This is a genomic window from Hymenobacter sp. GOD-10R (assembly GCF_035609205.1).
GTDB lineage: Bacteria > Bacteroidota > Bacteroidia > Cytophagales > Hymenobacteraceae > Hymenobacter.
Window position 1 is genome coordinate 3,431,559 of the sequence record NZ_CP141184.1, and the last position, 115,343, is coordinate 3,546,901.

The following is a 115,343-nucleotide window of genomic DNA, read 5'->3' on the forward strand; positions in this document are numbered from 1 at the left end:
CCTCGACGACGTAGTAGTGATTGGCTACGGCACCGTGCAGCGCAGCGAGCTAACGGGGGCCGTATCGTCGGTGAGTGCCCAACAGCTCAAGGATATTCCGGTGAACTCGGCGGCCGAGGCCCTGACCGGGCGCCTGGCGGGCGTGCAGCTCACGTCTTCGGAAGGTGCGCCGGGCTCCGATGTGCGGATTCGGGTGCGCGGGGGCGGCTCTATTACGCAGGATAACTCGCCCCTGTACGTCGTCGATGGTATTCAGATTGAGAATGCGCTGTCGGTGATTTCGCCCCAGGATATTGCCTCGGTGGATGTGCTGAAGGATGCGGCGTCGACGGCTATTTACGGGGCACGCGGGGCCAATGGGGTTGTTATTATCACCACCAAAAACGGCATTGAAGGCCGCACGACGGTGGCCTACAGCGGCTTTGCCGGCGTACGCCGGCTAGTGAAAACGCTGGATGTATTGAATACCAGTGAGTACCTGGACCTGCAATACGAGCGGGCCTCCCGGTTTGCAACGGACCTCGCTACGTTTCGCGGCACCTACGGCTCCAGCAACTACACGGGCGATACGCTGACTCTGGCCCGGCAGTCGCCGTTCGTTGATTGGCAGCGGGAAGTATTTGGGCGCGACGCCTTTCAGCAAACCCACAACGTGACCGTGTCGGGCGGTGGCAAGGGCACGGTGTACTCGCTGAGCCTGACCAGCAACCGCGAGCAAGGTATTCAGGTAGCTTCCGACTACGACCGCAAGCTGCTCAGCTTCCGCCTCGATAATAAAGCCACCGATAAGCTGCGCCTGGGCTTCAACGTGCGCCTGAACGATCAAACAATCAATGGGGCCGGTACGGCCAGCGGGGGGCTGTCAAGCTCCTCGCGTTTGCGCAACACGGTGCAGTACCGGCCGTTTACCCAAAACCTGGGTACGGGCGTAGAAATCGACCTCACCTCCCCTGACGAGGACTACTACGTGCTCAGCGGCGGGCCGCGGGGGCTGATCAACCCCATTGTAATAGCTGGCTCCGAATACCGCCGCAACGGTCAGCGCCTGGTCAACTCCAGCGGGTACATCAACTACAACTTCACCAAGGCCCTGAGCATCCGCTCCACGGTGGGCATCAACTACCTAGCTACCCGCAACGACGCCTTTGATAGCAAGATAACCGGCGTGGCCCGGCAGAACGGCAATCAGCCCACGGCATCGATCAGCACGGGTACGCAGTTTACGCTCAACAACTCCAACGTGCTCAGTTACCGCCTGCCCACCGCGAAAGGCAGCAAGCACAGCTTCGACATGCTGCTGGGCCAGGAGCTGTACCAAACCCTGAATAACTCGCTGAATATCTCGGTCTTCTACCTGCCCACCGACATCACCCCCGAGAAAGCGCTGGCCAACTTCAACCAAGCCCAGGCTCCGGCCGGCTTTGTGCAACCTTCCCCAACGACTAATGAGGACCCGAACCGCATTCTTTCGGGCTTCAGCCGGGCGAATTATTCGTTCGATGATAAGTACCTAGTCACGGCAACGCTGCGCGTAGATGGTTCCTCGAAATTCCGGGAAGGGCAGCGCGTAGGCGTGTTTCCGGCGGCTTCGGTAGCGTGGCGCTTATCTAAAGAAGCGTTTATGCAAACGTTTACGGCCGTGTCGGACCTGAAGCTGCGCTTAAGCTACGGCTTGGCTGGCAACAACCGCATTGCCAACAACTTATTCCGCGAAACCTACTCAACCAACGGGGTGGTGTACCCGCTGGAAAACGGCCGCACGCCGGGCCTTGCCACCTCGGCGCTGGCGAACCCTAATCTGCAGTGGGAAACCACCCACTCCCGCAACATCGGCCTAGACCTAGCCTTGTTCAACAATCGGGTGCAGTTCACAACCGACGTGTATTACAACACGACCTACGACTTGCTCATTGCCCAGCCCGTGCCCGTCACGGCGGGCTACGCCTCGCAGCTGCGCAATATCGGATCGACCTCCAACCGCGGCGTGGAGTTGCAGCTAAGCGGCACGGTCATGAGAACTCCCAACTTCTCCTGGACGGCCAACGGCAACTTGTCCTTCAACCGCAACCGAGTGGAAGAGCTAGGTGGTCAACCCTACCTGCCGGGCATCAACGCAAACTGGACGACTGATACCGGCTCCGACTACATCGTGCAGCCCGGCTTACCGGTGGGCCTCATGTACGGCTACGTGTCCGATGGCTTTTACCGGGTAGAGGACTTCAACGCCACGCAGGCCGCCAACGGCACCTGGAACTACGCGCTGAAAGACGGGGTGGCTAATAACAACGGCGTGGTGGCCGATAACTCCGGCTACACCGTGCCGACCGTGGCCGGGGTACCCGCCCCCAAAGGCGGCTACCTACAGCCCACGCCCGGCGCCATGAAATTCAAGGACATCAACGGCGACGGGGTGGTGGATACCAACGACCGCACCGTGATTGGTAACGCCAACCCCAAATTCACGGGCGGTCTGAACCAGCAGTTCACCTACAAGAACTTCGACGCCAGTGTCTTCCTGAATTTTGTGTACGGCAACGACATCTACAACGCCAGCAAAATCGAGTTCACCAGCAACTACAACCCCAATCAGAACCTGCTAGGTTTGATGCGGGATCGGTGGCGCACCATCGATGCACAGGGCAACCGCGTGACGGAACCCACGGCGCTAACCGCCCTCAACCAAAATGCTAAGATCTGGCGCCCTACGCTGGGCCGCTACCTGCTAAGTTCCTGGGCCATTGAGGACGGCTCGTTTCTGCGCGTCAACAACATCACCGTGGGTTACTCGCTGCCCAAGTCGTTGCTGCTGCGGGCCAAGCTAACGCAGCTACGCTTCTACGTGACGCTCAACAACCTAGCTACCTGGACTAACTACTCGGGCTTTGACCCCGAAGTGAACACCCGCCGGCAAACCCCACTTACGCCGGGCGTCGACTACGCCGCTTATCCGCGCAGCCGAGGCTTCTTGGCTGGTCTGAACCTCACGCTATAATTCCCACTTGTTTTGCCTCTCGTTATCGTCATGAAACGCTTTTTACTCCGGTCAGCCCTCGTGGGAGCCTGCCTGCTGGGCACTTTCGCCTGCAACGATTACCTGAATGTCACCCCGGCATCGTCCTACGTTACCGAAGACGTGTTTAGCAGCGTCACCAATGCCGGTAGTGCCGTGATTGGGGCTTACGCGCCCCTGTCGGGCGTGAACGGCTACGGCCTGCGCCTTTCCATCGCCTTTCCTTCCGATACCGACGAAGGCCAGAACCGGGTGGGCGCCGCTGATGGGAGCGGCCGCGACATCAACCGCTACCGCGTGACGCCGGGCACCACGGAAATTACCGGCCCCTTTGCGGCACTATATGTGGGCGTGGAGCGGGCCAACATCTGCATCAAAAACATTCCGCAGATGCCGCTCTACCAGAACGGCACGGCCGAAGAAAAGCGGGTGCTGCGCCGGCTCTACGGGGAAGCCCTGACCCTACGCGCCTTATTTTACCTGGAGTTGCTGCGCAACTGGGGCGACGTGCCTGCGCCCTTCGTGCCCTCCTCAGAAACGGCCGACCTGAACCTACCCCAGACACCCCGCGACGAAGTATACGACCGTATTCTGGGCGATCTAGCTACAGCTTCGCAGCTGCTACCCTGGCGCAAAAGCTCCGACGTGAATGCCTACGAGCGCCTCACGAAGGGGGCCGCTAAGGCCATTCGGGCCCGCATTGCGCTGCACCGCGGCGGCTGGCGCTCCAACGCCACCACCGGCCAGATGGAGCGCCCCGCCGACTACCTGACTTACTACACCATGGCCCGCGCCGAGTGCGATACGCTGCTGCAAAACCGTGGCCAGCATACGCTCAACCCTAGCTTCGAGGCCGTGTGGCGCAACATCAACGAGCAGCGCTTCGACACGCAGTACGGCGAGATGATGTTTGAAGTGGCCCACGGCTCGGGCTCGTCCAACACCGATAGCAACCTAGGCTACAACAACGGTCCGCGCTTGGCCACCAACTCGCGCTGGGGCGAGGCCGGGGGCTCCTACACCATCAACCCCAACTACTTCTACGCCTTCGACTCGACCGACACGCGCCGCGACGTGACCATCACGCTCTACCAGACCGTGGCTGCCACGCCTAACACCCAGACCAGCACCACGATGAATTCCATCCGCGACGGCAAATTTCGCCGCGACTGGCGCCTGCCGTTGCTTCCTGGTACGGCCCAACAGCTCAACCTTAACTGGCCCTACATCCGCTTCGCCGACGTGCTGCTCATGTTTGCCGAAGCCCAGAATGAGCTAGCCGGCCCTAGCGCCGCCTACAACGGCACCACGCCAGTGCAGGCGCTAGAGGAAGTGCGCCGCCGGGCCTTCCCGGCCGCTCGCTACGTAGCCTTGCCCGCGGCCCAGGTAGGCACGAAAGCGACTTTCTTCGATGCGTTGGTGAAGGAGCGGCTGCTAGAATTCGGGGGCGAAGGCATCCGCAAGTATGACTTGATCCGGTGGAATCTGCTAGGGGCGAAAATTGCGGAGGCCAAGGCTATCATGACCGATATCCGCAATGGAGTAGGCGCCGGGGCCAACGTGCCGCTGTACGTGTACGGCTACGCCGTGAACGACCAGCTGCGCTACGCCCGCTCGCTGTACCGACCTACGACCCTCACGGCCGCTACCTACACTGTTCCGGGCACCACCATCGTGGCGACGCGCTTTAGCTGGCGGCAGGCCATCATGGGCAGCTCCACCTTCATCGACCTGTTCGCGGCCAACTACCTGCCCAACTCGGGCGACGAGCTGCTGCTGTTCCCGCAAACGGCCATCGACGCCAACCCCAATCTCAAGCAAAACTTCTTCAACTAGCGCCCGAATGCTGGGTAGCCGCCGTACCTAGGTAGGAAGCCAAGAGCAGCCGGCTGGCTCAGGCTACTCCACCTGAAGAACCAATAACCGTTTCTGCCTTTTCATGTCCTTCTTTCTTCGTGCTCTTCTCTGCTGCCTGCTTTTGCGCGTCTGTCCGGTCCAGGCGCAGGAGTTTATTCCCTTGTGGCCAAAGAAGAAGATGCCTAACTCCAAGGGCTTGAAGCTAGAAGACAAGATTGAGAACGAGCGGATTGTGCAGGTGGGCACGCCGGGCCTGTACGCCTTCTTCACCTCGAAGGAAGAAAACAAGGGCTGCGCCGTGCTCATCTGCCCGCCTGGCGGCTACCAGAAGCTGACCTACCTAGTGGGCGGCACGCAGCTGGCCAAGTGGTTCAACACCCTCGGCATCACGGCTTTCGTGCTAAACTATCGCCTGCCCAACTCGCCCGACCTGAAGGAGCGCAGCATCGGCCCCGAGCAGGACGCCCAGCGCGCCATGCGCCTGATCCGGGCCCGCGCCGCCCAGTGGCAACTTGACCCCAAGCGCATCGGCATCATGGGCGCTTCGGCGGGCGGGCACCTAGCTTCCACGCTCGGCACGCACCCAGAAGACGTATCGGCCATTGGTGATTCGCTCGATAAGCTGCCGTTTGCGCCCAACTTCATGGTGCTGGTTTCGCCGGTTATCACGCTGGGGCAATACGCGCACGTGGGCAGCCGCAACACGCTGCTCGGCGAGAACGCACCTAAGGAGTTGATCGACAAGTTCTCCAACGAGCTGCACGTGACGGCCACCACGCCGCCCACCTTCTTGGCCCACGCCTACAACGATCCAACCGTCAATCAGCGCAATAGCCTGCTGTTCTACCAAGCGCTGGTCGAGCACCAGGTACCTAGCTCGCTACACATTTTCCCGCAAGGAGCGCATTCTATTGCCGTGCGCAACAATCCCGGCTCCGCCAACCAATGGACGACACTCTGCGAGGCGTGGCTGCTGGAAATGGGCTTCATCAAAGAAGGTAAGTAACGCCGATTTACCCCCTAATTCATTCTATCCTTTTGAAAATGCGTCATCCCCTATTGAAAGTCACCGCGGTGATGAGTTTGCTCCTGCTGATGGCTTTCGCGGCTCCCGGTCCGCGGAAGAAAACCAAGCTGTACATGATTGGCGACTCCACGATGGCCAACAAGCCCCAGCAAGTATTCCCCGAAACCGGCTGGGGTATGCCGCTAGCTACGTTTTTTGATACCGCCGCCGTGGTGGTCGATAACCGAGCGCAGAACGGCCGCAGCACCCGCACCTTCCTGGCCGAAAACCGCTGGCAGCCCATCGTGGATGCTTTGCAAGAAGGCGACTACGTGTTCATCCAGTTCGGGCACAACGACGAGGCCGAAAACTACCCCGACCGCTACACGCCGCCGGAAGACTACCGCAAGAACCTCATCAAGTTTGTGACCGAGACGCAGCGCAAAAAGGCCAACCCGGTGCTGCTCACGCCCATCACGCGCCGCAAGTTTGACAAGGACGGGCGCCAACAAGAAACGCACGTTGCCTACTCCAAGGTGACAACGGAAGTAGCCAACAAGTACAAAGTCCCGCTCATCGACCTCGACAAGATGAGCCGCGACTTGGTACAACAATTCGGAGTAGACAAGTCCTTGCTGCTGTACCTGGAGCTAGCCCCCGGTGACCACCCCAATTACCCCTACGGCCACCACGACAACACCCACTTCACCGAGCTAGGGGCCCGCAAAATGGCGCAGCTGGCCGTGAGCCAAGTGGTGGCTCAAAAGCTGCCCATTCTCTCGGAGCACCTAGCCAAGCCCACTGCTAAGAATGCGGTACCGCCCGCCACGAACGGTAAAGATGCGCAGCCCACTACTCCCTAGGGAAAGGCGGCCTGCCTATCTTACCGCTTTCAACCCTTTTCTTAGTCCAACTCACTAATGCGCTTTCGAAATCTGTTGCTAGCTGGCAGCATGCTGCTGGTATCCTCCACGCTGCATGCCCAGGTCGGGACACCAGCTCCTGCTGCCAAGGCCCCCGCCAAAAAAGAAACCTTCCTCATCCCGGTGCGCCTGACGGTGGCCGCGGATGGCTCGGGCGACTACCGCACCATTCAGGAGGCCGTGATGGCCGTGCGCGACTTCATGCAGGTAGAAGCCACCATCTTCATCAAGAACGGCACCTACAAGGAAAAACTGCTGATTCCTTCGCAGAAGACGCATATCACGCTGCTTGGGGAAAGCAAGGAAGGCGTAGTCATCACTTTCGGCGACTACTCCGGCGATGCCGAGAAGCACAGCACCTACACTTCCTCCACCGTGCGGGTGCAGGGCAATGACTTCACGGCCGAGAACATCACCTTCGAGAACTCCGCCGGGCGCGTGGGGCAAGCCGTGGCCCTGCACGTGGAAGGCGACCGGGCTACTTTCCGCAACTGCCGCATGCTGGGCAACCAGGATACACTGTTCCTAGCCATTGAGAACAGCCGCCAATATTACCAGGACTGCTACATCGAGGGCACCACCGACTTCATCTTTGGGGGCAGCACGGCCGTGTTTGAGCGCTGCACAATTCAGAGCAAAACCGACTCCTACATCACGGCGGCTTCCACTACGCCGCGTCAGTCGTTTGGCCTTGTGTTTCTGAACTGCCAGCTCACGGCCGCCCCCGAGGCTAAGAAGGTATACCTAGGTCGGCCCTGGCGCCCACATGCCCGCACCGTGTTTTTGAACACCGACATGGGCGCGCACATCCTGCCCGTGGGTTGGAACAATTGGGGTCAGCCGACCAATGAACAAACGGTGCACTACGCCGAGTATCAGTCGAAAGGCCCGGGTGCTAACACCAAGGACCGAGTAGCGTGGAGCAGGCAGCTCACCACCAAGGAAGCCAAAAGCTATACGCTCAAGAACATCTTCGCGGGTGCCGAGCCCTGGCTGCCGGAAGTAAAGCAAACGCAGCCTTCAGCGGCCGCTAAGCCATAGCCCAAGCTAGCTTCTGGCGCTGCTGATGGCTGGCCTTTGGGAGTCATCAGCAGCTAGCAGCAACGTCTTAGAACATCAAAATAAACGCGAAAAGAAGCGCGGCCTGTAGCCCGCTTCTCTTCTTCCTGCTGCTCATGTTTTTTCAAAAACCCTTTTCGCGGCTTGCTGCGGCGGCACTACTCGGCGGCGCCCTGCTGGCGAGCTCGGCTCAGGCGCAGCAGCTTCCTGCTCCCCGCGACACCTCGTTTACAGTACGCAGTGCCTTTCTCAAGGAGAAGAAGTATCACCCGAATATCAGCATTGCCCAGCCTCCGCTGCCGCCAACGGTACAGGCTGCTTACAACCTAACCTACTGCACCCTAGGTACGCACAACTTGCAGCTGGATGTTTTCTACCCCAAGGCCAAACGCAAAAAAGGCTACCCAGCGGTGCTATTCATTCACGGGGGCGGCTGGCGCTCCGGCGACCGGTCGAACCATATTCCCATGGCGCAGCAGCTGGCGGCCAAGGGTTACGTGACCGTAACGGCGGAGTACCGGCTCTCGACGGAAGCGCTGTACCCAGCGGCCGTTTACGACCTGAAAGCCGCTATTCGCTGGCTGCGCGCCAACGCCAAGCAGTACCCCATCGACACCACCAAAATTGCTGTATGGGGCTTCTCGGCCGGCGGGCAGTTGGCGGCGCTAGTCGGCACTACGAATGGGGATAAGCAGCTGGAAGGCAGCGCGTGTACGACCAACCATTCGAGCAGCGTACAAGCTATCGTGGACGTGGACGGCACCCTAGCTTTCCTGCACCCCGAGTCGAGCGACTATACGGTGAGCGACAAGCCGACGGCTTCCAAGGACTGGTTTGGCGCTTCCCAAACGGAAAAGCCGGAGTTGTGGCAACAGGCCGCGGGCCTGAACCACGTCACGCCCCAGACCCCGCCCATTGTATTCATCAACAGCTCCATCGACCGGATGCATGCGGGGCGCGAAGACATGATCAAAAAGCTAGACACCTACCGCATCTACCACGAAACGCACACCTTCCCCGACACGCCCCATACGTTTCCGCTGTTCAACCCCTGGTTTGAGCCCACGCTGAAGTACACGGCCGACTTTCTGGATAAGGTATTCCAAGTTAAACGGTAAACGCTCCCAGGCGCCTTCCTTCTGGCTTGCCACGAAATGGCGCTGCTTTCTGCGCAGAAGATGCAAAGAACAAACAATACAATGCATAAATGATACAATGCACGGGGTCTAAATACTTTAACCTTTAGGGCTTAGCCGTTTAGTCTAAGCTAGCTACCCTTCCTATGGTGAGGACAGGTAGGCCCCAACCGTGGCTACTACCTATCCGCGCCCTCGTCTGCTCCTACTTACCATTCCAATTCCTACCCATGAAACAATGCTTTACGCTATTGCGGCACGCTGGTGCGGCCTGGCTGTTTGTACTGGTGGCGCTAACCGGCCACGCGCAGTCGTATGATGCGGTGGTGGCCAAAGACGGCACGGGCAACTTCACCACCGTGCAGGCCGCCATCAACGCCGCGCCAACGGGCCGCACCACGCCCTACACCATCTACGTCAAGAATGGCAAGTACAAAGAGAAGGTCACCGTCCCGACGACCAAGCCCTTTCTGCAACTGATTGGCCAGAGCGTGGCGGGCGTTATCCTCACCGGCGACGACTACAATGGGAAACCAAACCCCGCCGGTGGCACCTTCAGCGCGACTACCTCGGCCACGGTGACCATCAGTGGGCCCGACTTCTCCGCCCTGAATATCACCTTCGAGAATACCACCGGCGACTCGCCCCAGGCGCTAGCCATGCGCATCACCGCCGACCGCGTGGCGTTTAAGAACTGTCGCTTCCTAGGCGGGCAGGACACGGTGTACACCAATACCAACAACGCGCGCAACTACTTCAAAGACTGTTATATCGACGGCACCGTCGACTTCATCTACGGGGGTGCCCGCGGGCTGTTCGAGGGTTGCGTGATCTACCCCAAAACCCGGCGCGACGGCGGCAGTGGCGGCTATATCACGGCGGCTAATACCCCGCAGAACCAAGCCTACGGCTACGTGTTTCGCAAGTGCTACATTCCGGCCAACCGCGGCACGACCACCTATACCCTAGGTCGGCCGTGGGGGAACGACGCCAGCAACACGAACGCCAACCGCTCTCACAACAAAGTGGTGTGGCTCAGTACCATCATGGGGCCCAACGTCATTAAGCCCGAGGGCTGGAGCAGCTGGGATGCCGGCACCAACACGAGCGTCATCACCTACGCCGAGTACAAAAGCCGGGACATCAGCGGTAACCTGCTGGATGTGAGCCAGCGCGTGCCATGGTCGATTCAGCTCACCGATGCTGATACGGCTACCTACACGCGCACTGCCATGCTCGGTACCTGGGACCCGTGCACGGTGTACCCGAACTTCTGCCCTAGTCAGGCTCCTGAAATTGCCATCACGAATTTCATGGCGGTAAAAGGCACGGCCACGGCCCCGTCGGCCTTCACTTGGAACGCTAGCTGGCCCATTGCGGACGTGCAGTACCAGGTATTGCGCAGCACAACGCGCAAGGGCTCGTACACGCTGTTATACACCACAACGGCCGCTAACGCCACCGACGTCAACTTTGCCGCGACAGATGCCGTTCCAGCACCAGGTGGCTCGTACTTCTACTACGTGCAGGCTAGCAAAGCCGGCATGACGATGAACCGCAGCGACACCCTGCAAATTGCTCGCCCGAGCACCATTACCACCACGGGCGCCCTGCAACCCTTTTTGCAAGGCGTAGGACAGCCGTCGACGCCACAAAGCGTGCAGGTGTCAGGCGAGAACTTGACCGCTGACCTGGTTATCACCCCGCCAGCAGGCTTCCAGGTTTCCAGCAACGGCACCACTTGGTACACGAGTACCACGCCACTTACTCTGGCCCAAACCGACAACACCGTCGCTAGCACCATTATCAGGGTGCGGCTGAACGCCTCGGCGGCGGGCACCTACAGCGGCACGCTGACGCTAGCTAGTCCCGGCGCCACGGCCAGCACGCTGCCCGTTAGCGGCACAACGCAGACCGCGCCCTTGCCCCAATCCTCCGTCGTGCAATGGTGGCCCATGACGCGCAACAATCAGGACAGCACGGCCGTGCGCTCGGCGGCAGTGCTAGCTAGCGTGCCTAGCTTCCGCAAGTTGGTGCTCTCCAGCGGCTCAGCGACGGCCACCATTCCGCCTTATTCCGCGCAGTATGGGCAAGCCTTTGCCCCGCAAGCCGAGGGCGCGTGGCTGACCGCTGCCGGCGGCAATGGCGGCAACCTCAACCGCACTTACTACGAGCAGTTTCAGGTGGTGCCCACCGGCGGGCTCACGATGCGAGTTGATTCGCTGCTGCTGACCTCGTACGTGACGGGTTCCACCAGCAGCACGAAGCTAGCAGTGGTTTGGTCGAAAACGGGTTTTTTCGCCGACTCGGCCGATGTGAGTGGCGGTTGGGGGCCGACCGGTTCGCTACTCAGCACCGCCAATGGAGGGTTCGCCACGCCTATTCTGCTAGGGAGCCAAAGCACCTACCGCTTGGCGTTTGCCGGCACCAGCGGCGTGACGCTGCAACCCGACCAGCGCCTGACCTTCCGCGTGTACTACAGCTGTGGCTCGGGGTCCACGTCGGCGCGCTTTGCCACCCTACGCAACGTAGTGGTGAAAGGTGGCCTCAACATCATTACCGCTACTCGTTCCGCGTCGGCTAAGGTATTGCAACTCTATCCGAACCCGGTGACCAACCAGGCCACGTTGGTGCATCCAGTGGCCGCTCACGGGGTTGTGCGCATCTACTCCGCGCTGGGGCAATGCGTAGCCACCATCGCGTGCGCGGCGGGCAGCCAGCAAACTCCGCTGAACCTGCAAGGCCTTGCCAACGGCCACTACCTGGTTCACTACACGGACGGACACCACTACTTCTCGGCGCCACTTCAGAAGCAATAGTCGATAGCCCGCGAAGCTAGGTCTGGCGGCTTTCCCCTGGCAAGGGCTCTAGTGCTTGCTGCTTGCTTGAACGCTTGAAGCTAAGACAATTAATCGTCATAAGACGAGCGGTTTGTTATTTCTTAGGGCGTGCTCTTATTCTTCTTTTCTCTTACCCAAAACCCATCATCTTTATGCATTTCTTTCCTACTCTTTCCTCCCCCACTACCCGAAAAAACCGGTTGCTCACGACGGGCATTATGGCTGCATTTGCGCTAGCCGCCATGCCTGCGCAGGCGCAGCTAGTTGCCTTTCCGGGCGCCGAGGGCTACGGTCGCTTTGCCACCGGCGGTCGGGGCGGGCAAGTGGTTGAGGTCACGAACCTGAACGACTCGGGCGCGGGCAGCTTTCGGGATGCGTTCAACCAATTTCCGGGGCAGCCTCTTACCATTGTGTTTCGGGTGGGCGGTGTTATTGATCTCAAGACGGCGATCCGACCTAGCCGCTCGAATGTGACTATTGCTGGCCAAACGGCACCTGGCGACGGTATCTGCCTGAAGCGAAGCACCTTCAAGCTTTTCGGCAACAACATCATCGTGCGTTACATCCGCTCTCGGCCCGGCGACATCCAAGGCTCGAACAGCCCCGCCGTGTACGGCATGAACATGGAGAACTGCAAGAACTTCATCGTCGACCACTGCTCGCTGAGCTGGGCCATTGAGGAGGTCGGCACCTTCTACGACAACAAATACTCGACGGTGCAGTGGTCGATTTTCAGCGAAAGCCTAAACTCGTCCTTCAACGGCAAGGGCGACCACGGCTACGCCGGCGTATGGGGCGGGCAGTATTCCTCCTACCACCACAACCTAGTGGCCCACCACCACAGCCGCACCATCCGCTTCAACGGGTCCCGAGCCCACGACACCACGGCCATTGTCGATTACCGCAACAACGTCATTTATAACTGGGGCAACAACAACGCTGCCTATGGCAATGAGGTTGAGATTAATGGCGGTTCGGGGCAGCTGAACCTAGTGAATAACTACTACAAAGCAGGCCCTGCCACCCCCGCCTCGCGCGCCAAACTCATCTTCGATAACACGAATGCGTACGACGCCGCCAACCCCAACAAGCCCTTTGCCACGGTGTATGCCAATGGCAACTACGTAAACAACTACCCCGCCGTGACGGCCGACAACTGGAACGGCGGCATTGTGGCGCGCTACTACCCAGTGGCGGCCCTGCTTCAATTCAAACAAGCGGCCCCCACCGCAGGCCTAGCTCCCATCACCACCCAAACCGCGGAAGATGCTTACCTAGCCGTATTGGAAAATGCTGGGGCCACATTGCCCAAGCGCGACGTCGTGGACGCGCGCATCGTGAACGAAACGCGTACGGGCACCGCTACCGGCAGCAGCCCTGGTGGCTCTGATACCTACGGCCTCAACCAAGGCATCATCGACACGCAGGAAGCGGTGGGCGGCTGGCCCTTGTACAACAACGGCACCGCCCCCACCGATACCGACCATGATGGCATGCCCGACACTTGGGAAGTAAACAATAGCCTGAACCCCAATGACCCTACTGACCGCAACAACCTGAGCAGCACTGGCTACACCATGCTGGAGACCTACCTCAACAGCCTAGTGCCCACCACTGTGCTAGCCAACCGCTCACGCGCTGAGCAGCTCAGCGTGAAGGTCTACCCGAATCCCACGCAAAAGAGTCTAACCGTGACGCACCCCGCCTTTAAGGGTACGACCAACATCACGCTCTACACGTTCGAGGGTCGGCGCGTGACGGTCGTAGCCGTACAGCCAGGCACCACTAGCACCCAACTGACGCTTCCCACCTTAGCCGCCGGCCACTACTTGGTGCGCTTAACTAATGGTCAGGAAACGCTCTCCACTACTTTCATCAAGCAATAGCAACCTAGCTTCTGTTTTCAATGAGCTAGCTCAAATAGTAGAAGCTAGGTTCCAGCAAGAAGGGCCACGGGTAATGTATCCGTGGCCCTTCTTTTTGTTAAACTATCACTACTGAGCTAACGCGGCGGGGTATCTACGAAGCATTGTCCGCGGATATGATTGAGCCCATTGTTGCTGTTTTATGAGATGGTATGGCTAGGTAATTATCTGGCCGCACAAGGACTACTTTGCGTGTCAGACGTTGGCCGTCTTGTGTCAATTGGTATATGAAAGGCATCGGCCTGAACTAAGGCACCATAGATATGCAGAAGCCATGAGCTAGCTTATAACAATCTCAGTTGACAGTATACAGATCGTAGTTGGGCGCGTACTACCTTGCACCTGAACCTAGCCTCTCCGAGCGGGTGTGACACGTATGGCTGCTTGTTTCCTGCGCGGGTGGTTAGTTGCCCTGCTGAATTTCTCGGCGCTAGCTGCTCCGGCACAGTCGCGGCGGCTACACGGCCTCTGGCAACAGCTCGCCCGGCACCCCGCCCCCGACGCTGCGCGTGAACGACTGCTCTGGCAGCTAGCTTTTGAGGAGGAGCTGCCCCGCACCCGGCAAGATTCGCTTGCTAGGCTTGCCGAAACGCTGGCTCACCGAGTAGGCGATACCAGCGGAGCCTTGCTAAGGCAACTGGTCGCGGCCCGGCGACGCATGCAAGCTGGCGAGCATGAAGCGGCCCAAGCGCAACTACAAGCTTTACTGCCCGCTACTCAGCGCCTACACGACCCTTGGTTGCGGACGCAGCTGCTCTTTGTGCTAGGCCGCAACCAGTGGGGTACCACCCACCATGCCCGCGCCGAGGGGTATTGGTTGGCCGCCTGGGCCGTAGCCCAGCGTCAGCCCGACCTCGCCCTGCGCGCCCGCAGCACGTGGCTACTCGGCACCTTCTATAGTGATTATGCCCGGGCCATGGAGTGGCTGTTTCGCAGCCTGCACCTAGCAGAGCAAGCCGATGACCAAGCCGCGCAAGCTAACGCCTTCAGCAGCCTAGCCTATAACTATGCTCAGCTAGGGGATCCAATGCAGGCGCAGGCTTATTATCAGCGGGCACTACGTCTTAACCAGGCCATCCAGAGTCCACCAGGGGTGCTGCGGGTGCTGCTCAACTCAAGCGAGTTTTACCTGGAGCAGGGCCAAGCCGAGCGCGCCCGCCGCGGCTACGAGCAAGCATTAGCCTACGCTCGTTATCCTCAAGATCAGATGACGGTGGCCGGGGGGCTAGCGCAGGTTTATACGCAGCTAGGTCATTATGCCTTGGCTCGTCAGCACGCGCAACGAGCGCTGCAGCTAGCCCACCAGCTGCACGACGTAGGAGCCATTACGACGCTCTATGGCACGTTGGCCAACCTGCTGCTGCACGTCGGCCAACTCGACAGCGCCCGCCTCTACGGGGAGCGAGCGTACGCGCGGCGTCCCCCTGGTAGTCGGCAACCGATTATGCGCGATGTGTGCCAGATACTAGCGCAGACCTATGCCCGGCAAGGAAATTTTTCCCGCGCTTACCAGTTCCAGCTGCGCTACGACACGTACCGCGATACGCTCACCAGCCAGCAGGTGCTGACCCGCGCCAAGCAGGCCGCTGCGCGCTACCAACTAGCCCAGCAGCGGGCCCGGGCGCGGCTACGCAGCCGCGACCAAGAAGTGGTGCGGTTACGCCAGCAACGCACGCTGGCCGTGGGCGCCAGTCTGCTCGTGCTGCTGGCCGTGGGCGCCGGGCTAGCTGCCGTGCGGGCGCGCCAGCGCCGCCTGCTCCGCGAAGCAGAGCTGCGCACCCGCATTGCTGCCGACCTGCACGATGAGGTAGGGGCGCTGCTCACGCGGGTGACGATGCGCGCGGAGCTGCTTCACGACAGCCATTCAGGCCTGCCAGATGCTGGTACCGAGGCCCTGCTCACTGACAGCCGCGCGGCCCTAACCACCATGCGTGACGTGGTATGGAGCATCGATGCGGGGGCTGACACCGTTGGGGCGTTACTCGACCGTCTGCGCGACCACCTAGACCAAACCACCACCTCCACTACGCTGCGCACTCTTCTCACAACCGATGGCTTGCTAGATACCGAGCCCCTAGCACCGCAAATGCGCCAGCACTTATACTTACTTGCGAAGGAGGCCATTACTAACGTCGTGCGCCATGCGCCAGAGGCAACTGAGCTGGACGTGCGCATTGGTCGGAACCGGGACGGTCTGTGGCTGCAAGTCTTAGACAATGGTCCCGCTTCCGTCCGTCCACCCGGCGTGGGAGGCCTCGGGCTGCGCAGTATGCAGCAACGGGCCCAGGCCCTGGGCGGGCAGCTCCGGGTGGGCCCGCGCCCCGATGGGCCTGGCTGGGAAGTTCGGCTGGCAGTGATATCCTAGAGCAACGGAAAGTAAGCAGCCAAAACAGCTCATTTCTCGGGTTAGTCTCCCTCCTAGTGCTAGGCGTCGGTTGGAGGGGAAGCGGGACCTAGCTTCCCTTTGTTTGCGCGCTGGGGCTTGTTTAGCGCAGACGGCTGAGCAACTCGCCGCGGCTGCTCACGTGCAGCTTGCGGTAGATGCTTTTGATATGACTATGTACCGTTTGCACGGAGATACCCAGATGAAGGGCCACATGCTTTTCGCTCAAGCCCGCTACGAGGTTCTGTACAATTTCATGCTCGCGCTCTGTCAGCACGGCTGAGGGTGTCAGTGGGCGCGGCCGAAAGTGCGCGAGCACCTGCCGAGCCACGGCTCGGCTCATCGGGGCCCCGCCCTGCATAACGTCTAACAAGGCCGCCTTGAGGGCCGGCAGCGGAGTGCTTTTGAGCAAATACCCGCTGGCCCCGCGGCGCAGGGCCTCGAAGATGCTGGCAGAATCCTCAAATACGGTTTGCATCACCACCTCGGCGTCGGGAGCTAGCTGGCGCAGGCGGGGCAGGATGTCTAGGCCGCTACGCCCCGGCAAGTGAATATCGAGCAGGATGAGCTGCGGGGGCTGCACGGCGTCGGGCAGCCACGCCAGCAGGGCTTCCGCCGAGTCTGCTACGAGCACGCACTCGAGCTCGGGCTGACGACCTAGGTAGCCGTGCAACAACTCGCGCACGGTAGGATCGTCTTCAATAATAACCAAGCGGTAGGGAGGCGTCATGGGCATAAAGGTCGAGGAACCTCCGGGCAAAAAAAAGAGCGTCTTATACCCTATTTAGGGGAGAAACAGCCCTTGTAGAGCCGCCCCCACCTTCGTCTCTTTGACCACGAACGCTGGCGCACCGGCTCAGCCGCCAGCCGCGCGCAATGCGCACCAGCACCACCTCCGTGATCAGCCCTGTCCTGCATCACCGCGTCCGTTGCTCCGAACGCCTCTTCCTCTAGCGCTTTCCCTTCTTGTCATCCTTTCTACCTAGCTTCCTATGCAAAACATATTCCCTCGGCTCCGCCTGCTGCTGGCCAGTCTGCTCCTGGGGTGGCTGCCCTTCGTTACGACCCCACTCGCCGCGGCGGGCTATCCATTTACTTCCGAAACGCCTACCCATCACTGGGGAGCCTTCCCAACGGTTCCAGCCCCGCGCCTTCTCTCTCAGCCGGACGTGGCCCCGCGCCGGCAGCCCCTAGCTGTAGCCGCGCCAAAAATGGCCAGTGGACGGCGCGCCGAACCCGTTACGATCGTCTCGCTGGTGCGAGCTGGCGCATCACCGAACGGCTCGCGTACGCTGTCCTATACGCTCACGCTGTCGGATAACGTAAGCGGCCTGTCGACCGCCAATTTTAGGGTTATCACCGGTTCAGATCAATATCCTTCCGTTCAGAACATCATAGGATCTGGGGCTCACTACTTCATTACGGTTAGCTATGGAGGCCGCGGCTCGATTCCTGTCCAACTGATCCTAGCAAATAGTACGGGCGTCACCCCCACTATTAGCGGCCTTCCCTTTGCCGGTGAGGCGTACCTTGTTGACCGCACGCTCCCGCCGTTGGACCCACCCTTAATTAGTCCAACGGGCTTCGTCAAGAGTCCCGTTACGATTGAGGGATATACCGAAGCTTATGGCCGCGTTTCAGTCTATGACTCGCCGTCAGGCACGTTGCGAGGCACGGCAACGGCCGACGGAAGTAGCAGATGGCATCTACCGCCCGCGCCATTTGCGGAGGGCATCCATACTATTTATAGCTATGTAACGGATGTTTCTGGCAACAGAAGTGGAACGAGGTTCCAGCAATTTACCGTGGATAATACGCCCCCACAGGTGACGCTTAGTGGGCCCACGGGTAGTTGGACCAGCGCAAATCCGATTCCCTTCACTATTACTTTTTCCGAGAGCGTAGAAAACTTCACCGCCAGTGACGTACACGTGCTTGGGGGTACGGTGAGTAGCTTCACCGGCAATGGTACTAGTTACCAAGTAAGCGTGACGCCCACTAGCTCGACAGTGCAGTTGAACGTACCCGCGGACGTGGCGCAAGACCCAGCGGGCAACGGCAACCTAGCCTCCACGCAGTTCAACGTTGTTTACTTGGCGCCTGTACAGGTACTGGGTATTTCGCGCCTGGACCCGCCCACCATCGACGCGGCTAGTGTACGCTACCGGATTCTCTTCTCCGCCCGTCCGAACGCAGTGAGCCTGACCTTAAATAATTTCAGCCTAGCCACAACGGGACTCACAGGCGCGAGCCTGAGCAGCATCGGGGGCGGTGGGCTTGTGTTTGAAGTTACGGTCCATACGGGCACGGGCAGCGGTACCCTGCGCTTGGATCTGACCAACTCGGACGGGGTGATGCCTGGTATTGCCAACGTTCCTTTTCAGGGCGAAACGTATGTTGTGCAGCGGCCCACGGCGTTCAGAGTCGTAAGCACCAGCCCCACCCGGCAGGCCTTGACGGCGGCGCGGTCCACAAACGTGGCCGTGACCTTCAACCAGCCGGTGAGCAGCACCAGCGCCAGCAACGTGCACGTGTACTCGGCGCAAGCGGGTGGCCGCAAAGCCAGCAGCGTGAGCGGCAGCGGCAGCACCGTGACGCTAGACCCTAGCTCCGATTTTAAACCCGGCGAAACCGTCTCCGTGACCGTTCCGAGTACCGTGCGCAGCACAGGTGAGCTAGCTGCTATGCCGTACGTGTATCAGTTCACCACCCAAGTCTCCGGCGGCACGGGCAGCTTCGGCGGCGGTACCAACCTAGCCGCAAATGCCGGCGCCCACAGCGTAGCCGCCGCCGACGTAGATGGGGATGGCGACCTAGACCTGCTTACCACCAACGAGCGGGGCAATACCGTGAGCGTAGGGCTGAACAACGGCATGGGCACCTACACGGCCGGCCCGGCTATCAGCGTGGGGCGCGGCCCCTACCACCTCGCTACCGGCGACCTGGACGGCGACGGCGACCTAGATCTAGTAACGGCCAACTCCAGCACCATCTTCCCCAGCACCGTGAGCGTCCGCCTCAACAACGGACAAGGAGATTTCAGCAGCGGCTCAGACGTGGAAGTAGGCCGTAACCCGCACGGCGTCGCCCTGGCCGACGTAGACGGCGACGGGGACCTCGACCTGCTGGCTGACAACTACGTAGCCAACGATCAGAGTGCCTATAGTGAGGTGAGCGTGCGCCTGAACGACGGCACTGGGCGCTTTAGTGGCACCCAGCAGGTGCGCGTGGGCACACGCCCCCTGAGCATAGCCGTGGGTGACGTGGATGGCGACGGCGACCTGGATTTCGTGACGGCCAACTCCAACAGCACCACTGCCAGCGTGCGCCTCAACGATGGCACGGGCAGCTTTAGCGGCAGCCTGGAGGTAGCCGTGGGCGCGAACCCCGAGAGCGTGGCGCTAGCCGATATTGATGTCGATGGGGACCTTGACCTGCTGGTAGCCAACGCCGTGATGGGTACGGTGAGCGTGGTGCGCAACGATGGCACGGGCAGCTTTGGCAGCGGTCAATCAATACCGGTCGGCCCGCACCCGGTCGGGTTGGTGCTGAGCGATGTGGATGGCGACGGCGACCTGGATGTGGTGACGGCAAATGCCGAGGCCAGCACCGCCAGCGTACGACTGAACAATGGGCTAGGCAGCTTTGCGGCGGGTTCAGAAGTTGCGGTGGGCAACGCCCCTTCTGGCTTAGTGCTGGCAGACCTAGATGGCGACGGCGACCTAGACTTAGCAACCGGTAACAGCGCCAGTAGCTCGACGAGCGTGCGCCTGAACCAAAACAGCGGCGCCCGCGTGCTGGCAAACACCAACGCTAGCGCCACCCGGCTAAGCGAGCAGCTACAGGTTTACCCAAACCCCGCCCGCAAGCAGGTGCAGTTAGTACTGCCCGCTGCGCTAACCGCAGCGGCGAGTCCGCTTCAGGTGACGCTTTACAACAGTCTGGGTCAGGCGGTGCTGGCGCGCACACTTGTAGCGCCTACAACTCAGCCAGCGCTGGCGCTATCGTCGCTGCCCACAGGAATTTATCGCTTGCAGGTGCGGGCGGGGCAGCAGCAACAGACCTGCTCCTTGCAAATCGAGTAAGCAGCTGCTTTGCGGTCTTTTCAGCGAAGCCACCCGAAAAACACCGGTTTCGCGGGGGCTTCGCTGAAAAAAATATTGCCGTAATGACGCATAAGAGCCCTGCTTTTGGAACTTATTTGACCTCAGCGTGCTAACAAGCGCAAATTTATACGAACCATTTTGGGCACGCACCTGTTGCTCCCGTATGGCTGACTCCCCAAAACGCGCACGGGCGCGCAAACCTGCTGAATCTTCTGTCCTTTCGCCACCCCTATCGCCGGCCGAACACTTGGCCGCCCTACAGGTTCGCGAAGCGGGCAAAACCATTATGTACCAGGTCGATGCCTGGGGCCACGTGGAAACCCGCTTTGTGCGGCCCCAAAACGTTGCCTCCTGGCTGGCCAAAGGCTTCGTGGTCCGCTAAGGGCTTTTTTACACCGAATACCCGAAAGCTCCGTCGATCGACGGAGCTTTTTTGTTTTCTATACGTGATGGCCCACGTTCCCTACGCTGATGTGCTGCTGGTCAGCGTAAGGAAACCCTTCGCCGGCTTTGTAGCACTGACTATATTTCTACCCAAGCGGCGAAATACAAACGTATAACTACGTAGCTAGTAATCTGCTTACTGTGCTAGCTAGCTGCTAACCATTCTGCGCGGCGGCCATCTTCTCAAACCTTTCCCGCAACGATGTGGGCAAGAAAGGCAGGGCGAGAATCTGCTCCAGCTTGGCGAAGTCTTTTTGGGGCAGGAAGTGGCAGTCGGCAACGTCCTGAACTGTGACGGCATGCGCGGAACGTTCGATTAGTTCCAGCGTGTCGCCGGCTTGCAGCACCCCGGTTTGCAGTACCCGGAAGTAAATGCCGCTTCGCCGCGCCTCCTGAAACTGCTTCACCACCCGCTCGTCGCGCAGCCGAATACCTAGCTTAAAGCAGGGCTGACGGGGCTGCACGGCCATGAGCACCGCCGTGCCCGCCCGGAAACAGTCGCCCATCCGCACTTCACTTTCAAGCAGGCCCGTTGTGGTCAAGTTCTCGCCCAGTGCGCCGGGTACTAGCAACTCCGGCGGCACTAGCGTTTGCCAATAGGCGTAGTGTTCCAGCGGGTAGGCGTACACGGCTTTGTTAGGCCCACCGTGTACCCGCAGGTCGGCTTGGCCGTCGCCAGCCAAGTGTTCGGCGAGTACCGCCACGGGTCCTGTTACGGGTTCTTTAAAAATGCTCGTGGATACGGTTTTCCCCTGCCACTGCACTTGCCGTGGCAGCCCAACGTTTACGGAAACGATTTGCATAAATAAGGTACGATTACCTAGGTGACTCATTATTTGGGTCAGCTAAAAGTAGTGACCAACCCAACACCTGCGGTTAGTGGCCATCTACTTTCTTGTTGCTAGCCCTGTCGTTCAGCTTTCGTACTGGCGTAGCCTAGCCTGCCGCTGTTCCACGTTGTAAACCAGCTCTGCCGTAATCCGAAGTATAGCCTTGTGCCCTAATCTATTGACTATTTATCATGGCACCCAAATTAATATCCTGGGTTCTGCGTCAGCTTGCCGCCACTCAGCTGAATTTGGCTCAGCGGGATGGGAAAGACTTCACTTTTGCCCGCCACAAAGCCGCGGCTTTTCAGCACGGTGGCGGCGCGGCCCTGGCGCACCAGGTCGAAGTACCGGTCGCCGTATTCGAGAGCTAGCTCCACGCGGCGCTCTTGCCAAATGGCTTGACGGAGCTGCTCTTGCGAGAGGCTATTGCTGAGCGCACCTAGGCCGGCGCGGGCGCGCACGCGGTTCACGGCGGCTAGGGCTTTGGCGGTTTGGCCTACTTCGTTGGCGGCTTCGGCGTTGAGCAGCAGCACCTCGCCAAAGCGCAGCACCCGAATGTTTTGGTCGCGGCCGTAGCCGCACGATTTATCGACGGAGTTAGGCACGTAGGCCTTCATGTTGTAGCGCTCGTTGGAGTTGCTGTTGTCGATGAAGTCGCCGTCGGGCGTAGTAGTGCCGCGCTCCATGATGGTACCTAGCTTGCGTTTGTCGCCGGGCTCAAAGGCGGCGGCTAGGTCAGCGGAAGGCGTGCAGAAACCCCAGCCTAGCTGCGGCCGCGCCATTTGGGCTTCGGCCCAGTAGGAATTGGCCACGTCGCAATTGCCGGGCAAGGACGTGCACTGCACCTCGAAAATCGACTCTGGCCCGTTCTCGCCCTCAATGCGGAACATGCGGTAAAAATCCGGCACCAGCGAGTAGCCTAGGTTCAGCACTTGATCGGAGGCAGCCAGCGAAGCGGTATAGTTTTTCTGGTAGAGCTGCGCCTTCGCCAGCAGCGACAAAGCCGCGCCTTTAGTCACCCGCCCCACGTCGCTGCTCGGGTACGACACCGGCAAGATGCCAGCCGCAGCGGTTAGGTCGCTGATAATAAGCGCATATACTTCATCACGACTAGCCCGCGGAATGTTCTGCTCGTCACTCGTCACGGCGGGTTTGGTGTAGAGCGGCACACCGCCGTAAGCCCGCACTAGGTTGAAGTAAGCCAGCGCCCGCAGAAACTGCACCTCGGCAACGTAACGACTGCGCAGGCCAGCATCCATGTCGATGTTGGGCACATTCACAATAACCTGGTTGCAGAGCAGTACTTGCTGATACTGCCCCAGCCAGTAGCCCTCGGCCGAGCCGGCGGTAGCGGTGAAGCGGAAAAACGAGTAGTCGTTTAGGTAGTCGCCGTCGCCAGGCACGCTACCCTTGTCGGCGTCGTCGGACGGCAGCGTCGTGACGGAGAGCCAGTTGAAGGCTACCAGGTTGTATTCGCGCAGTTTGGCGTAGCAGGAGCTAACGGCCGCCGCGGCGTCGCTTTGGTTTTTGAAGAACTCAGCTACTACAGGCTGGCCCTGGGGCTGCACGTTGAGGAAGTCGCTGCACGATACGCTCAGGCCGAGCGTCAGACCTAGCACGGCTAGCATCGGCAACGCCCGGCGCCGGATCGGGTACGCAGGTGTAATCTTGTTCATAGCAGATAGAGGCTAGGTCGTTTAGAAGCCGATATTGATACCTAGGTTATAGGTAGCAGCCAGCGGATACACGTTCTGGTCGAGGCCAGCGTAGGTGGGCGTGCCGCCTACTTCGGGCGTGAAACCCTTGTATTTGGTCAGCGTCAAGGGGTTCTGGGCGTTGGCATAAACGCGCAAGGTTTGCAAGCGCAGCGTGCTAACGAGGCTCTTCGGGAAGTTGAAGCCCAGCTGCACGTTGCGCAGGCGGATGTAGTCGCCCTTCTCCACATAGTACGAGCTAGGGTCGAGGTTACGTCCCGAAAGGTCAGCCGACGGATAGCTGTTCGAAGTGCCCGCCCCGCGCCACCGGTTCTTGTAGAAATCCTGGGTGTAGTTTTCGTTGCCCACGCGCAGCAAGCGCAAGGCGTTGAACAACTCCACTCCGCCTACGCCCTGCACATCAAGCTGCAAGTCAAAGGCTTTGTAGCGGAAGTTGGTGTTCAGGCCGTAGGTAAAGCGCGGGTTGGGGTTGCCGAGCACCACGTAGTCGCGGGCATCGAGCAGACCGTCGCCGTTCTGGTCTCGGTAGCGCAAGTCGCCGGGCTTGGCGGTACTGCTCTGCGGCGACTCGGCTACCTGCTGCGCATTTTGGAACACGCCATCGGCTTTGTAGCCGTAGAACGCGCCGATGGGGGCACCAATCTGCGAGATGGTGGTGCGGTAGTCGCCGAGCGGCAGGGCGCCAGAAAAGAGCGGCGCGCCACTAGCCGTGGCAATCACCTTGTTCTGGTTGTAAGCGCCCACGAGGCCCACCGAGTAAGAAAAGTCGCCGGTGCTGGCCGAGTTCCAGCGCACGGCCGCTTCTACGCCCTGGTTCTGGAAGGTGGCGTTGTTATCGAGGTAGCCGATGCTATTAGCGTAGCCCGGCCCCGACAAGATGGGCACCGGAAACACCGCATCGATGGTGCGCCGGTTGTAGTAATCCAGCTCCACCGATAACTGGTTGTTGATGAAGCCCATTTCCAGACCCGCGTCGGCTTCCCGCACCTTTTCCCAGCGCACGCGCCCGGCGGCTAGGGTGCTGATGTTGGCGCCCGTAATGGGCGTGCTTGGGATACCGAAGAACCCGGCGTACGTCGGGTAAAAGTCGACCACCGACACAGCGATGTTGTTCGGTACCTGGCTGTTACCGAGTAAGCCGTAGCTCGCCCGCAGCTTCAGGAAGTTGAACACGGAGCTTTCCTTCAGGAAGTCTTCTTCGGAAACCACCCACCCGAGGCCCACCGACGGGAAGTTGCCGTAGCGGTCGGAGCCGGTGTACTTGCTGGCACCGTCGCGGCGGAAGCTAGCCGTGAGCAGGTAGCGCTCCTTGTAGGCATAGTTCACGCGGGCAAACAGCGAGAAGATGGTGTACAAATCGACAGGGTTGGCAAGCGTGGCGGTGCCCACCGTGCCGAGGTTGAAGTAGTAACTATCGCTGCTGCCGGCCTGCACGCCGTTGACGGCGCCAATGATTTGCTCAGTGCGGTTACGTAGGGCCGTGGTGCCTAGCAAGGCCGTGAGGTGGTGGCCTGTGCCGAAGGTGCGGTCGAAGGTGAGGGTGTTTTCCCACTGCAACTGATTGCCTTGGCTCGTGCCCTTGCGCAGCGTATTGCCCCGGTACACCTGAAACGTGGTGAGCGAATCAGCCTTTTGGTAGTTGTAAAACTTGGCTGCGGTGTAACTGACGCCCACACTGGTGCGCAGGGTGAGGTATTGCAGGAAGTTGAACGAGGCAAAGGCATTACTCACCAGCGTTTGGCCCTGCGAGCGTTGCACGAAGTAGTCGAGCGTGCCGCGCGGGTTGCCGAAGTTGCCGAGCCCTGAGCCGATCAGCCCTGGGTCGCCGTAGCGGCCATTCGCTTGAAACACGGGCAGCACGGGTGGCGCCACGTAGGCCTGCGCAAATACGTTGGAGCCGCCCAGTGCGAAGTTGGAGCTGGTGCCCGTAGCCGCCCCACCTAGCCCACTGTAGCTGGGGAAAATGCTGGAAGCTAGGCCGGGCGCATCGTGCGCGTCAAGGTTAGCGAAGCTAGCCGAGTAACCAACTTTGATGTGGTCGTTGAGAGCGAAATCGGTTTGCAGACGCGCCGTAATCCGCTCGAAATCATTCTTCTGCAAAACACCTTCTTGGCGCAAATACGAACCGCTGAAGGTATAGGAGGCTTTTTCGCTGCCACCGGATAGACTCAACTGGTGGTTTTGGGTGGCCGCCGTGCGGGTCACTTCCTTGAGCCAGTCGGTAGAGGGCAGGTTGGTAGCGAGGTTGTTGCTGGGGTCGATGCCGGTGAGGGCGTATTTCTCGTTGAGCAATTCGGCGTACTGCTGGGCGTTAGCCATTTTGATGCGGTTGGTCACAGTTTGCACCCCGCCAAAGCCGTTGTAGTTCACCCGCGTTTTGCCAGCTTGCCCGCGCTTCGTCGTCACAAGCACCACGCCGTTGGCCGCCTGAATACCGTAGATAGAGGCGCTGGCCGCATCCTTCAGCACTTCTACGGAAGCAATGTCATCCTGATTCAGAAAAGCTAGGTCGGAGCCGGCCGGCAACAGCGTGCCATCCACCACGTAGAGCGGCGACACGCCCGCCAACGAGCCCGTGCCGCGCACCCGGATTTGCGGAGCGGTACCCGGCACGCCGGCGTTGGTGATCTGCACGCCCGCTACTTTGCCTTGCAGCGAGCTAACCGGGTTCTGTGATGCCTGATTGACGAGTTCTGCTCCCTTCACCGAGGCAATGGCGCCCGTCACTTCTAGCTTCGACTGGGTGCCGTAGCCGACCACTACTACCTCGTTGAGGCTGCGGGCCTGCGGAGAGGCAAACTGCACATCGAGCGTGCTGCGGCCATTTACCGCCAGCTCCTGGGCCGAGTAGCCGATAAAGGAAAACACCAAGGTGGCGCCCGCCGGCACGTTGAGCGAGTACTGCCCGTCGGCGTTGGTTGCCGTGCCGACAGTGGTGTTTTTCACCACCACGTTCACGCCCGGCAGCGCCTCCCCTTTCTCATCGACGACTCGGCCGGTGATGGGGGTGCCCGTTTGGGGCGTTACTTGTTGCCAGAGCGGGGCGGCTTGGGTCGTAAGTGGGCTAGCTTGGCTTACCCCTAGCCCCGAAATCAGCACAGTAGCCCAGCGAGCAGACGGACTACAGCTGCCTAAAAAGGGTAGAATTCTCATATCATATAGAACAGTTGAAAAAAGAATACCAGTAAAGCTGCGGACAAGCTCAACTATAACGCAGTTACTAAGAGATTTGCGAGATAAGAAGTGGCAGCAGCAAGCTGGTCTTTCGATTTGCTTGCTACGTCATCCGACAGGTAATTGCTAACTACCTTAGATTCTGTCTTGTTTTGAAAACCACCCTATGAAAAGCAAAAAAATTTAGCAGTATTCTTCTATATTGTCAGAAGGACTCAACTATTCCACGCTTCACTCTACCAGCAACAGGACGTAGCGTTATTCTACCAGTCCATACCATTGCCTTTGTGCGGATCATGTGCTGCGACAACTTTTGGGAGGCCTACTAATACAAAGCACCGCCTGCTTCGAGCTCAGGTCGGCCAGCAAATGAAGCCGTAACCCAGTCGTTGGACCGGGCGTACGGCATCGTAAGCTACCTAGCCCAGCTACTCACTCCACGGAGAGTTGAGCACAAGCTCACAGAAATTGGGGCTCTTGTAACCGGGGATAAAGCGCTCGGCCACATCGGCTTTGATGTTGCCAAAGGTGGTTTCCGGCTTGTGCGCAAAGCCCCCGAAGAAAGTTTGCAGAATGTTGTCCTTGAAGCCCGTGCGCGGGAAAGCCGCCAGCACTTGCTCGCGCTGCTCGGTTGAGAGATGCTCGTAGCCGTCGCCCATCACGTCGAGGCCGACGCCCGAGTACAACAATGCCACTTCGGGCTCCTTCCACTCGGCTATGCCAATGGTGGTATGCAGGGCAATGGCATCCCAGACGACTTGCGCGTCGTGGGCCGGAATGCCGTGCGACTGCAGGAAGCGGCGGGCCGCATCGGCCCCGTCTACCTCAAAGCGCTTGTGCTTGCTGCAGTAGTGCTTCGTCAGACCTAGGTCGTGAAAAACAGCACTGATGTAGAGCAGCTCTGGGTCGAACTTCACCTTGGCCCGCTCGCCGTTTAGCACGCCATACACATACACGCGCAAGGAGTGATTGTAGAGGAACTGCGTGCCGTGCTCCAGGAGCAATTCCGTAGCCTGCTGGGCCAGGGTAGAATCAGGCAGGCGCACGCCGGCCACCTGCTTTAAAAGGGTTTGTGCCATGTGGTTAAGAAGTAAAACAAGGGTAAAATGAAAGGCAAGAGAGTACCTACTTGCCCCGAGTGAGGGCTAGGTGACAGGCAGTTAGCTGCGCGCGAATGAAGGGTTTAAGCAGCCCCTAGGCCGACCTCTAAGCCGGGCGGGCCAGCAGACGCTGGAGCTGACGGGGGTCACGGAAGCCGCAGCGCTCGGCAATGGCCTGCCGCGTCAGGCTGGAGGTAGCCACGAGCGTGCGGGCAGCCTCAGTCCGTATTTTGGTCGAAAACTCGTTGATGCTCACGCCGGCGTGCTGGCGGAACAGGCGCGTGAGGTTCCGAGGGCTGCTGTGCGCCACCTCCGCCAGAACTTCCAGGGTGGGATTTTCGGCCAAGTGGTTGAGCAAGTAGTCTTGGGCCCGGTGCACGCCCGGGTGCAGATGATTACGGTGGTCGAGGTACACGCTCACCTGCCCGTGCACCCCATTTCGGCGGTAGTAGAGCACCAAGCGGCGGCTAACCTTGTAGGTTAACAAGGCCCCAAAACGCTCTTCCAGCAGCGCCAGCGCTAAGTCGATGCCTGCCGCAATGCCCGCGCTGGTATACACGCCCCGGTCGTGCACATACAGCCGATCGGTAAGCACCCAGCTGTCGGGATACGTCTGTTGCAGGGCGCCTACGTGCTGCCAGTGGGTGGTGCAGGTTCGCCCTGAGAGCAAGCCAGCGGCCCCCAGCAGAAAGGCACCAGTGCACACCGAGCACAGGGCGACCCCGCGCTCGGGTAGCGCCCGCAGCCAGTCGTAAAAGTCCTGGTGTTCGGCGCTGGCTAGCGCGGGCAATGCATCATCGGCAATGCCAGGAATAATGACTAGGTCGCCGGCTTGGGGCCTTACGCTGCTGTAGTGAGATACTGCGGCAAAAGCTAGCCCAGCCGAACTACGAGCCGTGGGCTGGTACTGCACGTAAGCTAGCTGCAAGTCAGCTCCCTGAGCACGAGCTTCTTCAAAGACCTGCACGGGGCCGGCCAAATCCAACAAGGTGCACTGGTCCGGGACAACGAAGAGGATAGTGGGCATACGCAGCGATTAGGTTCACAAAGATCCCCTGCTCAGCGAACGTAGCCTAGGCCATAGTTCGGACATTTTAGGCCAAGTGTCCTTAGATCAGCGGGAGCACCATGCGAGGATGGAACTGTGGGCTCAGTCACGGAATACTAAGTGAGTTCCAAGCTAGCTGATCCGTAAGCGAGCCGATTTGCGACAAAATAATAACCTGCTTACCAGCAGTTAGCACCGCTTTCCCCGCAGAGACTACCCTTCAGATTAAAAGAAAATTTGCGTTTCTAAAAAACGCCCTATTACCTTTGACCCAATCAATGCCTTCAACCTGAAGGCTGGTTTTTATACAGAGGCGTGGAGAGACAGGCTCGACGATACGCCGACAACCCCCAGAGTGTCTGGAACGGTGCCAAATCCTGATCATATAAAAACAACACAGCCGTGAAACGCTTCCTGAGCTCCCCCGCCGCTACCGCCCCTCTTCATGCCGTACAGCATGGATGTTGTGGCATGCCGTGCACTTTCGTCTGTATGCAGGCGATGGGTATGAGCTACTAAGGACCGGGCACCCCCTATTTCCCTTCTTGTTTGCTCGCGTTGTAGCGGGACCTAGCACCTCCCCCTGCAACACCACCAGGCAGCTTTTGCCGCTTGCCCAGCCGCGACCGTTCCGGACGGTCGTTCTGGCACCATCGGCACTTAGCTAGCCTTATCCTCTTCGTAAAATACTATTCTGTTGTCTTTTTGGCCAGCACAGCTCGACTATGCCCAAGTTGAGGCAGTGGCCGCGTACCTGCTTGTTCTGCTCAACACCTAGCTCACGCTGCCAAATGGCGGCGCCAACGAAGCACTTAGGCAGTACCTGAAGGCTTAAAAACGAGCTACTACAGCAGCAAGGCTCAGCCTAAAAGGCCCCAGAAGCAGGAGCTACCCAAGCATGCTCCTGCTCATCCTTACCCTCCTTTTCAGATGAAACTCTCTACTCTTTTGGCAGCGCCAGTCGCTGTCGTGAGTCTAGCCAGCGCGAGTTACGCCCAGTCCGTAGACGCGCAAACGGTGACCGGTACCATTACCGATGCCACCGACCGCAGCCCTTTGCCCGGCGTAACGGTGGTGGTGCGCGGCACGACCACGGGCGCCTCCACCGACGGAAACGGCCGCTTCTCCCTTACGCTACCTGCCGGCAACAACACACTCTTAATCAGTGCGGTGGGCTACCAAAGCCAAGCTATCAACGTCACTTCCGGTTCGGTGAGCGTGGCCCTGAAATCGGCGGTAAGGGAGCTCAACGAAGTAGTGGTGACTGGCTACAGTGAGCAAAACCGTAAAACCCTGACCAGCGCCATCAGCTCGGTGAAGGGTGATGAACTGAAGGACATTCCGGCGGCTAGCCCCGACCAGTTGCTGCAAGGCAAAGCGCCCGGCGTGCAGGTATCGGCCAACTCGGGCGTGCCGGGCGGCGGTATCTTCATCCGCATTCGGGGCAGCAACTCCGTGAATGCCAGCAACGACCCGCTGTACGTGGTAGATGGCGTGTTCATTAACAACACGAATCTTATTGCCACCGGCCTAGGTAACCAGGTGTCCTCTAACCCGTTGGCCGACCTGAACCCCCAGGATATTGAGAACATCGAAATCCTAAAAGATGCCAACGCTACCGCCATTTACGGCTCCCGCGGGGCTAATGGCGTGGTGCTCATCACTACCAAGCGCGGCAAGGCCGGCGACAAAACGCGCATTACCTTCAACACCTACCAGGCCGTATCGAAGGCGCCGAAGCAGTACGACTTGGTGAGCGGTCCGGAGCTAGCCACTTTGGAGAACGAGCGTTTCCTTAACGACGGCGGTAATCCGGCCCAAGTGCCCTATCGTCCGGTAGCTAACGGCGGGCGCGGCCTGCCGGAAGAACAAACTACCTATGACCGGCTTTCGGACGTGTTTCGCACGGCTCGGACCCAGAGCTACGAGCTGTCAGCGGCCGGGGGCTCGGCCAAAACGCAGTTCTACATCGGCGGCGGCTATTTCAAGCAGGAATCCATTGCTAGACCCAGCAACTTCGACCGGTTCAGCCTGCGCGTGAACCTCGATAACTCCGTGAACGACAAGCTGCGCATCGGCACGAGCACGGCCCTGAGCCGCACGCACCGCAACGTGAGCAGCAACGACAACAACCCGGTGGGCGTCATCAACTCGGCCCTATTCACGCGGTCCAACCTGCCCAAGCTGAATCCCGACGGCTCTTTTGCCAAGTACGGCTCCTTCGATAACGCCCAGGCCCTCATCAATAACCTGAACAACGACGCCGTGGGCTCGCGCGTCATCTCGAACGTGTACGGCGAGTACCACTTGCTCAAGAATCTGACCTTGCGCAGCAGTTGGAGCATCGACTTCAACGACATGTACGAGAACAACTTCAACAACACGTTGATCTTGGCCGGGCAGCCCCGCGGCACGGCCAACTCCTACCTCTCCCGCGACATCACCCTGCTCAACGAGCAAACCCTGAACTACCACCTCGACTTCGGTGACCATTCGGTGCAGGCTTTGGTCGGCAACACGATTCAGAAGAATAGCTTCCAGCGCACCAGCCTGGCGGGGCAGCAATTCCCCAGCAACGACCTGACAACCATTGCCTCGGCGGCCACGCAAACCGGGTCGTCGTCACGCTCACAGGCCGGGCTGGTGTCGTACTTCGGCAAGGCCACCTACAGCTTTAAGCAGCGCTACACCGCCGACGTGAGCGTGCGCGCCGATGCCTCTTCGCGCTTTGGGCAGGACAATCGCTGGGGCTACTTCCCGGCCGTGGGCCTAGGTTGGCGCTTGGGGGAAGAAAGCTTTGTGCGCGACCTCAACGTTTTCCAAGAACTGAAGCTGCGCGCCAGCGTGGGCAAAACCGGTAACCAAGCCGGTATCAGCGACTTTGCGGCCCTCGGTTTGGTGCAGGGCGGCGCCAACTACCTCGACTTGCCCGGCACCGCGCCCTTGCAGCTCGCCAATCCCAACCTGAGTTGGGAAAGCACCCGGCAGTGGAACGTGGGCCTGGATGCGGCCGTGCTGCAAAACCGCCTCGTGCTGGAGCTAAACTATTATGATAAGTACACCTCGGGCCTGCTGCTGAACGTGCCGGTGCCGCGCAAAACAGGCTTTGCTTCGGTGGTAGAAAACTACGGTGCCGTTAGTAACAAGGGCATTGAAGTGCAGCTCACAGCCAACTGGCTGCCCAAGTCGGCGGTGCAGTGGAGCACGACGTTCAACGTGGCCCGCAACGTGAACAAGATCGAAAAGCTAGCTTCCCCGATTACCTCGGGTTCCCGCGACATTTTTCGGCTGGAGGAAGGCGCTCCGCTGTACTCCTTCTGGCTCTACCACCAAACCGGTGTGAACCGCGAAAACGGTGATGCGCAGTACGAAGACGTGAACGGCGACGGCCAAATCTCAGTGGCCGACCGCAAGCTGGTGGGCAATGCTTGGCCCAAGTACTTCGGTGGCCTGACCAACTCCGTGACCTACAAGGGCTTTGACTTCAACTTCCTGCTGAACTTCGAGCAAGGGGCGAAAATTATGAACATGAACCGCTTCTTCCTCGTGCACGGCGGTACCCAGAGCAACATCGGCTACCTGCGCGAGCAGCTCGACCGCTGGCAGAAGCCCGGCGACGTGACGGACATTCCGCGCCTGACCACCGTGGCGACCAGCAACAACTACGGCGGCGTGGTGCAAAACCTGAGCGACCGGTACCTGGAAGATGGCTCGTTTCTGCGCCTGCGCACCCTTACTCTAGGGTACACGCTGCCGAAGGAAACCATTGCTAAGGCCCACCTGAACTCGCTGCGTGTGTACGTGCAGGCCGCTAACCTCTTCACCATCACGCCTTATTCGGGCCTCGACCCGGAGGTGAATTCGCAGAGCGGCGTGAGCAATACCAAAAACATCGACTGGGCCACGGTGCCTCAGCCTCGCACCTTTCAGCTAGGCGTCACGGTCGGCCTGTAAACCCTTCAAAGTAAGCTTGATACCTAGGTTAACTGAATCATGCTCTACCGATTGCGGGCGTTGGTTCCCGCAGAGGACGCAGAGGGTTCCGCAGAGGACGCAATGTTCTGAGCCCCTGTAGACGAACCCGGATTGGCAGTTCACCTGAATACCAAGCACTAAGCACTACTTCCAGATGAAGCACTCACTATACCGTCTCTTTTTTGCGTTCCAGACCGCGGCCGTCTCGCTGAGCCTTTCGGCCTGCAACGACAAGCTGCTGGAGCCTACGCCCGCCCAACAGCTCCCCAGCGACAAGGCCATCACCGACGCTGGCAGCGCCCGCTCGGCTACCATCGGGGTCTACGACCGGGTGCAGGCCTACTACCAGCTTAACTGGCCCGTGCTAGGTTTCCTGCCCGGCGAAGATGTACGCTTCAACGGCACGCTAAACCAGTTTCTACAAATTGACCAGAACCAGCTCAGCGCTGATAACGTGCTGATTACGGAAGCTTGGACGCAGATGTACCAGGCCGTGAACGGCGCCAACAATGTTATTGCGGCCGTGCCCGGCGTGAACGACCCGCTGCTACCCGCCGCCGAGAAAGACCAACTGCTGGGCGAGGCGTACTTTCTGCGGGCTTTGGTGTACTTCGACCTAGGTCGGGGCTGGGGTGGGGTGCCGTTGGTGCTCACGCCCACCCGCACCAAAGAAAACGGCCAGGGCATCCGGCGCAGCTCCATCGCCGAAACCTACGCCCAGGTGCTTACCGACCTAACCCAGGCCGAAGCGCTGCTACCCGACGCTGCCACCCGCAACCGGGCCGTAAAAGCCTCAGCTCGCGCCTTGCGTGCCCGCCTACATCTCTACCAAAAGCAATGGACTGACGCCGAGACGTATGCTACCCAAGTTATTAGCAGCAACAACTACCGCCTAGTAACGCCCTACCGCTCGTTCTCGACGGCGCCGTTCCTGAGCCAAGAGTCCGCGTTTGAGCTAACCTTCAGCAACTCCGACGCGAATACTATGTGGAACAACTGGTTCCCGAGCGCCCTCGGTGGTCAGTTCAACTTCCAGCCGGTACCCGCCGCCATTGCCCTGCTGAATGACCCGAATGTGGGCGGCAGCCGCTCGGCGCTATTAGCCACTACCACCATTGCCGGCGCCAACGTGACCTACGGCAACCTCTATAGCCGCTCGGCCCAGCGCGACGATCCTAGCTATGTGCTGCGCCTTGCCGAGCAATACCTCATCCGGGCCGAAGCCCGCGCCCGCCAAGGCAAACTTACCCAAGCCCTGGCCGACCTAAATGCGGTGCGCGCCCGCGCCGGCGTGCCCGCCAGCACCGCCGCCACGGCCGAGCAGCTCTTGTTAGCCATTGAGAATGAGCGGCGCGTGGAATTTGCCTTCGAGTCAGACCGCTGGTTTGACCTTGTGCGCACTGGGCGCGCCGGCACGGTACTCGGCGTCACGGACCAGCGCCGCTGGGTGTTCCCCATCCCCTTCAACGACCTCGTGGCCGACCCGGATCTGGAGCAGAACCCAGGGTATTAAGGGCTCATTTAAACAAGCTACAAAAGAACGTCATGCTGAGCTTGTCGAAGCATCTCTACCGCCAAAGTAGATGATTACCACTGCGGTAGAGATGCTTCGACAAGCTCAGCATGACAGATACCATTGCACCATCAACCTCGCCTTCCAGTTTCTACTTCCATGTTAAAAGCATACGCATCAGCGGCATTGCTGACGTTAGGCCTAGGTCTGACGGCGCCGGCTACTGCCCAAAACACGTACTTCTTTCCAACGGCCCAGGCTGGCAGTTTTGACCCCGCTATACCAACCCCCGAAAAGTTTCTGGGCTACCCCATCGGCACGCATTACACGCGTTCCGACCAGATTGTAGCCTACCTGCGCGAACTGGATCGGGTATCGGATAAAGTGAGTTTGCGGGTGCTAGGCAACACTTTCGAGGAGCGGCAGCAGGTAGTCGCCACCATCACCGACCCCACCAACCAGCAGAACCTAGCCAAGCTGCAAGAGGCACGCCGGGCCTTGGTCGACCCCAAGTTGCCCGCCCCTGATTATGGCAAGCTGCCGGTAGCGGTGAGCCTGAATTTTGGGGTGCATGGCAATGAAAGCAGCTCCTCGGAGGCGGCCCTGCTGCTCGCGTATTACCTCACGGCGTCTACCAGTCCCGAGACTAAGCAGTGGCTGGAGCAATCCGTCGTCACCATCGACCCGCTGGAAAACCCCGATGGCCGCGACCGGGCTTCGCACTGGTTCGACCAGAATAAATCGTGGCCCAATGTGACCGACCCGCTCGACCGGGAGCACACCGAAGCCTGGCCGGGCGGCCGCACCAACCACTTTTACACCGACCTAAACCGCGACTGGCTGCCCCTGACCCAGCCCGAAAGCCGTGCCCGCATGGCGTTCTTCCACGAGTGGTACCCCAACGTGATGATCGACTTTCACGAAATGGGCACCAACGGCACCTACTACTTCGAGCCCTCCAAGCCCTTCAGCACCGAAAACGACCTCATTCCCCGCGCCACGTACGAAGTGCTCAACGTGCACCTAGCTAAGTATTTCGCCAAGGCGCTGGACAACCTAGGTTCCCTGTACTGGACCAAGGAACAGTTCGATAATCTGTCGCCCATCTACGGCTCCACGTATCCCGATTTTGAGGGCGGCGTAGGCATCACCTTCGAAGTAGCCAGCTCGCGTGGCCTGGCCCAGGAAGGCGCCAATGGCGTTGTGACGTTTCCCTTTACCATTCGCAACCACGTGGCCACGGGCCTTGCCACCGTGCGCGGGGCAGTGGAGGAAAAAGAGCTGTTTCTGAAGCATCAGCGCGACTTCTTCACCTCCGCTCTCACCGACGCCCGCAAGTTTCCGACCAAGGCCTACGTCTTTGGCAGCGCCTCGGACGAGACCCTCACCAACAAGTTCCTAAACCTGCTGCTCCAGCATAAAATTGAAGTGCACGAGCTAGGCAAGGACGTGACGCTGGATAAGCAGGATTTTAAGAAGGGCAAAGCCTATGTGGTGCCCACCAGCCAGCCCCAGTACCGCATCGTCAACTCCTTATTTGAGGAACTGACGACTTTCCACGACAGCGTTTTTTATGACGTAACGGGTTGGAGTCAGGCCCACGCCTACGGACTGCCAATTTCTAAGCAGAAGAATACCAACCTAGTACAAGGCGCTCCGGTGCAGGAGCTCAAGACGCTGGCCGGCGCTGTGCGCGGCGGGCAGAGCAGCTACGCCTACATTTTGCCGTGGTCCGACTACAACGCCGCCCGTTCGCTCACGTCCTTACAACGGGCGGGCATCGTAGCCAAAGTGAGCTTCAAACCCTTCACCGCCGGCACGAAGGACGACCACACCGACTTCGGCTACGGCACCTTGGTCATCCCGGTGGCGGGGCAGAAGCTTTCGGCTGATTCAGTGTTTCAGATCGTGAGCCGGGTGAGCCGGCAGAACCAGGTGACGTTTACGGGCGTGGGTACCGGCTTCAGCCTGAGCGGCATCGACCTAGGTTCCAACAACGTGCGTACGGTGCCCGAGGCCAAAGCGGCTTTGCTGGTGGGTAATGGCACCAACGCCTCCGAAGTGGGCGAGGCGTGGTTTGTGGCCAGTCAACAGCTAGGGTTGCCGCTGAGCCGCATCGAGCTCAGCAACTTCGCGCGAGCTCCGTTGGGGCGCTACACCAGCATCGTGCTGGTAGGCGGCGTGTACACGGGCCTAGATAAAGCGTCGGTAGATAAGCTGCGCCGCTGGGTGCAAGATGGTGGTACGCTCATCACCCTCAAAAATGCATCGGATTGGGCTATCAAGCAGGGCATTGTGAAAGAGAAGCTTCTGATTCCGGCCAACGGTGGCTGGGCTGATACTACCGCCACAGCCGCCGCGGCCAAAAGCAAGCTAGGTACTCAGGCGGCGGCTCACCGTGCCGACTTCGTGCAGCAGGAGCAGGAAGGCACCCGCGCCATTGCCGGCTCCATCTACTCGGCCGATATCGACATCACCAACCCCATCGCCTTTGGTCTGACTAGCCGCAAGCTGTACGTGTTCCGCAACGGCACCACTTTCCTGAAGCCGAGCCGCAACCCCTACGCGACGGTGGCCCAGTACACGGCCAAGCCGCTGGTGAGCGGCTACGTGTCGCAAGCTAACTTAAAGCAGATCAGCAACTCGGCAGCTGTGGTGGTGAGCAAAGTAGGCACGGGCCGCGTGGTGCTTTTCGCCGACGACCCCAACTTCCGCCACTACTGGCACGGCACCTCCCGCCTGTTTGCGAATGCTTTGTTGCTAGGTCCGCTGCTCAATTTGCCGGAAGGCCCGGCGGCTATTTCAGCGGAAGAAGAGTAGGCTGCACCACCCAAAGCTGCTTTTAATCACTTATTGATCAACTGGTTAACTCCCTTATCTTATGAGTCAGATTTTGCAAGAAGTGCTTGCGGCAAATGCGCAATACCAAGCCTCGTTTGGCGAGAAAACCAATCTACAGTTGCCGCCTGCTCGCGGCTTTGCCATCCTCACGTGTATGGATGCGCGGCTGGACCCCGCCAAGTACGCCGGCCTCGCTGAGGGCGACGCCCACGTGATCCGCAACGCCGGCGGCCGGGCCAGCGACGATGCGATTCGCTCCCTGGTAATTTCCTACAAACTACTGGGTACCAAGGAGTGGTTTGTGATTCACCACACCGACTGCGGCATGCAGTACTTCACCGATGACGTCATTCGGGAGCTGCTCGCCCAAAGTCTAGAAACGGCCACTGTAGACGCCACCGGCTGGCACGATGTGGGGCAAGGGCCCGGCTCCGACGAAGCTAGATTCGTGGCCTTTCTGCCCTTCCGGGACCTAGCCGACAGCGTGGTAGAAGACGTGGCGCGCATTCGGCGGCACCCGCTGGTGCCAACTACCATTCCGATTTACGGCTATATCTACGATGTAAAATCGGGTAAGCTCATTGAGGTGCCCGCGGCGACCAAAGCCGGCAGCGTCGGGTAGACGCCTGCCGATTTATTCGAGGACGCTCGGCGTGTACTGGTGGCGGCCGGCGCACGCCGAGCGTCCTTTTTTAGCGAGGGTTTAGCTCATCTTTTAGTTAAAGGCTAATGAGTTAAAATAAAGAAAATAAGACCTTTTACTTGCTGCTTGTTCATGAAGCTTGACTTGTTGATGATTGCTGCTCACCCCGACGACGCCGAGCTAGGCTGCGCTGGCACCCTACTCCGCCACGCCGCCGCCGGGCGCCGCGTCGGGGTGGTAGACCTGACGCGCGGTGAGCTAGGTACCCGCGGCTCGGCGGCGTTGCGCGACCAGGAAGCGCAGGACGCGGCACACATTCTGGGCTTAAGCGTGCGCGAAAACCTGCGTATGCGCGACGGCTTCTTCGCCAATGACGAGGCCCACCAACTGCGCATTGTTGAAGTCATTCGCCGTTTCCAGCCGGAGATCATTCTTACTAACCCCAACGTCGACCGCCACCCCGACCACGGTCGCGCCGCCGACCTCGTCCACGACGCGGCCTTTCTGGCGGGCTTGACAAAACTTGAGACGCACTGGGACGGCGTGCCGCAAACGCCCTGGCGGCCGCGCTTGTTGTTGCAAGCCATTCACCACAGCTACGTGCGCCCCGATCTGGTCGTAGATGTCACGGCTTTCTGGGACCAGAAACTGGCGGCGCTCACGGCATTCAAAAGCCAGTTTTACCACCCCGAATACAGCACTTCTGAAGCGCACACTCCTATTTCCACTCCTTGTTTTCTGCACGTTCTGGAGGCGCGGGGACAAGAGCTAGGAAGCTACATTGGGGCTACCTACGGCGAGGGATTTACGTGCCGGCGTCCGTTCGGTCTGAATGATCTTTTCCTCTTGCAATAGCCAGTAACAATATGATATCAATAGATATGAACGTGGCAGCAGATGAACAGCTAAGCTAGGTTATGCGTCGGCTGTAATAACAAGCAAGAACAAGAACTTGAGCGACAGAAGAACCTAGGCATACGAGAGTTGGCCGATCATCTTAAGTGTGGCCAATGATACGCAACGGCGTAGTCGCCGCACCTACCACGAGGTTCTAGCGTTTCCCTGCTGCCATCTGCAGGCTTTATAAAACAAAGAGCCCTAGCTACATAGCTAGGGCTCTTTGTTTTAACAACAGGTAATACGGCGTTTAGCTAACCGTATCTTCGCTGGGAGCACTGGGAGCAGCAGTCGGCGCGGCGGGGCTAGCCGCGGCCGGCTTACGCTTAACGAAGGCAACCGGACGGGCGGGCCGTAGGCGAGCCGGGGCGGTCTTGGAGCTTATTACGGCTTCTGCCTGAATGGCTTCTGCGGCGTCAGTTGCCGAGGTTTGTTGGTTGCGCTGCTTGGTTAGCTCTTTTGCTAGGCGTCGCACGGTTTTTAGCAGCGCTTTGGGCAGATTGGCGTCCGCGTTTAGCACCGATTCAAACTGCGGGGCAAGCGACGCCAGAATTTCTGCTGTGAGGGCTTGGCGCTCAGCTTTGGCGGCGGCTTTAGCGGCTAGCTTAGCTTGCTGACGCTGCTCACGCGTCAGCTGCTTCGCTAGCTTATCGAGCGTGCCGGTCAACGTTTTGGTGGGCGTATGATCCGCGAGGTAGGGCTGCAATCGCTCGGTCAGATCAGCGGCAACAGCTTGCTGATGAATTTTCGCTTTCATAAGGGTTGGAATAGAGTGGAAGAAAGTACGCTGTTCAGCCTAGCAGGTAATAGAGGGCTGTTAGCACCACCAAGCCGGTCATGAACAAAACGACGATCAGATCGTCGCGCGAGGGAGTAGAAGCAGGTTCCATAGGGTGATTAGGTTACCGCAAAGTTAAGACTTCCCAGCAGGAAGCTCGACGGATACAGCACTTTTCAATGTTAAGTTTTCACCCTAGGAAGTCTGCCTGGAATTCTTAACGCAATAAGCTAGCAAACTGCTCACCAGTCAGTTAGCAAGCAGAACGAAGCTAGCTATCAGTAAACGTTCTCAGTCTCGCATGCAGGTCGGAGCCTTGCGTACGGTCCGCCGAATGTCGGTGGGCGTGCTTGTTACCCATGTTTTTGGCGTGGCGAGCTAGCTCCTGCGCAGTTTATAGACCACGTGTAACCATCGCACTGTAGAGTTTACACAGGCTTCATCTTGAACGGAGTATTGGTCACATTCAGGCAACATACGACTTGTACTTTGCCGGCCATTTCTTTCACGTTTTTCATACTTTATGAAAGCCAAACATCTACCTACTCTTTGGGCCGTCAATGCTTTTTTGGCTGGCAGCTTATTTCTTGCTTCCTGCCAAGACGGCCTCGAACTCCCCGACCTATTTTCCTATCCATCCTTTGCCGAGGCGAGCGACCCAAAAGTGCTTTCTACCGCTCCCAACGGCACGTTGATTTACGGGGGTGGTTTTGGTTCCTCTATAGCCGCCGATCCGCACGATCCAAAAGTGTTTTACCTGCTTACCGACCGGGGACCCAATGCAGCCGGGACGGCGCCCAACTCGATTATCCTGGGCAAAGCTGATTTCGCGCCGCAGATTGGCAAGTTTCGGGTGGTAAATAAAAGGCTGGTGCTAGAGCAAACCATTCTGCTAAAAAACGTAGCTGGTCAGTCGCTAACGGGCTTGCCGAACCCTGCTGGCCAGGGCAGCACCGGCGAAAGCGCCTTTAACCTAAACGGCCAGCCCCTAGCCCCCGACCCCGAAGGTATCGACTCGGAAGGCTTAGTGCTAGCCACCGACGGCACGTTCTGGGTGAGCGACGAGTACGGCCCCCACCTCGCCCACTTCGACGCCACCGGCCGCACCTTGGAGCGAATCAATCCCTTTGGTACGGGCACGGGCGGGCGCAAGCTGCCCCTGGTGCTGGCGCTGCGACGCCCCAACCGCGGCATGGAAGGCCTCACCATCACCCCCGACGGCAAAACGCTGGTGGGCCTGATGCAGTCCCCGCTCTACAATCCCTCTTCAGCAGCGGTGTCGGGTTCGACGGTCATTCGAGTGGTGACCTTCGATATTGCCACGGGCGCTACCAAGCAGTACGCCTACCTCATGGAAAATGCTAGCCTAACGGGGTGCAGCGAAATTGCCGCCATTACCAACACCACCTTCCTGGCCCTGGAGCGCGATGGCAATTACGGCGGCAGCCCCACGGCCCCGGCCACGTTCAAGCGCGTGTACAAGTTTGACCTAGCCGGCGCTACTGATATCTCCGACCCTACCAACACGGCCGCCGGCAAGCTCTACAACGGTCTGACCGTGGAGCAGTTGAAAGACAAAACCGGCTTGCAGAACGCCGGTGTGGTTCCGGTAACGAAAACCCTCGTGTTTGACCTGCTGACCGACATTTCGCCCGTGTATCCTCATGACAAAGCCGAGGGCCTAGCCCTGTTGCCCGACAACCAGCTCGCTATTTCCAATGACGATGACTTTGGCGTAGTGGATAACGGCCAGAATGGTTTTGCCCCGAAAACCCTGCCCGCCACCGGTCAGGTGGATAAGAACCGCATCTACTTCGTGAAGCTAAAAACGCCACTGAAATAACCGAAAGCACGCGAGAAAGGCGCGTAAGTAGTGGGCTTCACGGCCTGCTGCTTACGCGCTTTCTTTTTACAAAGCGTTTTCGGGACTCTGCAAGGCGAGGGAGCATTTTCATAACCAACAGGTAACCTAGGGGCAACACCGCTGTACGCCGAAAAACACAACTTTGCTTTTCCAAAATAGCACTGTATCAGCTAGCTACCTAGGCACCTATAAGCAGCGCTAATTCATTTTAGGCGGGACACAGTTGCGCCTTTTAGCCCCAGGGCACGCGCCACTACAGCACGTTTTCACCTGTTATTTCTTTCTTGTGCCTGCCCCTTCCACGCACAACGCCCTGCAACGATGGCAACTCCGAACGGCCCTGAGCCTGTTCGTGGGGTACAGCGCGTACTACCTGTGCCGCTCCAACCTAGGTATTGCCGCGCCGTTGCTCATGCGGGAGTTCGGCGGGCGTGGGCTGAACAAGGAAGTGCTCGGTCAAATTGCCTCCGTGGGCGTGCTGTTCTACGCGGCGGGCAAGGTGGTAAATGGCGTGCTCGGCGACTTTCTGGGCGGTAAGAAGATCTTCTTGCTCGGCATGGTGGGCGCAGTGGCGGCCACGGTGGTGTTTGGGTTGGGGCAAGGCGTAGCCGTGTTTTTCATGGCGTGGGCCTTCAACCGCCTGGTGCAATCCATGGGCTGGGCCGGACTGGTTAAGACGACGGCCAACTGGTTTTCCTACCAGTCCTACGGCAAAATCATGGGGCTGCTCAGCCTGAGTTACTTATTCGGTGATATTGTGGCGAAGCTGCTGCTTGGGCAACTGCTGGCGGCGGGGCTAGGGTGGCGCAGCTTGTTCATGGCGGCGGCAGGTATTTTGGCGTTAGTAGCGCTCATCAATTGGTTTACCCTGAAAAGTAGCCCGGAAAGTGTAGGCCTGAAGGCGCCGCCGGTTAGCCCCGAGAGCCTATTCACCAGCGCTGACCTCGCGGCTGATCAGCCGGCTTCCCTGGGCGCCTTGCTGCGTCCTTATTTCCGCAGCCAGGCCTTTCTACTCATGCTCATCATGTCGTTTGGACTAACGGCATTGCGCGAAGCTTTCAATTTCTGGCTACCTACTTATCTGGTTGAAGCTGCACACCTTAGTGAAAGCACTGCCTCCCAGTATAGCGCGCTCTACTCCGTATTCGGTATGGTTTCCATTCTCGGGGCGGGCTACGTTTCGGATGCGTGGCTGCGCGGGCAGCGCGGACTGCTCATCCTGGCCGCGTGCGTGCTACTGCTCCCCGTGCTGCTGCTCATGACGATGCCCGCCACCAGCAGCACGCTGCCACTGCTGCTGACCTCGCTCACAGGGCTACTGCTGCTCGGCCCCTACTCTTTTCTGGCGGGCGCCATGTCGCTGGATGCCGGCGGACGGCAAGGGGCCGCGACGGCGTCCGGCCTAGTCGATGCAGCGGGCTACGTGGGCGGCACTTTGGCGCTGTGGCTCACGGGTCGGCTCGCTGAGCACCAGGGCTGGGGCAGCGCCTTCCTGGCGCTAGCGGTGCTAGCGGGTGGTACTGCCGTGGCCGCCGTGGTTTTCTACCGCACCCAGGAACACGAGCCATTGCCTAAGCTGGCGCTAGAACAACCTAGCTGATGTGTTTACTTATATGAAATTATAGATCACAATTAGTTAACGATTTTATAACTAATTGGCGTCCTGTTTTTGCGCGCGAAATAAGTCCTTTGCCTAAGATTCAAAGCGACCTAGAGGATATCACCCTATCCCGATCTGTTACCAGCTTCTTCCCACCCTTGCCGGAAGCTGCGTTTTCATCAGCTCCCTCTTTGCCTTATATGCAACAGTACCGCCGGTAACAACGGCAAGCCTAGTGCACCAGACGACCTTGCGCAGACTAGCTACTCCTACCCTAGCTGCCCTCGTTCACCCTACCCCATTTCCGTAGATGACTACAGGTACTGAAAACCCGCGCGAAACGGTGGAGCAGCTTTTTATGCTCTACCAGGAGCACGGCAACGAAGACTATATCGGGGAGCCGGTGTCGCAGCTTGAGCACATGTGGCAGGCGGCGGCGCTGGCCAGGGCCGAAGGCTACGACGACGAAGTGGTGCTGGCCGCTTTCTTCCACGACCTAGGTCACCTGTGCGCCTCCCAGGAAGAGGCCGATTCCATGGCCGGTTTCGGTGCCGTGAATCATGAGAAGCTCGGCGCCGACTACCTGCGGGCCTGCGGCTTCTCGGAACGCATTGCGCAGCTGGTAGAAAGCCACGTGCTAGCCAAGCGCTACCTCACCTACAAACACCCTGAGTACCTGCGCCAGCTCTCCCCAGCCAGCCTCGCGACGCTGGCTTTCCAGGGCGGCGTGATGACTGCCGACGAAGCCGCCGAATTCGAGCAGAACCCCGACGCAGATATCATCATCCGGCTGCGACAATGGGACGACCTAGCCAAGCAAGAGGGTATGCCCGTGAGCAGCTTGACCACCCTTAAAGGCCTGGCTTTGCAGCATTTGCTCTCTCGCTAAGTCTAGCGCTTGCCGCCCGTGTGGGGCAGCTTCTATCCGTTCTTCCACTTCACCAACTCCTCTATGAAACTATTTTACAGGCAGTTCCACGTGCTCTTCCTGGTGCTGCTGTTCGGGCTGATGCCTCAACTGCTCCTGGCCCAAAGCACCATCAGCGGCATCGTGAGCGACGAGCAACACCAGCCGCTGCCAGGCGTGAGTGTTATTGTGAAAGGTACCACCAAAGGCACCACCACCGACAGCCGCGGCCAGTTTACGCTTGGAGCTAGCTCTAGCGAGGTACTGGTGTTTCACTTCGTGGGCTCGGTGCCCCAGGAAGTACCCGTGGGCGACCAAAAGACATTCACGATTACCCTGCGCACTGATAACAAGCAGCTCGACGAAGTCGTGGTGACGGCCCTCGGCGTGAAGAAGGAAACCCGCCGCATCGGCTACGCGGTGCAGGAAGTAAACGGCGAAGACCTCGTGCGAGCCCGCGACCCCAACCCTATCACCGGCCTCACGGGCAAGGTAGCGGGCTTGTCGGTAGGTCCGTCGGCGGAGCTGCTGCGGGCACCGAGCGTGGCTATTCGCGGTAACTCGGTGTCGTTGTACGTGGTCGATGGCTTTCCCATCGACACGGACACCTGGAACATCAGCCCCGACGACATTGAAACCTACACGGTGCTGAAAGGCCCGGCCGCGGCGGCCCTCTACGGCAACCGCGCCCAGAACGGCGCCATCCTGATTACAACCAAGAAAGGCAGCAAAAACAAGAAGGGCTTTACGGTAGAGCTAAACTCCAGCAACGTGCTGCAAACCGGCTTCTTGACCTTCCCCCGCTTGCAGGATTCGTACGGCGCGGGCGAAAACACCCAGTATCAATTTGTAGACGGCAAGGGCGGCGCGCCCGGCGGCGTCGATGGCGACTACGACGTGTGGGGACCGTTTTTCAACGGGCAGTTAATTCCACAGTACGACAGCCCCATTGTGAACGGGGTGCGCCAGGGTACGCCTTATGTGGCGCGGGGAAAGAACAACCTGAAGAACCTGATGCGCAATGGTTTTCAGACGAACAACAACATTGCCCTGAGTGCCAACGGCGAGAATTACACCACGCGCTTTTCGGTGTCGCAGCAACACCAGCAGAGCTACATCCCCAACAACGACCTGAACATCGTCAACTTCAACCTGTACGGCGGCTTCAACCCGAGCCCGCGGTTTAAGGTGGAAGCTAACCTGAACTTCAACCGCCAGTTTACCGACAACTTTCCCGACGTCGACTACGGCCCTAACAGCTTGCTCTACAGCACCGGCATTTGGACCGGCGCCGATTGGGACGTGAATGCGCCCGACATCCGCGGCATCTGGCAGCCGGGCAAAGTCGGTACGCAGTCGGTGTTTGCCGAGTACCAGCGTTACCACAACCCGTGGCTGATGGTGGAGAAATGGACCCGCGGTCATTACAAGAACGACATCTACGGCTACCTGACCGGTAACTACAAGATCGACGACCACCTCAGCGCCACACTGCGCACCCAGATCAGCACGTACAACCTGCTGCGCACGGAGAAAATGCCGTTTTCGGCCCACCCCTACGGCCGGGAAGGCAACCAGGGTGACTACCGCGAAGACCGTCGCAACTTGTTCGACAACAACGCGGAAGGCTTCCTGAACTTCAACTACGACCTAGGTGCTTCGAAATTTCTGAACCTCTCGGGCTTGGTGGGCGGCAACGTCCGTAACTTCACCTACAACTCTAACTGGACCTCGACGGACTACCTGAACGTGCCGGAAGTGTACGCCTTCAGCAACTCCCAGAACCCAGTGCAGTCCACCAGCTTCAACTCCCAGATGCGGGTGCTGAGCGCCTACTACTCTCTGGACGCTACCCTAGGTCGGTACGCTACCATCTCCACTACGGGCCGCGTCGACAAGTCGTCGGCTTTCCAGCAACCCACCACTTACTACTACCCGAGCGTGTCGCTGGCCACGGTGGTATCGGACTACGTGGGGCTGCCGACGGCCATTTCCTTTCTGAAGCTGCGCGCTTCCTACGCCAACGTGCGCGCCGATGCTACGTCTGCGACCATCGGACCGGCTCCGTTTAACTCCATCACCGCGCTGGGCGGCAGTACCGGCAACTCGCTCTTTACCAACCCGCTCGGCTACGGCACCACCTACGCTTCGCCCTACAACGGACCGGATTATTCGCTGCAATCCTTTTACTCTACGAGCAAGCCCTACAACAACCAAACGGCGGGCTACGGCACCAACAACCTGTTCCAGCAGAACCTGAAGACAACGACCCGCGTGAACTACGAGCAAGGGTTTGACATCAAGTTCCTGCAAAACCGCCTAGGTCTGAGCGCCACGGCCTTCCAATACCTGGATGGACCGCGGGTACTTGCCAACGCCATTTCGTCGGCGACTGGCTACACGATTGAATACATCAACGCGCTGAAAACCAAGAAGACGGGCTACGAGCTGAGCGTGAGCGGCACGCCGATTCAGAGTGCGAATGGCTTCGGCTGGGATGTGCTTGTGAACTGGGCCACCTACAAAGAAGTGTACAAGGAGCTGCCCGCGGGCCAAAGCGTGTACCAGACCTTCTTCCGGGAAGGCGACCGGACCGACAAGCTCTACAGCACCGCCTTCGTGCGCGCTCCTGATGGACAAATCATCAACGACGCGGCCGGCAAGCCCCTCATCAACCCCGTGCGGCAGAACCTAGGTAACCTGAACGCCGACTTCAACTGGAGCATCTACAACAAGGTGCACTACAAGTCCTTGAGCCTAGGTTTCCAATTCGACGGGGCCGTGGGTGGCGTGACCACCGACTACATGCACAACAAAACCATGCGCGGCGGCCGCAACATCGAAACGGTGCAAGGCGCTCTGGGCGAAGCCCGCTACCAGGACTGGCTGAACTACGGCAAAGCAGGTTACAACGGCACGTATGTGGGCGAAGGTGTGGTGATTTCGAACGGTGCCAAGATCAACTACGATTCGCAAACCGGCCGCATCCTGAACCCTGACGAGCTGCAATTCGCGCCTAACAAGCAAGTGACGTTCGTGCAGCCCTACGTGAGCCAGTACTACAACGCCGACGAAGCCAACCTGATGAGCAAGACCTTCGGCAAGCTCCGCGAGGTGACCATCACCTACGACCTACCTAGGTCCTTGTTGGCCAACACCTTCATCCAGCGGATTTCAGTGTCGGCTATTGGACGCAATCTGCTCTACTTCTACGGCGACAAGCGCTTCAAAGACGTGGACCTCGACCAGTACAACCTAGGTACCTCGGCCACGGGCTTGCAGTCGCCCACGGTGCGCAGCTACGGCCTGAACCTGAACGCCACCTTTTAGCGGATTCGCTTTACGAAGGCAAATTGTCATTCCGAGTGAGGCGAGGAATCTGAGTTGGACATTGGAACGGTACATCCAGATTCCTCGCCTTGCTCGGAATGACAATCCATCATTTACTTGAAAATCGTCATTCGGATGAAAAATATCGTCAAAACATGCTTCCTGCCGGTTCTGCTTGCCTTGGCCACCACCGGCTGCAACAAGGATTTTGAGGAGCTGACTATCAACGAGAACAAGCCCAACAGCGTGCCCGCTTCGCTGCTGCTCAATGGCATTCTCAACGATGCTTTTGAAGCGCCCAATGGCCAGTACGAAGCCTGGGACCAATACTACCTCAACAACTACGACTACTACGGCAACAACCGCTACGACTTCGGCAGCGGCACAATCTACTACACCACGCTCAAGAACGTGGGCCTGATGGAAAGCCAGGCGCGTACCGCAGGCCTCGATGCCGTGAACCCGTATGAGGCGCTCGGCAATTTCTTCCGGGCCTACCTTTTCACCCGCATGAGCCTGGAAATGGGTGACATCCCGCAGTCGCAGGCGTTGCAGGGTCTAGCGGCACTCACTCCTGCTTACGACGCCCAGAAGGACGTTTTCACCCAGGCGTTTACCTGGCTGGAAAGCGCCAACACGGACCTAGCTAGCCTCATTGCCGGCGGCACCACGACCGTGACGGGCGACATTTACTTTAACGGCGACCTGAAGCAGTGGCAAAAAGTAGTGAACACCTTGCGTCTGCGTCTGCTGCTTTCACTGAGCAAGAAAACCGCGGAACAGGACCTAGCTCTAGCCTCGCAGTTTGCGGCCATCGTGAACAACCCCACGAAGTACCCGCTCATGCAGGCCAATGCCGACAACATGCAGTACGTGTACATCGCGGCGACGAACAACTTCTATCCCAATAACAACCGCAACTTTGGGCAGGACGGATCACGCAAAAACATGTCGGCCACTTATGTGAGCCTGCTCACGCGCCTCAAGGACCCACGGGTGTACATGACCTGCGAACCCGCCCGCTACTCCGTTGATAATCTGAAGCAAAGTGCTACTGATTTCGCCTCCTTCGTGGGCGCTGACGCCGGGCTCGACCTAGGTGAGATGTACAACAATGCCGGCCAGCAGAAGTACTCCTTCCTGAACCGCAAGCGCTATTTCTCTACCCTCACCGGTGAGCCGAGCATTCAGATTGGCTACCCCGAGCTGTGCTTTAACATTGCCGAGGCCATCAACCGCGGCTGGGTGATCGGCAACGCTGAAACCTACTACACGGCCGGCATTCAGGCGTCGATGCTGTACTACGGCATCCCGACCAACGGCAACCTGACGGCCTCCTTCTACCGCCCCGGCTCCACGGACGTGACCAGCGCCGCGAACTACGACACCTACACTGTGCCCTTCAGCTTCAGCGACTACTACGCCCAGCCCACCGTGAAATACGCGGGCGGCACCACCGGTCTGACGCAGATTGTGCAGCAGAAATACCTAGCCTTGTTCCGGCACTCGGGCCTAGAAGCCTACTACAACTACCGCCGCACCGGCGTGCCCAACTTTACGACTGGCCCAGGCACCGGCAACAGCGGCCGGATAGCGTTGCGCTTCCAGTATCCGACATCGGAGCGCACGGCGAATACCGCTAACTACCAAGATGCTTTGCAGCGGCAGTTTGGCGGGAATGACGATATTAACGGGGTGATGTATCAGCTGAAATAGCGGCTGACGGTTCGATGCTCTCCTACCTTTCAACCTGATCGAGCGAATGTATGCGTCTACTAAAATCCTTTCTCCTGCCAGTGCTGGGCGCGGCGTGCCTGCAACAAGCAGCAGCACAAGCCCCCAAGCCGCGCACGGAGAACGTCGTGCTCATTACCCTGGACGGCATGCGCTGGCAGGAAGTATTTGGCGGCGCCGATACCACGCTGTTCAAGCAAAGCAAGCATTACTACTCCGACCGCAAGTCGCTGCAAACGCTCTTTGGACAATCTTCCACTGAGCAGCGCCGCCAAGCTCTCATGCCGTTCTTGTGGAGCACGGTCGTAAAGCAAGGCCAAGTGTACGGCAACCGGAACCTAGGCAGCTTGGTGAACGTGACGAACAACCAGTGGTTTTCTTACCCCGGCTACAACGAAATTCTGACCGGGGCCGCCGATAACGCCCGCATTCACAGCAACGACCCGCTCCCCAACCCCAACGTGACGGTGCTGGAAAAGCTAAACCAACAGCCCGCCTTCAAGGGCAAAGTGGCCGCGTTCGGCTCGTGGCAGGTGTTTCCCGCCATCATCAACGAACAGCGCAGCGGCCTGCCCGTCAATGCCGGCACGGATGGCGCCGACGGACCCGGCCTGAGCGCGCAAGAGCAACTGCTGGACCACATGATGGCGGCTACGCCCAGCCCTTTCGGCGACGAGCGACTGGACTCGTTCACCGGTCAGTACGCCCTAGAGTACGTGAAGCGCAAGAAACCGAGGGTACTATTCGTGAGCTTTGGCGACACCGACGAGTTTGCGCATGAGGGCGAGTACGGCGCCTACCTGCATTCGGCCCACTACACGGATATGCTTATTCGCCAGCTGTGGGAGTACTTGCAAAGCGACCCGCAGTACAAGGGCAAAACGACCCTGCTCATCACCACCGACCACGGCCGCGGAGCCGCCGCCGAAGGCAAGTGGCGCGACCACGGCGCCAAGATCCCCGGCGCCGACCAGATCTGGCTAGCCGCCCTAGGCCCCGACACCGCACCCACCGGCGAGGCCAACACCGGCCAACTCTACCAGAACCAAGTAGCGGCCACGCTGGCCCAGTTGCTCGGCGCCCCCTTCACGCCTCCCTCCGCAGGCGGCGCGAGCATCAGCCCGATTGTAGGAAAGAACAACGCGGTAGGTAAGAACTAGTAAATCCACGCTTATAGCTAAAGGCTAGGAGCTAGTTCCCCTCCTTTTTTAAGGAGGGGTTAGGGGTGGTCAGACTAGAGCTATAAGTCTAGAGTTAGCTTATCGTTCAACGACAAGGAACCACCCCTAGCCCCTCCTTAAAAAAGGAGGGGAACTAGCTCCTAGCTTTTAGAACAGCGCAGTTAGTGACAACAGATGAAAAAGTATTTTCTGCTTCTGCTCAGCACCCTAGGTGCACACCTGCTGAGCGCGCAGCAACCTAGCCGCAAGGTGGTGTTTATCATCGCCGACGGCATTCCGGCCGACGTCATTGAAAAAGCCGCTACGCCCAACATCAAGAAAATAGCTACAGCCGGCACCTACCTGCGGGCTCATGTGGGCGGCGACCTAGGCACCTATACCGAAACACCCACCATCTCGGCGCCCGGCTACAACGACCTGCTCACCGGTACCTGGGGCTACAAGCACAACGTGTGGGACAATGCCATTAAAGACCCGAACTACCACTACAAGACCATTTTCCGCCTGCTAAAAGACCAGCAGCCCCAGAAGAAAACGGCCATCTTCTCGACTTGGCTCGACAACCGCACTAGGCTCTTAGGTGAAGGCCTGCCCGCCACCGACAAGCTGGTAGTAGACTACAAATTCGACGGCTACGAGCTCGACACCATCGCCTTCCCCCACGACAAGCAAAGCCTCTACACCCACGCCATCGATGATAAAGTGGTCAGTGAGGCAGCCAAGTGCCTGAAAGCGAACGGTCCGGATCTATCGTGGGTATACCTGGAGCACACCGACGACATGGGCCACCGCCACGGCGACAGTGAGCAGCTGCAACGGGCCGTCGGCTACCTCGACGAGCAAGTGGGGCGCATTCAGGAGGCGCTCGACTACCGTAAGAAAACCTACAAAGAAGATTGGCTGCTGGTCCTCACCACCGACCACGGACGCGACGCCCAAACTGGTAAAAACCACGGCCGCCAATCGGAGCGGGAACGCACCACCTGGATGGTACTCAGCGACAAAAACACGAATGCTTACGCACGGACTATGCAACCTAGCATCGTGGATATTCTGCCTACCATTACCCGCTTCATGCAGTTGCCCATACCGGCTACCATCAGCCGGGAGCTAGATGGGGTGCCACTCACTGGGCCGGTATCCATAGCCGCTCCGCAGGTGCAACTTGATGGCAGCAACCTGCGCGTTAGTTGGAAGAACCTAGCTACGGGCAAGTCGGAAAAGGTCAACGTATGGCTCGCCACGACTAACAACTTCAAGCAAGGCGGCACCGATACGTACACGCTGGTAGGTACCGTGCCCGCAGCTCAACAGTCGCTGAGTATCAACCGCAGCGACAAGCCTGCTACTTTCTACAAAGTCTTGCTGGAAGGTGAACATAACACCGTGAACCGCTGGCTTATGCCGAAGTAAACCACGGTAGGCGTAACGCGTTGGTAGTCCGAACGCTTCCTTCTTTGATTTACTCGAACGTCCTGCTTCATCTGGCGTCCGCTTGTCAAGCATCTCTACTGCTTTGTTCTCCTACCAGAGTTACTTTGGCGGTAGAGATGCTTCGACAAGCGGACGCCAGATGAAGCCAGATGAAGCAGGAACGATAAAACAGCTATTTTACACCAAGGCCAACTGCGCCTGCAAATGACGAGTCAGCTCCATCAACGAGGCGAACAAACCTTCATTCGGATATGGTGCCAGTTGCTCCCGCGTGTGCGTGCCATTGGTGAGACCTAGGCTGCGGGCGCAGCCCGCTCGCCGGCCCGATTCCAAATCCGAAGGCGTATCACCCACATTCCAGACGTGCTGCAGATCGGTGACGCCGAACACCTGCATGGCTTTCTGAATCATTAAGGGCGCAGGACGGCCCTCAGCTACTTCGTCGCTGGCAATGGATAAGTCAATGATGGATTGAGCATTGCCTTTGTGCTGCGCATCTAGTCCCGCATCCCAACCCAGGCGACCTAGGATAATATCAGTGACCTCGCGGTAGAAGCCCGTGGTGAGGGCAATTCGGATGCCCTGGCTTTTCAGAAAGGCAAACAGTTCCAGGCATCCCTCCGTGGGTACTACTTCCTGGGTGCGGTAGTGCGCCTCCAAAACGTCGCGAAACTCCCGGTAGCTGTACTCCACCTGCACCGGCAGCAGGTTCGCGCCGGCAGCACCTAGCTGCTCCTGCCATAATAGCTCAAACACAGCCCGTTTGGCTTGCCCCTGCACGGCCAAAATACGTTCGGGCGACGCGTGCAAACCGGTGGCGGCAGCCGCCTGTGCGAAGCAAGCTTCTACCTCGTGCAGGTCGCGGACGGTGGTGCCGGCCATATCCAGCACGATGAGTTGTAAAGGAGCCATAACACGTTAAAAGAGCGTTAACATATATGAAACAAAGATAAGCTCCTATCTTGCGCGTGGGCATTTCGGCTATCATGTTTGTGTTACCTTTTCCGCCTGTTCCTTTCTCGCATGAAGCACGATAAGCTAAGTTTAATTGGTCAGCGCATCCAGGAGTTGCGCAAAGCGAAAAAGATGAGTTTGCGCGAGCTAGCCAAGCGCAGCGACCTGTCGGTGGGGCTGCTCTCCAAGATTGAAAACTTCCGCACTGTACCCTCGCTTTCGGTGCTCGTAGCCATTGCCAACGCCCTGGAAGTCGACGTATCGGTGTTGGTAAAGAACATCAACGGCGAAACGGCGGCGTCTTACTTGCTGGTGCGCGCAGAAGAAGGAGAACTAGAAAAGCGCGACGATTCTAAAGGGCTGCTTTACAAATACCTGTTGTCGCAGGACCTAGCCAGCTACAGCTTGCGCGTCAATGAAGTGCTGATTAGCCCCCACACGTACCGCAAGCCGCTCTCAACGAATGCCTTGGAACTCATTCACGTGCTGGAAGGCGCCGTGCAATATGGCTTCAAGGAAGGCGAAGTGCACCTAGCTCCTGGCGATACGCTCTACTTCGATGGCATCCAAGCGCACTCAGTTCGCAACGATACTGAGCAGACCGCCCGCCTGTTTAAAGTTTACTTACTGCGCCATAATGAGTAAGCCCTTATCCTGAGAGCCCCATTGACAAAGAGCACGTCCTTTCGACCAACGGGAGAAATCTTGCGTGCTGATGCTGGCTTAGTAAACCTGATGAGTGGACTACCTTGGCACGCGAGATTTCTCCCGTTGGTCGAAATGACCACCTAGCTAGGCTATGCTCTTCGGGCTACTTGTTAGCCCCCGCTTTCCTATCAGCCCGGCTAACCCTTAAAAATAACGTATTCGTAACCAGCAGCTATGTTTCATACCAGTTAACATTCTGTAGGTTTAGCGACTGATATAGCTAGCTGGGAAGCCATGAACAACACATACGATCTGATTATTGTGGGGGCGGGTGCCTTGGGTACTTTTCACGCGTACTTCGCCTTGCAACGCGGGCTGCGAGTCCTACTATTGGAGAAAGACGCACAACCGATGGAAGCCACAGTACGCAACTTTGGCCAGATCATTCCGTCGGGCATGTCGGAGGATGAGTGGTTCGACTACGCCCGCGTGAGCCTCGCTACGTACAAGGCCATTCAGGCGGAACACGATATTTCCATTCGACCCAACGGCTCCCTGTACCTAGCTTCCTCACCGATGGAAATGCAGGTATTGGAAGAAAAGCACGACCGATACAAAGCCCTTGGCTACGCCTCGCAGGTACTCACGGCTGCGCAGTGCCGGCAGCGGCTACCCGCCGTCCGCACCGATTACTGCGCCGGCGGCCTCTTGTTCGAGCAGGAAGTCACGGCCGAGCCCGACCAGATGATTCACCGGCTGCTGGCGTATTTGGTAGAACGTTGGAACCTAGTTTATCGGCCCGCGACGCCGGTGCGGGAGGTAAAGGCGGGCTCAGGCAGTTGCGAAGTATTCGACACCCTAGGTGGTCGCTACGCGGCGGCGCAGGTGCTAGTGTGCAGCGGCCGCGACTCTAAGTTTCTGTTTCCGGAAGTGTTTGCGGCGAGCGACTTACAATTGTGCAAGCTGCAGATGCTGGCGACCTATCCTCTGCCCCAAATACACCTGCCCGGCTCTATTCTGACAGGCTTATCCATCCGACGCTACTACGCCTTTAAAAGCTGTCCCTCCTTTCCGCTGCTGCGCCCGGAAGAAGTTGAGCCAGCACTGCGCCAGTGGGGTATTCACCTGCTGTTCAAACAAGCCGTAGATGGCTCCATTATCATCGGCGACACCCACGAATACGCCGACCTCGCGGCTTCTGACACCCTGGACTTCAACAACTCCGACCAGCTCAACCAGCTGATGCTCACGGAAGCCCGCCGCATCCTCGACCTCCCCGATTGGCGCATGCAGCGCGCCTGGAATGGCTATTACACCCAGAGTAAGTCGCAGGAAATCTTCCAGCATTCCCCCGATCCGCGCATTCACATCATCACCGGCATCGGCGGCAAAGGAATGACTACGGCCTGCGGTTTTGCCCAACACAACGTAGCCCAGCTCGGCCTAGGTCGCTTGCAGCCGCTGGCAAATTAGTTACCCTTTTACCAACTTAGAAGTAACCGTTAGTAGCCGCCGCGGCAGAGACTGGCGGAGCGTGCCGAGGCTAGGTAGTTGTACTGCCATGCAGGGCGCGGGGCTGTGCCTGGTTAGGGCGCGAACGTAGATTCCTCACGCGAATAGAATGACAGCCGTACTTTTCTTCAATATTTGTACTCGCACTACTTCGAGGTCTGTCACAACCTAGTTTGCGCAGGCTCTACGTTCCTCCGTTTTCTTTTCTCATGGCTCTTATTATTCCCGTGCTCGTGCGCGGCATCAACAACCTTTCAGACGCCCGCTACTGCGCCGGCATGGGCGCCGATGGTCTTATCTTCACCCTCGACCCTAGCTTGCCGGGCGCCGTCGACGTGGCTACCGTGAAAGAGCTAGCCGGCTGGGTCGCCGGCGTGGAGCTGATTGGGGAGTTTAGTGCCACGCTGCCGGTGTCAGAAATCAACCGACTTGTGGAAGAATGCGGCTTGCAGCGGGTGGCTTTGCGGCAGCCACCTACCAGTCCGTTGAGTGTACCCGTTCTGTTGCACGTACCACTGTATCTTCTGTTCGATAAGCGCTTCACAGAGGAAACGCGCGCTCAGTATACAGCCTTGTTCCCAGCTGGCTTTGCTCTAACGTCCACGCTCGACTCCACCCTCTCTGACGAGCAAGCAGCGACTTTGGCTAGCATCGCTAAGCACACGCCTCTGTGGTTGCGTGACGCCATCACCCCTGCTAGTTTACCTACTTTGCTAACGCAAGTTCGCCCCGCGGGACTCGTGCTGGAAGGCGGTGACGAAATCAAACCCGGCCTGCGCGACTTCACGGAGCTGGAAGCTGTGTTTGAAGCGCTAGAGGAAGAATAACCGCGCAAGTTGTTTGTACAAAAAAGCCTGCGGGCGCCAACTACTATAGCTTGGCGCCGCAGGCTTTGTGCATTTCTATGTTTTCTGAATGCGACCTAGGTCAAGGTAAACTGCACGTATTTAATGGGAATACCCTCGGCGCGGAAGCGGCGCTCGTAGTGCGTCTGGATGTCTTCGGCGTGGGGCAGCAGCTCGGGCGTGGCGTAGAGGTCTTTCGTATGAGCCAGCACCGTGGCACCGGGGCGCTGCTGCACGGTTTCGAGGGTAAAATCGAACAGCGGCTCGTTGTCGGTTTTGAGGTGCACCAGGCCGCCGGGGCGTAGCACCTGCTGATACAGGTTGAGGAAGCGTGGCGAAGTCAGGCGGCGCTTGATGTCCCGGTCGCGGGGGCGCGGGTCGGGGAACGTCACCCAGATTTCGCTCAGCTCGCCGGGGGCGAAATGGTGGAGTAGCGTTTCAGCGCGTGTGCGCACGAAGCCTACGTTCGTCAGTTTTAGCTCCTCGGCGCGGGTGCTACCAATCCAGATCCGGTCGCCCTTGATATCAAGCCCGAGAAAGTTGCGCTCCGGATAGCGCGCGGCCAGGCCCACGGTGTAGTCGCCTTTGCCGCAGCCCATTTCCAGAGTAATCGGGTTTTCGTTATGAAAGAACTCCTGTTGCCAGCGGCCACCTAGCTGCTCGTAGGTGGGCTTGCCGGGTTCTACAATATCGGCGCGCTCTGCGTTATGGGCGAAGCGCTGCAATTTCACTCGACTCAAGGGTATTGACTGGTTAAATGGTTAATTGTTGCTTGCTGTTGGGCCACAGCCTTCTGCGGGCTAGGTCGCTCTCACGTGTACAACTCCTCTACCTCGGCCACCACAAAGGTACTACCGCCGATAAATACCACATCATCTGGTCCAGCCGCTTCCCGGGCCGCTTGCACCGCCGCTGGCACCGGACCATACACGTCGCCGTGCAGCCCCACGGCGCCCGCCTGCTTCGCCAGCTCCAGGGCAGGCAAAGCGCGGGGAATATCGGCTTGGCAGAAATAATAAATGGCATCGGTGGGCAGCAGCGTGAGCATCTTGCTCACGTCTTTGTCATTCACCACGCCCAACACAAAGTGCAAGCGCTGGCGCGGAATCCGAGCCAGCTGCGCCGTCACGAATCGCAGTCCCGCTTCATTGTGCCCCGTATCGCAGACGACCAAGGGTCGCCGACCTAGGATGGTCCAGCGGCCGCGGAAGCCGGTGAGGCGGCGCACGTCGCGCAAGCCCACACGCACAGCCGCCTCCGGCAGTTGGAAGCCTTGCCGCCGCAGCTCGTCAACAACGGCCAACACACCCGGCAAGTTCAAGCGCTGGTAGTCGCCCACCAAACCTAGGTCCACATCCTCCAAATACGGCACCCCCAGTCGCGCGATACGCAGCCGCTGCATGGCCACATCGGGCCGGGTCGGCATAGCCTCCTCGGCGTGATAAAGCACGTCGGCAAACACCAACGGCGCTTTCTCTTCCCGCGCTTTTTGCTCAAACACCGCCACTACTTCTTCCTGCCGCTGACTTACTATCACGGGCACGCCAGGCTTGATGATACCAGCTTTTTCCGCCGCAATTTCTGGCAATGTGTTGCCCAGAATGGCTTGGTGGTCAAAGCTGATGTTGGTGATGAGCGACACCAGCGGCGTGATGATGTTGGTAGAATCCAGCCTACCTCCTAGCCCAACCTCCACAATGGCCACATCCACTTGCTGCTCGGCAAAGTACGAGTACGCCAGTGCCACGCACATTTCAAAAAAGGAGGGCTGCACCTGCTCAAACAACGGACGCCACTTTTCCACCCATTGCACCAAGTAATCTGGGGCTAGGTCCTGGCCGTCGATTTTGATGCGCTCAGTGAACTCGCGCAGGTGGGGCGAGGTATACAAGCCCACCCGGTAGCCGGCCGCCTGCAACACGGCCGCTAGCAGGTTGGAGCTGCTGCCCTTGCCGTTCGTGCCCGCCACGTGCACTGCCCGAAACTTCCGCTCCGGGTGCCCCATGGCTTCGGCCAAGGCTTCGGTATTCGCGAGCCCTGGCTTAAACCCGGCCGCGCCCACGCGCTGAAACATCGGCAGCTGTTGGTAGAGGTAAGCGAGGGTTTCGGCGTAGTTCATACGAGTAGAGGCACAAAAGTCTGAATCAACAAGCTGCGGGCAAGCCGCGGTTGAAGTATTATAACAACGCCGCCGACCGGAAGTCCAGTCGGCGGCGTTGCAAAAGTAAGTAGTCGACGTTAATGGGAACCGATTACGTAAACAATGGTGCCCGTCGCGCCACCGGAGCCCGAGGCTACCCGCTTGAAGGTGGCTTTACGCTGCACCATGTCGCGGTAGAAGTTGGCAACCTGGGGCGACACCGTAGTCGATACCACCGTTACGTTGTCGACGTTGCCGTCCTCGTCAATCTTGATGCGGAGCACCACGCGGCCGCTTTCACTGGATGGGTCCTGGTCGCGGGGGCGGTTTTCGAAGGCCCAACCAGGCATGTTCAACGCTCCATTTCCCGAACCGGGGCTACTACCACTGCCGCCGCTGCCAGGTTTGCCGTACAGGGCCTTGGCGTCGAGCGAACCGTTTGGGTCACCCTGGTCACCCACTGCGCCGGGTCGGTCGCCGTTGTTGTTGCCGGTAGGCATGTTGCTAGTGCCATTCACGCCGTTGCCGCCACCACTGGCAGTCCCGCGGGGCGTGTAGAGCGTGCGGGCCTTCTCCACGGGTTTCGGCGGCGCAGGTGTTTCGGCTACCACAGGCCGGGTTTCGCGCACCACCTCTTTCGGCGGCGACGACTTCTCCACGGGCGGCACTTTCACCGGGGCGTCTTCCGCCTCGCTGGTGATTACCTTTTCATCGGCTGGGGGCGTACGCACCGCTGGTTGCGGCGTGGCCGCCGCTACGGCCTTTGGCTGCGGATTAGGGTTGGCAGCCGGCGGGCGGCTATCCTCCAGGTTTTTGGAGTCGTTGGCGGGAGCTAGGCTCTGAATGTCGCCGGAGCCGGCTTCGTCTACGCCGTAGTTGAGCTCCACGCCGTCGCCACCTAGAGTATCGAGGGGCGGATCGGGGCCTTTGAACACAGTAAAAATGAATACCGCCGCCAGCGCCAGGTGAATAATCACCGTGCCGATCATGGCCTCGCGGCGGTGCTCTTCGCGGTATTCCATTGGTTTTGATTTGTTTGTTTTGGTTGTTGGCTTTCGCTTGACTTGCCTGTGGAAGTTAGCAAGCGCTAAAAACCTAGGTCAGGCAAACAGCCAGCAACTACTTATGCCTTCTGCTGGGCCTGCGTAGCCATTACCATTTTAATCTTGAGCCGGTTGCCTATTTCCAGAATATCTACCAGCTTCTGCACGTTCAACGAGGCATCGACGCGCAGTACAGCAGTTGGGCTTTCCAGCCCCTGTACTTTCTGCGCTAAAGCGGGCTCTAGCGTTTCTGGGGTTACGGGCACTTTGTCCAAGAAATACTGCCCCGCGGCATTCACCGAGATGGTAATGGGCTGCTTCATGGCCTGCTTGCCCGAGCGGGCATTGGGCAGCATGAGCTTGATAATGTTGGGGTTGACCATCGTCGAAACGATTAGGAAGAATAACATCAGGAAGAACATGATGTCATTCATCGAGCTGGTCTCTACGTGCGAGGAAAGCTTACGACGCCGGGAAAGATTCATGGCTAAATGATGAGTGACTGAGTAGCGGAGTGACTGAGTGAGGTTCTTTAACGATTCACTTAGTCACTCCGCTACTCAGTCACCCAGTTTTAATTGTCCTGAAGAATATCCATGAACTCGATAGCCGAGTTTTCCATCCGGAATACGAGGCGCTCGACCATGATGCTGAGCCAGTGATAACCCACGTGGGCGATAATACCGACGATGAGGCCAGCCGCCGAAGTTACCATCTTGGTGTACAAACCACCCGAAATTTGGGCGATACCGAAGTCACCAGTAGTGCTGATGGCGTAGAAAATCTTGATAACCCCAATGATGGTACCCACGAAGCCAAGCATAGGCGCAATACCGGCGATGATACCGAGGATGCTGATGTTCTTTTCCAGCCTCGCTACTTCTACCTTGCCCACGTTTTCCACGCTAGCTTCAATATCCTTGAGCGGCAGACCAATGCGGCGAATGCCTTTCTCGATCATGCGGGCTAGCGGCGAAGGGTTCTGTGCGCAGAGTAGCTTGGCGCCTTGCAGATCCCCTTTCACCATCAGTCCGCGGATGCCCGCCATGAAGGAATCGGGGTTTACCGCGGCGCGCCGAATGGTGATGTAGCGCTCAATGATGACGTAAATGGAAATGAACGAGAGCAGGAAGATGGGCACCATAATCCAGCCCCCTTGCAAAATCAAATCGATAAGCGACAGTCCGGGCGTAGCAGCTGCTTGGGCGTTAGCCGCCACGGCGGCCGTATCGGCGGGAGCAGTAGTAGCAGCGGTGGTAATCTGCAATAAGAGAGAGGTCATGCTAATATTTGAGAATCCAAATAGAACCTAGGCGCTTGCGCAGAATTTCAGCCTGCCGATCCGCGGAAGTACGGTCGGCAAAGTCTGCTACAGACAGCTTGTATTGGCGGCCGCCGGGCTTCGGCAGAATTACGCGGGCGGGCTTGCCTAGGCGCACCAGTGCCTGGCGGCCTTTCTCGGCTCCAGCTAGGCTCCGGTAGCTGCCCGCAATAATGTAATAACGGCCCGTTGCTGCTTTAATTGTCGAGCTAGCATCTTCCTTCACGGTGGAGACTTCCGCCTTCTCCCAGCCCGGTGCAGGCTTCTTGGCTTTGGCAGCCGCCTTCGGCACCGATTGCTTCGGTGGAACCACCGCAACTGGCTTTTCTACTTTGGCAGCAAGTGCCACAACAGCTGGTGCTTTTTCGACTTCGGCTGGTGCTGGCGTTTCTACAACCGGCTCAGCCGTCACGCTGGCGGCTGGGGCAGCGTTGTTCCAGTCATCGTTGGCAAGTGCCGCCTGCTGCCGTGCGATGATCTTCTTAGTGGCCATGGGTGCCAGGCGCGCCGGTGCCGCTTGCTCCTGCCCCGCTCCTGACGTAAAGTTTTCGGGCAGGTAGCCTTGGCGCAACGCAAACAGGTAGTTTGCGCCTACTGCCAGCGCAACAACTATCACGGCTGCCGCTGCCTTGAGCAGCTTCGTTTGGCGGCGCGAGCGACCAGCGGCGAGCAGCGGTGCAGCGGCTTGCCGCTCGCGGGCTAGCAGGGCGTCGGTAGCGCGGACGGGGCGCGACACTAGCTCGGGCAGGCCATAGCTAGCGGGCAGCAAATTTTGGTTGCCCGTGTACTCGAACTCGATACCCCGCCCCACAGCGCGGCGCAAATAGCCAATACCCACCAGTTCCACGCGGCGGTTGCTAGCTAGCTCTTCTTCCATGCGCTGCACGGCGGCGTGCACTTGCTCGCGGGCCTGAGCTGTGGTGAGGCTAGTAGCGCGGCTAATAGCGTCCACCAGCAAGCCATCGTTGCGGGTTAGGGCCTGGTTGAAGGCCACACGCTTGGTAGGCGGCGCGAGGGTATGCCGCACGGGATGAATCTGCGCCGGGGCGTATTCGGCAATGAGCCCGCCAAAATCCGGGATTATGACGCAGTCATGGTCCCGAAGTAAGGTGCGGATTGGTTCAGAAAGATTCATTCAGTTGAGTTGCAGGTGGAGCGAAAAGGTAGTCCGACGATGAGCAGCGGCTTGGATGATCAAAAGCTACGGCTCGCTGGCTTAGTAGTCAGGCCAGCGAGCCGTAGCTTTTATCACATTAGCATGCGTGCGCATGAACGAATTTACCGCATCAAAAATCGTAGGTTACGCCCGCTAATACGTTAAATCCTTTCACTGGGTAGTTCAAGAATCGCTCGTACTTACGGCCGAGTAGGTTATTGCCTAAGGCAAAGATGGATAGTTTTTCTAAAATACGGTAATCAGCGCGCAGGTTCAGGTCAATAACCGAGTCGGTAGGACGGATTACTTCGCGGAAAGTCACCGTCTGCGGCTGGTACTGGAAGCCCGTGCCATAGCTAGAGCTGTAGGTGTACAGCTCGGCGCCAAGCAGCAGTTTGCTGTACATATTGTAGCTAGCAAATAGCGTGCTTTGGAAGGCGGGCCGGTGAAAAGCTTTGGCTAGGCTATGGACTTTGTAGCCGTTATAGTCAGCTTTGAAGCCGATGCGAAACTGCTCGGTAGCGTCGTAAATCGCCTCGCCATGAATGTTCAGCAATTGGGTGGCTTTCTTGTCGTATACTAAGTTGAAGCGCGTCGAGTCGCCGCGGTACAACGGGTTGTTTAGGGAGCCCGGCGATAGGTAGCCGGCGTTGTTGTAGAAATACAGATTCCGGTCGTTGCTTAGGGTCACTTTGGCGTTCAGCTCCAGGGAGCGCACCGGCGTGGAGTTGAAGCCAAAGTAGAGCGTCGGGCCACGGTGCGTATCGGCTACGCGCTGGTTGGAGCCTAGCCAGGGGTTTTCCGTTGTTAGGTCGTAGAGGGTAACCCGCTGCAAGCCGCCACCCAAGCCGCCAAAGACCACAAACTTGTCTTCCGCGACGGTGTAGCCCAGACGCACCGCTGGATAAACGTTAAACTGGCTCGCTGTGCCCACGGTGTCGCCGGTATAGCCAATGGTGGCCCCAATCGAAACCGCCAAGCGGTTGAGGGTTACTTCGTAGGCGGGCGTGAACTGCACAAACGGCCGGCTCACGGTGCCAAACGAGTCTTTTTGGGAAATAAAGGAAACGTCACCATTAATAGCGACGCGACCTTTCTCGCCGAGTGCGTAACCGGAACGCAGCGTGGCGTAGATATTATTTTCGCGCGCGGCAAACCTATCCTTCCAGAAATTATAACCGATACCTAGGTCGAACTGGAACGGTGCGTCGGCGGCGCGGTTACGTACGTACACCTTTGCCGCAACCCGCGTGAACGTCTGCTTAATGCTATCGGCATCGGGCGGCAGGCGCGAGGTTTCTTGGTTGTAGCCGTAGAAATTGTACCTATCCCGCCCAAAAGCTAGCTTGCCGCCGATGGTTACAGGGCCATTGTACGTCTCGCCATTCAGGCCTAGGCTGGTCTGACTGGAGCCAGAGTTGCGTTTGTCAACTGGGCCGTTGGCGGAGGAAATATGGCTGAAATCCAGACCGTAAGATCCGGCGGTGCTGCGCGTGTTGTGCAGGTACGCTTTGCCGTAGAGTGTGCCGTAGTTGCCAATGGCGCCCTTCACGTAGTTGCCCGTTTGCGGGGCTAGCTCCTCCTGCCGAATGGTCAGAACGCGCACGGAGGGGTTGAGCAGATCGGCGGGTAAGCGGTAATCAGGGTAGGTATACGCCGGTTTTTGGGTCTGCTTGGCGGGCGCCTCAATCCTGATTTTATCGAAGTTGCGCGTGGCTTCCGGCAGCTCGTTCACCCGCTCTTTCACGATTTCGATTTCGGCATCTTCAATCTTGCCGCCGGTGCGTTGCGCCCACCCCCGATGAGGTGCAGCAGCCAGCAGCAGCGCGGCGAAGGCCAGGAAGTGAGGCGAGCGAAATGGTATCATGTAGTGCTTAGTGCTTGGGGCCTAGCTTAGTTCTGGGCGCCAACTGTTTATTGTCTGTTTTACTTCTCGCTAAGGCTGACGCCCGGCTTACTTTTCCGCACCTTCCGATGTGGGCGGCGGCGCTACGGGTGTTGCCGTTGAGTCGGCGGGGGCTGTGGGGGCCACATCCGCTGGTGTGGATTGCAGTGAGTTGCGCGGCGCCGTCTTGCTACCAGCCGGAGTTTTCGGCGTAGTAGCTGGCTTCGCAGTCGACGCTTTGGGCTGCGCAGGCGTTGCTTTCGGCGCGGCAGTTGGCGTCGCCGGCGCGTCTGCGGGTAATGCAGTCAGGCGTTGCTTCGCCCCATCTATTATCTCCGCCACCGGAAACTTGTTGTCGATAATAGAGTTCAGCGTCGCCCGCGCCTGGAACGTCTCGCCCTGCGCCGTGTAGATGTCGGCAATCAGCAGGAATGAGCGACCCTGCCATAGGTCGTAGTTGGAGGCGTTGTTCTTGAAGGCCGCATCCAAGGCTTCCGGATACTTCTTCTGCTCGAACAACACCTGCGCCAACAGGTACTGGGCTTCTGCCCCATTCTCGTCGGTGGCGCTCGCTGCGGTGGTGAGCTCCGTAATGGCCTGGTCGAGGTTGGCCGCTTTGTAGCTCGCCTTGCCTAGGTACAGCAACGCAGCGTTGGTGGCGTTGAGCGAAGCCCCGCCTAAAGCGCGCAGTTCTTCGGCCACACGGCGGGTACCAGCGTAGTCGCCGCTTTCGTAATAGCTCTTCATCAAGCCGATACCGGCATTGGCTACTTCGCGCTTGTTCTGCGACACTTCACGCAAGCGAGTGTAGTACTTGATGGCCTCCGGATAGTTCTTATTTTCAAACTCGAGGTCGGCCACACGGCCCACAGCACGGTTCACAAACTCGCTCTTGCCTTCTTCCACCACGGCGCGCATGCGCGGCAGGGCTTCGGCCTTGTTGCCTAGCTTCAAGTACGAATCGGCCAGGTAGTAGCGCCCATCCGTAGCCAGTGCGTTGTCGGGGTGCTGCTTGATGTAGGCATCCAAGCGTGGGATGGCCTGCTGGTACTTCTCCGCCAAATACAGCGACTTCGCCGACTCAAATTCCACGGTTTCGGTGGCTTTGCTGTCGGGGTTCTGCTGCTTGTACTGGGCTAGGTATTGGTCGAACTCCTCCGGGCGACCTAGTGCGGCTAGGCTCTGCTGCAAGCTGTAGATGGCGCTGCTGGCCGACTTGGTACGCGGATACTGCGTGAGCACCTGCTTGAAATCGACCACGGCTTTATCGTGCTGATCGAGGTTGGCGTACGCCACGCCCCGCTTCTGCAACGCCTGCGGAATCAGCGCGCTGTTCGGGCGGTTGTCGATCAGCTTCGTGAAGCCAGCCACGGCAGGTTGAAAATTACCTGCTTCGAACTCAAACTGGGCCTGCTGGTACACGGCATCGTCGGCGTAGCGCGACTGCGGAGCCGTTTTTAGCAGAGTATTCAGCGCACTAGCAGCCTCGTCGCGGCGCCCCATCAGCCCGAGCGTTACGCTCTTTTGATAATAGGCATAATCCTTATCGGATGCATTGGCTTGAATGACTTTGTCGTAGAGGTCTAAGGCCTGCGGGTAGTTCTTACCTATGTAGTAGGTGTCGGCCAAGCGCAGCGTCACGTCGTAGTAGTTCGGGTCGGCGGGTTTGGCTACGGGGTCTTTCAGCCAAGCCTGGAACTGGGTGCGGGCGCGGTCGTACTGCTTGGTGTTGTAATACGCGTATCCTAGGCCATAGCGGGCTTTTTGGTCGAAATCCGTTTCAGCCGCGGAGCCGCTACGGGCCGTGCGTGCGGCAGCGGTGTAGCTCTGAATAGCCTCGGGGTATTTCTGCCCAACGCTATAAATCTCTCCTTTCAACACCTGCGCGGCGGCGCGCAAGGCATCGTCTTGCGGGTACTTCAGGCTCTTGTCGAGCAGGGGCAGCGCCTGCGTAAACTGGCTGTTGTTGTAGAAAGTAGCCGCCTGCAAATAAGCCACGCGCTGGTAGGTCCCGTTCAACTTGGTACTGCGGTCGTCGAGGTTATCGAGGTAGGTCAGTGCCTGGCTGTAGTCAGAAGAGTTCAGGAAACTCTCGCTGAGCAGATCGTCGGCAGCCGCGCGGTTTTTGGAGCGCGGATACTTCTTGCCGAAGTCTTTCAGGGTGGCAATTACCTCGGGCGTATTACCTAGCTCGGCGTTGACCTGGGCATACTTGAGGGTCGCATTTTCGCTGATGTTCTTGTCAAACGTTTGCTTGCGAGCCGCATCGAAGGCATTCAGCGCAGGTTGCTTTTGACCGGTTTGCAGGTAGCTCAAGCCTAGGTGGTAGGCGGCATTCTGCCCTAGCGAGTCGCGGCGAGCAGCTACGGTTTTCAGGCTGCCGATGGCACCTTTGTAGTCGCCCATCTTGTAGTTGGCGTAGCCGATCTTGTACTGCACCTCGGGCTCCATTTTCTTGCGCCCGGCCGCGTACTGGTCGAAGTATTTCGCCGCCGACTTGTAGTCGTTCTTCTGGTAGTACGCGTCACCAACAAGCAGCTGAATTTCGTCGGCGCTTTGGGGCGGCGGGGTTTGGGCCAGGGCTTTGGTTGCGTAGTCAATCAGCCCATCGAAGTTGCCTTCCTTGTAGTAAATCTGGCTCATCACGGCCGGCACCACGGGGCGGTAGGCATCGTTTTGCTCGGCAATAGCTAGGTCTTGGCGGGCGCCGGCGTAGTTGCCAGCGCGGTAAGCGAGGTAGCCAGCGTAGTAGCTGCTGGCGTAGCGGTACTGGTGCTCGCCTTGCTTGTTGCGGTCAAAGAGCAGCTTGGCTTTGTCAAACTCCTTTTGAGCGAAGTAGCTGTAAGCCAACTTAAACTCCGACTCGGCCCGCTGCTCGGTGGAGAGGTTATCACCCTCCACGCGCTGTAGGTAATCCGTGGCTTTGGCGTAGTCTTTCTTGTCGAAGTAAAACTTACCTAGCTCGAAGAAAGCCGCCGCCGCTTTGGGGTGCGTTGGGTTGTTGGCGGCAAACGCCAGCACCTCGCCTTCGGCGGCCGGGTGCAGCAGGTACAAGCCCGACACGGCGTAGTAGTATTCGGCGTCGGGGTTCCGGTCGCGCTCGTCGCCGCTGCGGCGCTGGGTTATTTCCCGGTAGTTCTGAAAGGCTTGCTGGGCGGCACCGTACTTGCCGCGGTCAAACAATTCGAGACCTTCCTGAAACAGGCGTTCATCGCTGGCGAAAACCTGGGTTTGCTGGGCGAGGGCGGCCGCGGGAGCTGCAGTGCTAAGCGTGGCGGCCAAGGCGAGCCGGGGAAATAACTTCATTGCGGGGCGTTACAGAAAAGGGCGGCGGAAGCCCGGAATCAACTCAAAAGTAACGAAAAAGCCGTGGCTGTTGTGGCAGCACCTGCTTTTTACACTGCAGAACGCAGTAAATAGCAGCTTTGGTATGTTCAGGCTCGTTATGTAGCACCTCCACCAAGCGCCTCCAACCTAGTCGTTTTTTGCCTTGACAACTGGCGTCCTAGCCTCTGACGCGGTGGCTAAAACATAAAAAAGCCGCCGCTGAAATCAGCGGCGGCTTTTTGCGCTATATATATAAGGAGTAGACGTCGCTTTTACGCGCGGGCCACAGCTTAGTGCTTGATGGATACTTTCTGGATCTGACGCTCGCCGTTAGCACCTAAGAGCGAGAGTTGATACATGCCATCAGCGGCGTTCTGCGTATCAACCGGCACTTGGTTGAAACCAGCTTGCACCTGTAGCTTCTGCTCCTTCACCACCCGACCTAGGTTGTCGGTGAGCGTGAGGGTAGCCGCTTGCGTTACCTTTGAGGAGAACTCCACGGTGAAGGCACCTTCGTTCGGGTTGGGGTACACGCTCAGACCATTGGCCGAGCTGCTGCCGAGCACGCTGCGGCCAGTCGTTTCCGTCAGGCTGCTGCCGTTGACGCGGCGCATCATGTTGCCTGTTACCGATTGCCGGCCCTGGCCAGGACCTTCGTAGGCTAGGTTCAGCACCTGGCCACCACCCTGTTGTAGGTAAGTAACCGTGAAGGCGTGGGTACCAGCCTGTAGACCGATGGAGCCAGACTGCCATTTACCGGCATCATGCAAGCCATCGTTGTTTACAACCAGCGTCGAGCCGATGAGCAGCTGCGTACCGTCGTCGGAGCTCGAGTAGAAGGTGTACTGCCCGTCGGTTGGTACGGTGATGTAACCCGTGTAGCGGATGGCGTAGCCGTAGTCGCGCTGGCGAGGATCCAAACCAGGAGCTCCTAGGGTACCCGATTTCACCACGTTCAGGCCGTCGAAGTTGGGCAGCGAATTCCAGAAGCCTTCGTAGTATTTGTAATCAATACCCGATACGGTGTTTGCTGGGTTTTCCGGCACGCGCAAGTTAGACGAAGTAAGCGTTGGATATATCGTACCAGTAGTACTACGCTTCAGAGCAGAGGCTGGGATTACTTGCTTAGCGAAGTTTGGCCCGGCGTAGCTCACAGTCAGGTTTTGTCCACCTATACCTTGTGCGTAAGCGATGGTGATGGCGTGCGTACCTGCTTGTAAGCCAATGGTACCTGATTTCTCAATATAGCTATGGATGCCATCGTTATCAACAACCTGCGTGGAGCCAATAAAGAGCTCAGAGCCGTCATCAGAACCCGTCGTGAAGGTGTACAATCCGTCCGTAGGCACCGTAACGTAGCCCGTGTACATCAGGCCGTAGTTGTAGTCGCGCTGGCGACCATCTAGGTTCGGAATAGCAGCGGTACCGGTGCTCACAGGCGTCAAGTTGTTGAAGTTTGGCACCTGGCTCCAGAAGCCTTCGTAGTATTTGAAGTCCATTCCGGCCACCGTGTTAGAGGGGTTTTCGGGTACGCGCAGTGACGTGCTTGGACCTGGGTTTGTACCGGAAGCCGTCCGTACTAGTGCCGAGCTCGGAATAGCTTGCTTCGTGATGTTCGGACCTAGGTAGCTTACGTTCAGCGTCTGGTTGCCCGCTCCTTGCAGGTACAGCACTGTGAAGGCGTGGGTACCGGCTTTGAGGCCGATGGTGCCCGACTGCTCACGGTACTCGTGCAGTCCATCGTTGTCGACTACCTGCGTGGAGCCAATGTACAGCTCGGAGCCATCATCAGAACCGGTGAAGAAGGTGTAGCGACCATCCGTAGGTACGGTGATGTAACCCGTGTACTGCATCACGTAGCTATAATCGCGCTGACGTGGACCTAGGTCGAAGGAGGTAGTAACACCAGTTTTCACGGGGTTAACACTGTTCATATCTGGGAAGCTGCTCCAGTAGCCTTCGTAGTACTTGTAGTCGAGCCCGTTGGTGGTGTTGTTTGGGTTCTCCGGATCACGCAAGTCGCTGGAAGAAGCCACCATGGTTGAGCGGCGCAAGGCAGAAGCAGGTACAGCCTGTTTCGAAATGTTCGGACCTACGTAGCTCACGTCTAGGCTCTGGCCGCCAGTACCTTGCACATACGATACAGTTAAGGCGTGGGTACCAGCTTTCAGACCAATGGTGCCCGATTTTTCCACGTAGCCGTGCATTCCGTCGTTATCAACCACCTGCGTGGAGCCGATGTACAGCTTAGAGCCATCATCAGAGCCGGTGAAGAAGGTGTACTGGCCGTCGGTAGGCACGGTGATGTAGCCCGTGTACTGCATGGCGTAGCTTGTATTGCGCTGACGCGGAGTCAGTTCGAATGCCGTCGTTGTGCCCGTCTTTGTAGCTGCTAGGCCGCCAAAGTCCGGAATAGTGCTCCAAGAGCCTTCCACGTACTTGTAGTCGAGACCTGCCGTAGTAACAGTGGGGTTTTCAGGGTTGCGTAGGCCTCCCGTGCCACGGCGCAATACAGCGCTTGTAACGGGTTGCTTTTGTACACCTGGTCCTAGATACGTTACATCAAACACCTGGCTACCAGCACTCTGCCAATATTCCACGCTGAAGGCGTGCGTACCAGCCTTTAGGCCAATAGAGCCTGATGCTTCTTTTTCCTCGTGCGGACCATCGTTGTCGAGCACCATGGTCGAGCCAATGTAGAGGCGCGAGCCATCGTCGGAGCTAGAGAAGAAGGTGTACTGACCATCAGCTGGCACCGTGATGTAGCCCGAGTAGCGAATCAGGTAGCTGTAGTCGCGCTGCCGCATACCTAGGTCAAACGAATTGACAGTACCAGATTTGAGCGGGCTGATCGAGTTTACGTCCGGCATCCGGTTCCAGAAACCTTCGTAGTAGTTGTAAGTCAGGCCCGCCTCGGTGTTGTCGGGGTTTTCTGGCGTGCGTAGCGATGAAACCGTCGAACCTAGGCAAGAAGCCGTGCCCACCGACGTGTGCGATACACCCGTAATGCGGTTGTCGAGCATCAGGTTGGGCGTGTTGATCAGGTTGGTGTTGCACACCAGCGTACCATACGAGCCCGAGTTCAGGTAAACTGCGTTAGCGCAGTTGATAGCGGTGTTGTTCTGGAAGATGGAGCCAAGGACAGCGGGTATCTTCTCATCGTTGTAGCGGCTGCCACCCTGCTGGAACTGAAGAAAGTTCAGGTATCCTTCTGGGTACGAATCGTCAACGATAGCAGGCACGTTGGGTGTATGCGCGGTCAGTGTATTGCCCCGCACTTCCAGGTTGATCACGGCCGTACCAAAGGTATTGGCTTGCAAGTGCTGCACAGCGTGTACACCGATGAATACACCGTTGGAGCCATCCGTACCACCCACATTGTTACCCACAATCTGGTTGTTGAACATGGGCACAAACTGCTGATAACCGGCGGTACCTTGGAAAGGCGTCAGGTCAATTGAACCGCTGTTGGTCAGCGTGTTGTTCACGATAGCAACTTGCGATGTAGCGTTCTGGTACAGCGTGATTCCCCGGCGGTTGCCTTCGAACGTGTTGCCTTCTACCAACCAGTTGCGCGAGCCCCAGTTGAAAATAGCGTAGCGGCTGCCCGAGCTAGGTACTACGTCCCAAGCCCGGTCGAGGGTCAGGGCATTGCCATTGCGGCTTACGATGTTCCGTACTTGCCCAGTGCCATTGCCACTCACGATAGCTACTACTGGATTTTTTTGCGGCTGGCCCCACCATTTGCCGTTGTCCTGCAGCATGTTGCCCCAGGCGGCAGTCACCGTACCAGCATCTTCGTCGGCCCGACCGCCACCACTGCCACCACCTTCTGCGATGATAGCTTCGCCGTCGTTGGAGTTCTGCGCTGGGCCGTTGATTACTTTGAACAGGTTGTTGGTAACAGCTACGTTCTGCGCGAAGTTGAGGATCAACACGTGGTTGACCAAGTAGCTAGGATAGCGGGCGCTACCGTCGCGGTAGACTTTGTTGTTCTCAAATACGCCTTCGTGGGCACCGTTCAGGTTCAAGCCGTCAACGGCGTAGGTGAAGTTGTTGTTTGCTACGATAAAGTTGGTGCAGCCATTCAACTGGATTGGGCCGTGGTAACCGGCTTTGTCGTCAACGCCCTGCGTGAAGTCGGAGTTGGCAATCACGAGCTTGTTGGAGTTAGCCCACCAGAGCCAGTCGCCCTGACCTAGGTCGAAGCGAATGCGCTGCATGAACACTTCAGTACCCCGGCCCGTCATGTTCTGAATCCAGAAACCCGACTCATTTACGTTTTGGAGGCTCAAATCGGCAAGACCTGACTGCTGAGTGTCACCCCAGATGAGGCCCCACTTATCGGAGCTAGGCCAGCCGTAACCGTATTTAATGGTCGTTTGGTCTTTACCCGCACCCCGCACAACCACGCGGTTGCGCATGATCAGGCTACCGCCACCACCAGGGGCCAGCTTGTAAGTACCCGCTGGCAGGTATACTACTCCCCCACCGTCGTTGGACGCCTTGTCGATGGCGCCTTGAACAGCATCCCAGTCGTTATCGTAACCATTGCCCGAAGCTTTCTTGCTCAGACGGCCGTCGGTTTTTACGTTGTATACGTTGCCGGAGTAGTTGATCTTCGGTGCCCAGCCAACTCCTAGGTTGAAATAGTCGCTGCCGCCGTTGATTCCTTTAACAGTTTGCTCAACGGTGGTTTCCGCGCCGCGGCCGTTGCTCACAACTACTTGGTACGTGACACCAGCTTGCAGCGAAGTGGGTGCGTTGAATACCAGCGTATAAGCATCGCTCTGGCTAGCATCTACTTGGGCATCGCCACCGCCCGAACCGACGAAGCGAACTTGGGCACCGCCCCCGCCGAGTTGCAGGTTACGGCCGAAGAGCCGCATACGACCGCCCGGAGATACTTCCGGCGAATCGAAATGATGGCCTTGTGCTTGGTTTACATAAACCCGCGGGCTGGCCTGCCCATTATCGTCTACCCATACTTGGTAAACGTTTACCCCTAAGTTGCTAGGTACTTGTACCGTTGCCTGACCTGCCATCTGAGTTAGGATGGGTACAGCAACCGGTGACGCTGAGCCAGCGGAGAGGTAGACTTTGGCGGTAGCGCTAAAGTTGCCTTGTAGGCTAATGGCTTCGCCTGGTTGAGCCGAAGGGCTCGCATTGAAAATTACGGTCTGGGCCCACGCACCTGGTGAGAGGCCATAGCTGCACAACAGTGTCAGCCATGAAACAAGGACAGTAAAGCGGTTCTTCATGCAGTTTGAGTTACAGATGAGTGTTGCTTCAAAACAAATTGAGCATGCGGATGAAATTTTCCGCAGTAGGACTTTCTGACCCGAATGTCAAACCGAAATTTTTTAGTAACTAAATTTGAAATATGAAAATATGTGTTATTGGCACCTAAAATTATTTATAAAATTCATGTATTTTATTAGAAAAGTTATATCATAATTTTAATCCAACAGATGTTTGAAATGTGAAATTTAGGTGCAATAATTAGCTGATTAGTAAGTAAATATGAATATTTAGATTATATTATTATGGCTTATATTCAAGTAAAAACTAGTTAAATGACAATTAAGTGCAATCAAAAAAAGGGCATATACAGTGCATAAGTCATGCCGAAATTGACTCTGTTTTGCCATTTCTTTTGGAATAAAAATAATCCGCCCTCCCTTCAGTGCAATGCCTTTTTGCACTTTAACAGACTAGGCTTTTTTGACGCCTTTTACTAGCACGGAAATAGACAAAACCTAGCTACACAGTGCCGCGTAAACAGCAGGTTTTCCTAAACCCAGCAAAGGACAAGTGCCTTTGAAACCTTATCTTTTCGATTATTGGTCAGCTTTAGTACCGCAAACCTTTGCAATTGCGCGCATCTACTGGAAACGAACCTAGCTGGGCTAGAACTTGGAACCTAGCTAACCCGGCGGAATACAATTAATGTCCTTAGTTTGGTCGCCACATACTCTGCTTAGTTCAAAAAAAGCGGGCACGTGCATAGCTTTGGAGCAACAACACAAACCTAGGTTTTGCTGCTACTCCAAAGCTATGCACGTGCCCATCATCTTATTACCGATCCGGCAATAATTTAATGCTCTTCTAAGTTATTAGACAGATAATCAGCAGCTAACGCACAGAATAAGCACAACCACCTGTTTATTCTACAATCAGGCGCTTAGTAAGCAGTCCTTGCGTGGTGCTTAAGCAAAGGCTATATGTACCTTGTGCAAGGGCCGTAAGTGCTAGCTCTGGGCTGTTGATGGCCTGTTGAGGTGTCCAATACTGCTCGATCATCAACTGCCCTAGAGTATTGAGCACCCGTACGTGAACCCCTTGCTGAGCTAAGTTAGCCGGTACGAGCAGGTGCACGCTCGCATGAGCGGGATTGGGGTATAGGCTCACTTGCGTGGCAAGCGTACTCGCGTTTGCCGTACCCAGTATTTGCTCCTTCCGCTGATTCAGGCGCACACTCACCGCTTTCCCCTCATAGCTCGCGGCTATTACGTCCAACGTACCGTTGCCATCGAGGTCGGCTAGGGTTATGCTCTGGGCCGTATGGCTCACGGCTACTTCCTGCGTACCGCTAAATATGCCGTGGCTATCATTCAGGCGCACGCTCACGGTGCTTGTGCTGTTGCTAGTCACGAGCAGATCCAGATCCCCGTCCCCATCGATATCGCCCAGGGCTAGGCTATTCGGGTAAGCCCCAACGGTTACGCTCTGCCCCTCATCGAAGTCGCCTAATCCATTGTTACGGCGCACGTTCACGCGTCCTTCCTGAATATTGGCGGTAAGCAGATCCAGATCACCATCGCCATCTACGTCGCTTAGCTGAATCTGGTAAGGTACGTTCTCGGCTAGCTCCTGCGTGCCGCTGAAAACACCTAGGCCATCGTTCAGGCGAACACTCACGGAGTTGCTCACTTGGTTACCGACGAGCAGGTCCAAGTCTCCGTCGCCATCTACATCGCCTACAGCTAGGCTAGCAGGATAATTTCCCACCATCACATCTTGCTTTCCGCCGAAGAAGCCACGGCCGTCGTTGAGCAGCACACTTACGGTGCTCGTCACGTTGGCGCTAGCGCCGTTGGCGACCAGCAGATCTAAGTCTGCATCCCCATCCACGTCCCCGAGCGTAATTGCCGTTAGGTTGTCTTTCACGTACACCACCTGCCCGGTACTACTGAAAACGCCAGCTCCATTATTAAGGCTTACACTCACCGTACCACTGGCGTAGTTGGTCGTGAGCAGGTCAAGGTCGCCGTCACTATCCACGTCGCCCACCACAATGCTGTTGGGGTAATCACCAACGGTAACCTGCTGCGAGCCACCGAAGTGCCCCGTACCATCGTTCAAACGCACACTTACAGTGTTGTCGGCGCCTTGGGCCACGAGCAGATCTAGGTCGCCATCACCGTCTACATCGCCTACGGCCTGGGCCGTAACATTGTTAGCGAAAGGTACTTCGGCAGTGCCGCTGAACACGCCCGAGCTAGGTACGGTTGCCGTAGTGAACTGAAAAACCTGGGGCGTAGCCGGCGTATTCGTGGTGCTTTGGGCCGCAGCGGTGAGCGTAGCAAAAACCGTTTCGCCGGCTCTGAATGCCGTTGTAGGTGCAAACGTCAGAGCGCCGCCTTTCACCTGGACTCTACCTGCTTTTAGCCCGCCCGCCTGCTGACTAAACACCTTGAGCGCCGTTTGCGTAGCAGGCTGATTGCTCAGCGGTTGGTTGAAGGCAAGCGCCACGGGCGTCGTGAGGGCCGCGGCCAGCGCATTGCGCACCGGTGCCGTCGGGCGCACGGTTAAACTCACCACCAAGGGCAGTTCGTTGCTAACTCCCGACGCATTAGTCACCCGCACAAGGCCAGTGTTAGCACCCGCTGGCACAACAGCCGTCAGCTGAGTGGCAGAACTTACGACCACCTTGCTAGCAGCTATGCCGTTGAAGGTCACTGTGCTAGTAGGCGTGAAATAAGTACCCGTGAGACTTACGCTGGCTCCTACCGGGGCTGCTTTGGGCGCCACACTGGCAAGCGTAGGAGCGGGCAAGTGTTGGTTGAGGCGCACACTAATAGAGTTACTGCCGCTATTGGCCGTAGCGAGGTCTAGGTCGCCGTCACCATCGACGTCGCCCAGCGCCGCACAGACCACTCCTACTCCGACGGACACTTCCTGCGTGCCACTGAAGATACCTAAGCCATTGTTGAGCCGTACGCTCACGCTGTTGCCTATGCCCGCGCCATAGTTGGCCGTTACCAGATCTAAGTCGCCGTCCCCATCAATGTCGCCGAGTTTGGCACTCGGCCCAGCACCAACTAGCACCTCCTGTGTGCCACTAAAAATACCAAGGCCATTATTGAGGCGTACGCTCACCGTGCCACCAAAGTCACTTATGTTGTTGCTGGTGAGCAAGTCGAGGTCCCCGTCGTTATCTAGGTCGCCTAGCACCAGGCTCGTTGCCACGCCGCCAACGCCTACGGTTTGCACGGTTGGGAAGCTGCCCTTGCCATTGTTCAGGCGAATCGTTACCACATCAGCGCGCGACACTAACAGGTCGAGGTCACCGTCGGCATCCACGTCGCCCAGCACCACATCGTTAGCTGGGCCACCTACTACGTTGCCGGCGCTAAAGCTGCCCTGCCCATCGTTCAAGTGCACAGTTACGGTGCCGTTGCTGCTGCTGTTGCTAGCCGCTACCAGGTCGAGGTCGCCATCACCGTCGATGTCACCAGTCGTCAAGCGCGTGAGGTTAGCGCTAACCAGTATCTCTGAGTTCCCGCTAAAGTGACCTCGGCCATCGTTGAGGCGCACACTCACGCTACCGGGCAATGGCAGCCGCACCCCGTAGTTAGCCGAGAGCAGGTCGAGGTCCCCATCGCCGTCGAGGTCGGCTAGCACTACCTGGTCTGGCTGATTGCCAACGGATACCTCCTGGCCGCTGCCGAATGTACCCCGCCCGTCGTTCAGGCGCAGGCTTATGGTGTTAGCGTTCGGGTTGGCGGTAAGCAAATCAAGGTCGCCGTCGCCATCAACGTCGCCCATTGTCACAGTACGCGGCGAGCTGGTCAGGGCAACTTCCTGGTTACCGCTGAAAGTGCCTGGCCCGTTGCCGGCAGCCGTCGTAAACTGAAATACCTGGGGTTGAGCTAGTGTTTCGCCGGTGCTGCTTTGAGCCGCCGTCGTGAGCGTAGCAACTACTGTTTCGCCGGGGCTGAAACGGGTGCTAGGCTCGAAGCTAAGTGTGTTGCCGCTCACCGTAGTTGCTCCTGCTTTCTTGCCACCTGCTACTCCACCAAATACGCGCAACGCTTGTTGCGTCGCCATGCCGCGGCTCAAAGCCTGCTGAAAGCGCACTACCACCGGCGTAGAGCACGGCGCACCTACTGCGTTGCGCCCGGGTACTAGACCGGTAACCACCGGCGCCTGTGCTTGCACTGCATTAGCTAGCCCACTCACAATACCGATCGTGCTCACAATACGTGCAAAAGGAGCACCTACACGGATCAAATAGCAAGCGGTAGTAGTGTTGGCACTCATATAACGTAGGAATAAACAACTAGAAAAAGCACCAAAGCAAGCTACTGAAGAGGTTTTCCGTGTGGTAGCATCACTATGCGAGTACAGTGGATGCTACCTAAAAAGTAGTAGGATGAATTGATGATGTAAATGTAGTTATTTAACTATATATACAAGATTTATCACTGTATTATCATACGTATTTTACAATATTCTTCATATAGTGCTAATCTATACTCTCGGCGCTCAAGGCGTTTGGCATAAATGTCGTACTCCCTGCTAGGAGTTTTCCCGCGTCAGCTGTCCTTTTAGATACTACACAAAAAAGGCTTACAACCGCTTGTAAGCCTTTTTTGAAGCTGGTTTATCTACGTGCCTGTTCTCACGGATCTACTACCACGTCGACTCGCACATTGAGGGCGCTACTGAATCCGACATTTAGCCGGATCATCACCCCGCCGTTATAAGGAGCGACGTTATAAACCAACATGTACGCATTACCAATAAACCGATTTTGGTTCGGATCGGTGTTGTACTCACTGATGGACGCAACCACCCTTGAGCTAGAACGGATACTCGGGTGGCCACAATTGAGAATAACCGTCCCAAACCCACGCCAAGTGTAATAAGTTGAGAATGAGGCGGCGCTCAGTTCGGGCGCTGCCCCTTTTTTGGCTGTACCCGCTTCGCCGAGTTTGGCTGTTTCTATTTTTACGGGCAAGTTGCTCCCTGCTTTCATGACTTCGGGAGCGGCTGCTTTTGCTTCTAACGTTTCCATAAACATTTTGTAATGAGGAGATTAAAAAAGATCTTCACAGTGGGTCCGCTGCGGTAATTCGAACCCGGTACTCTTCACTTAATTAGGTAGGTAAATCCAGCTATGGGTACAGGAAGCATCCTGCTTGGTGGTATAATTAATCGGCTAGTCAGAAGCTAGCTGTCGCTCAAGCCTCCACAGTTATCGTGAGGATTTTGGTTGTGGAGTCGAACCAAGGGTCACCCGTGACCACGTCAATCGTGGCTTGCCCTGGCTGAATGGCCCGAAACAACACCGTACTTGGGGCCCCCATGGGCGTTAAGACCGTGCCTTCCGCGTGCAGTACACCAGGCAGGTAAGCGCCGAGCATTTCCATTACGTCATCTCCCGTTTGCACATGGCCCCCACTCGCTTGCAGCACGAGTACATCGCCAGGGTTAAGCGTGATTTGCGAGGGCAGCTCCGGTAAGCTCTGGGTGTCGATGATTCGAGGCATGGGGCAGGATGAGGGTGGCTTCAAGGGTAGCGTCGCGTTCGGTGACTGGCACATCTTCTGTTTCGTCCCAATCTGTTGCATCTACGGACGCGAGGAGCTGGTCGGCAGGTGCTAGCTCTGACGTCAGGCCGAACAAAGGCTTGGGATAGATCTTACCGGCGAAGGTGTAATCAGTGCTATTAATATCAACCCCTCCCACAATCGGCTGCCCATCCTTGGTAATAGAAGCCGGCAGCTGATAACACATAATAGACGTTTGGTCGGCAGGCGTACCCATAATGGACTGGATGCTGAGCGACGTCAGCACCTGAGCATCCACGGTAGCTTTGTCCCAGCCCTGCGTTTTCAGAAAGTAGGCGTAGGCTTTCAGCGGGTCGATGCGGCTGACCAGCTCCTGGCGCATGTGCTCGTGCGGGAACCCAAGGGTATGCCCCGTCTCGTGGCGCACTACCCGCCTAAACTCTGCCTCCGACGTATTCATGCTAAAGCCCTGCAGGTTCATGGTGGGCCGATTTTTCGGAATTAGGGTAATGTCGGTGCCTAGGTACGACCAGTAGCCTCCTGCCCCGCGCGAAATCCGCACGATGCCGACCCCAGTCGTCTCCGCAAAAGAGATGCACGTTGTTCTGGTCCAGGCGTTCATGTGGCTCACAATACGCGCCCGAAGGTCGGCGGGCGTAGGCTCCATGAAGCTAACGGTAAGCCGGCGTGGGGAGGGACCCCAATACTTACTTACCAACACCGTCAGGAACTGCGGTTGAAAGTCGGTCGGCGCTTTCAAGTCCGCCAGTCGCCCGAGCACGGGTCCATTGACGGGATTTACGCGCAGGGCCGTATCGGCGGCTAGCTTTGCCAGCCGCGGTGGCACCGATTTGATACTACACCCTAGCTGCTCCGGCGGCAGAACGCCATCTGCGCTGCGCTCCCCCTTCGGGCTTGCTACCGGCGCGCCATCCTTGCCGGTAATGCTGCTTAGTACTTCCCCGATTTTCAGGAGGGCCTCACGTAACTGCTTTTCTTGGTCGTTCTTCTCTTTCATCCGGGTAGCTGTTAAACTATCAACGTGCTAATGATTTGACGATGAGAAGTTACCACTATCCCGAGCCCACGTCAATCGCATATTGATGTGGTAACGCTAGCGCGGGCTGGCGCAAGCCATTGTTCGCCTTTTAGCTGGCAGGCGTACCGTTGGCATAGCTGGGGCGTCGTCCTGCAGCTGCTTGTTCAAGAAGCAGGTTGGCATAACTCTATTTGCATTTCGCAAAAGGATAGAATTGTCCCAATTCTCGCTTGATGCGTGCTAACGTTGGGTTTATCAGGGCTGGACCTTTGTCTGCGGAAATTACTCCAACGCTATGCTCACCTATCATCCTCCTGCCTTGCCCTTGCTTGGTGCTGCCGCTGCTGTATCAGCAGCGTACGACAACCCCATTGCGCCCTTTGCGCCCACCACTTCCGCACGGCGCACCACTTGGTTTTTCTCCCAAGCGCCGTCCGAGCACAATCCAGGACGGCACTTCACCCACCAACTAGCCTAGCTCCAATGTACGCTGTGCTATTAACGCTTCACTCGCTGTTCCGGTGGGTGGTGCTGACGGGGCTGCTCATAGGCCTAGGTCGGGCGTACCGCGGGTGGCTCGGGAAGAAAGCATTCCTCGGTATCGATGATACGGTCCGCCACACCACAGCCACCCTAGCCCATGTGCAGCTAATGCTAGGCTACGGGCTTTATTTCGCGAGCCCGCTGGTGCAGATGTTTCACCTGCGCGACACAGAGCACGCACCTACGGCCCTCTTCTTTGCCGTCCAACACGTAGCCGCCATGACCGGGGCCATCATGGTGCTTACCATTGGCTCCGCCCTGACCAAGCGGCGGCCTACCAGCACAGAAAAGTTTCGCACGATGGCCCTATGGTTCACTGCCGCGCTACTGCTTATTCTGTTAGCTATTCCGTGGCCGTTTTCCCCTTTTGCTAGTCGACCGTTCTTCCGCTTCTAACTCCCTTTTATGTTTGGTTCTCCTATTAGTCGCCTCCGCTTGCTAGGTCTTTTTGAGGGCATGTCCCTGCTACTGCTGATTGGCGTGGCCGTTCCTCTGAAATATTTCTACGGCAACCCGGCATTCGTTCGGATGCTGGGACCCGTGCACGGCTTGTTGTTTCTGCTCTTTGTGCTGAACACGCTGCGCGTGGGCGTCGAGTATCACTGGCGCTTTGCCACAACTACCTGGAAAGTGCTGCTGGCTTGCGTCGTTCCGTTCGGCACCTTCTACGTCGATTACAAGATTCTAGCACCCATGCAGCGAAAAGAGCAAGAACCTCTTTAACGGGCTGTATCTCCCGAGACACACGGTAGGCGAAACTAGCATCTATATAGATGTCTCAAAGGCTAGCTACCAAATAAACTTAAGATTGCTGCAGAAGTGGAATCACCTTTTAAAGGCTCAGACCAGCCAGTTGGTAGCTGAAAGTCGGCGGCGGGATATAGATTTGGTGACATGGGTGTGGTAGCGTCATTATACAAGCGCTCAATCATTTGCTGCACTTCTACTAATATTTCTCCTGAACACTGACTCGATACGATAATACCGCACGCTCTATCTGGTATTGCAACGTAATAGCCTTCAGGAAATATCCGACTCAGCTCAAAATGTAGGAGAACTTTGCTGGAACTGATAACATCCTCATCGTTAAGAAATGCAATCCAATCAGGCTGTGTCTTCGTCGCGCCTTTGTAGTGCCGATGAAAATAGTTACTCTGTCTTATGTTATCAAGCGCTTGCTGCTGCCAGCCTACCTTCGACGTGTTCAAATTGTCGAATGTATCACGGTCTAAATACATGATAGCCTTGCCATCATCTTCTACCCAGGTTAAAATAAACTCTCTGTTAGGAAACAACACATGCGGTAGATCCCAATTACCTGTTTCATAGTAAGCAGCCGGTACTATTAAAGGCTGGAATCGAGTTAGTTCAACCACTTATTTAATCTTAATTAGCTACTGATTTAGACGTCATGCCACCGCGCTTAGCGGTACCGGATGCAGAATCAGAAACACCAGCTCGCGCAGAATCTCGCCTTCCGTCATGGAGCCGCTCTCGATGCCTTTGCTCTGCAAGTCGGCGCGGCGAATGAGGTGGATAATGTCACGGGTGCGCTCGGCGCTGTAATTGCGCTGGGCCAACTGGTAATCCTTTTGGGCGAAGCTGTTCATGATACCTAGCTTCTTGTAGTCGGCATCGGAGGGGTTGGCGTGCTGATGCAGCACCAGCAGCTTCGTAAAAAAGCCAAAAAGCAACGTCAGGTTCGGAATGAGCGGGTTGGCCTTGGGGTTAGCTTCAAAGTAGAGCAGGATGCGGTTGGCCTTCAGCACGTCGCGCTGCACTAGGGCACGCTGTAGCTCGAAGATGTTGTATTCCTTACTAATGCCTACTAAACGCTGCACCAGGTCCTCGTCGATAGGCTGACCGGGCTTGAGGTTGAGCAGCAGCTTATCCACTTCATTCGTAAGCCGACCTAGGTCGGGGCCGATGTACTCTGCTAGCATCGCTACGGCCTGCCCCGTAATCTGCTGCTGCCGGCTGCGCACGTAGCTGGTAAGCCAGGCGGGCACCTGGTTGTCGTAGATCTTCTTGCTAGTGAGCACCACGGCCTTCTCGGCCAGCAGCTTACCTAGCTTTTTGCGCGAATCGAGCGTTTTGTTTTTGTAGCCGAATACGAGCACAGTGCTCGCCAGCGGGTTCTTCAAGTAAGCCTCCAAAAAAGGCCATGCCTTCTCGCTCTCCAAGTCAGCCACGCCCTGCGCTTCTTTCACAATCACGACGGAGCGCTCCGACATCATCGGGAAGCGGCGCGCCTGCCCGAGGATGGTTGCCACGTCGGTATCCTTACCATACAGCACCACTTGGTTGAAGCCCCGCTCGTGCTCGGGCAGCACGCTTTGTTCAAGGGTATTGGTAATCAAATCAATGTAGTAGGGCTCCTCCCCTTGCAGGAAGTAAATGGGCGCAAACTGCCGCTGGCGCAGCTGCTGCATAATGTCGTCGGCGGAGAGATTCAAGGGAGTGACTGCGGGGCTAAGTGACTGAGTGGGCAGCTAGGTGGACAGCTCACACTCCGATCATGCAAAGATACCGCTGCGCCTTATACCTTTGTTAGCAGAAAAGGCTTCGGGAAATGTTTCGCTTCCCTACTCAGTCATTCAGTCACTCAGTCACTCTTCTACTCTCTTGAATTTACTCGACGAACTCCGCTGGCGCGGAATGTTTCATGATATGATGCCCGGCACAGCCGAGCACCTAGAAGCCAACAAGCCTATTACGGGCTACATCGGTTTCGACCCCACGGCGCCTTCCCTGCACATTGGCAACCTAGCCACCATTATGCTGCTGGTGCACCTGCAGCGCGCCGGACACCGCCCGATGGCCCTGGTAGGCGGCGCTACGGGCATGATTGGTGACCCCTCCGGCAAATCGGCTGAACGCAACCTGCTCGACGAGGCAACGCTGCGCGCCAACCAAGACGGTATTCGCCGGCAGCTAGAGCGCTTCATTGAGTTCAACGACTCACCCACCGGGGCACTCATCGTGAACAACTACGACTGGTTCAAGGACTTTGGCTTCCTGCAATTTCTGCGCGACGTAGGCAAGCACCTCACCGTGAACTACATGATGGCAAAGGACTCGGTGAAGCGCCGCATCAGCGGCAACGAAGACACCGGTTCCGACGGCCTGAGCTACACCGAGTTCACCTACCAGCTGCTGCAAGGCTACGACTTCTTCCATCTCTACCAGAACCTAGGGTGCACCCTACAAATGGGTGCTTCCGACCAGTGGGGCAACATCACCACCGGCACCGAGCTGATCCGCCGCCTCACCAACGGCGAAGGCAAAGCCTACGCTCTCACCGGCCAGCTCATCACGAAGGCCGATGGTACCAAGTACGGCAAGAGCGAAACCGGCACCGTGTGGCTCGACCCCACCATGACCTCGCCATACCAGTTCTACCAGTTCTTCCTAAACAGCTCCGATGCCGACGTGCCTCGCCTTATTCGGGTGTTTACGCTGCTCAGTCAGGAAGAGATAGAAGCCTTGGAAACCGAGCACGCACAGGCGCCTCACCTGCGCACCTTGCAGAAAGCCCTGGCAAAAGACGTAACGACTCGCGTCCACTCGGCCGAAGCCTTCGAGGCCGCGCTGGCAGCTTCGCAGGTGCTCTTCGGGGGCGGCGACCTAGCTAGCCTCGACGAAGCAACACTGCTCGACGTATTTGCTGGCGTGCCCCGCATCGAGGTGCCCCGCGCCCAGCTTGACAACCTGAGTGCTATCAATCTGCTCAGCGACAATACGCAGAGCGTCATCTTCCCATCAAAAGGCGAAGCGCGCAAAAATATCCAGAACGGTGGGGTCAGCCTGAACCGGCAGAAGGTAACAGTAGAGCAGCTAGCTACCGATGTGCCACTGCTACTGGATAAGTACTTGGTAGCCCAGCGCGGCAAAAAGAACTACTACCTGATCAAGGTCGTGTAATCCGCAAAGCTGATCGAACGTACCATAGCGTTCCTACAAACAAAAAAGCCTCACTGATCAGTGAGGCTTTTTTGTTGTCTTCGACGAAGTCAGTGGGCTTGAGTCCGCTGACTTCGTTGTTTCGACTACTTCTTCTTTGCAGCAGGTGCTTTTTTAGCGGCAGCGGGAGCAGCAGCTTTCTTAGCTGGAGCTGCTTTTGGAGCTGGAGCTGCTTCGCCGCCCGAGCTATTTTTCATGTCCTGTACTTCGGCACGAATCTGCTGGGCCATATTCTTCAACTCCTGCATGCCCTTGCGTACACGGGTACCAGCGGCGGAGTTCTGCTTGTCGTAGAACTTCTCGAAGTCGCCTTCCAGTGACATCACAAGATCCTTGAGTTTACCAAAATTGTTCATTTGCGGGGGGTTGTTGGGTGTGAAAGAATGCTTTTGTCGGGGTCTAATATACTGGGATTTCAAATACAAGCAACTCTTACACTTTTTTTTAAAAGCCCTTATCTAGGCTGTAGAGGCCGATTTTACCTGTCTAGTGTTCAGCTTACCCTACCCCTATCACTTATAATCTAATTAGAATAATACAAAAAACGCCAGCAACCTGGGTGGTTGCTGGCGTTTGAATAAGCACTAGTTGGGATGCAGCAGAGCGCTAAGCGCTTACTGTGTTTTTGGAATACAAACCTTTGTCAAGTTTAGCGGCAATTGCTTCAAAAGCCGTGATTGTCTCCCGCACATCTTCTAGTGTATGCATGGCCGTCGGGATCAGACGCAGCATGATAACTCCCTTCGGAACCACCGGATATACCACGATAGAGCAGAAAATACCGTGATTTTCACGCAAATCGAAGGTAATTTGGGTTGCATCCGAGATTTCACCGTTCAGGAACACAGGCGTGACCGGCGACTCGGTGGTGCCAATGTTAAAGCCTTTCTCGCGCAAACCGCTCTGTAGAGCCCGTACAACGGTCCAGAGGTTTTCCTTTAGCTCTGGCTGGGTGCGCAGCAATTCCAACCGCTTTAGCGCGCCCACTACTAATGGCATGGGCAACGATTTGGCGAAAATCTGGCTCCGCATATTGTAACGCAAATATTCAATTACGCTTTCGGGGCCAGCCACGAAGGCACCGATGCTCGCCATCGACTTCGCAAACGTCGAAAAATAGAGGTCAATGCCGTCCTGCACGCCTTGTTCTTCGCCCGTTCCGGCGCCCGTAGCGCCCATAGTGCCGAATCCGTGGGCATCATCCACGAACAAACGGAACTGATATTTCTCCTTCAGGGCCACAACCTCCTTGAGATTGCCCATGTTGCCCGACATGCCAAACACGCCCTCGGTGATAACCAAGATACCGCCGCCCGTTTCGTTGGTCATGCGGGTAGCGCGCTGGAGTTGCGTCTCGAGCTTCTCCATATCGTTGTGCGGGTACACAAAACGTTTGCCCGCGTGCAGGCGCACCCCGTCGATGATGCAAGCGTGCGACTCCGCGTCGTACACAATCACGTCGTGGCGGTTCACGATGGCATCAATAATAGATACTACTCCTTGGTAGCCAAAGTTGAGCAGCATGCACTCTGGCTTCTTCACGAAATCGGCCAGCTCGCTTTCCAATTGCTCGTGCAAGTTAGAGTTGCCGCTCATGATGCGCGCGCCCATGGGCAGCGCCATGCCATATTGAGCCGCACCGTCCACGTCGGCCTTGCGCACCTCCGGGTGGTTAGCCAGACCTAGGTAATTATTCAGGCTCCAGGTGAGAACCTCTTTACCGCGGAAAATCATGCGGGGCTTAATCTCACCTTCCAGCTTAGGAAATGTGAAATAGCCGTGCGCGTAGTGCGAGTGGCTGCCCAGCGGGCCGCGGTTGGAGGCAATCTTGTCAAAAAGATCCACGGAGGAACAAGTTAGATGTGAATGTAAAACGGGCTAGATAGTGAGGCTTCTAACCACTCCGCCAACCATAAGGTTATGCGAAAATGTTTTCAAAGTTATGTAAAAGCCGCAAAGGTAACCGCCCGCCGCGTGGCTTCCAAGTTGCCCCCGAGGGGCTAGGTCGATGAAAACGAGCGCTCCATCTAGGTGCAGGTAGTTGTTTGCCTAGTGACTTACCCGCCGCACCTACTTGTCAGCTATTTTATTGCGTACGCTTTTCTCCCACACAAGTACGCATATTTGCGCTTCTACTGCCTAGCCAATTTCCACCCATGAAAAAAATAAAAAAGCTACTGGTTTCCAATCGTGGTGAAATCGCGCTCCGCGTACTTCGCTCCGCCCGCGAGATGGGCCTGCAAACGGTAGCCATATATAGTGAAGCCGACCGCCAGGCCCTGCACGTACGCTACGCCGACGAGGCCGTGTGCGTGGGCCCGCCCGCCTCCGCCGAAAGCTACCTGCGTGGCGACAAGATCATTGAGGTATGCCGTCAGCTCGGCGTCGATGCCATTCACCCCGGCTACGGCTTTTTGTCGGAGAACGCCCAGTTTGCCCGCCAGGTGCAGGAAGCAGGCCTCGTTTTCGTCGGTCCTTCACCGGAGGCCATGGAGCTAATGGGCTCGAAGCTAGCAGCCAAGCAGGCGGTGGCGAAGTATGGTATTCCGATGGTACCGGGCACCGAAGAGGCCATTTCCGATGTGGAGGAAGCCAAGAAAGTAGCCCGTGAAGTAGGCTTTCCGATTCTGATAAAAGCTTCGGCCGGCGGCGGCGGCAAAGGCATGCGCATTGTGAACGCCGAAGCCGAGTTTGAGGAACAGATGCAGCTAGCTGTGTCGGAGGCTACTAGTGCTTTTGGCGACGGTGCCGTCTTTATTGAGAAGTACATCGGCTCGCCGCGCCACATCGAGATTCAGGTGCTCGGCGATGAACACGGCACGATCCTGCACTTGTTTGAGCGCGAGTGCTCCATCCAGCGCCGTCACCAAAAGGTTATTGAAGAAGCGCCCTCATCAGTGCTCACGCCAGAACTGCGCGCCGCGATGGGTCAGTGCGCCGTCGACGTGGCCCGCGCCTGCAACTACACGGGCGCCGGCACGGTGGAGTTCCTGCTGGATGAAAACCACAACTTCTATTTCCTGGAGATGAATACCCGCCTCCAGGTAGAGCACCCCGTGACGGAGCAGATAACGGGCCTCGACCTAGTGAAAGAGCAGATCAAAGTAGCTCAGGGGCAGCCTCTAAGCTTTGGTCAAGATGATTTGAAAATTCAAGGCCATGCCTTGGAGCTGCGCGTGTACGCGGAGGACCCCGCCAACAACTTCCTCCCCGACATTGGAACACTCACCACGTACGTGCGCCCGCAAGGCCCCGGCGTACGCGTGGATGATGGCTTCGAACAGGGCATGGACATTCCGATCTACTACGACCCGATGATTGCTAAGCTCGTCACCTTCGGGCAGGACCGCACCGAGGCGATTGACCGTATGCTTCGCGCTATCGACGAGTACCAGATAACGGGCATCCAGACGACGCTGCCTTTTGGTCGGTTCGTGCTCCAACACCCGGCTTTTGTGAGCGGCCAGTTCGACACAAACTTTATCCGCGACCATTTCACCCCTGCCGACCTAGCTCCAACGCCCAACGAAGAAACGCTCAAGCTCGCGGCGGTATTCACGGCGATGCTGCTGGAAACCAAAAAGCCCCAAGTGCCCGCCGGCAGTGAAGTAGTGAGCACGCCATCTGCGTGGCGTCGCAACCGGCTTGGCACGCGTTAACAACACGCATAAGCTTCTAGTACCTAGGAAAAGCAGCCTTCTTAATTCGACTAAGAAGGCTGCTTTTTCTTATAGGCACAGAAGCGTTATAGGTAGTTGCGAGGCAAAAGGACACCTGTTCTTTTTGGCAGTGTTTCTTCCCATTATGATAATGCTTTAATCCTAAAGCTATCTGGCGTTACATTTGATTTCGTGTCATTCGAAACGTGTTATTACTTTTTCCTAGCCTAGCGCGGCATCAGTTCATACGCTGAGCTGAAGCTGACCCAAGTAGGTAGTGCTGCGCATGTTAGCATCCGATTTTAGCGCTGGCGCAGCCTATTAGCTTGAGGAAGTATACCGCTCTATTTGCCGGTGCTTTTTACTCGTTTTTTCGCCGAGTATCGACTTGGGTGAAAAAGGAATAACTCGTTGATCTATACATGCTTATCAGCCGCTCCCTATGTCTATGCTTCCCGCTGACGATGCTTGTATCGCGCAGCTAGCAGCCGAAAAATCCCGCCGTGTGCAAGCAGAGGCCGCCTTGGCCGCTGCTGAAGCTCGTGTTGTCGCTCTCGAACAGCAGCTAGCTATGACTGCGAGCACAGCGCAGCGCCGTCACCACCAATTAATTGCCTTCTCGCAACACCTAGGTACCGGCTTGGCCTTAGTAGATCAGGCGGGGCATATCGAGTTTGTCAACGAACCATTTCGGGAATTATTCGACTTAAAATCGGACTCTACCCGGGCAGACGCGTGCCCAATTTACCCCTCCCACCCCGCTTCCCTTGAGGGAGCTTTTCACGATCCTGCCACCTTCGTTGCCCAGGCCTGCGCTCGACATCAAGACGGCCAAACGGCCCTGTTAGGTCAGCTTCAGCTTGCCGATGGTCGCGTCGTAGAGCTCGACTATCTGATTTTGGAGCAGCACCAGGCCGGACGTCTGATTTGCTACCACGACGTGACGACGCGCCACCAGCAAGATGCGCAGCTGCGCACGCTGGCCTACATTCTTGAGCAGCATCCGAACCCAATTCTACGGCTGACTCCCGCTGGCGAGGTGCTCTACGCCAACCCTGCGGCAGCACCACTCGCCGAGACGCTCGGCGCTGCCGAGCCAGGAAATGTCCGGCACGAATTATTGCTGCTAGTTCAGCAGGCGCTGCACACCGGCAATTCGCATCAGCAGGAGCTAGCCCTTGCCGATCAGTACTACCTGGTTACGGTAATGGCCGTGCCCGGTGAGACCTACGCTACCCTCTACCTGACCGACATCACGGCGCGGCGCCAAGCGGAGCAGGAACTGGTGCGCCAGCGTACGTTCTACGAGATGGTGCTGGAACAGGTACCAGCTGGCGTCGCCGTGTTCGATCCTGATCATCGCTATTTATTTGTCAACCCGTTGCTAGAGCCCGATCCAGCGATACGGGCTTGGCTTATTGGCAAAGACAACTTTGAATCGTGCGCGTACCGGCACCGGCCACGGGAGATGGCCGAGCGGCGGCAAGAGTATTTTACCAGAACGGTGCAGGAGCGGAAAGAGGTGACCTGGGAAGAAACCCTTGTGCAGCCCCGGATAGGGTTGCGACACTTTATGCGCCGCTACCGGCCGGTTTTGGCGCCGGATGGCAACGTACTCGTTGTCGTGAGTTCGGGAATAGATATTACCGAACGTCATCAGGCAGAAATCCGGCTGGCGGAGCAACAGCTCTTCATGCAGCAACTGGTAGACACCATTCCGAGCATGTTGTGCGTGCTTACCTCAGCAGAGCATATTTCTTTTTCTAATGCCGCTTTTCAGAAATTCTGGAAGCAGGATAAGGAATCGATAGAAATGCGCAGGCAAACGAAGTCATTCGAACAATTTGTGACCTGGAATCGTCAAGTATTAGAGCAGCAATGTGTTGTTCAGGCTGAATTACCGATTGAGGTACCAGGTGGCGAGGTTCGGTACTTCCAAATGGATAAGCGACCCCTGCGGCAGCATGATGGATCGATAGCAGTACTCACGCTACACACAGATATTACGGAGATCAAGCGCCTGCGCGAGCAAACGGAGCGACGCGAAAAGCAGTACTACGACCTCGTTTACTACTCGCAAGCTCTGATCTGCACGCATGATTTGCAGGGCAAGATTTTGTCGGTGAACCCAGCCATTGAGCGGTTGCTGGGGGCTCCTGCCAGCCGCCTGATTGGCCACAACCTCCGCGACGCCTTACCACCCGAACACCGGGGCGACTTCGATGCCTACCTAGCCGGTGCTAGTCAGCCGCAACCAAGCGTGATGACGATTACGACCACCAAGGGTGAGAAGCGCTACTTGCACTACTATACCTACCAGGTTGCGGAGGCCGGCCAGGAGCCTTACGTTGTAGCTTCGGGCTACGATATTACGCCGGGCGTGCGAGCCGAGCGGGCGCTGCAACAAGCCAAGAAAGAAGCCGAGGAAAACGCCCGGGCAAAAGAATCATTCCTAGCCAGGATGAGCCATGAAATTCGGACTCCGCTCAACGGGGTGCTAGGGATGGCTGCGCTTTTAGCTAAAACGCCTTTGAGCCAGACCCAGCAAGAATATTTGACTACTATGGAGCAAGCCGGTCAGCACCTGCTGGCGCTGGTCAACGACGTATTAGACATGGCTAAAATTACCACCCAGCATTTGCAGCTCGAACAAGCGGCTTTCGACCCAAACGTGGTGTTGCAAGGCGTGCGGCAAACCCTAGCCAACCTAGCCGAGCATAAAGGGCTACGCCTGACGACGGAGTACCTACCCGCTGGTTCGCCCGCAGTGTTGGGCGATGCTTACCGCCTACGGCAGGTACTGCTCAACCTGGTCGGCAATGCTATTAAGTTTACGGAAGAAGGCTCCGTGCACCTAGGGGTAGCCGTTCAGCAAGAAACGCCAGAGGCACTTACGCTGCGCTTTTGGGTACAAGACACAGGCATCGGGATTTCCCAGGAGCAACAAGAATCGATTTTCGACGCCTTCACGCAGGCGAGCAGCGAGATCAGCCGGCGCTTCGGCGGAACAGGGCTAGGTCTCGCCATCAGTCAGCAGTTGGTTCAGCACATGGACGGTACCCTGGCGCTGTGCAGCGCGCCTGAGCAGGGCAGCACCTTTTCCTTCACCCTTACGTTGCCGCGGGCCGAAGCCCTTCCCGCAGCACCCAACCAGCTGCCCACCAATGAACCGGTGAACTATGAAGCGCTACGCGATTTGCACGTGCTGCTGGCGGAAGACAACATGGTAAACCAGTGGATTGCTATCGTAATGCTCGAACACTGGGGCGTATGCGTGGAGGCAGTTGGCACGGGCACTGATGCCTTAAACCGGCTCCAAAACAAGCGCTACGACGCGGCTATTCTCGACATTCAGATGCCGGGGCTGAGCGGCGTAGAGGTTGCCACCGCCATTCGGCAGCACCCATCCCCGGAGTACGCCACCATTCCGCTGATTGCCTTAACAGCTAACGCTTTCGAAGCCGACCTAGCGAAGTACCTGGTGGCCGGCATGAGTGCGTGCCTGACCAAACCCTTCGAAGAAGCTGCACTCTTACAACTGTTGGTTCAGCTCACAAAAGATCAACCCAGAATCAACAGCTAACGCAATGACCTAGGTCTTGTAGACAGTGATGCGGGAATCCGTTCCGCGCTACTATCTATAGCATCTAAGTCACTAGAAAATAGGTAATAAGACTACGCGACCTAGGTTACATGATCAACTTGTAGCCTAGGCCGCGTACGCTTAACTATCTGCAGCCGCAGATCGTGGCGAAGGCACTGCCGCAGCTTGGCGGGGTCATGCTCTGAACATGAGCAATGCATTTATGCAGCAAGGATTCCTTAAGGAATTGCCCCTTAACCAAAAGCTTCGCCCTTAGTCTCTCCGGCCAAGCTTCATTCATAAAGATGCAGCACTTTAGAAATTGTATTTGTTTTTGCGAATTGATGAAGCTTTTTCATGATATATCATTATTTTTAATTCAAGGACTTAGAATGCACATGACTGATCGTTATCAAATTCGATTTCTGAGCAAGTACATACTCTAGTTAGACTGAATACAAAATTCAGATACTATGCCAGCTGGTATATACGAATTCATTCGTATGTTTGCCACGAAGGATTTCGTAGCGAGTCAATTATTTCTACTCACTTGGTTCACTTCCCCGCAGAACAAGGGCAATAGCAACCTAACGACTCTTCTACAACCACTTAGTTTCTTATTACTCTCCTTCTTAATTACTCTCCTAACCGCATACACGAGCTAATCATAATGATATATCATCGTACCACCTAGTTTCTTGCTTGTCCTGACCCCGAACTACCTAGCTCTGTTGCTCCACTCTTCCTTTTTCCAACAACCGAATTTCAACCACTTATTCCCATGAAATGCACTGACTTAGCAGCGATTTCCACGCAGCGTGGCTTGCTCGTGCTCCTTTTGTTTAGCGCAGCACAGAGCGTGCAGGCGCAGGCCGATGTGCGGGGCTCCGTTCAAACCGACGCAGGCAAACCCCTTGATTACGCGACTCTCACCCTGCACCGTGCCAATGACTCGGCGGTAGTGAAAACCGAGTTTAGCGACGCCAAAGGCTTATTTCAATTTGAGCGCGCGGCGACTGGGCGTTACCTACTTTCAGCAGCGCAAGTAGGCTTTCGGCGGCAATGGTCGAAGCCGTTTGAAGTGACCAACACCCCGATCAACTTACCCGCCCTGACCCTCGCCAGCAGCACAGCTACGCAGCTGAAGGAAGTAACCGTGGTTGGACAAAAGCCCGTGTATGAGCGCCTCGCCGACCGAACGGTCGTGAACGTGGAAGGCTCGACGCTGGCTGCCGGCAACACCTCTTTGGATGTGCTGCGCCGCTCACCCGGCGTGACTATCGACAGCAATGACAACCTAGCTTTGCGGGGCAAACAAGGGTTGCTGGTGCTTATCGACGGCAAGCGCCAGCCCATGACCGGCACCGAGCTAGCTGATTACCTGCGCGCCCTGCCCGCCGAGCAACTCAAGAGCATTGAGCTGATTACCAACCCGCCGGCTAAATACGACGCTCAAGGTGGCGCGGGCATCATTGCCATTAACCTCAAAAAGGACCAGCGCGAAGGCACCAACGGCACGGCCAACCTGAGCTACGGACGCAGTCAGTACAACAAGTACACCGCCGGGTTGAGCCTGAACCATCGACAAAACAAGCTCAATCTGTTTAGCTCCTACACCTACTCCGACCGCCAAGGCATTGCCAAACTGACCATCCACCGCGACTTTTACAACCGAGTGGCGGGCGGTGAGCGGCAGCCCATCAGCATCACCGACCAGGATAACCGCTTGCCCACGCACAACATCTCGCACACCGGGCGGCTCGGGTTTGACTACAACCTATCGAAGCGCACGACCGTGGGCGCGGTGGTGAACGGGCAGACGGCGCACATCACGGCGGATGGCACCAATGTCTCGGTGTTGCAGGACCTACTGCGGGGCACAACGCAGGCCTATAACTCGACCAATTACCTCGACCGGCGCTTTCCGAATCTGTCGGGCAACGTCAACTTCCGCCACACGTTTGATGATTCGCTAGGCGCCCGCGAACTAACGGCCGACGCCGACTATGCTCGCTACCGTAGCACCCGCGAGCAGTTATTGCAAACTTTCAGCGCCACCCAGCCCACTACGACTACCAGCAGCGACCAGTTGGGCTGGCTCACCATTCAGTCGGCTAAGGTGGACTACATGCACCCGCTGAGCAAGGCGTTGCGCCTGGAAGCGGGTGCCAAAACCAGCTTGGTGACGGCCGACAATGACCTACAGTTTTTCACCGATGGGCAGCTCGACCTAGGTCGCTCCAACCGCTTCCGCTACGACGAGAACATCAACGCCGGCTACGTTAACGTGAACTACACCCAACCCAAGCTGACGCTGCAAGCAGGCCTGCGCGGCGAGCAAACCAACGCCGTGGGCAAGCAAGACCGCGAAGTGGAGTTCCAGGACTTTTCGCGTCACTACTTCCAGTTGTTCCCAAGCGCGGCTGTGAAGCGCACGTTTTCCGAGCAGCACGAAACTAGTCTTTCGCTCAGCCGCCGCATCGACCGGCCGTCGTACCGCCAGCTCAATCCGTTTCGCGAAATTATCGACAAAACGACCTTCGGCAGTGGCAACCCCACTTTGCGCCCCCAAACCAGCTACAACCTAGAGCTCACGCATACCTTCAAGCAGAAATACAGCCTAGGTCTGAGCTACAGCCTCACCAGCCAGCCACTTATCGGGGTGGTGCAGCCCGAAACCGACAGCACCGTAGTTTCCACCACCCGCAACTTGGCGCAGCAGCATTATTATGCCCTCACACTCACGGCGCCGGTGGAAGTGGCCAAGTGGTGGACGATCTACAACAACGCGGTGGTTTTTTACACCCGCTTCAAGGGCGACCTAGCTGGCACGAACCTCAACCGGGGCGGGGCGTCGTTCCAGCTCACCTCCAATCATACCTTCACCTTTGGCAAGGGCTGGAGCGCCGAGCTGAACGGCAACTATCAGTCGCGGGAGGTGTACGCCTTTTTAGTGCAACGGCCCTTGGGTGAGGTCAGCGCGGGCTTGCAGAAGAGCCTGTGGAACCGCAAAGCCAACCTGAAGCTAAACGTAACCGACATTTTCTTTACCCAACCTGCCCGCGCCACTTCCACCTACGACACCTACGTGGAGCGCTTCTACCAGCGCCGCGATTCGCGGGTGGCAACCCTGGCGTTTAGCTACCGTTTCGGCAACGAGAAGCTAGCCCCCACCAAACGGCGGCAGAGTGGCGCCGAAGACGAAAAGCGCCGCGCGGGCTAGGATAACTTCCTGCTTTATGGCGTAAAATTTCGTACTTTCTGTTATGAAAAGCCCTGCTCTCCTTCCGTCCTGCTTAGTGCCCTGCCTACTAGGCGGACTCGTGTTGCTGGCCGCGCCGCGCATGAGCCGAGGGCAATCGGCCGCTGACCAGCAAGTAGCCAAGCAAGCCTTTGCCGACCTAGAGGCTGCCAGTCAGCACGACGGCGGGAAGCTCTGGGGCACCCCACTGTATGGGCCGCTGCTGCTCGTAACAGCTGATTCGCGGCGGGTGCTGGCCAACGTTCCTGATTCGGCGGGCGTGCTGCACGAGGCAGAAGGCTTGTACGCAGGCGAGTTGCCGGCAGCAGTTAACGTGGCAAATACGGCCGTGCGCTGGGCCGGCCGGCGCTGGTCGATGGTGGCTTTGCCCTTACCTACTGACCGTTTTGAGCGGATCAACTTACTCGCGCACGAGTCGTTTCATCGCCTGCAACCGCAACTCCAACTTGCCCTAACGGAGGCCGATAACGCACACTTGGATGAGGCGCCCGGTCGCACGTACCTACAGCTAGAGCTAGTGGCTTTACGTCGCGCGCTATTGGCACCGTCGCGGCGGGCAACGACCGCGCACCTGCGAGCCGCGCTGGCTTTTCGGGCGTACCGGCGCAGCTTGTATCCGGCAGCCGCCGCGGCGGAGAATCAGCTTGAGCTCAACGAAGGGCTGGCCGAATATACCGGGCAGGTGCTCAGCGAACGACCCACTCCCGCCGCCGTGGCTCACCTGCGGCAAAGTCTGCTCTCTTTTCCCCAAAACCCGTCGTTTGTACGCTCGTTTGCCTATCAGACGGTTCCAGTCTATGGGTTCTTGCTACGCCGGCGCACACCCGACTGGAACCAAGGCATTACTGCGCAGACCGACCTGGCCGACTTATTTGCTACCGGCCTGCGCGTGACGATGCCGCGCAACCTAGCTTCGTGGACGGCTAGTGCGCTACCGCGCTACGGTGGCAAGGCCATTCTGGAGCAAGAAGCAGAGAGGGAGCAGCAACGCCAACAGCAGATCAGCGCTTACCGCCGCCGCTTTCTAGAAGAGCCCCACCTCCTTATTCCGCTCCGGCAAATGAACATGGCCTTCGACCCACGCACCGCGCAGCCGCTGGCGGAAGCGGGGACCGTATACCCGACCCTGCGTGTAACGGATTCCTGGGGCATACTAACCATAGAGGATGGCGCGTTACTAGGGCCAAAACAGGATCAGGTTATCGTCGGCTATCCGGCTACGGTGCAGGCTAGGTCCGTGACGGGTCCTGGCTATACGCTGCAGCTGAATGAGGGCTGGCAAGTAGTACGAGAGTCTAATTCGGAAAACTACGTGTTGCTACCAGTGCCCACGCAGCCGTGAACCCCCATTTTATCTAGGTTATTGGTTGATAGCAACTTTCATCACAAACTGCACCCGTTACGAACCTAGCTTCGCCTACCCTACTACCAGCCCTCAAGCTGACGAAAAATAAAATCAGCGCCTAGCTGTAACGTTTCGACTTTTGGGCGGTATCCACGATACCCTCGCCCTCCGAAGCCTACAAAGAAGGCTTTTTACGCTGGCCATTCTGGCCCAACTTATCTAGTTAATTAACCCTATTAGGGGCTGGATTAACTACCTACCCTGCTCTCGCTACCCGCTCTGCCCTCCCCAAAAAGACAACGCCAACCGTCCGTTTTTTATTTATACGAACAAATTCGTAATACTATGCAGCCTTTGGTAAATTTGCTGGTCTTTCAACTATACAGGCAACCACTCAGACTACCGAAGCATCTACTCAAGCAGCTGGCGCAGTAGCATTTTCGTTGCTGCTGCCTCCTACGCCTCACCCGAGGGATTAATGCGCAAGCACAGCTCGTGTGCGGTTTAAGCAGCAGTTCGGCGCTGTTGCTCGCTCCCCGAGGGGAGCCACCTTGCAGCAGGTGGAGCCGTGGCCGTATTCTCTTCCTTCCCTCCTTTTCGTTCTCTCAGCGCTTCACTGCATGAGTTACCAGGCTCTTATTGCCGATAGCGAGCTAGCTACGCGCCAAACCATTCGCCTCTACCTGGAGCAAGCTGCTGGCTTTCAGGTAGCCGCGGAGGCCTCCACGGGCACAGAGGCACTCATTGCCTTGCTGCACCACCGCCCCGATGTTGTGTTCCTGAACTTGCAGCTGCCCCGCCTCGATGGCTTCAGCGTGCTGCGAGAAATCTGGCCGCATTTCCAGCCGCACGTCGTGTTTCTTGCCGCGGCCGACCAGCCCATGCTGCTCGCCCTGGAAGAAAGTGGCGTGTCGTACCTGCCGAAACCGTTCACTGAGTTACAGTTCCACCAAACCTTCCGCCACGTGAAAACAAACCTAGCCCAACCCCAGCCTCAGGAGACCATCGACACGCTCATGCGTCTGCTGACGAGCGAAGAACCGCCTGCCAAACCTAGCTATTTGAAGCGCATGCTGGTGAAGGACAACCACAAGCTGTTCTTTATCAAGGCCGAGGATATATTGTATTTCGATGCCGATGGCAACTATATCACCCTGCACACACTCAAGCGGAATTATACGCTCTACGAGAGCCTCACGCAGCTAGAGCAGCGCCTGGACCCAGCCGATTTCACGCGGATCAACCGCTCCTACATCGTCAACCTGAACTACGTGGAGGAGCTAGAGTGCTATTTCAACGGCGAATACCTGGTGAAGCTCACCGGCGGCCACACCCTGAAGTGGACCCGCTTCTACCGCGACAACGTGAAGACCTTTCTAGCGAAGAATCGCTAACCATTCACTAGGGCCAGTAGCTATCAAAATCCTGACCTAGGTCACCTTGTACTTCCCCCAACCCACGGTCCTGGCAACGCGCTGATTCTTCCTAATGCGTTGCCAGGACCGTGGGTTGGGGAAGCGGATGATTGGGCCAACGGAAACCTAGCTTTCCGCCTGGGGAACGGTAGCCGCCGCTTCCTGGAGCAGGTATTCGGCCGTGTAGCGCGGTTGGTACCCAAGCACCCGCCGGGCTTTGTCGATGCTGTACACCCGGTCGATGCTCGTGGGCAAGTTCCAACCTTGGCGCGCATACACGTCAACTGCTTGCGGCAGGCGGCGCTGCACAACGGCGCCCGGGTCGCGGCGCAACTGGATCATATCCTCGGGTCGGAACGGGCTACCCGCCGAGATATTGAACGTGTCGAAGTCAGGGAAGTGATGTTCCAGCGCCAGTAGCAGACCTAGCGCTCCATCCCGCGCGTCGAGGCCGCGGTAGAGGCGATGGTTTAGGGCTAGGTTTGGGGGCTCGGGCAAGAATCGCGACACGCGCAGCACGGCCGTTTGCAAGCCTTCTTTCTCGCAAAAATCCTGGCACAGCGCCTCGGCGGCCTGCTTAGTGATGTCGTAAATATCCCGTGGCTGCGGTACCAGTTGCTCATCCACCCACACGGCCCGGTCGGGATTCACCATCGCCTGACCGTAAATAGACGTGGTGCTGGTGTAGAGCAGCTTCGGAATGCCGTGGGCCACGCACGCGTTGAGCAGGTGCAGCGTGCCTTCAATATTGGTGCGAATAAACTCCAGACGCGGCACCTGCAGGTCGTAGTGTTTGCCGTGCAACGCCGCCGTGTGAATGATAGCGCCGACCCCGCGGGCGAGTTCCTGCACGGCGTCAGCATCCCGGATATCAAGTACCGCATCCGTGGTCGGGGCCGGCACCAGGTCCACGCCGACCACGGTGTACCCTTTCGCGCGCAGCAGCAAAACCGTCTCACGGCCCAGTTGACCCGACGAGCCGGTAACGAGTACTGGATGAGTAGTGAACATAGGGCAAGAGAGCTTAATGGCGGGACCAAGTACCGCAACGGCCTTCTAATAAAAAAGCACCGCCCGAAGAGGCGGTGCTTTTTGAAAGAGCCCACAAGTCATCCTGGCCAGGACTTTTGCGGACCGTGCGCTCCAATCGCTAGGCTAATACCCAGGGTTCTGCGCCAGGTTAGGATTGTTTTGCAGATCTACCTGCGGGATGGGCAGCACCACGCGGTTGTCGCCGTACGGGATGGTTGGGGTGGTGCTGTGCGCGGGGATGGGCAGGCGGTTACGGAGCAGGTCGTAGTAGCGGTGGCCCTCAAAAGCTAGCTCCAGCCGCCGCTCCAGCAAGATGGCATTAATCAAGGCCGGTGCGTCGGCGAAGCTGCCGAGGGTATAAGCGGGCGTGCTAGCCCCTTTGGAGCGGTTGCGTACTTGGTTCAGCAGATCCACGGCATCCTGGGTGCGGCCGGTGGTTTTGGCTAGCGCCTCGGCGCGATTCAGCAGCACCTCGGGGTAGCGCACAATGGGCACCCAGTCGCCGGTGGTTTTGTATTTGCCCGTGTACGGAATGTTGCTGGAAACCGTCACCAGGTTCGTGCGGCGCTTGTCGTCGGCGGGAAACTGCGACGTGGGAATAGCCACGTAGGGCGAGATGGTGATGTCGCCGCGGCCGGTGGGGCTGTAGTGCTGGCCGATGGCGTTGTTGGTGTTGGGGTTGTCACTCGTGTTCATGGCCACCGAGAAGATGGACTCCGGCGTGTTGTAGGGCGGCAAAAAGGCGGTGGCCGGGTCCGGGTTCAGCGCGTACAACCCCGAACCGATAACTGCGCCAGCGAGCGTAGCAGCCTGCGCATAGTTGCCTTGGTACAAGTACACCCGCGACAACAAAGCTTGCGCCGCCCCCTTCGTAGCCCGGGCCACGTTGGTGAAATCGGGGTCGTCATATGAGCTAGGTAGACCGTTGACGGCATCCGTTAAGTCGCTGACGATTTGCGTATATACGTCGCGCACCGACGAGCGCGACAGCCGCTGCGAAGCGTCGTAGGCCGAGGCCGCATTGGGTGCCGTAAGCTGAATTGGGATACCTAGGTGCGAGGCGTCGGGAGTAAAGTTGTAGGGCTGGGCGAACAGGTTCACCAAGTGGAACATGGTCAGGGCGCGGATAAACTTGGCCTCGCCCCGATACTGCGCTCCTAGCTCCGGCGACACCAGCCCCGCATTCGGCTCGAAGTTTTGCAGGAAGAAGTTGGCCGCGTAGATCGTGCGGTAGCCGCCGGTCCAACCGTTGGTTATCTGGATGTCGTTAGCCAGGGCCGAGAAGCTCGCAATAGGATTGAAGTACGGCGAGGGGTCGGTGTCGTCGGAGCGCACATCACTGTAAATCAAGGCGCGGCCACCCAGGAACTCAGGGTTTTGCAGCGCATCGTACATGCCTAGGGCAGCTTTCTCGATGCGGTCGGGCGTGCTGAAGGTTTCTTCGGGCGTGAGGCTGGCGGGTGGTTCCTGGTTGAGCACGTCGCAGCCCAGCGTCAGGAGCAGCACGAAGGCGGCCGCGCCCTTCCATATAAAAGCTAGGGTTTTCATCGTCGTCATGGCGGGCTAGAGGCTGAGGTTAAGACCAACGGTGTAGCTGCGGGCTTGCGGCACGGCGCGGTTATCGACCCCAAAGGCGATGTTGCCGTTGGTGCCCTGGGTCGTGTTGTTGCGGTTGGAGTTCACCTCCGGGTCGGTGCCGTTGTAGCCGGTTAGCACAAACACGTTCTGCACCAGCGCATACACGCGCACGTTGCCGAGCTTGAAGCGTTCCAACACCGGCTTGGGCAGATTGTACCCTAGGCTGAGCTGCCGTAGGCGCAGGAAGTCGCCCTTCTCCAGCCAGCGTGTCGAGGCCTGCGTGGATACGTTGTCCTGGAGCACCAGCTTTTGCACGTTGGTCTGGTCGCCGGGCTTCTGCCACCGGTCCAGAATTTCGGTGAGGTTGTTATTATAATAGGTGGTCAGCAAGCCGGCGCGGGTAGCATTGTAGAGCATGTTGCCGCCGCTGTATTGCAGGAAAATACCTAGCTCCAAGCCTTTGTAAGAAAGCGTGTTGTCGAAGCCGCCGTACCAGGTTGGGTAGCCGCTCTTGCTGGTGTACTTGTAGTCGGAGGTGCTGATGGGCGTGGTGGCCGTGCCTTCGGCCGTCAGCCATTGCCGGGCCACAGCGTCGTACTGCTTCACGTTGCCAGCCGCATCCAGGAACTGCGCGTTGCCGTTGTCGGGGTTCACGCCGGCCCAGCGCGGTAGAAAGAACACGCCTAGCTGCCGACCTACGCTAGCGCGCTGGTTGCTCGCTACGACGTCGTTGGGGTTGGCGGCCTGTCCTTCGGGCACTGGCAAGTTGGTAGCAAGTGTGGTAATGCGGTTTTTTATGGCCGTGAAGTTGAGCGCCGACGTCCAGCGGAAACCGGTGCTGCTCTGCACGTTGGTGGTATTCAGCGTCGCTTCCAGGCCGCGGTTGTACATCGAACCGATGTTCTTGGTCACCACCGTGCGCACGTAGTCCACGGAGTTCGGAATGCCCGTGGTGCGCAGGGCGGGCGCATCCAAAATCAGGTCGGTAATGTTGTTACTGAAGTAATCGAGGGTTAGGCCAACGCGGTTGGACAGCACCGAGGCATCCAGTCCAATGTCCAGCTTCTTTGACTTCTCCCAAGCTAGGTCGGGGTTGCCCACCTGCGTGATGCTCAAGCCGTTGATATCGGCATATTGCCCCGCTCCTATCTGCGTGCGAGCGGCGTAGGGCAGCAAGCCGTTGGAGTTGCCCACCACGCCATAGCTGGCGCGCAGCTTCAGGTCATTAATAACGGTGAACTCCTTGAGAAAGTCTTCCTCCGAGAGGCGCCATCCCACCGAGCCGCCGGGAAAGTAGCCGCGCCGGTTGTTCTCGCCAAAACGCGAGTCCGCATCGGCGCGGAAGCTGGCGGAGGCGTAGTACTTGCTGCCGAAGGAGTAGTTGACGCGAGCTAGGTAGGAATCAAAGCCTTGGGTATAGCGCGAGCCGTCGGGTTGCAGCGGCTCGGTGAACAAGCCCGACAGAATCTCCCGAAACTTAGGATCGGCGAAGTTGGCCGCGTAGGACCCGATCTGCCGCTGCTTTTCCAGCTGGTATTCCACCCCCACGGTCAGGTCGAGGTTGTGGTCGGCGCCGAAAGTATGCGTGTAGTTGGCGAAGTTGGCCCAGTTCCAGAGGTTCTGCCGCAGGTCGTTGTCTTGTACCAACCCCGAGCCGAGCACCCGACCTAGGCCCGACAGGCGCGGGTCGCTGTACTGGTCTTCGAAGTTTTGTAGGTAGTCGATGCCAAAGCGCGTCGTGATCTTCAGGCCCGTAACCGGTTCCACGGTGGCGTAGCCGTTAGCCAGCAGGCGCTGCGAGGTGTTATCGTTGCGCTGGTAAGCCAGCACGGCGCTGGGGTGGTTCACCGCGTTCAGGCGGAAAGTGCGGTAGAACGGGTACGCGGTGCCGTCAATCGTAAACACGTCGCCCCCTAGGTTGCCGAACGAATCGAGGAAGTAATTGCCGCTGGCATCGCGCACCGGAAAAATGGGCGAGGCATTATAGCCCGACACCGTTGCGCCGGCTAGGTACCCATCGGTCAGCACGCCGTTGTTCAACGTTTGCGAGTAGCTGGTGCTGATGCCGGCTTTCAGCCATTTTACCGGCTGCAAATCTAGATTCAGACGCACTGAGCCCCGCCGCAAGCGGTTGGCTACCAGCACGCCTTTCTGGTCAGTCCAGTCGCCGGAGCCGTAGTAGCTCGCTTTGTCAGTACCGCCCGACATCGATACTTGGTAGTTCTGTGAGAAGCCGCGGCGAAACAACTCGTCGAGCCAGTCGGTGCGGTCCGGCTGGCCGTCGCCATTCAAATCCACATCGCGGGCAATAACGGAGTTGGGCGTGCCCGGCCCGAAGCGGTTCAGCGCCTTCTCGTTCTGAATCAGGATAAACTGGTCGCCGTTCAGCAACTTGGGTCGGCGCACGGTTTCGTTCATGCCCACGTAGGAGTTGAGCGAAATGTGGTTCTGGCCCGACTTGCCGCGCTTGGTGGTCACGATAATCACGCCGTTAGCCGCCCGCGAACCGTAAATGGCGGCCGCCGACGCATCCTTGAGCACGTCCACCGACTCAATGTCGTTGGGGTTGATGTCGGCTAGGGTGTTGTAGCGCGTACCGTTGCCGGAGTTGAACTGGTTGGCGTTTTCCAGGGAGTTGGTCGGCACGCCATCCACCACAATCAGCGGCTGGGAGCTGTTGCTGATAGAGTTAGCTCCCCGAATCCGGATAGAGACGCCCTCCGCTAGGGTCCCGCTGGCGTTGGTGATCTGCACGCCTGCAGCCCGGCCTGTGAGGGCCTGGTCGAAGCTCTGCACGGGCTGGTTCAGCAGCTTTTCCTCCGATATCTTAGCCGCTGAGCCCGTGATATCCTTCACATCCTGGGAGCCGCCGTAGCCCGTTACCACCACTTCTTTCAGCTGCTGGGCGTCGGTAGCGAGCAGCACGTTGATTTGATTGGCTGCCCCGATTACCCGCTCTTGATTCACGTAGCCAATGGAGCTAAAAGCGAGGGTGCCGTTCCCCTCGGGCACGGTGAGGCTGTAGCGCCCGTCGGCGTCGGTCGAAACGCCGTTGGTAGTTCCTTTCAACAGCACCGTTACCCCCGGCAGCCCTTGTCCCGACTGACTGTCGGTGACGCGGCCCGTGATGGTTCGGCTTTGCGCCAGTACTTGATGCACCACACTGAAGATGAGCAAGAAGCTCATAAGTAGGCTTGTTTTCATGTAGCAATAGGCAGAGTGAAGGATAGCAGTAGCCCGCCGTTCAAAACTTGACGGTCGGGCAAGGAAGGCACTTGCCTTCCAGGAAGCACGCCTTATTGTACAAGCTGCCTATGCGGTTATCCAGAGTGTTTTTTTTCTGATGTAGAACCCCAACTAGCTGAACAGTAGCACCTAGCTTGTTGGCTTTGGCTCAACGCGCAGCCGCCTCGTTTTGGCCGCCGAAGCAGCCTGCTTCTGGGGCTCTCAGCCCTCACTCACTTTCGGCCAGCAAACGGGCATTTCACACGAAGAATCTGTCACTTCACACAATAGCCATTGAAGCCGGCGCCCGCAGATGATTGTATAGCGGCAGATTTCGGTCGTACGGCGCTGCGTAGGCGTCGGCGGCACCGATTTAAGACGCTACAAATCTAGGTGCTATGAAGACGAACGGACACGGGCCACGCCGCTTTGCGGTGGCGCAGCACAGACTACTGACCTTCTTTCACGTGCTGCTTGGGCGCGGCAATGCGTTTCGGTATCGAGCTACTCGGCTACTGTGGCTGTGCCTGCTGCTGAGCGGGACCGGATATGCGGCAGACCCAGATCGGCCCGGGGAACCAGGGGGCACCGCCAACTACTCCCAGCGCATGCCTTTTCGCTTCAAGCGGGCCAAGTTGCAGCGGGTGACCATCTCGTATGAGCTTCAGAGCGACTTGATTGTGATTTCGGCCAAGCTCAATGGCCTAGGTCCGTTCAACTTTCTGCTCGATACGGGGGCTGCTTCCTCGCTCATCACCGACCCGCAGGTAAGCACGCTGCTGGGCCTGAGCCCCGATTCGAAGGCGTACAGTCTGGCTGGCGTGGGGCAGCAGGCGCCCATTACGGCTTACCGTACGAAGCCGGTGCGCGTTGATATTGCGGGCATTGAAGCGCCCGCCTTCTCCTTCATTGCCGTCACCGAGAACGTGCTGGACCTAGCGGGCCTGATGGGCACGCCGGTGCACGGCATTCTTGGCTACGACCTGTTCCGTAGCTTCGTCGTGACCATTCAGCCCCGCGTCGGACGCATTACCTTCTCGGACCCCACGCTGCAAGCACCACTCAAAGGCGAAGGCTGGACGAGCGTACCCATTCTCATAGAAGATTCCAAGCCTTACCTGAAGACGACCATCAAGATGGCCGATTCGGCAGAATTGCCGGTCAAACTGGTGCTCGATACGGGGGCGGGCCATGCTTTATCGCTGGAAACTTCCTCCGACCCGCGCCTGCACCTGCCAGCAAACCGGCTGCGCACTGATCTGGGCCGCAGTCTGAGCGGCACCATCACGGGTTACCTAGGCCGCGTGCCGGCGCTTCAGCTCGGCAGCTACCAGATTCACTCCTTGCTCACGTCGTTTCCCGATTCGAGCAACCTAAGCCACCGCATTCAGATACCGCGCAATGGCACCCTAGGTTTTGATGCGCTACGACGGTTCAACATCGTCATCGATTACCCGCATAATCAGCTCTTACTTCGCCCGAATAGCGCGCACGATCATGCGTTTGAGTATGATATGAGCGGCGCCCAGCTGCTCGCTACCGGCCCAGAATACCGGCAGTTTCTCATCACGAACATCGCGCCTAACTCCGCAGCCGCAGCCGCGGGTCTGAAGCCGAATGATGAGCTGCTTTCAATCGGTGTCAAGCCCGCCGATGGATACTCCTTGGCGCAGATCAACCATCTTTTCCAATCCGGCGATGGCCGGGCTATTACCCTAATCGTGCGCCGATCCGATGGGGAGATTTTCAGAACCTCGCTGCGCTTGAAGCGCCGCATTTGAGGCATACCAGCACTTCAATAGTATGGCAAAAAGAGCCCGAAAAGCAGCTAGCTTCTCGGGCTCTTTTGTCGTTGATCATAGAGAAAAACCCTATCAACCTAGCCGGGTCAACAGCTCTTCTATTTGTCGCTCAAGACGAGTAACTCTTTCTTCGATAGTAGATGGCGGCCGCAGGTGGGTAGTGAAATTAGATTTTACCTCCCAGATTTCGAGAGCCTGCTCCAAGGCAAACTCCTCGCTGCCGTAATCGGGATTATCGGCTCGGAGTTTCAGCACATTGTCGGGAAGGCGCTGGGCGAGGCGGCGCACCAACAAGCCCCGCTGCGTTACGAAGGCATATACGCGGTGCACCCGTAAGCTAGGTGCTGTCATATCCACGCTCTGGCAGAGCACTACATCTTGATGACGCAAGCCTTGCTGCTGGTGCTGCATTTCGGCGCCCACAATCTCGAATGCGCGCGTACCTGGTCCAAGTTGGTGCGGGAACGTCAGCATCGGCAACGAATTGAGAAAGGCGGAGTCATGGTGTTGCACCACATATTCCATGCGCCGGTCGGCAGGCACGAAGGGCGTAGAAGCTAGCGTCGGTGCTGACTGCACGGGTGCTACCGTTGGTACTTCAACGGGTGCTTCAGGCTGCTTGAAGATGTCAAAGTGGTAGAGCTCATTTACAGTAAGCTCTTTTGTTAATAGCAAATCAACTGATAAGCCAAAATGATGAGCAATCTGAATCAGTGTTTCCATTTTGGGCTCTGATCGGCCCTCTTCGTACGCTCCTACGCTAGGCCTAGCCAAACCAAAAAGCTCTGCGAAAGCTGCCTGACTAAGCTTTTTCACAGTTCTTATCTTGCGAATGTTCTTACCAACGTACGACATTGATTGAATTATTTCTCGCTCAAGCTTTGAGCATATATAGATTTTACTTACTCTTGTGTAGCAAATCTACAGCATTATAAACATATCGTTTTTGCAAACGGCTATTTTTTTGAGCAGGTAGCTACGATCTACTTTTTGGCTATTCTCGCGTTGTTTTTCGCTTCTATAGCATGACCAATTCTTACTTTGTAACAATTCAGAGTTACCTACTCGAACTAGATTTTGATATCCGTCGCGTCGACGCAGCCAATAATTTACTTGTGGTGAGCAAACCGGAGCTAGGTATTGACCACCTGGTGCTGGGGTGCGGCGACCCGCTTCTTATCATGGAGCAGTACCTACTCGACCTGCCAGAGCCGAGTTGCGAGGTGTACCAGCGCCTGCTTCAGAAAAACCGCGACATTATCCACGGGGCTTTCGTGCTGGACGAAACAGGCCGTAAGGTCATCTTCCGCGACACCCTCCAGCTAGAGCACCTCGACCGCCCCGAGCTTGAAGCAGTATTCAACTCTCTGGCTCTCTTACTCAGCGAGTTTAGCGATGAGCTCATTCAGTTTTCCAAAGGTTAAACTCGTCATTCCCACCCTAGCTCGGGGCAGCGGCTTGGCGCTAATTTCACAACCTGCTATGAACCTTTTCAACCGCCTGTTTAAGATTGGGCAAGCCGAAGCGCATTCTGCTATCAATCAGTTCGAAGACCCCATCAAGATGACGGAGCAAAGCCTCCGCGACCTGCGTCAAGATCTTGACAAAGCCTTGCACGCGTTGGCCGAAGTGAAAGCCCTAGCCATCCGAGCGCGGAACCAAGCCGACACGGAGCATACCCGCGCCCTCGACTACGAAAACAAAGCTGTATTACTGCTTCAGAAAGCTCAGCGTCAAGAAATTATGAGTTCTGAAGCCGACCGGCTCGCCAGTGAAGCCCTGCTGAAGAAAGCCCAGCACGAAGCTCAGCGTGCGCGCGCCACCGCGGAGCAGCAGCAGTTTGAAGCTACCGCCCAGCAGCTTGACCAAAACGTGCAGCAACTCAAGCAAACTATTAGTCAGTGGGAAAACGAGCTTAAAACGCTGAAAGCCCGTGTGATGGTGAGCACTGCCACTAAAACTATTAACCAGCAGCTAGCTCAAATCGACTCCTCAGGCACAGTGGCACTGCTTGAACGTATGAAGGAAAAAGTTGCTACCGAAGAAGCCTTGGCTGAATCCTATGGCCAAATCGCTCAAGAAAGCCGCAGCGTCGATCAGGAGATTGACAAGGCTCTAGGCCTAGGCAGCACAGGCCAAGCCAGTGACGAGCTGAAAGCTCTTAAGGCGAAGCTAGGTCTGGAGTAGCCTGATTCTCTGCAAAATATCAAAAACATTACTCAGGCACTTTGCCCCTTTTTTCTTTTAGCTGGTCGCCCTTACCGCATGACTGAACTTTTACGCGCGGCCGTTTTACCCCCCAACCTATTTCCTACCGGGCTGCTAGTTTTCATTCTTCTATACTGGTTGACGGTGATTATAGGCTTGCTTGACTTCAAAAGCCTCGACCTCGATACCAGCCATGACTTCGACGGTCCGCACCACGAGCACGCTATACCTAGCGCGGCGGGTATGAGCGTGTCGTGGCTGAACCATGTGCTCGGTTTCTTCAACCTAGGTCGCGTGCCACTGATGGTTTTTCTCAGCTTTGTGGCCCTACCGCTGTGGGTGGGCAGCATCCTGCTGAACTATTTTCTCGGCAATGCGGCGCTACTGCCGGGGCTATTGTTGCTAGTGCCTCTTCTAGCTGGCAGCCTGCTAGTTGCCAAGGTACTGACCACACCTTTCGTGCGCTTGTTCAGCGCTTTGGAAAAGAACCATGACACAGGTGCGCAGCCGCTGGGCAAAGTGTGTACCGTGTTGCTGCCTACTACGCGCGAACGGCTGGGGCAAGCTAGCGTGAAGCTGCTCAGTGGCGCCCCGCTTGTGCTAAATGTGCGCGCTGTGTCGGCCGCGTCGGAACTGCATAAAGGTGATTCCGCACTGGTTATCGATTACGATGCCGAGCGACGCTGCTACTTGATCGAGCCTTACGAAGTGGTTTAGCGGGTTATGCCAACCCGCGCTAAGCCAGCCTCGGCCCGAAACTTGCCCTTCCCGCCTTCCTACTTTAGCTCTTAACCAGTCGTTTTTTATTTACGCTACAACCTTCCTAGCGCGTCAATTCAACATTTGATTCTACTCCTACTTCATCCTTCCATGTTAGAACAACTATCGCTGGCGGTGATTATCATCCTCGCCGTCCTTCTATTAGGTTTTATCGCCATTGTGGCGCGTATGTATCAAAAAGCCGTGCAGGGCGAAGCCCTGGTGCGCACTGGCATGGGCGATACTAAAGTGTCGTTCAGCGGCATCTTTGTGGTGCCGGTGCTGCACAAGCTTGAGGTAATGGATATTAAGCTCAAAACCATCGTCATTGCGCGAGCTGGTTCTGAGGGGCTGGTTTGCAAAGACAACATGCGCGCCGACGTGAAGGTTAATTTCTTTGTGCGCGTCAACAAAACTCACGACGACGTATTAAACGTGGCCCAAAGCATCGGGGCACACCGCGCCTCTGACCCCGCAGCCCTCGAAAACCTTTTCGATGCCAAGTTTTCGGAAGCCCTCAAAACCGTCGGAAAGCACTTCGATTTCATCGAGTTATACAACTCCCGCGAGCAGTTCAAGCAGGAAATTCTGCGCATCATCGGCACTGACCTGAACGGCTACGTGCTCGACGACTGCGCCATCGACTACCTGGAGCAAACGCCCCTTACCTCCCTTAACCAAGACAACATTCTGGACGCCGAGGGCATTAAGAAAATTATTGCTCTAACCTCGGAGCAGAAGATTCAGGCCAACTCGATTCAGCGTGAGCAGCAGAAAACGATCAAGAAGCAAGACGTTGAAGCGCAGGAAACCATCCTACAGCTTGAAAAGCAGCTGATTGAAAACCAGGAGAAGCAGAAGCGCGAAATTGCTAACATTAGGGCCCGTGAGCTAGCCGAAGCCGAAAAGGTGCAGCAGGAAGAACGCCTCAAATCGGAAAAAGCTCGCATTGCAACCGAAGAGGAAGTGCGCATTGCCGAGCAAAACCGCGACCGGCAGGTGCTCGTAGCTGAGCGCAACAAGCAGCGCACCGACGCCGTGGAAACGGAGCGCGTGGCGCAGGCCAAAGCCTTAGAGGCTAATGAGCGGGAGCGAATTGTGGCCCTGGCGCAGATCGAGAAAGAAAAAGCGTTGGAGGAGGAGAAAAAGAACATCCAGACGATTATTCGAGAGCGAATCACGGTAGAGAAAGCCACCGTGGTCGAAGAAGAAAAGATCAAAGACACGCGTGCCCAAGCCCAGGCCGACCGCGAAAAGCTAGTGGCTGTTACAGCTGCCAAGCAACAAGCCGAAGCTGCCACGGTGAGCCTAGTAGGCAACGCTGACATGGAAAAGCAAGCCGCCGAGTTCCGCGCCAAGCAAGCCCTAATTGATGCTGAAGCCGAAAAAGCCGCGTCAGAGTTCAAAGCCCAGGCCATTCGCACCCTCGCCGAAGCCGAAGCTAGCAAAGCCGCCGCCGTGGGCCTTGCCGAAGCACAGGTGATGCAGGCCAAAGCTACCGCCCGTCAGAAGGAAGGTGAAACGCAAGCCAACGTGCTTCAGCTTACTGCTTCTGCTGAAGCTCAAGCTATTCAGGCCAAAGCTGGTGCCCAAGCCGAAGCCGACGAGAAGCTAGGTCTAGTAGCCGCGAAAGTAAACCGCGAAAAAGGCCTCGCTGACGCCGATATCATCCAGGCTCGCGCTGATGCCGAACAGAAGAAAGGCTTGGCCGAAGCTGCCGTATCGGAGCAGAAGTTTGCTGTGGAAGCCAAAGGCATCGAAGCCAAAGCCGACGCCATGAAAAAGCTCGATGGCGTGGGCAAAGACCACGAAGAATTCAAGCTGCGCCTCGACAAAGAGAAATCGGTGGAGCTGGCACAGATCAGTATTCAGAAAGACATTGCCGCTTCGCAAGCCGATGTTATTGGCGAAGCTCTGAAAACTGCCAAAATTGACATTGTGGGTGGCGAAACCATGTTCTTCGACCAGATTATTGGCTCCATCACCAAAGGCAAAATGGTGGACCGCACCGTGCACAATTCTGAGGTGCTAGGTACCGTGAAAGATGCCTTCTTCCCGCTCGACGGCAATGGTGGCGGCGACTTCAAAACCAATCTACGCCGCTTCGTAGATCAATTTGGTCTCAGCAGTGAAGAAGTCAAAAACCTTAGCGTTTCGGCCCTGCTGATCAAAATGATGAACAAGGCCAGCGATGATACTACCCGCGCTACGATTACGCAGCTGGCCGGCACGGCCACGGCCCTAGGCATTAGTGACAAGCCGGCGAAGATGCTGGAGCTGAAGTAAGGTGCCTCACCCCTAGCCCCTCTCCGAAAAAGGAGAGGGGAACTAGCATCTAGCTTTTTTAAGCTAGACCTAGCACAACTTTGTGTCTACCTCTGCAAGCTACAACTAGAGCCCCTCTCCGAAAGAGGAGAGGGGTTGGGGTGAGGCGAGTATGGGAGAGAACATCTGCCCAGATTTAAAGCCTGGGCCTCCCTACCCTTCCTCATTTGAAGAGGGAAACAAGTATCTAATTCTGGCAAAAGGCCCATGCAAGCACCTGATTCTAATAATTCATCCACCACGACCCGGCAAGTAGTCAGCATCGTCCTTGGGCTGGTAGTCGGTGTTGCCTTATTTGCGGGCATCCTCTACCTCGTCAAAGCGGATAGGGCCGAAAAGCGGGCGTTGATTCTAAAAAACCCGGGGTATACCACGGGCATCATTACCCGGGTTAGAACCCACAGGCGGAAGCGGATATCCGTGCAGTATGTAGTTGGCGGCGTGAAATATTCCCTGAGAACGAGAGTGACCAGAGCCTTTTTGCGCACCCACGAAAAAGGTGACACGACTGCCGTCATCTATGCTATAACGGATCCAGCTACTGCTATTCTGAAGGCCCAATTGCGGCTCTCCACTAACACTAACTAGCCGTTTTTCTCTTTGCAAGGGTCTATGCCTTGCCCTCCTATGGAAGCTCAAGCCCCCACCCAACTCGAAACCGGCACCTACGAAATCCTGCGCAACCGCCTGCTCAAAAGCAGCACCGAGTTGCGGCAGCGCCTGGACAAGCTGAACGCGGAGCGCAAGCAGGTGTTTGGGGCGGTAGATACGCGCCTTATTGGCACCGGCCGCATTACCACCGAGAATAACTGCGTGCCCTGGGACATGGTACCGGTAGGGCAACGGTTTCTTTTTGGGTACAACGTGGTGCTGGGCCTGAAGGCGGAGCCGGATTTAGCCGACGTATTCGGGGCGTACGAGTATGCTGAGCACGAATTTCACCCCTTAGGCCTGGAGTTGCTGCAGAACCCGCAGTTTCTGGAGGAGTTCCGCAACCTGTACCGCTACTACAAGAACACGCAGTTCGTGAAGTTTGCAGTGATTGGGGCGCACCTGTTTATGGTGTTTCGGGTGGGCAAGAGTGCTTCGGATGTGAAGACGTTCAAGTGGCTCATACAGGGCGACACGCTCACCTACCTCGACAACCGCTCGGACCACGAATACACCTTTCCGCCCCAACACGAGTTCCAGTGGAAGCGCGCCACCCGCGACATGCAGCGCGGCGGCAAGCACCCCCACATCAGCATCGAAGACAAGGTGTTCGTGGAAACCATCGGCGGCGACCTGACCATCAAAGTCGAGGATAATACGACTACGGGGCAAGGTATCTTGGCCGAGCCCGTTGATGATAAGGACCAGTCGCTGGATGACTCGGAAATCTACTACGCGGTAGTCGGCAACCTCATTCTGCTCAAAATTCGGCCTTACCAGGAGCAGCAGTACCGTTACTTTATCTTCAACTACCGGCTCAAAACGGCCCAGCGCCTCGACGCGCTGGCGGAAGCGTGCGTGCTGCTGCCGGATGGGCAAGGCCTCATCTTTCCGCATGGCTTTTACCTGCAAACTGGCGACAACAAACTCTTCGACAATGGCTTGCGCGACATGCTGTTTGAGAAGCGCCTAGCTTCGCCCAACGGGGAAGATTTTCTCTACGTTTTCTATCAGAAGGAAGCAGGCACTTACCTACTACTGAGCTACAACCGCATTGCCCAGCGCGTCGACAACCCGATTGTTTGCCACGGCTACGCGCTATTTGAAAACGGGGAGCTGTGCTACTTCCGCGCTGACGACGAGCCCAAGAAGCACCACGCCGTACAGATCTGGCAGACGCCCTACACCGCGCCCGATTTTGAGTTGCCGGTCACGTCCGATTCGTACCTCTATAAGCTAGGCAATAAGGAAATTGTGCGGGCTATGAGCGAGGTGCAGGAGGTACTAACGCTCACTAGCAAAGATGACTCGTACGCCGGCCTCTACCTCGACCTCATCCGCCAAACGACTGCCCTCACCGACAGCTACCACTGGCTGCGCGAGCCGGCGGCCCAAAATCTAGCTGAGCCGCTGGGCGAAATCCGCCAGACGGCCACGGCGGCTGTGGAGGAGTTTGAAAAGGTACAGAGCATTCGCAAAAACACGGCGCAGCAAACCCAGGCGGTTTTCCAGAAGGCCGATGAGCTGACGGCCCGCATTCGTCGTGCCGCGCCCGATACCGTCACGGAGTTTGTGCAGTTGCTGGGCGAGCTGCGCGCAGTTCGAGGGCAGGTCATTTCCTTGAAAGAGCTCCGCTACGTGGAGTTGCCCACCGTGGAGCAGCACGCCGCCACCCTCGACACGCTGAGCAAGGAAGTAGCGACCCAAACCGTAGAATTCCTGCTAAAGCCGGATGCGCTGGCGCCCTACAGCCAGCGCGTGCAAGCCATTGCCGACAGCGTGGAGCAGGTGCAGAAAACCGTGGAAGCCGACCAGCGCGAGCAGGAAACCGCCACCGTAGCGCAGGAGCTAGAGTTGTTGATTGAGGTGGTGAGCAACCTGCCCATCCCCGACTCAACCCAAACCACGGCCATCATCGACAACATCTCCACGGTGTATGCCCGCTTCAACCAGATTCGGGCGGCCCTGAAAAGGCGGCGGCAAGCCCTAGCTGGCACCGAGGCCCAGGCCGAATTTACGGCTCAACTAAAGCTGTTGGAGCAGGCCCTGACCAACTACCTCGACCTAGCTGATACGCCCGCCAAGTGCGACGAGTATCTAACTAAGCTCATGGTGCAGCTGGAGGAGCTGGAAGGTAAGTTCCCCGATTTCGACCAGTTCTTGAGCCAACTGACCAGTCGGCGCGAGCAAGTAGTGGAGGCATTTGAAGCTAAGAAAGTAGCCTTGGTTGCGGCTCGTAATCAGCGTGCTACGGCCTTGCTGCAAAGCGCCGAGCGCCTCCTGAAAGCCGTGCAGAGCCGCGTGAGTCGCCTGGAATCGGTAGCCGACATCAACGGGTACTTCGCTGCCGATGTGATGGTGGAGAAGGTGCGTCAAACGGCACAAGAGCTTCTCAACCTAGGTGACTCCGTGAAGGCCGACGTCGTGCAGAGCCGCCTGAAAACCGTGCGCGAAGATGCCGTGGGCCAGCTCCGCGACCGGGCTGATTTATTTACCGACGGCGGCCAAACGATTAAGTTCGGCCCTCACGCTTTCACGGTCAACACCCAACCACTGGACCTGACAATGGTACTCCGCGACGGCGACCTGCACTACCACCTTACTGGTACCAACTTCTTCCAGAAAGTGGACAACCCAGCCGTGCTGGCAGCCCGCGCGGTCTGGGAGCAAACGGCCGTGTCGGAAAACCAGGAGGTGTACCGGGCTGAATACCTAGCTTGGCGCATCCTACAAGCGGCGCAGCACCCCGCGCCCGCCGACCTCGATACTGGCCGGCCCGCCGTGCTGTCCATTTCTGACCTAGCTCACTTAAGCCAGGCAGAACTGCTGACCTACGTGCAGCAATTTATGGCTCCGCGCTATCAGGAAGGCTACCTCAAAGGGGTGCATGACCACGACGCGGCCTTGCTGCTCGCGGCCTTGGTGCGCCTCACCCGCAGCGCCGACTTGCTACGCTACCCCGCCGACACGCGCGCCGCCGCGAGCTTGTTTTGGCTTCGGTTCGCTGATCCCGACCAACGAGCGCACTGGGAGCGGCAGCTACAAGGCATTGGCGTGCTGCTCCAGGTTTTCCCCGAGTCGCAGGAATTTGACGAGCTTAAAGCGGAGCTACAAGCGGCCGTGGAAGGCTTCGCGCAGGCTACCGGCTTGTTTACCCTAGGTCAGGTGCTCGAAGCGGGCGATTATCTGTTTCACGAGCTAACTCATACCGGTAACTTCATTATTGCCGCGGAGGCGGCAGAGTTGTATCAGCAGTTCCAGAAGTCGTTGCAGGGGCGGCAGGCCACGGAGTTGTTTCAGCAGTCGGTCATTGGGTTGCAAGATCAGCCAGCGGCTCAGCTACTTCTGATTCGGCAATGGTTACAGGCGTATTTGCGGCAGGCACCCTCGGCTACTACACTGGCCGATTTTTGCAATGAGTGCGCCGTGTTGCTGCTCACCACCACCTACGAGGCGGCGCGGGTGGTGCACACCCCGTTGCGCGAAACCTTGACCGGCTTTCAAGGCACACACCCGCGGATTGTGGCGAATAATGAAGGCTCCGCAGCTATCAACGAGTATCTCCTAAATTTCCCCGATTTCCGGCGGCGCTTGCTGCACTACGACCGCACCACGGTGCCGCAGTTCGAGGCTTTTCAGGAGCTAAAAAAGCAGCTATTAGTCCAAGCCGCTGCCGATTTGCGTCTCGAAGATTTCCGCCCGCGCGTACTCACTTCCTTCGTGCGCAACCGTCTCATCGACCAAGTGTATCTCCCTCTGATCGGGGCGAACCTAGCCAAGCAGATCGGCACGGCGGGTGAGGGCAAGCGCACTGACTTGATGGGTCTGTTGCTGCTCATCTCGCCGCCCGGCTACGGCAAAACAACATTGCTGGAATACGTAGCCAACCGTCTGGGGCTCATCTTTATGAAGATCAACGGTCCGGCCATCGGTCACGCCGTCACCAGTGTTGACCCCGCGCAAGCGCCCAACGCGGGTGCGCGGCAGGAGCTAGAGAAGCTAAACCTAGCTTTTGAGATGGGCGACAATGTGATGATCTACCTGGACGACATTCAGCACTGTCATCCCGAGTTCCTGCAAAAGTTTATTTCCCTCTGCGACGCCCAGCGCAAAATTGAGGGCGTGTACCAGGGCCGGGCCCGCACCTATGATTTCCGCGGCCGCAAGGTGTGCGTGGTGATGGCCGGCAACCCCTACACGGAGAGCGGCGAAGTATTCCGCATCCCCGACATGCTCGCCAACCGCGCCGACATTTACAACCTAGGGAATATTCTCACGGCCGGCTCCGAAGAAGCGTTTCGCCTCTCCTACCTCGAAAACGCCCTGACCAGCAACACCGCCCTAGCTCGCCTAGCCACCCAGAGCCCCCAAGACGTGCCCGCCCTCATTCGCCTGGCCGAAACTGGTCAAGCCGATGGCCTTAGCTTCGAGGGTAACCATGCCCCCGAGGAGTTAAACGAATACGTGGCCGTGCTCCAAAAGCTGGTGCGTCTTCGCGACGTAGTAGCCCGCGTAAACGCCGCTTACATTGCCAGCGCCGCCCAGGCCGACGCCTACCGCACCGAGCCGCCGTTCAAGCTCCAAGGCTCGTACCGCAACATGAACAAGCTAGCTGAAAAGGTGCGCCCCGTGATGAACGCGCAGGAAATTGAGCAATTGTTAGCCTCCCACTACGAAGGCGAAGCCCAAACCCTAACCAGCGCTACCGAGGCTAACCTACTCAAGCTGCGCGAATTGCTCGGCTGGCTCACGCCCGCAGAAGAAACCCGCTGGCAAGAAATCAAAACCACTTTCCGCGACAACCTCCGCAACTCCGGCGCCGGCCAGCTCCTGCAAATGCTCGACAAGCTGGAAAGCATTGCGGGTGGGTTAAGTGGGATTCGAGAGGTGCTAAAACGTCCTTAACGGTGGAGATGCAGTTTACGCCCGATCAGCTTCCGACTGTCCTTATTGGCCTTCTGCTATTGTGGTTAGGCGTGCGTTTCAGACGTCAGTATCGCCGCCTTCGTCAACAAGGAGTCCTTACTACTGGTATCGTTGTTGGCCACAACGATGGCCCTATCGTTACTTTTCACACAACAGATCAACAATCAATAACGGTGAAGCCTTCGTTTAACTCTTCGAAATCTCACTACTACACAGGGAAGTCTGTCAGTCTGTATTACAACCCTGATAACCCGCATGATTTTGTTCTCGACACGCTGGAGCATCAGGCCATGCCTTTTTTATTCATCATCGGGGGTATCATCTTTTTCGTCGGTGGACTTTGTATACAATTAAGATGATTTGCGCCGTACAAGAAGTTCGTTGCAGGATACGGTAAGCAATATCCTTTTTTCTCGCCAGCTAACACTCCGAGCCGAAAACCCGTTGAAGCTCAACTGCCCAAGCCTTCGTGGCTTTTGATTAGCTCAACGAAACGTTTTTTGGTTATGAGAAAACAGCTTGTTATAGCGGCCTTCGGCTTGCTTGCGATGCGCATGCCCGCGACGGCCCAAAATATGGACCTCGGCGGCGCCCTCGACCTGCCCCAGCTCGTCCAAACCCTGACCATGAGTGCCGCTATCCGGGCCGACGCAGAACGCCGGGCAACCGAGAAAGGCATCAAGCTATCCGATTCCGATGCGGCCACTACCAAGAGTACCGCACGCCTGACGTATACGCCCACCGCCAGTTTGCGGCAGCAAACGGTACAAAACCTAGCCCAACGCCTGCAAACCAGCAACCCGGCCCAAGCCAAAGCGTTGAACGCAGCCTTTGGGCCGGGCAAAACCGACTACGGCCAGCTGTACGCGGCGGGACTCAAAGGCTCCGGCTTTCAAGACAATGACGCAGCTAGCGCCTTGGCTGCGTACCTGGAAATAGCTTATGTGGTAGCCAACAACGTGCAGGACACCAAGGCCATTACCCCCGCCATGGACCGCGGCTTACGCACGCAAGCGGCCGGTTTACTACGCAAAAACACCAGCCTGACCGATGCCAGCACCGTAGCAAAGCTAGGCGAAGAGCTAAAGCTGCAAACCCTTATCCTATTATCGGGGTGGCAGCAGAGCCTCAAAACCGGCCAAACG

Annotated in this window: 71 protein-coding genes, 1 pseudogene and 1 riboswitch (2 of these 73 cut by a window edge); of the genes and pseudogenes, 43 read left to right on the top strand and 29 right to left on the bottom strand. The window is 57.5% G+C overall.

Going from position 1 to position 115,343, the window contains the following annotated elements; all coding sequences use genetic code 11:
* From SD425_RS13800 to SD425_RS13840, 9 genes are all read left to right on the top strand, one after another.
* Nucleotides 1–2,992, top strand: partial view of a TonB-dependent receptor gene (locus SD425_RS13800; protein ID WP_324670519.1) — the 3' portion only. Its footprint begins 692 nt before the window's first position; 2,992 of the gene's 3,684 nt are visible here — the last part of the coding sequence; its start codon lies off the left edge, out of view; its stop codon occupies nt 2,990–2,992.
* Nucleotides 2,993–3,022: 30 nt separating this feature from the next.
* Nucleotides 3,023–4,846: a RagB/SusD family nutrient uptake outer membrane protein gene (locus tag SD425_RS13805; RefSeq protein WP_324670520.1), complete on the top strand. Its 1,824-nt coding sequence runs from the start codon at nt 3,023–3,025 to the stop codon at nt 4,844–4,846.
* A 103-nt stretch (nt 4,847–4,949) separates the two neighbouring features.
* Nucleotides 4,950–5,873 carry an alpha/beta hydrolase gene (locus SD425_RS13810; protein ID WP_324670521.1) on the top strand — a complete coding sequence of 308 codons (924 nt, stop codon included), beginning with the start codon at nt 4,950–4,952 and terminating at the stop codon, nt 5,871–5,873.
* A gap of 38 nt (nt 5,874–5,911) precedes the next feature.
* Nucleotides 5,912–6,736: a rhamnogalacturonan acetylesterase gene (locus tag SD425_RS13815; protein WP_324670522.1), complete on the top strand. Its 825-nt coding sequence runs from the start codon at nt 5,912–5,914 to the stop codon at nt 6,734–6,736.
* Between the two features lie 57 nt (nt 6,737–6,793).
* Nucleotides 6,794–7,837, top strand: coding sequence for a pectinesterase family protein (locus SD425_RS13820; RefSeq protein WP_324670523.1), 1,044 nt, complete (start codon nt 6,794–6,796; stop codon nt 7,835–7,837).
* 134 nt (nt 7,838–7,971) lie between these two features.
* Nucleotides 7,972–8,973: an alpha/beta hydrolase gene (locus SD425_RS13825; RefSeq protein WP_324670524.1), complete on the top strand. Its 1,002-nt coding sequence runs from the start codon at nt 7,972–7,974 to the stop codon at nt 8,971–8,973.
* A gap of 248 nt (nt 8,974–9,221) precedes the next feature.
* On the top strand, nt 9,222–11,810 hold the full coding sequence (locus SD425_RS13830) for a pectinesterase family protein (RefSeq protein WP_324670525.1): 2,589 nt from the start codon (nt 9,222–9,224) through the stop codon (nt 11,808–11,810).
* Between the two features lie 173 nt (nt 11,811–11,983).
* A complete protein-coding gene (locus tag SD425_RS13835) occupies nt 11,984–13,717 on the top strand; it encodes a T9SS type A sorting domain-containing protein (protein WP_324670526.1) in 1,734 nt (577 codons plus the stop codon).
* A gap of 415 nt (nt 13,718–14,132) precedes the next feature.
* Entirely contained in the window at nt 14,133–16,121 is a 1,989-nt protein-coding gene (locus tag SD425_RS13840; protein ID WP_324670527.1) for a tetratricopeptide repeat-containing sensor histidine kinase, read from the top strand.
* A gap of 121 nt (nt 16,122–16,242) precedes the next feature.
* Here SD425_RS13840 and SD425_RS13845 read toward each other — a convergent pair whose 3' ends face one another.
* Nucleotides 16,243–16,869 carry a response regulator transcription factor gene (locus SD425_RS13845; RefSeq protein ID WP_324670528.1) on the bottom strand — a complete coding sequence of 209 codons (627 nt, stop codon included), beginning with the start codon at nt 16,867–16,869 and terminating at the stop codon, nt 16,243–16,245.
* A gap of 262 nt (nt 16,870–17,131) precedes the next feature.
* Between SD425_RS13845 and SD425_RS13850 the strand changes: the two genes are divergently transcribed.
* Nucleotides 17,132–20,224, top strand: a complete 3,093-nt coding sequence (locus SD425_RS13850) for an FG-GAP-like repeat-containing protein (protein WP_324670529.1) — start codon at nt 17,132–17,134, stop codon at nt 20,222–20,224.
* Between the two features lie 184 nt (nt 20,225–20,408).
* Entirely contained in the window at nt 20,409–20,627 is a 219-nt protein-coding gene (locus SD425_RS13855; RefSeq protein WP_324670530.1) for a hypothetical protein, read from the top strand.
* Nucleotides 20,628–20,844: 217 nt separating this feature from the next.
* Here SD425_RS13855 and SD425_RS13860 read toward each other — a convergent pair whose 3' ends face one another.
* The 5 genes from SD425_RS13860 to SD425_RS13880 form a co-directional block, all read right to left on the bottom strand.
* Complete coding sequence (locus tag SD425_RS13860) at nt 20,845–21,492, bottom strand: MOSC domain-containing protein (RefSeq protein ID WP_324670531.1); 648 nt, start codon at nt 21,490–21,492, stop codon at nt 20,845–20,847.
* A 230-nt stretch (nt 21,493–21,722) separates the two neighbouring features.
* Complete coding sequence (locus SD425_RS13865) at nt 21,723–23,195, bottom strand: RagB/SusD family nutrient uptake outer membrane protein (RefSeq protein WP_324670532.1); 1,473 nt, start codon at nt 23,193–23,195, stop codon at nt 21,723–21,725.
* A 21-nt stretch (nt 23,196–23,216) separates the two neighbouring features.
* On the bottom strand, nt 23,217–26,387 hold the full coding sequence (locus tag SD425_RS13870; protein WP_324670533.1) for a TonB-dependent receptor: 3,171 nt from the start codon (nt 26,385–26,387) through the stop codon (nt 23,217–23,219).
* A gap of 449 nt (nt 26,388–26,836) precedes the next feature.
* The gene (locus SD425_RS13875; RefSeq protein ID WP_324670535.1) at nt 26,837–27,487 is read right to left on the bottom strand and encodes an HD domain-containing protein; all 651 of its coding nucleotides are present in this window, start codon (nt 27,485–27,487) and stop codon (nt 26,837–26,839) included.
* Nucleotides 27,488–27,614: 127 nt separating this feature from the next.
* Complete coding sequence (locus SD425_RS13880) at nt 27,615–28,535, bottom strand: GlxA family transcriptional regulator (protein WP_324670536.1); 921 nt, start codon at nt 28,533–28,535, stop codon at nt 27,615–27,617.
* 321 nt (nt 28,536–28,856) lie between these two features.
* Nucleotides 28,857–28,948: riboswitch (SAM riboswitch) on the top strand.
* Between the two features lie 538 nt (nt 28,949–29,486).
* Between SD425_RS13880 and SD425_RS13885 the strand changes: the two genes are divergently transcribed.
* From SD425_RS13885 to bshB1, 5 genes are all read left to right on the top strand, one after another.
* Nucleotides 29,487–32,510, top strand: coding sequence for a TonB-dependent receptor (locus SD425_RS13885; RefSeq protein WP_324670537.1), 3,024 nt, complete (start codon nt 29,487–29,489; stop codon nt 32,508–32,510).
* A 175-nt stretch (nt 32,511–32,685) separates the two neighbouring features.
* On the top strand, nt 32,686–34,044 hold the full coding sequence (locus SD425_RS13890; protein WP_324670538.1) for a RagB/SusD family nutrient uptake outer membrane protein: 1,359 nt from the start codon (nt 32,686–32,688) through the stop codon (nt 34,042–34,044).
* 159 nt (nt 34,045–34,203) lie between these two features.
* Nucleotides 34,204–36,864: a M14 family zinc carboxypeptidase gene (locus tag SD425_RS13895; RefSeq protein WP_324670539.1), complete on the top strand. Its 2,661-nt coding sequence runs from the start codon at nt 34,204–34,206 to the stop codon at nt 36,862–36,864.
* A 61-nt stretch (nt 36,865–36,925) separates the two neighbouring features.
* Nucleotides 36,926–37,507, top strand: coding sequence for a carbonic anhydrase (locus tag SD425_RS13900; protein ID WP_324670540.1), 582 nt, complete (start codon nt 36,926–36,928; stop codon nt 37,505–37,507).
* 153 nt (nt 37,508–37,660) lie between these two features.
* Nucleotides 37,661–38,383, top strand: a complete 723-nt coding sequence (bshB1, locus tag SD425_RS13905) for a bacillithiol biosynthesis deacetylase BshB1 (RefSeq protein ID WP_324670541.1) — start codon at nt 37,661–37,663, stop codon at nt 38,381–38,383.
* A 292-nt stretch (nt 38,384–38,675) separates the two neighbouring features.
* Here bshB1 and SD425_RS13910 read toward each other — a convergent pair whose 3' ends face one another.
* Nucleotides 38,676–39,182, bottom strand: a complete 507-nt coding sequence (locus SD425_RS13910) for a hypothetical protein (protein ID WP_324670542.1) — start codon at nt 39,180–39,182, stop codon at nt 38,676–38,678.
* Between the two features lie 544 nt (nt 39,183–39,726).
* Here SD425_RS13910 and SD425_RS13915 point away from each other — a divergent pair.
* The 7 genes from SD425_RS13915 (at nt 39,727) to SD425_RS13945 (ending at nt 51,232) form a co-directional block, all read left to right on the top strand.
* Nucleotides 39,727–41,046 carry an esterase-like activity of phytase family protein gene (locus SD425_RS13915; protein WP_324670543.1) on the top strand — a complete coding sequence of 440 codons (1,320 nt, stop codon included), beginning with the start codon at nt 39,727–39,729 and terminating at the stop codon, nt 41,044–41,046.
* Nucleotides 41,047–41,353: 307 nt separating this feature from the next.
* Entirely contained in the window at nt 41,354–42,667 is a 1,314-nt protein-coding gene (locus SD425_RS13920) for an MFS transporter (protein WP_324670544.1), read from the top strand.
* Nucleotides 42,668–42,977: 310 nt separating this feature from the next.
* Nucleotides 42,978–43,556, top strand: coding sequence for a phosphonate degradation HD-domain oxygenase (locus tag SD425_RS13925; RefSeq protein ID WP_324670545.1), 579 nt, complete (start codon nt 42,978–42,980; stop codon nt 43,554–43,556).
* A gap of 63 nt (nt 43,557–43,619) precedes the next feature.
* Nucleotides 43,620–46,904, top strand: coding sequence for a SusC/RagA family TonB-linked outer membrane protein (locus SD425_RS13930; protein ID WP_324670546.1), 3,285 nt, complete (start codon nt 43,620–43,622; stop codon nt 46,902–46,904).
* A 135-nt stretch (nt 46,905–47,039) separates the two neighbouring features.
* Complete coding sequence (locus SD425_RS13935) at nt 47,040–48,620, top strand: SusD/RagB family nutrient-binding outer membrane lipoprotein (RefSeq protein ID WP_324670547.1); 1,581 nt, start codon at nt 47,040–47,042, stop codon at nt 48,618–48,620.
* 50 nt (nt 48,621–48,670) lie between these two features.
* A complete protein-coding gene (locus SD425_RS13940; protein WP_324670548.1) occupies nt 48,671–49,798 on the top strand; it encodes a sulfatase-like hydrolase/transferase in 1,128 nt (375 codons plus the stop codon).
* A gap of 195 nt (nt 49,799–49,993) precedes the next feature.
* Nucleotides 49,994–51,232 (top strand): alkaline phosphatase family protein, encoded by a 1,239-nt coding sequence (locus SD425_RS13945; protein WP_324670549.1) that lies wholly within the window; start codon nt 49,994–49,996, stop codon nt 51,230–51,232.
* 198 nt (nt 51,233–51,430) lie between these two features.
* On the opposite strand, the gene SD425_RS13950 is transcribed toward SD425_RS13945, so the two are convergent.
* Nucleotides 51,431–52,165: an HAD family hydrolase gene (locus SD425_RS13950; RefSeq protein WP_324670550.1), complete on the bottom strand. Its 735-nt coding sequence runs from the start codon at nt 52,163–52,165 to the stop codon at nt 51,431–51,433.
* Between the two features lie 111 nt (nt 52,166–52,276).
* Between SD425_RS13950 and SD425_RS13955 the strand changes: the two genes are divergently transcribed.
* From SD425_RS13955 to SD425_RS13965, 3 genes are all read left to right on the top strand, one after another.
* A complete protein-coding gene (locus SD425_RS13955) occupies nt 52,277–52,852 on the top strand; it encodes an XRE family transcriptional regulator (RefSeq protein WP_324670551.1) in 576 nt (191 codons plus the stop codon).
* Between the two features lie 297 nt (nt 52,853–53,149).
* Nucleotides 53,150–54,328 carry a TIGR03364 family FAD-dependent oxidoreductase gene (locus tag SD425_RS13960; protein ID WP_324670552.1) on the top strand — a complete coding sequence of 393 codons (1,179 nt, stop codon included), beginning with the start codon at nt 53,150–53,152 and terminating at the stop codon, nt 54,326–54,328.
* A 248-nt stretch (nt 54,329–54,576) separates the two neighbouring features.
* On the top strand, nt 54,577–55,194 hold the full coding sequence (locus SD425_RS13965) for a hypothetical protein (RefSeq protein WP_324670553.1): 618 nt from the start codon (nt 54,577–54,579) through the stop codon (nt 55,192–55,194).
* 95 nt (nt 55,195–55,289) lie between these two features.
* On the opposite strand, the gene trmB is transcribed toward SD425_RS13965, so the two are convergent.
* The 13 genes from trmB to SD425_RS14030 form a co-directional block, all read right to left on the bottom strand.
* Nucleotides 55,290–55,943, bottom strand: a complete 654-nt coding sequence (gene trmB / locus SD425_RS13970) for a tRNA (guanosine(46)-N7)-methyltransferase TrmB (RefSeq protein WP_324679543.1) — start codon at nt 55,941–55,943, stop codon at nt 55,290–55,292.
* A gap of 80 nt (nt 55,944–56,023) precedes the next feature.
* Nucleotides 56,024–57,331 carry a folylpolyglutamate synthase/dihydrofolate synthase family protein gene (locus tag SD425_RS13975; RefSeq protein WP_324670554.1) on the bottom strand — a complete coding sequence of 436 codons (1,308 nt, stop codon included), beginning with the start codon at nt 57,329–57,331 and terminating at the stop codon, nt 56,024–56,026.
* Between the two features lie 119 nt (nt 57,332–57,450).
* Nucleotides 57,451–58,374: a hypothetical protein gene (locus tag SD425_RS13980; RefSeq protein WP_324670555.1), complete on the bottom strand. Its 924-nt coding sequence runs from the start codon at nt 58,372–58,374 to the stop codon at nt 57,451–57,453.
* 101 nt (nt 58,375–58,475) lie between these two features.
* Nucleotides 58,476–58,880, bottom strand: a complete 405-nt coding sequence (locus SD425_RS13985; RefSeq protein ID WP_324670556.1) for a biopolymer transporter ExbD — start codon at nt 58,878–58,880, stop codon at nt 58,476–58,478.
* A gap of 89 nt (nt 58,881–58,969) precedes the next feature.
* Nucleotides 58,970–59,677, bottom strand: coding sequence for a MotA/TolQ/ExbB proton channel family protein (locus SD425_RS13990; protein ID WP_324670557.1), 708 nt, complete (start codon nt 59,675–59,677; stop codon nt 58,970–58,972).
* A 1-nt stretch (nt 59,678) separates the two neighbouring features.
* On the bottom strand, nt 59,679–60,851 hold the full coding sequence (locus tag SD425_RS13995; protein WP_324670558.1) for an SPOR domain-containing protein: 1,173 nt from the start codon (nt 60,849–60,851) through the stop codon (nt 59,679–59,681).
* A gap of 151 nt (nt 60,852–61,002) precedes the next feature.
* A complete protein-coding gene (locus SD425_RS14000; protein WP_324670559.1) occupies nt 61,003–62,739 on the bottom strand; it encodes a hypothetical protein in 1,737 nt (578 codons plus the stop codon).
* Nucleotides 62,740–62,826: 87 nt separating this feature from the next.
* On the bottom strand, nt 62,827–66,063 hold the full coding sequence (locus tag SD425_RS14005) for a tetratricopeptide repeat protein (protein WP_324670560.1): 3,237 nt from the start codon (nt 66,061–66,063) through the stop codon (nt 62,827–62,829).
* Nucleotides 66,064–66,374: 311 nt separating this feature from the next.
* A complete protein-coding gene (locus SD425_RS14010) occupies nt 66,375–71,345 on the bottom strand; it encodes a PA14 domain-containing protein (RefSeq protein WP_324670561.1) in 4,971 nt (1,656 codons plus the stop codon).
* 904 nt (nt 71,346–72,249) lie between these two features.
* Nucleotides 72,250–75,630, bottom strand: coding sequence for an FG-GAP-like repeat-containing protein (locus tag SD425_RS14015; RefSeq protein WP_324670562.1), 3,381 nt, complete (start codon nt 75,628–75,630; stop codon nt 72,250–72,252).
* Between the two features lie 361 nt (nt 75,631–75,991).
* Nucleotides 75,992–76,387: a hypothetical protein gene (locus SD425_RS14020; protein WP_324670563.1), complete on the bottom strand. Its 396-nt coding sequence runs from the start codon at nt 76,385–76,387 to the stop codon at nt 75,992–75,994.
* Nucleotides 76,388–76,553: 166 nt separating this feature from the next.
* On the bottom strand, nt 76,554–76,862 hold the full coding sequence (locus SD425_RS14025; protein ID WP_324670564.1) for a hypothetical protein: 309 nt from the start codon (nt 76,860–76,862) through the stop codon (nt 76,554–76,556).
* Entirely contained in the window at nt 76,804–77,901 is a 1,098-nt protein-coding gene (locus SD425_RS14030; RefSeq protein ID WP_324670565.1) for a M12 family metallopeptidase, read from the bottom strand. The genes SD425_RS14025 and SD425_RS14030 overlap by 59 nt, the downstream gene beginning before the upstream one ends.
* 316 nt (nt 77,902–78,217) lie before the next feature.
* Between SD425_RS14030 and SD425_RS14035 the strand changes: the two genes are divergently transcribed.
* The 3 genes from SD425_RS14035 to SD425_RS14045 are packed head-to-tail and all read left to right on the top strand — an operon-like array spanning nt 78,218 to nt 79,188.
* Nucleotides 78,218–78,400: a hypothetical protein gene (locus tag SD425_RS14035; RefSeq protein ID WP_324670566.1), complete on the top strand. Its 183-nt coding sequence runs from the start codon at nt 78,218–78,220 to the stop codon at nt 78,398–78,400.
* Between the two features lie 5 nt (nt 78,401–78,405).
* Nucleotides 78,406–78,861 (top strand): hypothetical protein, encoded by a 456-nt coding sequence (locus tag SD425_RS14040; RefSeq protein WP_324670567.1) that lies wholly within the window; start codon nt 78,406–78,408, stop codon nt 78,859–78,861.
* Between the two features lie 9 nt (nt 78,862–78,870).
* Complete coding sequence (locus SD425_RS14045) at nt 78,871–79,188, top strand: DUF3817 domain-containing protein (RefSeq protein ID WP_324670568.1); 318 nt, start codon at nt 78,871–78,873, stop codon at nt 79,186–79,188.
* A gap of 62 nt (nt 79,189–79,250) precedes the next feature.
* Here SD425_RS14045 and SD425_RS14050 read toward each other — a convergent pair whose 3' ends face one another.
* Both SD425_RS14050 and holA read right to left on the bottom strand, forming a co-directional pair.
* Nucleotides 79,251–79,841: a hypothetical protein gene (locus tag SD425_RS14050; RefSeq protein WP_324670569.1), complete on the bottom strand. Its 591-nt coding sequence runs from the start codon at nt 79,839–79,841 to the stop codon at nt 79,251–79,253.
* Nucleotides 79,842–79,874: 33 nt separating this feature from the next.
* On the bottom strand, nt 79,875–80,921 hold the full coding sequence (gene holA, locus SD425_RS14055) for a DNA polymerase III subunit delta (protein WP_324670570.1): 1,047 nt from the start codon (nt 80,919–80,921) through the stop codon (nt 79,875–79,877).
* Nucleotides 80,922–81,090: 169 nt separating this feature from the next.
* Between holA and tyrS the strand changes: the two genes are divergently transcribed.
* Entirely contained in the window at nt 81,091–82,389 is a 1,299-nt protein-coding gene (gene tyrS / locus SD425_RS14060; protein ID WP_324670571.1) for a tyrosine--tRNA ligase, read from the top strand.
* Nucleotides 82,390–82,610: 221 nt separating this feature from the next.
* Here the strand turns inward: tyrS and SD425_RS14065 are convergent.
* A pseudogene (locus SD425_RS14065) lies at nt 82,611–82,784 on the bottom strand (histone H1); the annotation flags it as partial.
* Nucleotides 82,785–83,034: 250 nt separating this feature from the next.
* Complete coding sequence (locus tag SD425_RS14070; protein WP_324670572.1) at nt 83,035–84,273, bottom strand: pyridoxal phosphate-dependent aminotransferase family protein; 1,239 nt, start codon at nt 84,271–84,273, stop codon at nt 83,035–83,037.
* Nucleotides 84,274–84,584: 311 nt separating this feature from the next.
* Between SD425_RS14070 and accC the strand changes: the two genes are divergently transcribed.
* The 5 genes from accC (at nt 84,585) to SD425_RS14095 (ending at nt 95,671) form a co-directional block, all read left to right on the top strand.
* Nucleotides 84,585–86,087: an acetyl-CoA carboxylase biotin carboxylase subunit gene (accC, locus tag SD425_RS14075; RefSeq protein ID WP_324670573.1), complete on the top strand. Its 1,503-nt coding sequence runs from the start codon at nt 84,585–84,587 to the stop codon at nt 86,085–86,087.
* Between the two features lie 442 nt (nt 86,088–86,529).
* On the top strand, nt 86,530–89,670 hold the full coding sequence (locus SD425_RS14080) for a PAS domain S-box protein (protein WP_324670574.1): 3,141 nt from the start codon (nt 86,530–86,532) through the stop codon (nt 89,668–89,670).
* A gap of 781 nt (nt 89,671–90,451) precedes the next feature.
* Nucleotides 90,452–92,893, top strand: a complete 2,442-nt coding sequence (locus SD425_RS14085) for a TonB-dependent receptor (RefSeq protein ID WP_324670575.1) — start codon at nt 90,452–90,454, stop codon at nt 92,891–92,893.
* 76 nt (nt 92,894–92,969) lie between these two features.
* Nucleotides 92,970–94,274 carry a hypothetical protein gene (locus tag SD425_RS14090; protein WP_324670576.1) on the top strand — a complete coding sequence of 435 codons (1,305 nt, stop codon included), beginning with the start codon at nt 92,970–92,972 and terminating at the stop codon, nt 94,272–94,274.
* A gap of 623 nt (nt 94,275–94,897) precedes the next feature.
* Nucleotides 94,898–95,671 (top strand): LytTR family DNA-binding domain-containing protein, encoded by a 774-nt coding sequence (locus SD425_RS14095; RefSeq protein ID WP_324670577.1) that lies wholly within the window; start codon nt 94,898–94,900, stop codon nt 95,669–95,671.
* A 147-nt stretch (nt 95,672–95,818) separates the two neighbouring features.
* Here the strand turns inward: SD425_RS14095 and SD425_RS14100 are convergent, their stop codons facing one another.
* From SD425_RS14100 to SD425_RS14110, 3 genes are all read right to left on the bottom strand, one after another.
* Nucleotides 95,819–96,703 (bottom strand): NAD(P)-dependent oxidoreductase, encoded by an 885-nt coding sequence (locus tag SD425_RS14100; RefSeq protein WP_324670578.1) that lies wholly within the window; start codon nt 96,701–96,703, stop codon nt 95,819–95,821.
* A 144-nt stretch (nt 96,704–96,847) separates the two neighbouring features.
* Nucleotides 96,848–98,272, bottom strand: a complete 1,425-nt coding sequence (locus SD425_RS14105) for a RagB/SusD family nutrient uptake outer membrane protein (RefSeq protein ID WP_324670579.1) — start codon at nt 98,270–98,272, stop codon at nt 96,848–96,850.
* A gap of 15 nt (nt 98,273–98,287) precedes the next feature.
* Entirely contained in the window at nt 98,288–101,506 is a 3,219-nt protein-coding gene (locus SD425_RS14110; RefSeq protein ID WP_324670580.1) for a TonB-dependent receptor, read from the bottom strand.
* Between the two features lie 419 nt (nt 101,507–101,925).
* Between SD425_RS14110 and SD425_RS14115 the strand changes: the two genes are divergently transcribed.
* Nucleotides 101,926–103,308: an aspartyl protease family protein gene (locus SD425_RS14115; RefSeq protein WP_324670581.1), complete on the top strand. Its 1,383-nt coding sequence runs from the start codon at nt 101,926–101,928 to the stop codon at nt 103,306–103,308.
* Nucleotides 103,309–103,401: 93 nt separating this feature from the next.
* On the opposite strand, the gene SD425_RS14120 is transcribed toward SD425_RS14115, so the two are convergent.
* On the bottom strand, nt 103,402–104,184 hold the full coding sequence (locus tag SD425_RS14120) for a LexA family transcriptional regulator (protein ID WP_324670582.1): 783 nt from the start codon (nt 104,182–104,184) through the stop codon (nt 103,402–103,404).
* Nucleotides 104,185–104,354: 170 nt separating this feature from the next.
* Here SD425_RS14120 and SD425_RS14125 point away from each other — a divergent pair, with 170 nt between their 5' ends.
* From SD425_RS14125 to SD425_RS14150, 7 genes are all read left to right on the top strand, one after another.
* Nucleotides 104,355–104,753 carry a CesT family type III secretion system chaperone gene (locus SD425_RS14125; RefSeq protein ID WP_324670584.1) on the top strand — a complete coding sequence of 133 codons (399 nt, stop codon included), beginning with the start codon at nt 104,355–104,357 and terminating at the stop codon, nt 104,751–104,753.
* A gap of 58 nt (nt 104,754–104,811) precedes the next feature.
* On the top strand, nt 104,812–105,516 hold the full coding sequence (locus SD425_RS14130) for a PspA/IM30 family protein (RefSeq protein WP_324670585.1): 705 nt from the start codon (nt 104,812–104,814) through the stop codon (nt 105,514–105,516).
* Nucleotides 105,517–105,594: 78 nt separating this feature from the next.
* Nucleotides 105,595–106,254: a hypothetical protein gene (locus SD425_RS14135; RefSeq protein ID WP_324670586.1), complete on the top strand. Its 660-nt coding sequence runs from the start codon at nt 105,595–105,597 to the stop codon at nt 106,252–106,254.
* A gap of 153 nt (nt 106,255–106,407) precedes the next feature.
* The gene (locus SD425_RS14140; protein ID WP_324670587.1) at nt 106,408–108,582 is read left to right on the top strand and encodes a flotillin family protein; all 2,175 of its coding nucleotides are present in this window, start codon (nt 106,408–106,410) and stop codon (nt 108,580–108,582) included.
* 666 nt (nt 108,583–109,248) lie between these two features.
* Nucleotides 109,249–114,177 carry a DNA repair ATPase gene (locus SD425_RS14145; protein WP_324670588.1) on the top strand — a complete coding sequence of 1,643 codons (4,929 nt, stop codon included), beginning with the start codon at nt 109,249–109,251 and terminating at the stop codon, nt 114,175–114,177.
* 8 nt (nt 114,178–114,185) lie between these two features.
* On the top strand, nt 114,186–114,557 hold the full coding sequence (locus SD425_RS30025; RefSeq protein WP_416381002.1) for a DUF3592 domain-containing protein: 372 nt from the start codon (nt 114,186–114,188) through the stop codon (nt 114,555–114,557).
* Nucleotides 114,558–114,704: 147 nt separating this feature from the next.
* On the top strand, nt 114,705–115,343 hold the 5' portion of the coding sequence (locus SD425_RS14150; RefSeq protein ID WP_324670589.1) for a hypothetical protein. The gene runs 99 nt beyond the window's last position; 639 of the gene's 738 nt are visible here — the first part of the coding sequence; it begins with the start codon at nt 114,705–114,707; its stop codon lies off the right edge, out of view.

Coding starts and splice junctions, on each gene's coding strand:
- SD425_RS13805 (WP_324670520.1), top strand. CDS start 3,023: ATGAAACGCTTTTTACTCCGGTCAGCCCTCGTGGGAGCCTGCCTGCTG.
- SD425_RS13810 (WP_324670521.1), top strand. CDS start 4,950: ATGTCCTTCTTTCTTCGTGCTCTTCTCTGCTGCCTGCTTTTGCGCGTC.
- SD425_RS13815 (WP_324670522.1), top strand. CDS start 5,912: ATGCGTCATCCCCTATTGAAAGTCACCGCGGTGATGAGTTTGCTCCTG.
- SD425_RS13820 (WP_324670523.1), top strand. CDS start 6,794: ATGCGCTTTCGAAATCTGTTGCTAGCTGGCAGCATGCTGCTGGTATCC.
- SD425_RS13825 (WP_324670524.1), top strand. CDS start 7,972: ATGTTTTTTCAAAAACCCTTTTCGCGGCTTGCTGCGGCGGCACTACTC.
- SD425_RS13830 (WP_324670525.1), top strand. CDS start 9,222: ATGAAACAATGCTTTACGCTATTGCGGCACGCTGGTGCGGCCTGGCTG.
- SD425_RS13835 (WP_324670526.1), top strand. CDS start 11,984: ATGCATTTCTTTCCTACTCTTTCCTCCCCCACTACCCGAAAAAACCGG.
- SD425_RS13840 (WP_324670527.1), top strand. CDS start 14,133: ATGGCTGCTTGTTTCCTGCGCGGGTGGTTAGTTGCCCTGCTGAATTTC.
- SD425_RS13845 (WP_324670528.1), bottom strand. CDS start 16,869: ATGACGCCTCCCTACCGCTTGGTTATTATTGAAGACGATCCTACCGTG.
- SD425_RS13850 (WP_324670529.1), top strand. CDS start 17,132: ATGCAAAACATATTCCCTCGGCTCCGCCTGCTGCTGGCCAGTCTGCTC.
- SD425_RS13855 (WP_324670530.1), top strand. CDS start 20,409: ATGGCTGACTCCCCAAAACGCGCACGGGCGCGCAAACCTGCTGAATCT.
- SD425_RS13860 (WP_324670531.1), bottom strand. CDS start 21,492: ATGCAAATCGTTTCCGTAAACGTTGGGCTGCCACGGCAAGTGCAGTGG.
- SD425_RS13865 (WP_324670532.1), bottom strand. CDS start 23,195: ATGAACAAGATTACACCTGCGTACCCGATCCGGCGCCGGGCGTTGCCG.
- SD425_RS13870 (WP_324670533.1), bottom strand. CDS start 26,387: ATGAGAATTCTACCCTTTTTAGGCAGCTGTAGTCCGTCTGCTCGCTGG.
- SD425_RS13875 (WP_324670535.1), bottom strand. CDS start 27,487: ATGGCACAAACCCTTTTAAAGCAGGTGGCCGGCGTGCGCCTGCCTGAT.
- SD425_RS13880 (WP_324670536.1), bottom strand. CDS start 28,535: ATGCCCACTATCCTCTTCGTTGTCCCGGACCAGTGCACCTTGTTGGAT.
- SD425_RS13885 (WP_324670537.1), top strand. CDS start 29,487: ATGAAACTCTCTACTCTTTTGGCAGCGCCAGTCGCTGTCGTGAGTCTA.
- SD425_RS13890 (WP_324670538.1), top strand. CDS start 32,686: ATGAAGCACTCACTATACCGTCTCTTTTTTGCGTTCCAGACCGCGGCC.
- SD425_RS13895 (WP_324670539.1), top strand. CDS start 34,204: ATGTTAAAAGCATACGCATCAGCGGCATTGCTGACGTTAGGCCTAGGT.
- SD425_RS13900 (WP_324670540.1), top strand. CDS start 36,926: ATGAGTCAGATTTTGCAAGAAGTGCTTGCGGCAAATGCGCAATACCAA.
- bshB1 (WP_324670541.1), top strand. CDS start 37,661: ATGAAGCTTGACTTGTTGATGATTGCTGCTCACCCCGACGACGCCGAG.
- SD425_RS13910 (WP_324670542.1), bottom strand. CDS start 39,182: ATGAAAGCGAAAATTCATCAGCAAGCTGTTGCCGCTGATCTGACCGAG.
- SD425_RS13915 (WP_324670543.1), top strand. CDS start 39,727: ATGAAAGCCAAACATCTACCTACTCTTTGGGCCGTCAATGCTTTTTTG.
- SD425_RS13925 (WP_324670545.1), top strand. CDS start 42,978: ATGACTACAGGTACTGAAAACCCGCGCGAAACGGTGGAGCAGCTTTTT.
- SD425_RS13930 (WP_324670546.1), top strand. CDS start 43,620: ATGAAACTATTTTACAGGCAGTTCCACGTGCTCTTCCTGGTGCTGCTG.
- SD425_RS13935 (WP_324670547.1), top strand. CDS start 47,040: ATGAAAAATATCGTCAAAACATGCTTCCTGCCGGTTCTGCTTGCCTTG.
- SD425_RS13940 (WP_324670548.1), top strand. CDS start 48,671: ATGCGTCTACTAAAATCCTTTCTCCTGCCAGTGCTGGGCGCGGCGTGC.
- SD425_RS13945 (WP_324670549.1), top strand. CDS start 49,994: ATGAAAAAGTATTTTCTGCTTCTGCTCAGCACCCTAGGTGCACACCTG.
- SD425_RS13950 (WP_324670550.1), bottom strand. CDS start 52,165: ATGGCTCCTTTACAACTCATCGTGCTGGATATGGCCGGCACCACCGTC.
- SD425_RS13955 (WP_324670551.1), top strand. CDS start 52,277: ATGAAGCACGATAAGCTAAGTTTAATTGGTCAGCGCATCCAGGAGTTG.
- SD425_RS13960 (WP_324670552.1), top strand. CDS start 53,150: ATGAACAACACATACGATCTGATTATTGTGGGGGCGGGTGCCTTGGGT.
- SD425_RS13965 (WP_324670553.1), top strand. CDS start 54,577: ATGGCTCTTATTATTCCCGTGCTCGTGCGCGGCATCAACAACCTTTCA.
- SD425_RS13975 (WP_324670554.1), bottom strand. CDS start 57,331: ATGAACTACGCCGAAACCCTCGCTTACCTCTACCAACAGCTGCCGATG.
- SD425_RS13980 (WP_324670555.1), bottom strand. CDS start 58,374: ATGGAATACCGCGAAGAGCACCGCCGCGAGGCCATGATCGGCACGGTG.
- SD425_RS13985 (WP_324670556.1), bottom strand. CDS start 58,880: ATGAATCTTTCCCGGCGTCGTAAGCTTTCCTCGCACGTAGAGACCAGC.
- SD425_RS13990 (WP_324670557.1), bottom strand. CDS start 59,677: ATGACCTCTCTCTTATTGCAGATTACCACCGCTGCTACTACTGCTCCC.
- SD425_RS13995 (WP_324670558.1), bottom strand. CDS start 60,851: ATGAATCTTTCTGAACCAATCCGCACCTTACTTCGGGACCATGACTGC.
- SD425_RS14000 (WP_324670559.1), bottom strand. CDS start 62,739: ATGATACCATTTCGCTCGCCTCACTTCCTGGCCTTCGCCGCGCTGCTG.
- SD425_RS14005 (WP_324670560.1), bottom strand. CDS start 66,063: ATGAAGTTATTTCCCCGGCTCGCCTTGGCCGCCACGCTTAGCACTGCA.
- SD425_RS14010 (WP_324670561.1), bottom strand. CDS start 71,345: ATGAAGAACCGCTTTACTGTCCTTGTTTCATGGCTGACACTGTTGTGC.
- SD425_RS14015 (WP_324670562.1), bottom strand. CDS start 75,630: ATGAGTGCCAACACTACTACCGCTTGCTATTTGATCCGTGTAGGTGCT.
- SD425_RS14020 (WP_324670563.1), bottom strand. CDS start 76,387: ATGGAAACGTTAGAAGCAAAAGCAGCCGCTCCCGAAGTCATGAAAGCA.
- SD425_RS14025 (WP_324670564.1), bottom strand. CDS start 76,862: ATGCCTCGAATCATCGACACCCAGAGCTTACCGGAGCTGCCCTCGCAA.
- SD425_RS14030 (WP_324670565.1), bottom strand. CDS start 77,901: ATGAAAGAGAAGAACGACCAAGAAAAGCAGTTACGTGAGGCCCTCCTG.
- SD425_RS14035 (WP_324670566.1), top strand. CDS start 78,218: ATGCTCACCTATCATCCTCCTGCCTTGCCCTTGCTTGGTGCTGCCGCT.
- SD425_RS14040 (WP_324670567.1), top strand. CDS start 78,406: ATGTACGCTGTGCTATTAACGCTTCACTCGCTGTTCCGGTGGGTGGTG.
- SD425_RS14045 (WP_324670568.1), top strand. CDS start 78,871: ATGTTTGGTTCTCCTATTAGTCGCCTCCGCTTGCTAGGTCTTTTTGAG.
- accC (WP_324670573.1), top strand. CDS start 84,585: ATGAAAAAAATAAAAAAGCTACTGGTTTCCAATCGTGGTGAAATCGCG.
- SD425_RS14080 (WP_324670574.1), top strand. CDS start 86,530: ATGTCTATGCTTCCCGCTGACGATGCTTGTATCGCGCAGCTAGCAGCC.
- SD425_RS14085 (WP_324670575.1), top strand. CDS start 90,452: ATGAAATGCACTGACTTAGCAGCGATTTCCACGCAGCGTGGCTTGCTC.
- SD425_RS14095 (WP_324670577.1), top strand. CDS start 94,898: ATGAGTTACCAGGCTCTTATTGCCGATAGCGAGCTAGCTACGCGCCAA.
- SD425_RS14100 (WP_324670578.1), bottom strand. CDS start 96,703: ATGTTCACTACTCATCCAGTACTCGTTACCGGCTCGTCGGGTCAACTG.
- SD425_RS14105 (WP_324670579.1), bottom strand. CDS start 98,272: ATGAAAACCCTAGCTTTTATATGGAAGGGCGCGGCCGCCTTCGTGCTG.
- SD425_RS14110 (WP_324670580.1), bottom strand. CDS start 101,506: ATGAAAACAAGCCTACTTATGAGCTTCTTGCTCATCTTCAGTGTGGTG.
- SD425_RS14115 (WP_324670581.1), top strand. CDS start 101,926: ATGAAGACGAACGGACACGGGCCACGCCGCTTTGCGGTGGCGCAGCAC.
- SD425_RS14120 (WP_324670582.1), bottom strand. CDS start 104,184: ATGTCGTACGTTGGTAAGAACATTCGCAAGATAAGAACTGTGAAAAAG.
- SD425_RS14125 (WP_324670584.1), top strand. CDS start 104,355: ATGACCAATTCTTACTTTGTAACAATTCAGAGTTACCTACTCGAACTA.
- SD425_RS14130 (WP_324670585.1), top strand. CDS start 104,812: ATGAACCTTTTCAACCGCCTGTTTAAGATTGGGCAAGCCGAAGCGCAT.
- SD425_RS14135 (WP_324670586.1), top strand. CDS start 105,595: ATGACTGAACTTTTACGCGCGGCCGTTTTACCCCCCAACCTATTTCCT.
- SD425_RS14140 (WP_324670587.1), top strand. CDS start 106,408: ATGTTAGAACAACTATCGCTGGCGGTGATTATCATCCTCGCCGTCCTT.
- SD425_RS14145 (WP_324670588.1), top strand. CDS start 109,249: ATGGAAGCTCAAGCCCCCACCCAACTCGAAACCGGCACCTACGAAATC.
- SD425_RS30025 (WP_416381002.1), top strand. CDS start 114,186: ATGCAGTTTACGCCCGATCAGCTTCCGACTGTCCTTATTGGCCTTCTG.